This window comes from Mucilaginibacter sp. P4_D1, from assembly GCF_056401935.1.
This window is the reverse complement of the sequence record NZ_JBFUIJ010000021.1, coordinates 1-115,343: the sequence shown is the minus strand read 5'-3', so window position 1 is coordinate 115,343 and position 115,343 is coordinate 1. Positions and strand designations below refer to the sequence as shown.

Annotated in this window: 74 protein-coding genes (1 of these 74 running past the window's edge); 31 read left to right on the top strand and 43 right to left on the bottom strand. The window is 43.7% G+C overall.

What is annotated here, in order from left to right:
* Together AC1DV1_RS18320 and AC1DV1_RS18315 are read right to left on the bottom strand one after the other, a co-directional pair.
* Positions 1-1,497, bottom strand: partial view of a hypothetical protein gene (locus tag AC1DV1_RS18320; protein ID WP_477361814.1) — the 5' portion only. The gene continues 33 nt to the left of window position 1, outside the view; the window shows 1,497 of its 1,530 coding nt (coding positions 1-1,497); its start codon is at positions 1,495-1,497; its stop codon lies beyond the left edge, outside the window.
* A gap of 186 nt (positions 1,498-1,683) precedes the next feature.
* Positions 1,684-2,175 (bottom strand): D-glycero-alpha-D-manno-heptose-1,7-bisphosphate 7-phosphatase, encoded by a 492-nt coding sequence (locus tag AC1DV1_RS18315; RefSeq protein WP_477361812.1) that lies wholly within the window; start codon positions 2,173-2,175, stop codon positions 1,684-1,686.
* A gap of 519 nt (positions 2,176-2,694) precedes the next feature.
* Here AC1DV1_RS18315 and gltB point away from each other — a divergent pair.
* The 4 genes from gltB (at position 2,695) to AC1DV1_RS18295 (ending at position 10,474) form a co-directional block, all read left to right on the top strand.
* Positions 2,695-7,212, top strand: coding sequence for a glutamate synthase large subunit (gene gltB, locus AC1DV1_RS18310; protein ID WP_477361810.1), 4,518 nt, complete (start codon positions 2,695-2,697; stop codon positions 7,210-7,212).
* A 6-nt stretch (positions 7,213-7,218) separates the two neighbouring features.
* Entirely contained in the window at positions 7,219-8,697 is a 1,479-nt protein-coding gene (locus AC1DV1_RS18305; RefSeq protein ID WP_477361808.1) for a glutamate synthase subunit beta, read from the top strand.
* Between the two features lie 193 nt (positions 8,698-8,890).
* Positions 8,891-9,424 (top strand): DUF4142 domain-containing protein, encoded by a 534-nt coding sequence (locus AC1DV1_RS18300; RefSeq protein WP_477361806.1) that lies wholly within the window; start codon positions 8,891-8,893, stop codon positions 9,422-9,424.
* Positions 9,425-9,475: 51 nt separating this feature from the next.
* Positions 9,476-10,474 carry a family 43 glycosylhydrolase gene (locus tag AC1DV1_RS18295; protein ID WP_477361804.1) on the top strand — a complete coding sequence of 333 codons (999 nt, stop codon included), beginning with the start codon at positions 9,476-9,478 and terminating at the stop codon, positions 10,472-10,474.
* Between the two features lie 129 nt (positions 10,475-10,603).
* Here AC1DV1_RS18295 and AC1DV1_RS18290 read toward each other — a convergent pair whose 3' ends face one another.
* The 4 genes from AC1DV1_RS18290 to AC1DV1_RS18275 all read right to left on the bottom strand — a co-directional run bounded on the left by AC1DV1_RS18290 (position 10,604) and on the right by AC1DV1_RS18275 (position 15,778).
* Positions 10,604-11,806: a DUF763 domain-containing protein gene (locus tag AC1DV1_RS18290; protein ID WP_477361802.1), complete on the bottom strand. Its 1,203-nt coding sequence runs from the start codon at positions 11,804-11,806 to the stop codon at positions 10,604-10,606.
* 199 nt (positions 11,807-12,005) lie between these two features.
* A complete protein-coding gene (locus AC1DV1_RS18285) occupies positions 12,006-13,916 on the bottom strand; it encodes an AMP-dependent synthetase/ligase (protein ID WP_477361800.1) in 1,911 nt (636 codons plus the stop codon).
* 226 nt (positions 13,917-14,142) lie between these two features.
* On the bottom strand, positions 14,143-14,703 hold the full coding sequence (locus AC1DV1_RS18280; RefSeq protein ID WP_477361818.1) for a DUF2625 family protein: 561 nt from the start codon (positions 14,701-14,703) through the stop codon (positions 14,143-14,145).
* 202 nt (positions 14,704-14,905) lie between these two features.
* Positions 14,906-15,778, bottom strand: a complete 873-nt coding sequence (locus AC1DV1_RS18275) for an alpha/beta fold hydrolase (RefSeq protein WP_477361799.1) — start codon at positions 15,776-15,778, stop codon at positions 14,906-14,908.
* A gap of 332 nt (positions 15,779-16,110) precedes the next feature.
* On the opposite strand from AC1DV1_RS18275, the gene AC1DV1_RS18270 reads away from it, so the two are divergent.
* Genes AC1DV1_RS18270 through AC1DV1_RS18260 form a run of 3 tightly spaced genes read left to right on the top strand, consistent with a single transcriptional unit; the run spans position 16,111 to position 21,383 of the window.
* The gene (locus tag AC1DV1_RS18270; protein WP_477361797.1) at positions 16,111-19,554 is read left to right on the top strand and encodes a ThuA domain-containing protein; all 3,444 of its coding nucleotides are present in this window, start codon (positions 16,111-16,113) and stop codon (positions 19,552-19,554) included.
* Positions 19,555-19,578: 24 nt separating this feature from the next.
* Positions 19,579-20,439 (top strand): sugar phosphate isomerase/epimerase family protein, encoded by an 861-nt coding sequence (locus AC1DV1_RS18265; protein WP_477361795.1) that lies wholly within the window; start codon positions 19,579-19,581, stop codon positions 20,437-20,439.
* 2 nt (positions 20,440-20,441) lie between these two features.
* Positions 20,442-21,383, top strand: coding sequence for a sugar phosphate isomerase/epimerase family protein (locus AC1DV1_RS18260; RefSeq protein WP_477361793.1), 942 nt, complete (start codon positions 20,442-20,444; stop codon positions 21,381-21,383).
* A 280-nt stretch (positions 21,384-21,663) separates the two neighbouring features.
* Here the strand turns inward: AC1DV1_RS18260 and AC1DV1_RS18255 are convergent, their stop codons facing one another.
* The 4 genes from AC1DV1_RS18255 to AC1DV1_RS18240 form a co-directional block, all read right to left on the bottom strand.
* Positions 21,664-22,182: a DinB family protein gene (locus AC1DV1_RS18255; RefSeq protein WP_477361791.1), complete on the bottom strand. Its 519-nt coding sequence runs from the start codon at positions 22,180-22,182 to the stop codon at positions 21,664-21,666.
* Positions 22,183-22,282: 100 nt separating this feature from the next.
* Positions 22,283-24,178: an IGHMBP2 family helicase gene (locus AC1DV1_RS18250; protein WP_477361789.1), complete on the bottom strand. Its 1,896-nt coding sequence runs from the start codon at positions 24,176-24,178 to the stop codon at positions 22,283-22,285.
* 266 nt (positions 24,179-24,444) lie between these two features.
* Positions 24,445-25,026, bottom strand: coding sequence for a TetR/AcrR family transcriptional regulator (locus AC1DV1_RS18245; RefSeq protein WP_477361787.1), 582 nt, complete (start codon positions 25,024-25,026; stop codon positions 24,445-24,447).
* A gap of 77 nt (positions 25,027-25,103) precedes the next feature.
* Positions 25,104-25,859, bottom strand: coding sequence for a glucose 1-dehydrogenase (locus AC1DV1_RS18240; RefSeq protein ID WP_477361785.1), 756 nt, complete (start codon positions 25,857-25,859; stop codon positions 25,104-25,106).
* 1,161 nt (positions 25,860-27,020) lie between these two features.
* Between AC1DV1_RS18240 and AC1DV1_RS18235 the strand changes: the two genes are divergently transcribed.
* The 8 genes from AC1DV1_RS18235 to AC1DV1_RS18200 all read left to right on the top strand — a co-directional run bounded on the left by AC1DV1_RS18235 (position 27,021) and on the right by AC1DV1_RS18200 (position 45,264).
* Positions 27,021-28,757 (top strand): phospho-sugar mutase, encoded by a 1,737-nt coding sequence (locus tag AC1DV1_RS18235; RefSeq protein ID WP_477361783.1) that lies wholly within the window; start codon positions 27,021-27,023, stop codon positions 28,755-28,757.
* Between the two features lie 225 nt (positions 28,758-28,982).
* Entirely contained in the window at positions 28,983-31,376 is a 2,394-nt protein-coding gene (locus AC1DV1_RS18230) for an ABC transporter permease (RefSeq protein WP_477361781.1), read from the top strand.
* 155 nt (positions 31,377-31,531) lie between these two features.
* Complete coding sequence (locus tag AC1DV1_RS18225; RefSeq protein WP_477361779.1) at positions 31,532-33,937, top strand: ABC transporter permease; 2,406 nt, start codon at positions 31,532-31,534, stop codon at positions 33,935-33,937.
* 177 nt (positions 33,938-34,114) lie between these two features.
* Positions 34,115-36,541, top strand: coding sequence for an ABC transporter permease (locus AC1DV1_RS18220; RefSeq protein ID WP_477361777.1), 2,427 nt, complete (start codon positions 34,115-34,117; stop codon positions 36,539-36,541).
* A gap of 119 nt (positions 36,542-36,660) precedes the next feature.
* Complete coding sequence (locus AC1DV1_RS18215; RefSeq protein ID WP_477361775.1) at positions 36,661-39,036, top strand: ABC transporter permease; 2,376 nt, start codon at positions 36,661-36,663, stop codon at positions 39,034-39,036.
* A gap of 131 nt (positions 39,037-39,167) precedes the next feature.
* The gene (locus AC1DV1_RS18210) at positions 39,168-41,546 is read left to right on the top strand and encodes an ABC transporter permease (RefSeq protein WP_477361773.1); all 2,379 of its coding nucleotides are present in this window, start codon (positions 39,168-39,170) and stop codon (positions 41,544-41,546) included.
* Between the two features lie 112 nt (positions 41,547-41,658).
* Positions 41,659-44,046, top strand: coding sequence for an ABC transporter permease (locus AC1DV1_RS18205; RefSeq protein WP_477361771.1), 2,388 nt, complete (start codon positions 41,659-41,661; stop codon positions 44,044-44,046).
* 192 nt (positions 44,047-44,238) lie between these two features.
* Complete coding sequence (locus tag AC1DV1_RS18200) at positions 44,239-45,264, top strand: DUF4097 family beta strand repeat-containing protein (protein WP_477361769.1); 1,026 nt, start codon at positions 44,239-44,241, stop codon at positions 45,262-45,264.
* Positions 45,265-45,431: 167 nt separating this feature from the next.
* Here the strand turns inward: AC1DV1_RS18200 and AC1DV1_RS18195 are convergent, their stop codons facing one another.
* The gene (locus AC1DV1_RS18195) at positions 45,432-46,256 is read right to left on the bottom strand and encodes a sugar phosphate isomerase/epimerase family protein (RefSeq protein WP_477361767.1); all 825 of its coding nucleotides are present in this window, start codon (positions 46,254-46,256) and stop codon (positions 45,432-45,434) included.
* A 315-nt stretch (positions 46,257-46,571) separates the two neighbouring features.
* Between AC1DV1_RS18195 and AC1DV1_RS18190 the strand changes: the two genes are divergently transcribed.
* Positions 46,572-48,929: an ABC transporter permease gene (locus tag AC1DV1_RS18190; protein WP_477361765.1), complete on the top strand. Its 2,358-nt coding sequence runs from the start codon at positions 46,572-46,574 to the stop codon at positions 48,927-48,929.
* A gap of 182 nt (positions 48,930-49,111) precedes the next feature.
* Here the strand turns inward: AC1DV1_RS18190 and AC1DV1_RS18185 are convergent, their stop codons facing one another.
* Entirely contained in the window at positions 49,112-50,191 is a 1,080-nt protein-coding gene (locus AC1DV1_RS18185) for an AI-2E family transporter (RefSeq protein WP_477361763.1), read from the bottom strand.
* Between the two features lie 202 nt (positions 50,192-50,393).
* Complete coding sequence (locus tag AC1DV1_RS18180) at positions 50,394-51,971, bottom strand: glycoside hydrolase (RefSeq protein ID WP_477361761.1); 1,578 nt, start codon at positions 51,969-51,971, stop codon at positions 50,394-50,396.
* A gap of 166 nt (positions 51,972-52,137) precedes the next feature.
* On the opposite strand from AC1DV1_RS18180, the gene AC1DV1_RS18175 reads away from it, so the two are divergent.
* From AC1DV1_RS18175 to AC1DV1_RS18145, 7 genes are all read left to right on the top strand, one after another.
* Positions 52,138-53,826 carry an arylsulfatase gene (locus AC1DV1_RS18175; protein ID WP_477361759.1) on the top strand — a complete coding sequence of 563 codons (1,689 nt, stop codon included), beginning with the start codon at positions 52,138-52,140 and terminating at the stop codon, positions 53,824-53,826.
* Between the two features lie 19 nt (positions 53,827-53,845).
* Complete coding sequence (locus AC1DV1_RS18170) at positions 53,846-55,213, top strand: sulfatase-like hydrolase/transferase (RefSeq protein WP_477361757.1); 1,368 nt, start codon at positions 53,846-53,848, stop codon at positions 55,211-55,213.
* Positions 55,214-55,295: 82 nt separating this feature from the next.
* On the top strand, positions 55,296-55,982 hold the full coding sequence (locus AC1DV1_RS18165; RefSeq protein WP_477361754.1) for a response regulator transcription factor: 687 nt from the start codon (positions 55,296-55,298) through the stop codon (positions 55,980-55,982).
* Between the two features lie 6 nt (positions 55,983-55,988).
* Positions 55,989-57,353, top strand: a complete 1,365-nt coding sequence (locus tag AC1DV1_RS18160; protein WP_477361752.1) for a sensor histidine kinase — start codon at positions 55,989-55,991, stop codon at positions 57,351-57,353.
* A gap of 69 nt (positions 57,354-57,422) precedes the next feature.
* Positions 57,423-58,727 carry a TolC family protein gene (locus tag AC1DV1_RS18155; RefSeq protein WP_477361750.1) on the top strand — a complete coding sequence of 435 codons (1,305 nt, stop codon included), beginning with the start codon at positions 57,423-57,425 and terminating at the stop codon, positions 58,725-58,727.
* Positions 58,728-58,737: 10 nt separating this feature from the next.
* Positions 58,738-59,832 (top strand): efflux RND transporter periplasmic adaptor subunit, encoded by a 1,095-nt coding sequence (locus AC1DV1_RS18150; RefSeq protein ID WP_477361748.1) that lies wholly within the window; start codon positions 58,738-58,740, stop codon positions 59,830-59,832.
* Between the two features lie 156 nt (positions 59,833-59,988).
* Complete coding sequence (locus tag AC1DV1_RS18145) at positions 59,989-63,117, top strand: efflux RND transporter permease subunit (RefSeq protein WP_477361746.1); 3,129 nt, start codon at positions 59,989-59,991, stop codon at positions 63,115-63,117.
* A gap of 271 nt (positions 63,118-63,388) precedes the next feature.
* On the opposite strand, the gene AC1DV1_RS18140 is transcribed toward AC1DV1_RS18145, so the two are convergent.
* The 7 genes from AC1DV1_RS18140 to AC1DV1_RS18110 all read right to left on the bottom strand — a co-directional run bounded on the left by AC1DV1_RS18140 (position 63,389) and on the right by AC1DV1_RS18110 (position 71,251).
* Positions 63,389-63,988, bottom strand: coding sequence for a GNAT family N-acetyltransferase (locus tag AC1DV1_RS18140; protein WP_477361744.1), 600 nt, complete (start codon positions 63,986-63,988; stop codon positions 63,389-63,391).
* A gap of 156 nt (positions 63,989-64,144) precedes the next feature.
* Positions 64,145-65,473 carry an RIP metalloprotease RseP gene (rseP, locus tag AC1DV1_RS18135; RefSeq protein WP_477361742.1) on the bottom strand — a complete coding sequence of 443 codons (1,329 nt, stop codon included), beginning with the start codon at positions 65,471-65,473 and terminating at the stop codon, positions 64,145-64,147.
* A 16-nt stretch (positions 65,474-65,489) separates the two neighbouring features.
* Entirely contained in the window at positions 65,490-66,677 is a 1,188-nt protein-coding gene (locus AC1DV1_RS18130; protein WP_477361740.1) for a 1-deoxy-D-xylulose-5-phosphate reductoisomerase, read from the bottom strand.
* 196 nt (positions 66,678-66,873) lie between these two features.
* Complete coding sequence (locus AC1DV1_RS18125; protein ID WP_477361738.1) at positions 66,874-68,370, bottom strand: GH3 auxin-responsive promoter family protein; 1,497 nt, start codon at positions 68,368-68,370, stop codon at positions 66,874-66,876.
* A gap of 3 nt (positions 68,371-68,373) precedes the next feature.
* Positions 68,374-69,144 (bottom strand): glycerophosphoryl diester phosphodiesterase membrane domain-containing protein, encoded by a 771-nt coding sequence (locus tag AC1DV1_RS18120; protein WP_477361736.1) that lies wholly within the window; start codon positions 69,142-69,144, stop codon positions 68,374-68,376.
* Positions 69,145-69,150: 6 nt separating this feature from the next.
* Entirely contained in the window at positions 69,151-70,119 is a 969-nt protein-coding gene (locus AC1DV1_RS18115; RefSeq protein ID WP_477361734.1) for a glycosyltransferase family 2 protein, read from the bottom strand.
* Positions 70,120-70,300: 181 nt separating this feature from the next.
* Positions 70,301-71,251 (bottom strand): glycosyltransferase family 2 protein, encoded by a 951-nt coding sequence (locus tag AC1DV1_RS18110; protein ID WP_477361732.1) that lies wholly within the window; start codon positions 71,249-71,251, stop codon positions 70,301-70,303.
* A 318-nt stretch (positions 71,252-71,569) separates the two neighbouring features.
* On the opposite strand from AC1DV1_RS18110, the gene AC1DV1_RS18105 reads away from it, so the two are divergent.
* Positions 71,570-74,173: a M1 family metallopeptidase gene (locus tag AC1DV1_RS18105; RefSeq protein WP_477361730.1), complete on the top strand. Its 2,604-nt coding sequence runs from the start codon at positions 71,570-71,572 to the stop codon at positions 74,171-74,173.
* A 63-nt stretch (positions 74,174-74,236) separates the two neighbouring features.
* On the top strand, positions 74,237-74,476 hold the full coding sequence (locus AC1DV1_RS18100; RefSeq protein ID WP_477361727.1) for a hypothetical protein: 240 nt from the start codon (positions 74,237-74,239) through the stop codon (positions 74,474-74,476).
* A 99-nt stretch (positions 74,477-74,575) separates the two neighbouring features.
* Here the strand turns inward: AC1DV1_RS18100 and AC1DV1_RS18095 are convergent, their stop codons facing one another.
* Positions 74,576-76,075: a malate:quinone oxidoreductase gene (locus AC1DV1_RS18095; protein WP_477361725.1), complete on the bottom strand. Its 1,500-nt coding sequence runs from the start codon at positions 76,073-76,075 to the stop codon at positions 74,576-74,578.
* Between the two features lie 304 nt (positions 76,076-76,379).
* Here AC1DV1_RS18095 and AC1DV1_RS18090 point away from each other — a divergent pair, with 304 nt between their 5' ends.
* Positions 76,380-76,925 (top strand): hypothetical protein, encoded by a 546-nt coding sequence (locus AC1DV1_RS18090; protein ID WP_477361723.1) that lies wholly within the window; start codon positions 76,380-76,382, stop codon positions 76,923-76,925.
* Positions 76,926-77,126: 201 nt separating this feature from the next.
* On the opposite strand, the gene AC1DV1_RS18085 is transcribed toward AC1DV1_RS18090, so the two are convergent.
* The 3 genes from AC1DV1_RS18085 to AC1DV1_RS18075 form a co-directional block, all read right to left on the bottom strand.
* On the bottom strand, positions 77,127-78,521 hold the full coding sequence (locus tag AC1DV1_RS18085; protein WP_090650569.1) for an arginine decarboxylase: 1,395 nt from the start codon (positions 78,519-78,521) through the stop codon (positions 77,127-77,129).
* A gap of 225 nt (positions 78,522-78,746) precedes the next feature.
* Positions 78,747-79,670 carry a citrulline utilization hydrolase CtlX gene (gene ctlX / locus AC1DV1_RS18080; protein ID WP_477361721.1) on the bottom strand — a complete coding sequence of 308 codons (924 nt, stop codon included), beginning with the start codon at positions 79,668-79,670 and terminating at the stop codon, positions 78,747-78,749.
* A 105-nt stretch (positions 79,671-79,775) separates the two neighbouring features.
* Complete coding sequence (locus AC1DV1_RS18075; protein WP_477361719.1) at positions 79,776-81,218, bottom strand: arginine deiminase family protein; 1,443 nt, start codon at positions 81,216-81,218, stop codon at positions 79,776-79,778.
* Positions 81,219-81,331: 113 nt separating this feature from the next.
* Between AC1DV1_RS18075 and AC1DV1_RS18070 the strand changes: the two genes are divergently transcribed.
* Genes AC1DV1_RS18070 through argS form a run of 3 tightly spaced genes read left to right on the top strand, consistent with a single transcriptional unit; the run spans position 81,332 to position 83,931 of the window.
* Complete coding sequence (locus AC1DV1_RS18070) at positions 81,332-81,586, top strand: hypothetical protein (RefSeq protein WP_477361717.1); 255 nt, start codon at positions 81,332-81,334, stop codon at positions 81,584-81,586.
* Positions 81,571-81,960 (top strand): type II toxin-antitoxin system VapC family toxin, encoded by a 390-nt coding sequence (locus tag AC1DV1_RS18065; protein WP_477361715.1) that lies wholly within the window; start codon positions 81,571-81,573, stop codon positions 81,958-81,960. The genes AC1DV1_RS18070 and AC1DV1_RS18065 overlap by 16 nt, the downstream gene beginning before the upstream one ends.
* 42 nt (positions 81,961-82,002) lie before the next feature.
* Positions 82,003-83,931, top strand: coding sequence for an arginine--tRNA ligase (gene argS / locus AC1DV1_RS18060; protein WP_477361713.1), 1,929 nt, complete (start codon positions 82,003-82,005; stop codon positions 83,929-83,931).
* 113 nt (positions 83,932-84,044) lie between these two features.
* On the opposite strand, the gene AC1DV1_RS18055 is transcribed toward argS, so the two are convergent.
* The 6 genes from AC1DV1_RS18055 to AC1DV1_RS18030 all read right to left on the bottom strand — a co-directional run bounded on the left by AC1DV1_RS18055 (position 84,045) and on the right by AC1DV1_RS18030 (position 88,429).
* On the bottom strand, positions 84,045-84,335 hold the full coding sequence (locus tag AC1DV1_RS18055) for a hypothetical protein (RefSeq protein ID WP_477361711.1): 291 nt from the start codon (positions 84,333-84,335) through the stop codon (positions 84,045-84,047).
* A gap of 48 nt (positions 84,336-84,383) precedes the next feature.
* Complete coding sequence (locus AC1DV1_RS18050; RefSeq protein WP_477361709.1) at positions 84,384-85,292, bottom strand: 3-hydroxyacyl-CoA dehydrogenase family protein; 909 nt, start codon at positions 85,290-85,292, stop codon at positions 84,384-84,386.
* 64 nt (positions 85,293-85,356) lie between these two features.
* A complete protein-coding gene (gene bioD / locus AC1DV1_RS18045) occupies positions 85,357-85,974 on the bottom strand; it encodes a dethiobiotin synthase (RefSeq protein WP_477361707.1) in 618 nt (205 codons plus the stop codon).
* Complete coding sequence (locus AC1DV1_RS18040) at positions 85,964-87,094, bottom strand: aminotransferase class I/II-fold pyridoxal phosphate-dependent enzyme (RefSeq protein ID WP_477361705.1); 1,131 nt, start codon at positions 87,092-87,094, stop codon at positions 85,964-85,966. The genes bioD and AC1DV1_RS18040 overlap by 11 nt, the downstream gene beginning before the upstream one ends.
* A gap of 106 nt (positions 87,095-87,200) precedes the next feature.
* Complete coding sequence (locus AC1DV1_RS18035) at positions 87,201-87,578, bottom strand: hypothetical protein (RefSeq protein WP_477361703.1); 378 nt, start codon at positions 87,576-87,578, stop codon at positions 87,201-87,203.
* Positions 87,579-87,652: 74 nt separating this feature from the next.
* Positions 87,653-88,429, bottom strand: coding sequence for an XRE family transcriptional regulator (locus AC1DV1_RS18030; RefSeq protein WP_477361816.1), 777 nt, complete (start codon positions 88,427-88,429; stop codon positions 87,653-87,655).
* 86 nt (positions 88,430-88,515) lie between these two features.
* Between AC1DV1_RS18030 and AC1DV1_RS18025 the strand changes: the two genes are divergently transcribed.
* Positions 88,516-88,872 carry a GIY-YIG nuclease family protein gene (locus AC1DV1_RS18025; protein ID WP_477361701.1) on the top strand — a complete coding sequence of 119 codons (357 nt, stop codon included), beginning with the start codon at positions 88,516-88,518 and terminating at the stop codon, positions 88,870-88,872.
* Here the strand turns inward: AC1DV1_RS18025 and msrB are convergent.
* The 4 genes from msrB to AC1DV1_RS18005 form a co-directional block, all read right to left on the bottom strand.
* Entirely contained in the window at positions 88,862-89,335 is a 474-nt protein-coding gene (msrB, locus tag AC1DV1_RS18020; RefSeq protein WP_477361699.1) for a peptide-methionine (R)-S-oxide reductase MsrB, read from the bottom strand. The genes AC1DV1_RS18025 and msrB overlap by 11 nt on opposite strands.
* Positions 89,336-89,466: 131 nt before the next feature.
* Positions 89,467-90,054: a fasciclin domain-containing protein gene (locus AC1DV1_RS18015; RefSeq protein ID WP_477361697.1), complete on the bottom strand. Its 588-nt coding sequence runs from the start codon at positions 90,052-90,054 to the stop codon at positions 89,467-89,469.
* A gap of 110 nt (positions 90,055-90,164) precedes the next feature.
* On the bottom strand, positions 90,165-93,383 hold the full coding sequence (locus AC1DV1_RS18010; protein ID WP_477361695.1) for a tolB protein precursor: 3,219 nt from the start codon (positions 93,381-93,383) through the stop codon (positions 90,165-90,167).
* Between the two features lie 110 nt (positions 93,384-93,493).
* The gene (locus AC1DV1_RS18005; RefSeq protein ID WP_477361693.1) at positions 93,494-95,824 is read right to left on the bottom strand and encodes a penicillin-binding protein 1A; all 2,331 of its coding nucleotides are present in this window, start codon (positions 95,822-95,824) and stop codon (positions 93,494-93,496) included.
* A gap of 272 nt (positions 95,825-96,096) precedes the next feature.
* Here AC1DV1_RS18005 and AC1DV1_RS18000 point away from each other — a divergent pair, with 272 nt between their 5' ends.
* Positions 96,097-96,975: a polyphosphate kinase 2 family protein gene (locus tag AC1DV1_RS18000; protein ID WP_477361691.1), complete on the top strand. Its 879-nt coding sequence runs from the start codon at positions 96,097-96,099 to the stop codon at positions 96,973-96,975.
* A gap of 31 nt (positions 96,976-97,006) precedes the next feature.
* Here AC1DV1_RS18000 and AC1DV1_RS17995 read toward each other — a convergent pair whose 3' ends face one another.
* The 9 genes from AC1DV1_RS17995 to AC1DV1_RS17955 form a co-directional block, all read right to left on the bottom strand.
* Positions 97,007-97,360 (bottom strand): magnetosome magnetite crystal formation protein family, encoded by a 354-nt coding sequence (locus tag AC1DV1_RS17995; protein WP_477361689.1) that lies wholly within the window; start codon positions 97,358-97,360, stop codon positions 97,007-97,009.
* A gap of 80 nt (positions 97,361-97,440) precedes the next feature.
* Positions 97,441-100,491 carry a GH92 family glycosyl hydrolase gene (locus tag AC1DV1_RS17990; RefSeq protein ID WP_477361687.1) on the bottom strand — a complete coding sequence of 1,017 codons (3,051 nt, stop codon included), beginning with the start codon at positions 100,489-100,491 and terminating at the stop codon, positions 97,441-97,443.
* 129 nt (positions 100,492-100,620) lie between these two features.
* Positions 100,621-101,037 carry a hypothetical protein gene (locus AC1DV1_RS17985; protein WP_477361685.1) on the bottom strand — a complete coding sequence of 139 codons (417 nt, stop codon included), beginning with the start codon at positions 101,035-101,037 and terminating at the stop codon, positions 100,621-100,623.
* Positions 101,038-101,164: 127 nt separating this feature from the next.
* Positions 101,165-104,305: an efflux RND transporter permease subunit gene (locus AC1DV1_RS17980; protein WP_477361683.1), complete on the bottom strand. Its 3,141-nt coding sequence runs from the start codon at positions 104,303-104,305 to the stop codon at positions 101,165-101,167.
* A gap of 132 nt (positions 104,306-104,437) precedes the next feature.
* Positions 104,438-105,538 carry an efflux RND transporter periplasmic adaptor subunit gene (locus AC1DV1_RS17975; protein ID WP_477361681.1) on the bottom strand — a complete coding sequence of 367 codons (1,101 nt, stop codon included), beginning with the start codon at positions 105,536-105,538 and terminating at the stop codon, positions 104,438-104,440.
* A gap of 22 nt (positions 105,539-105,560) precedes the next feature.
* Complete coding sequence (locus AC1DV1_RS17970) at positions 105,561-106,835, bottom strand: TolC family protein (RefSeq protein WP_477361679.1); 1,275 nt, start codon at positions 106,833-106,835, stop codon at positions 105,561-105,563.
* 325 nt (positions 106,836-107,160) lie between these two features.
* Positions 107,161-108,069 (bottom strand): PorP/SprF family type IX secretion system membrane protein, encoded by a 909-nt coding sequence (locus AC1DV1_RS17965; protein ID WP_477361677.1) that lies wholly within the window; start codon positions 108,067-108,069, stop codon positions 107,161-107,163.
* A 1-nt stretch (position 108,070) separates the two neighbouring features.
* Positions 108,071-114,469, bottom strand: a complete 6,399-nt coding sequence (locus AC1DV1_RS17960; RefSeq protein WP_477361675.1) for a cadherin-like beta sandwich domain-containing protein — start codon at positions 114,467-114,469, stop codon at positions 108,071-108,073.
* Positions 114,470-115,029: 560 nt separating this feature from the next.
* On the bottom strand, positions 115,030-115,343 hold a 314-nt coding region (locus AC1DV1_RS17955; RefSeq protein ID WP_477361673.1), incomplete at its 5' end, for a gliding motility-associated C-terminal domain-containing protein.

The following is a 115,343-nucleotide window of genomic DNA, read 5'->3' as shown; positions in this document are numbered from 1 at the left end:
AATGCCGCCCTCTTCCCCAAAATCCTTAATCAGCCTAAGCTGTTTTGCCTTTTGGATATCCTTTAAATTGATCAGCTCCGGGTTTTCCAGGCTTTTAAACCAGATAAGGTAATAATGTTTAAAGGTGTAAAACTTAGCGATATCCTTTTTAAAGAACCTGTGGGGTACCAGGTAGGATGACATGCCCGAGAAAAAGTAAACCGCCTCATGCGCATCGGTATAAATGGTAACCTTTGGGTCGAACTTACTTTTATCCATTGTTTTAAGATAATCAGCAAATGGCGAATCTATCCAGCTTTCGTCGGTGTAGCCGGGGTTGCCATACTCGTCCCTTACCTGGTCGTTGTATCGGTTTCTGTCGATAAAAAATTCTTTGGTTACAAAGCCCAGCATCAGGACGATCATGATAGCGCCAACTATTTTGCGGGTATTATCATTGACTATTTTTTTAAGCAGCAGCAGCCCCCAACTGGTATAGCCCCAAAGCGCGGGGATGTATATAGGTGCCAGCAGGCGATGGTTAATGCGTTCGTACCGCGAAAATGTTGACGATACTACTATAAATAAGCCATACACCAAGGCAAAGGTTATGGCCAGGTTTTCAAAACTATCCAGGTGCCTGCGATAGTAGTTATAAGCAAGCGCGGCTATAAAGCCGCCAAATATCAAGATAGCAAGGGGGATAGATAGCCAATATTGATTGGGTGTAAGCCCCATCCAATCACAAACCACGTTGCCAAAGTAATACAGATTTTTACCAAACGAGGTAATTGAAGGCTCCCGCGGCCCGGTAGTAGTGCCCGACATGAAAGCGTTAAAAACCAAATTGCTTACCAACAGCGAAATGCAAACAAAGCCGTATATAATAATATGTATGATCTTCTTTTTAAGCGGCAAAACCCTGTCAAGCAGTAAAAGTAACCCGCCGGTACCTACAATTGTAACTGCGGCATAACGGGTAACGCAGCTTATTGCTGCAATTAAAGCAGCTATAATTAAAGCTTTAACCGTATGCTTCAGCAAATACTGCCTGAAAGCCACCAGGAAAAACAAGGTTTCTACTATAAACAAAGTCTCTGACCATAAATAGGAGTATACCTGCAATAATGCCGGGCTTAATATAATGGCCACCAGCATTAACCATTTATAAACCCGGTTTGCGGGCACAAAACGCTGCATGATCCACCCGGCGGTAAAAATAAGTGTGGCAAACATCAAACCGTTCAATACCGCTCCAAAAACAACCGGRTCTATGCGGGTAACAAACATAATACCCCCTAAAAACATGGGGTAAAACACCGGGAAATCAACAATAGGTATATGGTTAAATGTTTGCAGCGTGCCATTAGTGTTCAGGCTCCGGGCGGCGCTGGTATACATAATTGAGTCTGGCGATATACCGATGCCACTATAGCTGCAAAATATTTGTATTGCAACAAAGCCAAGTACCGCGGCAATAAAAGTGTCGTAGTTTTTTAAATAGCGGCTTAGCTGCATAATTTTTTTTTACTGTTAAATTTAGTTGTAAAAGTTGTAAGCGGGTAAAATGTTTTAAAAAATGATTTTTTGCGAGTCTATTATATCATTGCGAGGCACGAAGCAATCGCGAACAATGCATTTCTGTTTTGCACGTTTGCTATTGCTTCATATCTCGCAATGACATAATGATAGTATGATGTATCCTTACGCTATCAAATCCAACACGCTGCTAATCGGCTGATCGCTATCAATTAAAATTCCTTTAACGCCAGCCTGGGTGCCTGCTTCCACATCGCGCTCGCGGTCGCCAATAAAATAGGATAGGGCGGGGTCAATGTTGTATTTAGCGATGCCTTGCAGCAATAATCCAGGCTTTGGCTTGCGGCAGTCACAGTCGCCGGTGAAATTAGGGTGGTGCGGGCAGTAAAAAAAGTCGGTTATTACCACACCATGCTCTGCATAAACAGTTTTTAAGTGATGATGCATTTTAGCCAGTTCCTCTTCGGTATACCAGCCTTTGGCAAGGCCGCCCTGGTTGGTGGCTACCAATAGCATATAGCCCCTATCCTGCAAAGTTTTAAGGGCATCAAAATTATCCAGAACATGAAAATCCTCAATACGACGAACATAGTCGCCCATTTCCTGGTTCAATACTCCATCGCGATCTAAAAAAACGGCTTTAACTTTTGCAGACATCTATTTTTAATTTTTTGGCGAAGATAGCGAATTTGAAATAGTCCGAAAGTCGGAAAGTCCGGAAGTCCGAAAGTTGAGAAAATATGTATTGTCAAGATATAAATTTTCATTGATTGCTGGATTTCCCGTTTTTACTTTAGCTACCCCAATTTAACGCCGTTAAACTTTCTGACTTCCCGACTTTTGGACTTTACCGACTTTCCGACTAAAGACTTAAAAAGTCTACTCTTCACATAGATTTAACCAACAAAATTTTATTCTGTTATTAGTATATTTACCGATTGTATAAATGAATAGCGGCAAATTGGTACAACTTTATACCGATTCTAAATAAGAAAACAACATATTTCATTTGCTTAATCATAATAATTCATTATTTATGTTGTCATTTTGTTAAATAAATATGATATAGATAATCGATTTTTTAGAAATCTTTAAAAATTCCGATAAATTTTATAATTTATTTGCAAATTGGTAACTTCGTTGTTACACCCCTTTATAAACGGTTTACTCTAAAAGATGAATCAAACTGATAGCAACCAGGGCCTTTACAGGCCAGAATTTGAACACGATTCGTGCGGAACTGGATTTATAACCAACATAAATGGTCATAAAAGTAACCAGATTATTGATGATGCGCTTACGATGCTCGAGAACATGGAACACCGCGGTGCCTGCGGATGTGATCCTGAAACCGGCGATGGTGCCGGTATATTGATACAACTGCCCCATGAGTTTTTAATGGAGGAATGCTCAAACCTCGAGATCAGCCTGCCCGAACCGGGCGAGTATGGTGTCGGGATGATCTTTTTCCCTAAAGATTCGGCGCAAAAAAAGGCTTGCCGTATTGTTATTACCAACGCAATTGAAAAGCTGGGCCTTGTAAAATTAGGCTATCGTAAATTAACCGTTGACTCAATGGCGGTTGGCGAAACAGCCCGCCAGGCCGAGCCCGATGTAGAGCAGATATTTATTGCCCGCCCGCACCACATTACCAATGCCGATGACTTTGAGCGTAAGCTTTTTATATTGCGCAGGTACATTAATAAAACTATTACAGATACCATCCCGGGTGCATCTGAATATTTTTATTTCACCTCGTTATCATGCAAAACAATTGTTTACAAAGGCCAGGTAACTACTTACCAGCTGCGTAAATATTATGCTGATTTAACTGATCCGCGTATTGCATCTGGCTTCGCTATGATCCACTCGCGTTTCTCAACCAATACTTTTCCATCGTGGAAACTGGCCCAACCATTCCGCCTGATAGCCCATAATGGCGAGATCAACACCTTAACAGGTAATTTAAACTGGTTTTACGCCGGGTTAAAATCATACGCTTCGTCGTACTTCACGGCCGAAGAAATGGAAATGATTATGCCGGTGATAGATAACAATCAGTCAGACTCTGCCTGTTTGGATAATATCATCGAAATTCTGCTGCACTCAGGCCGCTCATTACCACACGTAATGATGATGCTGGTACCAGAGGCATGGGACGGTAACGTACACATGGATCCTATTAAAAAGGCATTTTACGAGTATCATGCTACCTTGATGGAGCCATGGGATGGCCCGGCCGCTATCACCTTTACCGATGGTAAACTGGTAGGTGCTTTATTGGATAGGAATGGCCTTCGCCCGTTGCGTTATGTAATTACCAACGATGGTCGTGTTATAGCAGCATCTGAGGCAGGTACCCTGGCTATTGACGAAAGCACCGTAGTACGTAAAGGTCGTTTACAACCCGGCAAAATGCTGCTGATTGATACCGAAAAAGGCAGGATCATTACCGATGATGAAATAAAAAAACAAATATCTTCAAGGCAGCCTTATGGCCGTTGGCTGGAAAATTATAAAATAAACCTGAGCGAACTTACTGAGCCACGTTTGGCATTCGCCCAGCTTTCAGAAGCTTCTGTATTCCGTTACCAGCAGGTATTTGGTTACAGCCGCGAGGATATTGATACCATTATTAAGCCAATGGCTGTTGATGGTAAAGAGCCCGTAGGCTCGATGGGTACCGATGTGCCTTTAGCTATTTTATCTGATAAACCACAACATTTATCAAGCTACTTTAAACAATTTTTTGCCCAGGTGACCAACCCGCCTATCGACCCGATCCGCGAGCGCCTGGTGATGAGTTTGGCAACCTTTATCGGCAACAACGGTAACTTGCTGGATGAAGACAAAATGCATTGCCATTGTGTAGTTTTAAAACACCCGATATTAAAAAACCACCAGTTAGAAAAACTGCGTAGTATTGATACTGGCCTTTTCCATGCCAAAACACTGCAAACTTACTTTGTGGCCGATGGTATGCCTGGCTCGTTAGAAAAAGGTATTGCAAGGCTTTGCCGCTACGCAGAAGATGCTGTAGACGACGGTTTTGAAGTGCTGATTCTATCGGATCGTGCTGTAGATTCTGAGCATGCGCCTATCCCAACGTTGCTGGCCGTATCTGCCGTACATCACCACCTGATAAAAAAAGGTCTGCGCGGCGCTGTAGGCTTGGTGATTGAAACCGGGGATGCATGGGAAGTACACCATTTTGCCTGCTTGCTGGCATTTGGCGCTACGGCTATTAACCCTTACCTGGCTTTGGCGACTATTGAAACCGTTAAAAATAATGGTAGTTTAGAAACCGGGCTGGATATTAAAACATTGCAAAAAAACTACGTAAAATCTGTAAATGATGGGTTGCTGAAGATCTTCTCTAAAATGGGGATCTCGACCTTACAATCATACCATGGCTCGCAGGTTTTTGAAATATTAGGTTTAAATAAAACTGTTGTAGATAAATACTTCTGCGGAGCCGTTACCCGCATTGGCGGTTTGGGCCTCGATGAAATAGCCCGCGAAGCACTATGCAAACACCGCATGGGCTTTAATGCCAAGGGGGCTGATAATTTATTGCCAGAGGGTGGTATTTACCAATGGAAACGCAGGGGCGAAGCACATTTATTTAACCCAACCACGGTACACTTGTTACAACATGCTACCCGTAGCAATGATTATAACGTATACAAAAACTACGCTAAAGTAATTAACGAGCAAACCGAAAAGCACTTTACCATTCGTGGATTGCTTGACTTTGCCCATCACCGTGAAGCTATCAGCATTGATGAGGTTGAACCGGCCGAAAATATCATGAAGCGCTTTGCAACAGGCGCCATGTCATTCGGCTCTATATCTCACGAAGCGCATAGCACCATGGCTATTGCCATGAACCGCATAGGTGGTAAAAGCAATACCGGCGAAGGTGGTGAGGACGAGATGCGTTACGAAAGAATGGCCAACGGCGATTCAATGCGTTCGGCTATCAAGCAAGTAGCGTCTGCCCGTTTCGGTGTAACGTCAAATTACCTGACCAATGCCGATGAATTGCAGATAAAAATGGCGCAGGGAGCCAAGCCGGGCGAAGGCGGGCAACTTCCGGGTCATAAAGTTGATGACTGGATTGCTAAAACCCGTCACTCTACACCCGGTGTAGGTTTAATCTCGCCGCCGCCTCACCACGATATTTACTCTATCGAGGATTTGGCACAATTAATATTCGATTTAAAAAATGCCAACCGTGCTGCACGTATCAATGTAAAATTGGTATCAAAAGCAGGTGTGGGTACAATAGCCGCAGGTGTGGCCAAAGCACATGCTGATGTTATCCTGATTGCCGGCTATGACGGTGGTACAGGTGCATCGCCAATAAGCTCGGTAAAACACGCAGGTTTGCCATGGGAGCTTGGTTTAACCGAAGCTCACCAAACATTGGTACGCAATAAATTACGCAGCCGCGTGGTATTACAAACAGATGGCCAGCTGAAAACCGGTCGTGATTTGGCCATTGCAGCTTTGATGGGTGCCGAAGAATGGGGTGTTGCAACAGCCGCGCTTGTAGCAGGTGGTTGTATCATGATGCGTAAGTGTCACTTAAATACCTGCCCTGTAGGTGTTGCCACGCAAGATCCTGAATTAAGGAAACTGTTTAGCGGTAAAGCAGATCACGTAGTGAACCTGTTTAAATTTATGGCCGAAGAACTGCGTGAGATTATGGCCGAGTTAGGTTTTCGTACCATTAACGAAATGGTTGGCCGTGTTCAGTTCCTGAAAGTGAAAGACCACCTGGAAAGCTGGAAGGCCAAAAAGATTGACCTGAGCGGTATATTACACCCGGTTACCAATACCAAAGGCATGACGCTTTACAACAGCGAAAAGCAGGATCATGGTATGGATGAGATATTGGATTGGCAGTTATTAGAGGCAGCTAAACCTGCCCTTGAAGATAAAACGCCGGTGTTTGCATCATTTGATGTCATTAACGTTAACCGTACTATTGGCACCTTACTGTCAAACGAGATCTCGAAGATCTATGGTTCTGCAGGTTTACCCGATAATACCATTAACTACAAATTCAAAGGCTCGGCCGGGCAAAGTTTCGGTGCTTTTGCAACCAAGGGTATCTCTTTTGAGTTGGAAGGCGAAGCTAATGACTACGTAGGTAAAGGTTTATCAGGTGCACAACTGGCCATTTATCCATCGGCGAAAGCTACTTTCACGCCGGAAGATAATATCATCATTGGTAACGTTGCCTTATATGGTGCAACATCAGGTGAGGTATTTATTGGCGGTATGGCCGGCGAACGTTTCGCGGTACGTAACTCGGGTGCTACCACTGTTGTTGAGGGTATTGGCGACCATGGTTGCGAGTATATGACCGGTGGCCGTGCACTGATATTGGGTAAAACAGGACGCAACTTTGCGGCTGGTATGAGCGGCGGTTTAGCCTGGATTTATAACCCGGATAACAGCTTTGCCGAGAACTGTAATACCGAGATGGTAGACCTTGATCCGCTGTCGTTACAGGATGAAGAGCAGATACTTACCTTACTGCGTAAGCACGTAAGCCTTACAGGCAGCAAGCTTGCACAGCAGATCCTGGCTAACTGGGCCGAAGCATCAACACAGTTTGTGAAGGTGTATCCAAAAGAGTATAAAAAAGTAGTAGAGAAGTTACAATATCAAACAATAGGCTAAAATTCAATGGGAAAACCAACAGGATTTCAGGAGTTTAACAGGGAATTACCAACTAAGGTTCCCGCTGCTGAACGCGTAAAAAACTATAAAGAGTTTGTTAATTTATATACCGACGAGAAGCTGAACCAGCAATCGGCCCGTTGTATGAATTGCGGTATCCCTTTTTGCCATTCGGGATGCCCGCTGGGTAATATTATCCCGGAGTTTAACGATGCCGTGTATCGTCAAAACTGGGAAGAAGCTTACCATATTTTATCATCAACCAATAATTTCCCTGAGTTTACAGGTCGTATCTGTCCTGCACCTTGCGAATCTGCGTGTGTGTTAGGTATTAATAAGCCGGCTGTAGCTATTGAGGAGATTGAAAAACATATCATCGAAATTGCTTACCAGAAAAATCTGGTAAAACCAACGGCACCTCTAGTTAAATCGGGCAAAAAAGTAGCTGTAATAGGCTCTGGCCCGGCCGGTTTGGCTGCTGCAGCGCAATTGGTAAAGGCAGGCCACGCAGTAACTGTTTATGAGCGCGATGATAAACCGGGAGGTTTATTGCGCTATGGTATTCCTGATTTTAAGTTGGAGAAAACTGTAGTGGAACGCCGTATTGAAGTAATGGAAAAAGATGGCGTGGTGTTTAAGCTGAACAGCGAAGTAGGCGTTAATGTAGCTGCTGATGAATTACTGCGCAGCAATGATGCTGTAGTACTGGCAGGCGGTTCAACCATTCCTCGCAACCTGATGATCCCCGGCAGGGAATTAAAAGGCATCCATTTTGCGATGGACTTTTTGAAACAGCAAAACAAACGTGTAAGTGATATCGCTGTTGACGGCGATGATATTTTGGCCACAGGCAAAGATGTTGTAGTAATTGGTGGGGGCGATACCGGCAGCGATTGCGTAGGTACATCAAACCGCCAGGGAGCAAAATCAATTAAGCAGTTTGAGGTGATGTTTCAGCCACCTGCGCAGCGTACACAGCATATGCCATGGCCAACATATCCGATGGTGCTTAAAACCACCAGTTCGCACGAGGAAGGTGCTGATCGTTTCTGGGGCGTAAATACCCTGGAATTTTTAGGCGACGACGAAGGTAACCTACGTGCGTTAAAAGTGGTAGATGTAGAGTGGGAACAGGATTTTATGGGGCGCCCTGTGAAATTCCATGTAGTTGAAGGTTCTGAACGTGAAATTCCTTGTCAACGCGTGTTCCTGGCTATGGGTTTCCTGTATCCGCAGCCTGCCGGCCTGTTAGCTCAATTAGGTGTTGAACTGGATGACCGCAAAAACGTTAAAGCCAAAGAAGGCGTTTACCGTACCAACGTAAGCAAAGTATTTGCTGCCGGTGATATGCGCCGCGGACAATCATTGGTTGTTTGGGCCATCTCTGAAGGTCGCGAAACTGCCCGCAAAGTAGATGAATTTTTAATGGGCCACTCGTTGCTGGAAAGCAAGGATGCTGTTAATCAGTTTGACCAGGTGTTTTAGCAAAACGCCTTATCTGCTGAAGATATATAACCACGCTGCATACCCTGTTATGGGTATCGCAGCGTGGTTTTTTGTTTTATTTTGATGTGGTATTTTGTGTTGTTAGTGGTTAATCAATATTAATTATGCAACTTTAGAAAACCACTTGTCCCTTTTTGCCGTTAAACCTAAACAAAGCATAACCAATTTATAAATGAAGTATTTAACCGGCTTGTTATTGATTTTAGTAGCCTTCGTTTTTGCGCAATCATGCGAAAGCAACAAACGCGCAAATAATTACAACAATAAAGTACTTGTTGATGGTGGCGGAATGCTTTTTTTAAAAAATGGCACCGAAGCCAGCCTGGCAACCGTAAAAGCTTCAGGTTTGGCTATCTCCAACTCGAAAAATCAAAAAGTTATTCAGTTTGCCAAAACGATGATTGATGACCATACCCTGCTTGCTGATAATTTCAGAAAATTGGAGATTGATAATTTTGTAACATCCAACGATACCATAAATGCCGGCCACCAACAGGTAATAGCTGCCCTTGAACAGAAGAAAGCTGCCGACTTTGACAAAGCGTACATGGAAATGCTGATAAATCAGCATGAACAGGAAATAACGCTGTTTAAATCCGCCTCGCTCAATAAAAACCCTAATGTATCTGATTTTGCCAGCAAAAACATGGCATCGTTGCAGGCACATCTTGATTCGGCTAAGGTGATTATGCTGGTGTTAAAATAGTTTATTTAATAGCAGGTAATGTTTAAATTGCGGGCTATACCTATCTAAATCATGCTATTAAATAAAAGTTCATTTATCGCCTTATTGCTGGTTTTCGTTGCCTGCCAAATACAGGTTTCTGCACAAGTTTCTGCTATAAAACCCAGCGAGGTTTGGCCTGATAACCGGGGCGAACATGTGCAGGCCCACGGCGGCGGCATCATCAAAATTGGAAAATTATATTACTGGTTTGGCGAAGACCGAGCAAAAGACAATGATCCCGCCAAACGCTACGTAGCCTGTTATTCCTCGCCCGACCTTACGAATTGGACATTCCGGAACAAAGTGATCAAAACAGACGATCCGGCAAACTTCGGTAAAGGCTTTGTTTTAGAACGGCCAAAGGTTTTTTACAACAAAAAGAACAGGCAGTATGTGATGTACCTCCATATGGATAGCGCCAACTACAAAGCAGCCCGCGTTGGCGTTGCGGTTTGTGATAAGATAGATGGCGACTACAAGTACCTTAAAAGCTTTAGGCCTTTAGGCGAGCAAAGCCGTGATATTGGTCAGTTTGTTGACGATGACGGTTCGGCATACCTGATATTTGAGGATAGGGCCAAGGGTTTTCATATTGCCCAACTATCTGACGATTACCTGAGTGTTGAAAAAGAGATATGCCTTATTAAAGCGCCTTTGGAAGGTGGCGCCCTGGTGCATTATAAAGGGCTTTATTATGCCATTGGTTCGGCGCTTACCGGCTGGGACCCCAATCCTAACAAATATGCTACGGCAACATCGCTAAGTGGCCCATGGTCGGAGTTTAAAGATATCGCACCGCCCGAGACAAATACTTATGGATCGCAATCTACCATGATGGTTAAGGTTGTTGGTACAAAAAGCACCACCGTAATTTTTATGGCCGACCAGTGGCGCCCCAAAGCCCAATGGGACTCGCGCTACCTATGGATGCCCCTCGAGATTGGCGACGGCAAGTTATGGCTACCAAAGCCCCGGCCGTGGAAGATGGATGTAAAAACGGGCGGGTGGAAATATGTTGATGGAAAATAACGGCTGTTTAACTCGTAAAAAGGTTAGCATGAGTGTGATCCGGGGGAGTACTGGCTTGGCTATTTCAGCTGAAAGCTGAAACCATGCAACCCACGAGCTGGAAGCTCGCGGGAGCGATAGGGAGCGCTTTTAGAAAAGCTTCAATTGCTGTTGTACCGGCGGCTTAGCTCTACCCATAACAGTACGCCCGCCGTATTTCCATGAATCTTCACGCTCTTTAGCTATTACCTCGTCAAAATTGGCGTTGGGTGTAAAATCTTTTTCGGCATTTTCGGCTATTTTATGGAGCCGTTTGATGGCTTCGTTTTGTTCTGATAATCCCAGTTTCGATTTGTGTATCGCGTTTTGGAGGACGCCTATCGTTTCGTCATATACTTTGGTAGGTACTGGAAAGGGGTGGCCATCCTTGCCCCCGTGTGCAAAGGAAAACCTTGCCGGATCTTTAAACCGCGATGGAGTTCCGTGTATAACCTCGCTTACCAATGCCAGCGATTGCAGGGTACGTGGCCCCAGGCCTTGTAATAGCAACAAATCTTCAAAATCAGCGGGCTGCTTTTCATGGGCTAACCAAAGCACAGCGCCCAAACGTTTCAGATCCACGTCCTTGGCTTTTACATCATGATGATTGGGCAATACCAGGTGGCTGATCTCTTTGATCATGGCTTCCGGGTGTTCGGCGGCTATTTGCATTACGCCGCTCCTGGAGGTATCGGCCAGTTTATCTGTCATGTTCAGGATCAGGCCTGTATTTTTGCCGTAGATGGATGTATGCGGATCATCAACAAATGATGTCAATTGCTCCGAGTGCCAGTGGTAGCGGCGTGCGGTGCTGCTGGCATCACTCATGCCTTGCTGTACTACAGCCCATTTGCCGGTATCGCTCAGGATAAAATTGTGGGTATATAGCTGGAAACCATCCTGTATGGCTGTATTATCAACTTTAGCGCTTAGTTTGCTGCATCGTACCAGGTGGTTGCCGTCAAGCCCGGTGGTTTCACCAATTTTTAACAGCTCGGCAGGGGTTTGTTTGGAGTGCTTGCCTTTGCCGCCGCAAATGTAAATGCCAAGTTCGCGGCTGTGCGGGTTTACAGATTTTTTTAAAGCGCCCATTACCGATGTAGTTATGCCCGATGAATGCCAATCCATGCCCATCACGGCGCCAAGGCTTTGAAACCAAAACGGATCGCTCAGGCGGCGTAAAACCTCGTCTTTGCCATAATCCATTACAATTGTTTCAATTACCGCCAGGCCTAACTTTGCCATACGCCCGGCAAGCCATGCGGGTACATAGCCATAATGTAAAGGTAAGTCAGCACTGCCAGATCGCTTCATGCTAACAAAGTTAGTAAAATTTACACGATTTGAGGATTTTGCAGGATTAACAGGTTTTTTTTTTGAACTGCTATTAAATGATTTATCAGACTTTGAGGATTTAATTTGCGTGCCTGAAATCCAACCTGGTTAATCCCCTAATTCCTAAAATAGGGTTCAGACGAGAAGCATTTTCAAATTCTCAAATTCTCAAATCAAATTAATCTTCTTCTGCTTCACCGGCGTACAGCTCATCTATTTCTGCCGCATATTTTTTCTCAATTACTTTGCGTTTGGCTTTCATGGTTGGGGTTATCTCGCCTTCTTCCATGCTGAAGGGGTTACGCTTTACTTTAAATGACTTGATGCGTTCAAATTTGGCCAGTTCGTTGCTGAATTTGCGGATATCCTGGCTTATCCAGTCTACAATTTCCTGGTCATCGATAAATACTTCGGGGCGCTCAAAAAAATCGTTGTTGAGGCCGAATTGTTCCTGCAAGCCTTCTTTACCGGGCACTATGATAGCGGCAATGTATTCGCGTTTATCGCCAACTAAAAACACCTGTTCAATTTTAGGGCTCTTCAGGTACGTATTCTCAACCGGGGTAGGGTATATGTTTTTGCCGTACGCGTTTACCAGCATGTTTTTCAGCCTATCGGTAATTTGCAGGTTGCCGCGAAAGAAGCGGCCAATATCGCCGGTATGAAACCAGTTATCTTCGTCGATAACCATGGCTGTTTCTTCTGGTTTGTGCCAGTAACCCTTCATTACGCAGTGGCCGCGAACAATAATTTCGCCTTCCTCGGTCTCCGTATCTTCCTTAAAATTATCGTGGGTTTGTATGGAGTAAATTTCTTTGGTCTCTACATTTTGGATAGCCACCTCGATACCCGGAATAATACGGCCCACAGTGCCATAAATTACCCTGTGCCTTTCGGTTACAGCCATAACAGGCGATGTTTCTGTTAACCCGAAACCCTCCAATATTACAATACCCAGGTCGCCAAAAAACTCACCTATGTTTTTCGGCAGTGCGCCGCCGCCCGATACCATAAACTGCAGCCTGCCACCGGTTTTTTCTTTTATCTTACTGAAAACCAGTTTTTCGGCAATGCCGTGCTGGGCTTTAAGGATAAGGCCCGGCGATTTACCGGCTTCCTGTATCAAACGTACTTTTTTTCCTGTTTCAAAAGCCCACAAAAATATCTTGGTTTTTAAGCCACCCGCAGATGTGCCGCTTTTGATAGCCCTGTCGTGAATACGCTCGAGCAGGCGCGGTACGCAGCATAGTATGGTAGGCTGGGTTTCGCCCATATTTTTTGCTAACAGCTCCAAACTTTGGGCAAAAGCAATTTGCGACCCTTTTAAAATAGCGATATGGTAAATAGTGCGCTCAAATACATGCGATAACGGCAGGAACGATAAAAAACGGTCGTTTTTGGTTACAAAAGGAATTTGAATAACGCTGTTCAGCGCATTTTGAGTAAGGTTATAATGCGTGAGCATTACACCCTTGGGGATACCTGTTGTACCTGATGTATAAATAAGGCAGGAAAGATCGGTAGGTAAAATAGCTTCGCGGGCGGCAGCAATGGCATGGCGGTATTGGTCAACCAAAGCCAGGCCTTCTTTAATAACGTCATCGAAACCGATTACGCCCGCATTCAGCGTATGTTTGCTGCTGTGTTTTTCAAAATCGTCAAAAGCCGGTATAATACGAATGAGCTCGGGACAGTTATTGGCTATTTTTAGCACTTTGCGAAAAAGGAACGGATTGCCCGTTATAATGGCTTTTGCACCCGAATCGTTCAGAATATATTCAATTTCGTTTTCGGTGAGGGTAGGATATATCGATGCGTTTACAGCGCCTATCTGTTGTAATGCCTGGTCGTAATAAACATAATTTGGTCCATTCTCGATGATTAGCGACAACCGGTCGCCTTTTTTTATGCCCAGGTTTAAAAGCCAGGCCGATATGGCATCTATGTTTTCCAGCGCCTCGCCATAAGTAATCTCCACCCAGGTATCTTTAACCTTATGGATTAAAAATGTATGATTTTCGGGATGGATATTAGCAACAGTATTGCGTATAAACGATGGGACAGTTGTAAGTTCGGTTGTATAACTCATCAGTATAATTGGATATTCCCAACAAACTTATATTATTTGGCAACAAAAAACAATTGGGATAAGGTTTCTTAGTAGCAAATAGCAAATAGGTTTGAAATCTGGAGTGTTCGAAACGTTAAAATAAACGATGGTTTTGAATGCTGGCGCAACATCGCCGGGCGATTCTTCGCCGATAGACCTCATTGATCCCTCGGCCATCCGCCATATTTTATCTCCAGGATCCGTGTTATTTAATGCTTTCTATCCTGAAATCATACGCTTCCTGCATGGGCACCACCGTCCTGGTTACCTTGTTGACGTCTTTACCTTCAGTAGTCCACAGGTAAGGATAAAAGTTAAAAGCCTGGTCACCGCTTACTTTTTTTAAATCTTCCTGCCATCCTTTCCATCGCAGGCTGTCGTAAAACTGGTTCATATCGCCATACCAGCAAAAGTTCAAAAATTCGGTATACCCTATATGCAGCGCCTCCCACTTTAAGCGCTCAGGCGCCAGGTAATAAATTTTGCCCAAATCGGTTCCGAATTTTCCACCGTTGATAGCAAAAAGCCCACCGTCGGCATCATCTGCTATCAATAAAAATGGCGGTTGTTCGCCCAGCTCATTAAAGCTTTTGCCTTTATTCCAGCCCGGAAGGCTTCGTTTCAATTTTTCKCTGCCCGATCCTAATATGCGTATCCAACCATTATCCACCAATATGCCGCCGGTAAAATAAATAACCGCACCCATGTAGGAGTGAGTGGTCACCTGTGTTTGATATAATGCATCTTTGCCGTTAGATGCCGGCAGAACCTCAATTTTGTTTTTTGCTGTTTTTATATCTTCTAAAGCAGAGGCCAGGCAGATGTATCATTGGTTAGTTCGACAACAGAACGCAAGTTATTTTGAGCGCATACTGGCAATGTTAGAATGGTCAGTAGCAGGAGTAAGATTTGTTTTCTCATAATCAAAAGCACGGATGCCTTTTTAGCAAGCCTCAACTAATATTTGTTTATTTATCCTTCGGCATAGCTTCCGTTAAAAACTCATTAAGCATCGCTACAAATAACTCCGGTACTTTACTATCCGGGTTTGGTGCCATAACTTCGCCAATAAAAGCGCCGTGGCTGCCGGGCATAATGGTTAGTCGGCCATGTGGCAATAACCGCGACAATTCTATAGCGTGCTCAGGTGTAATCACATCCTGATCGCTTACGATGACCAGGGTAGGGGCCTGGATGACTTTGATATCTTCGGTATTCCAATCTTTAAACGTCTGCATCCGTTTGGCATCTTTATCATGCATGTTTTGCAGCCCGGCCTGGGTATTGCCCGGTATGGCCAGGTAAACATCTTTGTAAACCTGCGGCATCGATGATATATCTGCATTGCGCATAAAATCCCAAAACCACGGGAATGTGCCGGCGCGTTTATAAAGTGCCGAGATGACAACCAGTTTATGTACTAATTCGGGATGCCTGATAGCCAATTGCAGGGTAGTGCTGCCGCCGTTGCTAAAACCCATAACATCGGCACCTTTAATGTTTAGTTGCTTTAGCAGTTCGGCCACATCATCGGCATCCTGCTCAAAAGTTTCGGGGATATCCCTTGCCGATGTACGGCCGTGATTTTGCAGATCAACAGCAATAACCATATGGGTTTTGGCAAGCTGTGGCATAATTTTACCAAATGAAGTATGCATGGTTGAACCGCCACCATGAATTAATACCAGCGGCTGGCCATTGCCATGAATTTCGTAATACATTTTTATGCCGTTTACCTGGGCATATTTACCGGCATCCTGCGCCTGTGTGGTGGTGGCTGTTGTCATAAGTATAATGATAAAAGTAGTGATCTTGATAAATAGCAGCAAGAAGTTTTTCATGATTCAAATTTAGCATGAAGAGCCAATGGTGCAAACAGCAATGCGCGACAAAGTAGCGGGTGCTTTACGACAGGATGTAAAAAGCACACCTGCAAGCCAAGGGTAACAATTCACTTACAATGCACAAGGGCCTAAAAATAAGCGTGTATTTATTACACTGTGAACTGCTAAATCGTTAATATTGTTTAACCAATTAGTTAGCCGGTACTTTTTTACCGTTACATAATACATTTTTATCGTCGGGCCTAATCAGCCTATTCTCGCAGCCCTTAAAGGGTACTACTGGCAGGCTTATTGGCAACAAAATGTACATCAACTAAATCTCTCAAATAATGTCATTAAAATTAAAACTCACCTGTATTTTATTGATAGGGCTCAGTTTTGGGCTGTATTCGTTTAAAAAACCTGCGCCGCGGCAACACGTGCTGGTTTTTTCAAAAACATTGGGCTGGCACCATTCCTGCATTCCGTTTGGTATAGCCGCTATCCAGAAACTGGGTAAAGAAAATAATTTCGATGTTGATACCACAACCAATTCTGAAGCTTTTACCGACGAGAACCTGAAAAAATACGATGCCGTTATATTTCAGTGTACTACGGGCAATGTACTTAACGCCATGCAGCAGGCAGCGTTTGAACGGTATATACAGGCGGGAGGCGGATATGCAGGTTTCCATTCGGCTGCCGATACCGAGTACGACTGGCCATGGTACGGCAAACTGGTGGGTGCGTATTTTTCAAGCCACCCCAATAATTCAAATATCCGTACGGCTACTGTAGATGTTACCGATCATACCAACCCAATAACGGCCGGTTTACCAGCCCGCTGGGAGCGTACCGACGAGTGGTACAACTATAAATCCATCTACAGCGGCATACATGTTTTGGCCAGCCTGGACGAAAACACTTATGATGGGGGTACCAACGGGGCCAATCACCCGATAACCTGGTTTCATGAGTTTGACGGCGGCCGCTCATTTTATTCCGGTTGCGGCCATACCGACGAAAGCTATAGTGATCCCTTGTTTTTAGGCCAGATGCTTGGCGGTATTAAATACGCCATGGGCAACGGCAAGCCGTTGGATTACAGTAAAGCTTACGCCAAAGTATCGCCCGATCAAACCCGCTTTATTAAAACAGTGTTGATAAGCAACGTGGCATCGCCCATGGAATTGGCCTGTGCTAAAGATGGTCGCGTATTTTTTACCCAGCTGATGGGTAATTTTTCGGTTTATAATACCAAAACCAACCAGTTTAAAGTGATCCATAAATTTCCCATCACTTACCAGGGTGGCACCGGGGTTATTGGCCTGACGCTCGACCCTGATTTTGAAACCAACCAGTTTGTTTATATTTATTACATGCCCGAGGGGCAAATCATCGAGCCTTTAAACTTCCAGCTTTCGCGCTTTAAATTAAGCCCGGCAAATGTACTCGACTTGAAATCAGAAAAAATCCTGTTAAAAGTACCTGTACAAATAATAAGTGGCGCACACCATGGCGGTTCATTGGCATGGGATAAAAACAGAAACCTATACCTGTCCACGGGTGACAGCTCGAGCCCGTTCCCAGCCGATGGTTACGCACCGCTGGATGAACGCCCCGGAAAAGAACATTTTAGCCTTGATGCCCAGCGTAGCGCAGGCAATACCAATGACTTTAAAGGTAAAATATTGCGGATTCATCCCGAGGCTGATGGTACCTATACCATTCCCGAAGGAAACCTTTTCCCCAAAGGTATGGCCAAAACCAAACCCGAAATTTATGTAATGGGTTGCCGTAACCCATACCGTATCGCGGTTAACCCCAACACCTCGGTTTTATACTGGGGCGAGATTGGGCCCGATGCCGGTAACGATTCGCCACGTGGCCCGCGCGGTTATGATGAATTTAACCAGGCCCGCAAGGCCGGCAACTTTGGCTGGCCGTATTTTGTGGGCAACAACTTTGCCTACTCACACTGGGATTTTGTTACGGGCACTCCCGGGCCAATGTTTGATCCTAAACGGCCGGTAAATAACTCGCCGAACAATACAGGTTTAAACGTGCTGCCACCCGCCACACCCGCCATGATCTGGTACCCTTATGCGGCCTCGGATGAGTTTCCCGAACTGGGATTAGGCGGACGCTGCGCTATCGGAGGCGATTTTTATAAGTACAATGCCAATGTTAAAAACCCCAATAAGTTCCCTGATTATTACGATGGCAAATTGTTTGTGGCCGACTGGATGCGCAACTGGGTAATAAGCCTGACGTTTGATGAAAACGAAAATTATGTGCGCAACGAAGCTTTTATGCCTGCCAATGGCGATTTCAGGAGACCTATTGATATGCAGTTTGGCCCCGATGGCGCTTTATATATGCTGGAATACGGATCTGTCTACGGGGCGCAAAATGAAGATGCCCGCCTGGTGAAAATTGAATACAACACCGGCAACCGTGCGCCCATTGCCAAAGCCGGTATTACTGATACTGCTATGCAAGCCTACTACCAACATACCAAATATCTTACTGCCGAGTTGAAGGAAATGCCCGTAAAAAAAGAGATATCGGGCCAGGCACCGCTAATCGTTGGTTTTAACAGCCAGAACAGTAAGGATTTGGATGATGACGATAAAATAACCTACCAATGGTTGTTTGATGGTAAAACGGTGGGCGCAGCAACAGCCTCGGCAAGCTATACCTATACTAAGCCGGGTATTTATAAGGCCATATTAAAAGTTACCGATAAAGGGGGTGCTATAGGCCGCGATACCATTATAGTGAGGGTTGGTAATACCCGGCCGGTAGTAACCATTGCCGGTGCTGGCAACAAATCATTCATCCAAAAGGGGCAGCCCTTTAAATACCATGTGGTGGTGAAGGATAAAGAAGACAGCAAGATAGACCCTAAACGGGTGAAATTATTTTACATCTACAATCCACAGCCATCGGCAGATGGTAAAACGGTGCAAAGTTTGGCTGCTTTGTCGGCTAATGAAATAAGCTATCCAGGCAAGGCGTTGATGGCCAACAGCGATTGTAAATCGTGCCACCTGGCTAACAAAACAGCGGTAGGGCCAAGCTTTATAGCGATAGCCAACAGGTATAAAACACAAAAGGGGTCGGTTGATAAGCTATCCAAAAAGATCATAGCCGGTGGCGCGGGCAGCTGGGGAACCGAGCATGTCATGAGTGCTCACCCGCAGCTTTCGGCAGCTGATACCAAAGAGATAGTGAAATACATTTTCTCGCTTACCGACAAAAAGAGCAAGGCCACCGCCTTACCGCTTACCGGCAGCCTAAACCTGAAATTTAGCGATGCCGAACCGCGTGGCCAATACACATTATTTGCATCCTATACCGATAAAGGCGGTAAGGTGGTTGGGCCGCTTACCGGTACCGATGTGATAACTTTACGAAATGCGGATGTAAAGGCTGTTTATGCTGATGAATTAAAAGGTTTCAATCGTTTTAAAGACGATCTGTCGCTGGGCAACCATAAATCGTTTGTGTTGTTCAGGGATGTGGATTTAACCGATATCAACAAAATGAGTTTCCAGTACGCATCCAAAGGAGTTGATGGCGAGATTGAAGTACGGATGGATTCACAGGCAGGTCCCGTTATTTGCTCGGCAAATTATGGTGATACCGGCAGTTGGGATAAGCTGGCCTGGTTGAGTGGCGATGTGCAAAAAACAGTTACCGGCAAACACAATGTATTTGTTTTTGCCATTAAACGTACCAAACCAAATGATGGCATCCTTAAATTAAGCGATATTCGCTTCGGTCAATAATTTAAAACACATAGAATACACTATATGAAAACATCACAAGTAATAATAAATGCCTGCCTGGGCTTAAGCTTATTGGCTTCTAATACGTTTGCACAAAGCGGCAAGCCGGTTTTTGTTGGAAAAGTAGGCGTGCAAGCCTATACTTTCCGGAGCAGTATGCCTAAAGCTACAATATCCGTGCTGGATACCATTAAAGCAATGGGTATAACCGAACTGGAAGGACAGGAACCCAAGGGCATGACGCCCGAAGCTTTCCGTAAGCTTTGTAACGAAAGGGGAATCAGCATCCCATCGATAGGAGCAGGGTATGATGATATAGTGAAAAGCCCGGCCCAGGTGGTGAAACAAGCTAAAGCGTTAGGCGCCAAATATGTGATGGTAGCCTGGATTCCGCATGGTAAGGAGTTTACCCTGGAAGATGCCAAAAAAGCCGTTAGTGATTTTAATACCGTTGGCAAATACCTTGCAGAAGCTGGGATTACGTTTTGCTACCACAATCATGGTTACGAGTTTGGCCCCTACGAAGACGGAACCCTGTTCGACTATATCGCTAAAAATACCGACCCTAAGTATGTATCATTCGAGATCGACCTACTATGGTCGTTCCACGGCGGGCAGGACCCGGCTAAGCTGATCGAAAAATATCCAACCCGCATTAAACTGATGCACCTAAAGGATATCCGTAAAGGCGTAGCCAATGACCTTACCGGGGGCACCGATACCAAAAACGACGTAGCCCTGGGCACCGGACAGATTGATATCCCAGCCGTACTTAAAGCAGCAAGGAAAGCGGGTGTAAGGCATTATTTTATTGAGGATGAAAGCCCATCGTATGCCACGCAAATTCCTGTTACTATTGAATATATTAAAGGTTTAAAATACTAACAATGGCCGGGGTATTAAATAGGCGGCAGGCGCTCAAAACAATGGGCTTAGCAGCCAGTGCTGCGGCCCTAAGCTGCCCGGTTTCGGCGGCTATAAAAGTGGATAAGAAGCCCGGTAACGGTTTTATATATTCGCTGAATATGAGTACCATTCGCGGCCATAACCTGGGCTTTGTAAAAGAGCTGGAGGTTGCGGCGAAGGCGGGCTTCACATCTGTCGAGATCTGGCTGGATACGCTGCATACTTACCTGCAGGGTGGCGGTACTATTACCGAGGCCAAAAAAATCATCGACGGGCTTGGCCTTAAAGTGGAGGATGCCATAGGCTTTGCGCCCTGGATAGCCGATGATGACACCATCCGTGCCAAAGCCCTGACCGACCTGCAAGCCGATATGGACCTGCTGGCCAAATTAGGCTGCCCCAGAATAGCAGCCCCACCGGCAGGAGGAACAAAAGAGCCTATAAGACTTGACACCATTACCGAACGTTATGCTACGATTCTGAAAATGGGCAAACAAAACGGGGTTATCCCCCAACTGGAAATGTGGGGTGCATCGGTAAACCTGAAGCATGTAAGCGATGTATTGTATGTGGTTTCATCTTTAGGTGACGCCGATGCCCGTGTGCTGTTGGATGTATTCCACTTTTTTAAAGGCGGATCGCCTGTTGGTGGCCTGAATTTTGTGGACAAGCAGGCGCTGGATATTATACACGTAAACGACTACCCGGCCGAAATTACACCTGCCCAAATATCCGAGCCCGACAGGATTTATGTAGGTGATGGCATAGCGCCCGTAAAACAAATATTACAACTGGCCAAACATCCCGATAAACCTTTAGTGATATCCTTTGAAGTATTTAACAAAAGCTACTATGCGCAGGATGCGTTGAAGGTGACTAAAACGGCGTTGGAGAAGATGAAAGCGGTTACGGCAGGGATGTGATATTGGGTGATAAATAAAAGATTGTCATCTGAGTTGTAACATTTCGCGAAATTCTGAAGGAGGGATGATATCATTAAATGGGCTGTCATGCTGAGTCTGTCGAAGCATAGCGGGCAAAGGCCTCGCCGCGCGACCCTTCGACAGGCTCAGGGTGACCGTCCAGCGCACCTCGAAAGTACAACGTGTCAGGGGTGGGAACGAAGCATCTATCCGCGAACTTTTCTATCGGTCAAGCACAGCTCATAGATCCTTCGTGCCTCAGGATGACAGGGAGGGGGGCTCACACCCCGTACCTCTCCCTTAAAAGATTACGATGGTGCACATTATGCCCAACCACCATCCATCCCACACTCCTTGCTGTATAAACAGGCGCGCTGTCTAATTTAAAATCAAGCATGGCGTCGGTCATGTGTTTGTAAAGGCTGATGGTAGCGTCCCTGATGGTTATGAATTCTTCGGCTATGTCGTTTAGCGTACGGTTATGAGCATTAAAATCCTTGTTATAATCTGGGCCCTGCGGTAACTCCAGTATGGCGTTTACCTGTCTTGTACAGCAAAATGCCTTATAGGCGTAATATCTTTCATCATCGTTCAAATGGATAAAAACCTGTTTCACTGTCCATTTGCCCTCGGCATAGCTGTAATTTTCCGCAGATGCCGGGATCGACATGATCAAGTCAATTGTTTGCTGTTTGTTAACCTCCAGCGCTTCTAAGAGGTCATCGCCTTTAGCTAAATCGAAAAAATAAGGGTACCAGGATGGTGCATCTCCCGTGTAAGGGCGGCCAATTTTTATCATCGTCTATCAATAGCTTTTTCTTTAGTATAAAGATACTGCATGTAATTGACTTCAATGATCCGCGTAACCGACCAATTTAAGGGCGATATGCGACAAACTCCTAATCTCCGGCATACTCCCAGGCACTTTGGTAGCCGCCCAGTTTTTCGGCATATTCTACAAAATCAGCGTAAAATTTTAAACGGGTTAGGGTGGCGCTATCGCCAATAACCACCAGCTTTTTGCGGGCGCGGGTCATGGCTACGTTCATGCGGCGGATATCCGAAAGGAAACCTATCTCGCCATTAGCATTGCTGCGCACCAGGCTGATGTAAACCACATCCCGTTCCTGCCCCTGGAAACTGTCTATGGTATTAACAGAGATATTATCGATATAAGGCAACAGCTCCGGGTTGGCCTGCAATTGTTCGTTCAGCACCCTGATCTGTTCTTTATAAGGGGATATAATTGCTATAGATGGGAATTTTTCGGTAGGGTCAATCCCGGTTACCAGCCGGTTCATGTGTTTAAATAGCAGTGCGGCTTCATCCGGGTTATAGGTACTGGTGCCTGCCACTTGCTCTTCAAAGCCGGCACCGGCGGTATCGATAAAAGTAACCGGTGTATCGCCATTAAACAATAACCGTGTTGCCACGGAAGCATGGGCCTTTAACTGATTGCCGTAAAATTCACGGGATGAGAAGCCCATGATGGACTCGTTCATCCTGTATTGTTCATCCAACAAAACAACAGCTTCGGGATGCAGGGCAACGCATTTCTCTAACAAAGTGGTGCTTAAACCTGCACGGGCGGCATCGTTTGATTTAATGGTAGGGGGGAGCTGCAAATGATCGCCGGCTAAAATTACTTTCTGCGCTTTCAGGATAGGGATCCAGCAGGCAGGTTCAAGGGCCTGGCCGGCTTCGTCAATAACTGCAGTTTCAAATTTTACCTCGCGGATGGTATAGTGGTTAGAGCCAACAAGTGTGGCGGTTATTACCTGCGCTTTGCTCACCAGGTCGTCAATAATGTGCTGCTCGGTATTTGCCACATCCTTCATGATCTTGTGCGCCTCGTTAAATAGGGCCTTACGCTGGTCGCGTTCGGATTTGCCGAAGCTGCGCTTGTACTTGTGTGCCATATCCTTATAGGCACTGGCCTGTTTTTTTAACGTGCGGATAAGTTTATTATCCGCATGGTCGGCCATTTTGCTATCCAGCGTTAGTGAAACCAATTTTGCGGATACCCGGTTGGGGTTGCCTATTCTTAAAACGTTTAAACCTTCATCGGCCAGTTTTTCGCTCAGGAGGTCAACAGCGGTGTTACTTGGAGCCACCACTAAAATTTGTTTGCCGGTTTGTTTGGCTAACAAACAAATGGCCTGCACCAGTGTGGTGGTTTTACCTGTGCCCGGCGGCCCATGAATTATGGCCAGATCCTGCGCGGTTACTATTTTGTTTACAGCCGCCAGCTGGGATGTATTTAAACGGGAAATATTTAAAGGCTGGGCAACGTCGGCAAAAACAGGGGAGGTTTTACCGCTGAGGATATTTACCAACCGGCCTTCCTTTTTTTCGCCTAAGGCCGATGCTTGTTTAATGGCCTTGAACATTTCATCGTAGCTGTTATTATCAAACAGGAGGTCGATACCAAGCTTGCCGTCGCGGGCCCAGTCGGGCAGTTCATCGGTATATAGGGTAATTTTGAGCCTGTTACCGCCCTGGTAGGTGATAGTGCCCTCCACGCGATCTTTTTGCGGATCGTGATTGCTGAACAACGCTGCGGGTACCCCAAAGCGTAACTGGTGCGATATATCCTGGTGGGTGGTACGTTCCACCTCAACATTGATGTAATCGCCCCGGCCGGGCTCGGTATTCCTGATGGCGATAGGGTACCAGGTAAGGCCCTGAGCGCGACGATCTGCGGCGGACGTGTTTTCGGTAAGTTTGAGGTAGGCGCTGCGGTCTTCTTCTTTTTCTTTGTTCAGCAAGTCGAGCAGCTTCTTGAAATAATCCATTGTCGCAAAGGTAGTAATAAAGCTAAAAGCTTAAGGCGGTAGGCAGAAAGCCATAAGGAAGTGCAAAAGCAGCAGGTGTACCATTCCCTCTTCCGGGAGCTGCTTTGTATACACACCTTTTAGATTTTGAATACTATCCAAAAGTGTTGCGTTGCGCAACAGGTGAAACAGTTAAAAAATACATCTCGCTAACAATCACCAAATTACGAATTGTCATAAAATAAAAACCGAAACAAAACCGCAACAGCTTATGGAAATCATATTTCTTAGCGCAAAGCCGATAAAGCGACTCGTACAACATCCTCCAACACGCTCATGTCGGCTCCACTCCGGGCCGATACCCTTAAACCGCTTATAGTACTAAAAATAAACCTTGCCAGTGCCCTGGCGGGTAGGGTGGTATTAAACTGCCCCAGGTGCCGGCCTTTCTCTATAACGCTGGTTAGGGCGTCTTCCACACTTTGGTTGTTTTGGGAAACCAGTTCTGCTATCTCTTTATCGTGGCTGGATAATTCAATGGCAGTATTTACCATAAAACAGCCTTTGGCCAGTTTGTCTTCTTCGCTTTCGCGGATAACGCCGTACAGTACCTGTTTAATGGCTTCTGCCGGGTTATCGGTATTGCCGAGTAATGTGAGCACCGCGCTGGTATTTTTGCCCTGGTACTGCCGCAAAGCCTTTGAAAACAGTGTTCTTTTATCAGTATAGGTATTGTAAATGCTTGAGCGGCTAATGCCCAGTCCGTCTACCAAGTCTTGGGCAGATGTGGCATGATACCCTTTGTCCCAAAACAAATCAACGGCTTTACCAAGCAGCTCATCCTCGTCAAAATCTTTATTCCTGGCCATAATTCAAATTGTAATAATACAAAAACCTATCTGGAACATTCAGTCCGGATAGGTATGAAATTTTTTAAGCTTTTTTATCAATACATAATGGCATTAACAGTTAAGCCACCATCAACAACAAGTTCGGTGCCGGTTATAAATGAGGCATCATCAGAAGCAAGGAACCTTACCGCGTTTGCAATTTCTTCTGATTGACCGAAACGGTTAAGCAAAATCCTTTGACTTAAAACAGATCCAAAGCCGCTAACCTGTTCTTCAGTTAAGCCAAGTTTTCCATAAAGCGGGGTTTCAACCGGGCCCGGAGATACGGAGTTAACACGGATTTTACGGGAGGCTAATTCACGGGCAAATACTTTAGTAAATGATAACAGGGCTGCTTTGCTTGCTGCGTATACACTGCTATCGGGGGCACCCAATGATGCGTTAACTGATGCGTTGAATATGATAGAACCACCATCATTTAAAATAGGCAGAAATTTTTGAACGGTGAAATACACGCCTTTTACATTCAGGTTCATCATGGTATCATAATGTTCTTCGGTTGCAACTTCCATCGGGCTAAACAAGGCTACACMTGCATTAAGGAACAGAATGTCAACTTTGCCAAACTGCGCTTTTACCTGGGCAACCAGGCTATCTATCTGGTCTAACTTAGCCTGATCGGATACTATACCGGTTACTCCCAATTCTTCAGCTGCTTTGCTCACTGCCGTAGCGTTACGCCCGGTAATAACAACCTGTGCGCCTTTGGCGGCTAATTCTTTTGCGGTGGCATATCCTATACCGCTGTTACCACCTGTAACTACGGCTACTTTGTTTGTTAAATTGCTCATTGTTTTATTTTTTAATAATTGTTTTTGTTTGACGACTCAAAGATAATACAATTGGAATGATCGTTCCAAAATAAAAATAATGGTTTTGTTGATGATTACATTCGGATTACAAAATAGGGGGTGGCTGATGTTGTTTAGTGATATTGGCGCATATCAAGGATAGTTGATGCTGGATTTACCACTTTTGTCTATCGTTTGCCGAACCTGTAGGTTGCCGCTGATATTCCCTTTAAAACATTAAACAAAGCAGGTAAATAAATGACTGTAAGCTTCTCATATATAAATGATTGTGAGCTGTAGTTGAAGCGGTGTGTGTTACTTGGCCTGGTGTTCAGGTGTTTATGACTAACGATTGTTTTGTTTGGTAGGTAACGATTTGTAAGCCTGGTAAATGCATTATTTACATTAGGTGATAAAATAGTAGTTTTTGCGGTGGCATTAGTTAATTATATACCCGTTTTTAAAGCCCTCCTGCCGGCCACCTAATAAATCGGGCCTGGTCTTTTCCTTAATCAAATAGACTTTTAACCACGAGCGGGTAAAGTCATGGATTGGTTTGGCTTTAATGGAGATATTAAGCAGCTATTTAAGTTAAAGTGGAATAATGGCCTATTGCCGGGGCAGGTCAAGGATTTGATAACTGCAATTAAAAAATTTTGAAGTAATATATTATATAGAATGTATAATGTTTTGAATATAAAATACTTAATAAACTACTACTTTGTTTTAAAGCTCACTATGTTTTAGTGGTTTTCACCTCGTTTAATTGAAATTGCGCCGTGACAGGCAAGGTTGTGGCCGTTTAACTTTTTGATAAATGGATGCGTATTAGGCCGCATCGCATTTGCCAATGTGCGGATGCCGAGCCGGATGGGTGGACAGGTTGATTATTGCCTGAGGTTAGGATTTGCCCACGTTCCCTTGTTTTATTTTGATACGACCAGGATCCATTCGGGCACGCCCGGGAAACTATAATTGATATGCTGGCCGAATTAATGTTTTTATAATGAAAGATAATTGCAGAAAATATTACATTTATCGGCGTAACATTATGGATGATTTTAAACAACAGATTTTTTTGATGTTGATTTAAAAACACATTTTATTATCATATTTGTTACAACCACTGGTTAACCCAATCATCTTTTAAATACTATACCAATGCAGGACTTAGACCCATCCATCCTTAAAAAAGTAAACACCTGGCTCGAAGGAAATTACGATGCCGATGTTAAACAGGAAATTCAAACGTTATTAGACAATAAGGCATATACCGAGTTAACCGATTCGTTTTACCGCGACCTGGAATTTGGTACCGGTGGCTTGCGTGGTACCATGGGGCCCGGCTCAAACCGCATTAATAAGTACACCATTGGCGCTGCAACCCAGGGTTTGGCCAATTATTTGAAAAAAACCTACCCGGGCGAAAAAGTTAAAGTTGCCATAGCACACGATAGCCGCAATAACGCCGACTTGTTTTCAAATATTACGGCAGAAGTGTTTTCGGCCAATGATATCCATGTGTATTTTTTTAAGGCCTTACGCCCCACGCCCGAACTTTCATTTGCCGTGCGCCACTTTGGTTGCAAAAGCGGGGTAATGCTTACTGCATCGCATAATCCTAAAGAGTACAACGGCTACAAAGCATATGGTGCCGATGGTGGCCAGTTTGTATCGCCGCATGATAAAGCGGTGATGGACGAAGTGGCAAAAATTGCCAGCGTTGATGATATTAAATTCAACCGTGTTGATGCCAACATTGAGGAGATAGGCGAGGAAGTTGATGAACTTTATTTAGAAGGGATCACCAAATTATCTATCTCGCCCGAGGCCATCCATCGCCAAAAAGATTTAAAAATTGTTTATTCGCCAATTCATGGTACAGGTATTACCCTGGTGCCGCAAGCTTTAAAACGTTTTGGTTTTGAGAATGTGATACTTGTGGATGAACAAACCACACCCGATGGAAATTTCCCTACGGTAGTGTATCCAAACCCCGAAGAAAAAGAAGCTTTAACCCTGGCACTAAAAAAAGCGCAGGAAACTGATGCTGATTTAGTTTTGGCTACCGACCCTGATGCCGACCGTGTAGGGATAGCTGTAAAGAACACCGATAACGAATTTATATTGCTCAACGGCAACCAAACCGGCTGCATGCTTATCAACTACCTGCTTAGCGCATGGGAAGATAAAGGTAAACTTACAGGCAAGGAGTACATTGTTAAAACTATTGTAACATCAAACCTGATTGATGCCATAGCTAAAGCCAAAAATGTAACCTGCTACAACACATTAACCGGCTTTAAATATATAGGCGAACTGATGACTCACTTTGAAGGCAAACAAACCTTCATTGGCGGTGGCGAGGAAAGCTACGGTTATTTGATAGGCGAGCTGGTGCGCGATAAGGATGCTGTGGTATCAAGCGCCTTTATTGCCGAAATGACGGCTTATTACAAAGATAAAGGCAGTAGTTTGTTTGAAGCATTAATTGATACTTACGTTCAATATGGTTTCTACAAAGAGAAGCTGATATCGATAACCAAGAAAGGTAAAACAGGTGCTGAAGAAATTAAGGCCATGATGGAAACCTTCAGGAAAAACCCGCCTGCTACTTTAGGTGGATCAAAGGTTGTTACCTTAAAGGATTACGAATTCCAGGTAGAAACCGACCTGATTACCAACACTACCAAAGTAATTGAGTTGCCTACCTCAGATGTGTTGCAGTTTATTACCGAAGATGGCAGCATAATATCTGCCCGTCCATCAGGTACCGAGCCGAAGATTAAATTTTATTGCAGCGTTAATGGCAAGTTAGCCAGCAAAGAAGCTTATGCCGATACCGACAAACAATTGGATGCTAAAATTGATGCCATTATGCAGGATTTGGGCGTGTAACCCTTCTTTTAAAAGTATATATCCTGAAAATCCCGGCCCTTGCGCCGGGATTTTTGCGTTATCATGCGTCTGAAAAATCTCCATCTGTTCGCCTGTGTACGGCCACCGTCCGCTTTCGTACGGTTTTTAATTTTTGATTTTTATATAAATAATTGATTATTAGTATATTGTGTAATTGGTACGCGTTTTAGTATTTAAGTTGTATAAACGTTAAACATTTGCCGTATGTTGAAAAATTATATAAAAATAGCCTGGCGTAACCTGATCAAACATAAGGTTTTCTCCATCATCAATGTAAGCGGCCTGGCCATTGGGGTGGCAGCGTTTTGGCTTATCAGTTTATACGTTGCCGATGAGTGGAGTTACGACCGATATAATGAAAAATCGGACAGGATTTTCCAGGTAGCTCAGCATGGCAAATGGAACGGCGGCAGTTTTAACCTGGCGGTGACATCGCCACCCTATTCACCGGCACTAAAGGCAGACTACCCCGAAGTTGAAGCGGCTGTACGCGTGGATTTGGAGGGCGGCGGCAAAATTGTTTACAACGAAAAGCAGGTTGAGGCCGGTGATATTTCATTTACCGATAAAAACATCTTTAATGTATTTAGCTATCGCTTTTTAGCCGGCGATCCCAACACGGCACTTGTAAAGCCACAATCCATCGTTTTGACTAAAACATTGGCCGAAAAGATCTTTGGCAGTGATATCTCATCCGCCATTGATAAGGTGATCACTTTTGAAGGTGACGTTCAAAATACCGTTACCGCGGTAATTGATGATGTGCCGCAAAATTCTACATTTAAGTTTAGCGCGCTGCGTTCATTCAATGCCGATTATAATGGCAACTGGGGCAACGCAGGTATTTACACCTTCGTGCTGCTAAAAGATCATGACGACTATCAAAAAATTGAAGCACGCTCCGGCGACTTTTATAACAAATACCTGAAGCAAAACCTGGCAGGGGTAACCTATAAACTGGAACTATTGCCGCTTACAGCAATTCACCTGCACTCCAACCTTGACTACCAGATGGGCAATAATGGCAACGTAGCCTATCTGTATGTTTTTGGCATCGTTGGCCTGCTCATTTTGGCCATTGCGGTTATCAACTACGTTAACCTTACCACGGCGCGTTCATCTGTCAGGATTAAAGAGATTGGCACCCGGAAAGTAATCGGCTCGGGCCGGACGCAATTGCTGTACATGTTTTTTACCGAATCAATCCTGCTGGCGGTGCTGGCTACCATTGCAGGTATGGTACTGATACAGGCTACCTTACCCTACGTAAATATCCTATCCGGTAAATCGTTACAGCTTTGGTATTTCGGGGTAACCAAATCGTTGGTGGTATTTGCATTATTCGCTGTAGTTACCGGCGTGGTAAGCGGTGTATACCCGGCTTTGTTCCTTTCGGGTTTTAAAACCATTAGCGCCATGAAGGGGCAGTTGGGTAACCAATCTTCAACTATTCTTTTCCGCAAGGGGCTGGTGGTATTCCAGTTTGTGATTACCATATTGATGATCGTTGGGTCCTGTGTAATTTACCAGCAACTCAACTTCGTGCTCACTAAAGACCTTGGCTTCAACAAATCGCAAATGCTTACGTTCCACATCGGCAACCGCGACGTGAGGGCTAAAACCGACGAAATTAAAACCCAATTACTGCAAAGCCCTTTGATCCAAAGCGTGGCGGTTGCCGGCAATCCCATCGGCAATAACGATATAGGATCTACCTACTTTAGCATAGGGGCCGACGGTAAAAAAGGCCCGGATAGCAAACTGGTAGAATCGCTGATCATCGATGAGGACTTTTTGCCTGCCATGCAGATAAAAATGGCTGCCGGCCGTAATTTCATGAAAGGTCCTGCCGATACTGCCAACCATTCCATACTGGTTAACGAAACGCTGGTGAAAGAAATGGGCTGGAAAAACCCGGTCGGCGCACGCGTTCGCAGCGGAGTAAATCACGGGGTGGTTACCTACGCTACCGTAATAGGTGTAATAAAAGATTTTAATACCTACTCGCTGCAGCACAAAATCTTGCCCATGGTGTTAAGCCTTCCATCCGAAACAAAAGATAAAGATAATTTATACGTGCGGCTGGGCCAGGGTAATGTACAGGCCGCTATCAGCTACCTGCAAAAAGTATATGCCCGCTTTGATCCCGAAAATAAAGCAGACTATAATTTTCTTGACCAAAACTTTGCAGCACAATACCAAACCGAGCAAAAGCAAGGCAAACTACTGTTTGTGTTTACCATACTGGCCATCGGCATAGCCTGTTTAGGTCTGTTCGGCCTGATCACTTTTACTGCTGAGCAAAGGGTTAAGGAAATAGGTATCCGCAAAGTATTAGGTGCCAGTGTAACCAGTATCGTAAACCTGTTGTCGAAAGATTTAATGAAGCTTGTATTATTAGCGGCACTGGTAGCATCACCATTAGCCTGGTACAGTATGAGTAAATGGCTGCAAAGCTTTGCATATCGTGTCGAGATCCATTGGTGGGTGTTCCTGCTGGCAGGCGTTATAGCCGCTGTAATCGCTTTTTTAACCGTAAGTGTACGATCAATAAGGGCAGCCACAGTTAATCCTGCCAAAAGTCTTAAAAGTGAGTAGTTCATTGGTTCACTGGTTCATTAGTTCATTGGTGCCTGGCGGATTAATTTGCCGGCGTTTGCCCCGGTTGCTAATAAACATTGAACCAATGAACCACAGACCGGTGAATTAATAAACATTGCACTAATGAACCAATGCACTAATGAACCAAATTCATGATAAAAAATTACATTAAAACCGCTTACCGCAGCCTTTGGAAAAACAAAGGCTTTACGGCTATAAATGTGCTGGGGCTTTCTGTTGGCCTGGCTGCCTGTTTGTTGATTGTGTTGTATGTGGTAGATGAGCTTAGTTACGACAGGTATAATACCAACGCCAACCGGATTTACCGTATTACGGAAAATGTACGGCTTAACGGCAGGGAAGGCTCATACGGATCAACCGAAGCGCCATTGGCGGATGCCATTAAAGATTTACCTGGTATCGAGAAGATAGCGCGATTAATCCCTAATACGGCGCTGTTTATGTCGGCGCAAAAATTTTCGGTACGTAAGGGGAACGAAAACCTGCAGGAGAAAAAGGTAGTTTTTGCCGAGTCGAACCTGTTTGATATGTTTACGCTGCCCATCATTGATGGCAGCGCCGCCAATGTTTTAACCGAGCCGCATACCGCGGTGATTACCGAAAGTACCGCCAAAAAATATTTCAATAAAACTAACGTGGTAGGGAAAACCCTCACCATTAACGATACAAGTACCTACAAGATCACGGCGGTTATTAAAGATATACCTGTACAATCGCATTTTCATTACGATTTCTTTTTGTCGTTTTCATCCATGCCCGAAAGCAAGGTTAATTCCTGGGGATATGGCGGCATGCGCAATTACCTATTGTTAAAGCCTGGCACCAATATTAAAAACCTGGAAGCCCAGATCAGGAGTATCGAACTGAAGAATTCAAATGCGCCACCATCAACCTGGACGTCAAACGGCAATTACCTGGACATCGAACTGAAGCCCTTGCTTGATATCCACCTGCGCTCTGTGAGCCAGTACGAACTGGAAAAAAACGGCGACATTCAGTACGTATATATATTTTCGGTTGTAGCCCTGTTTATACTGCTGATAGCTTGTGTTAATTTCATGAACCTTTCAACAGCCCGTTCATCAAACCGGGCCAAAGAGGTTGGGGTACGCAAGGTATTAGGCTCGGCGCGCAAATACCTTATCGCCCAGTTTTTAACCGAGTCTGTTATGGTTACGCTGGTATCAACTATAGCAGCTGTTATTTTAGCCATTGTGCTGATGCCTGTTTTTAACCAGATGGCGGGCAAGCAACTGGCAGTAACGTCACAAACGTTAACCTGGCTTTTGCCGGCCTTGCTGATGATTGTTTTGGTAATTGGATCTTTGGCAGGCTCGTATCCGGCATTGTTCCTGTCCGCTTTCCGCCCAATTGAAGTATTGAAGGGTAAAATTGCCAACGGCTTTAAGGGAGGGTTGCTTCGTAGTTTTCTGGTAGTATTCCAGTTTTCAATTTCGATATTCCTGATCATAGGTACTATAGTTATCTATAACCAGCTTAATTACATCCACAATAAAAATCTTGGTTTTGACAGGAGCGAGGTGCTGGTGATTAAAAATACCGGTGTACTGGGCAAACAGGCAGCCATATTGAAACAACAACTGAAACAACTGCCCGGTGTGGTAAACGCAACCATGACGGCATTTTTGCCGGTTGGTGACGACAGGAATGTTACAGGTTTGTTTCCTGATCGCGTTATCGATATTAAAAAAGACATGCTATCAGAGTTTTGGCCTGTTGATGAAGATTACATTAGCACCATGGGCATTAAAATGATTGATGGCCGCAACTTTAACAAGCAAATGGCCACCGATACGGCCGCCATTATAGTTAACCAGGCATTTGTGAAGATGTATGGCCAAAAACAACCGCTTGATAAAACCATCTACCGCGATACTTATGGTGTACAACCCTATCATATTGTGGGCGTAATGAAAGATTTTAATTTCAATTCGCTGCATGATAAAATTAACCCGGTGGTGTTGTATTATAGTGAAGACAGGGGTGCTATCAGCCTGAGGGTTAAAACGGCAAACATCATGGGCCTCATGAACCAGATAGAAAGCAAATGGAAAGAGCTTTCGCCAAACCAGCGGTTCTCCTATTCTTTTATGGACGAAGATTTTGATGCCACTTACAGTTCAGAAAGGCGGATAGGCCAGATCTTTATCTCATTTAGTACCCTGGCCATCCTTATTGCCTGCCTTGGTTTGTTTGGCCTTGCGGCTTACGCCGCCGAGCAGCGCAATAAAGAAATTGGTATACGTAAAGTTTTGGGTGCCAGTGTAACCTCAATAGTTGGCATGTTGTCAAAAGATTTTATAAAGCTGGTATTTGTGGCGATAGTAATAGCCTCGCCATTGGCCTGGCTGACTATGAACAAATGGCTGCAGGACTTTGCCTACCGCGCCAACTTCCAATGGTGGATATTAGCGATAGCAGGCGGGGTAGCCCTTTTAATAGCTTTTGTAACCATCAGCTTCCAATCCATCAAAGCCGCGTTAAGCAACCCGGTTAAAAGTTTAAGGAGTGAGTAACTTGTTCATTAGTTCACTGGTTCATTAGTTCATTGGTGCTTGGCGGATTAATCTGCCGGCGTTTGCCCCAGTTACTAATAAACATTGCACCAGTGAACCACCGAAGAAATAAACAAATAATTAATGAACTGTGCCACCAATGAACTAATGAACCAGTGAACTAATGAACCAATTGAGATGATAAAAAACTATATTAAAACGGCGTTTCGTACGCTGAAGAAAAACTTAGGTTTTACGGCTATTAATGTGTTGGGGCTGGCCCTTGGGCTGGCTACTTGTTTGCTGATTGTTTTTTATGTGGTAGATGAGCTGAGTTACGACAAGTTTAATACAAAGGCCGATAGAATTTATCGCATCAACAACGATATCAAATTTGGCGGCAACGATCAGTCGTACGCCAGTTCGCCGGCACCATTGGCCGCCGCTTTAGTGGCCGATTTGCCGGAGGTGGAGAAAACCGTACGCCTGATAAACAGGGGAGGCAACAACGTAAAAAAAGGCAACCAGAATATTAAGGAAGATCACATGTTGTTTGCCGATGCCACACTTTTTGATGTTTTTACATTCCCGATGATTGCAGGCGACCCGCAAAAAGCTTTGGTTGAGCCACATTGTGTGGTTATTAATGAAACCGTTGCCAGGCGTTATTTTAACAATCCGCTACAAGCTGTAGGCAAAACCCTAACCTTTAATGATAGCACGCTTTATAAAGTAACGGGCGTTATAAAAGATATCCCTAAGCAGTCGCACTTTAATTTCGGTTTCTTTTTATCCATGAGTACCCTGGCCGAAAGCAAGCAAGATGCCTGGTTCAGCAATAATTTTAACACCTACGTTTTATTACGTGAAGGAACCGATCCGCAGAAATTTAAAGCCAAATTGCCGTTGCTGATGCGTAAACACGCCGGCCCTCAGTTACAAAGTATACTGCATATCACATTCGATCAGTTTGAAAAAGCAGGTAATAAATACCAGCTTAACTTAATAGCGATTAAAGATATTCACCTAAAATCGAACGCCGTATCGGAACTGGCGCCAAATGGCAATATCCAGTATGTATACATTTTTACAGCGGTGGCTATTTTTATATTGCTGATAGCTTGTGTAAATTTCATGAACCTATCTACCGCCCGCTCATCAAACCGGGCGCGCGAGGTGGGGGTACGTAAAGTGCTGGGCTCGCCGCGTAAATACCTTATTTTCCAGTTTTTGTCCGAGTCGGTGATGGTTACGTTTATAGCGGCCCTACTGGCTATTATTACTGCTTATTTGTTTTTGCCGGTGTTTAATAACATGGCCGATAAATCATTTAGCTTCAACGTCAGTTCGTTAAGCTGGCTATTACCCGGTATGCTGATAGCAGTGCTTGTTATTGGATGTTTGGCTGGTTTTTACCCGGCTTTTTTCCTGTCGGCGTTTCAGCCTATCGAAGTATTAAAAGGCAAGCTTGCCAATGGTTTTAAAGGTGGTTGGCTCAGGAGTTTCCTGGTGGTGTTCCAGTTTTCGATATCAATTTTCCTGATTATTGGCACCCTGGTTATTTATAACCAGCTACAGTTTATTCAGCATAAAGATCTTGGCTATAAGCGCGACCAGGTGATGATAGTGCATGGCACATGGGATTTGGGTAACCAGGCTACCGCATTCAAAAACGAGGTAAAGCAATTGCCCGGGGTATTGAACGCCACCATGACAGGCTTTTTGCCCACTATGGACTACCGCAACAGCAGCAGCATGTTCCCCGACCGTAACCTTGACCAAAAGAAGGCAGTATTGGCGCAAAGCTGGACAGTTGATGAAGATTATATAGGTACGCTTGGCTTAAAACTGATAAAAGGCCGCAATTTTAGTAAACAAATGGGTACCGATACCTCCGCTATGATCATTAATGAAACAGCGGCAAAGCTGATGAACGTAGCCGATCCAATTAACAAAATGTTGTACGTTCCGCAGGATAATATGGCCAAAATCTGGAAGGGCTACCGGATAGTTGGTGTTGTGAAGGATTTTAACTTCAATTCGTTGAAAGCAAATATAACCCCGGTAGCATTGGCGTTCGGGGACGACAAGGGGGCGCTAAGTTTAAAAGTTAACACTGCCAACATTACTACGCTAATGGGCCTTATCAAAAGTAAGTGGAAATCAATGGCGCCCAACCGGGAGTTTAACTACTCGTTTATGGATGATGATTTTGATGCCACTTACCGTGCCGAGCAACGTATGGGTACTTTAGCCATTGTGTTTACCACGCTGGCCATTATTATCGCTTGCCTTGGCCTGTTTGGCCTTGCCGCTTATGCTGCCGAACAACGCAGTAAAGAAATAGGCATACGCAAAGTATTGGGTGCCGAAGTAAGCACCATTGTGGCCATGCTGAGTAAGGATTTTATTAAACTGGTACTGATAGCCATTTTGGTAGCAACGCCCTTAGCCTGGCTGGCTATGCACCAATGGCTGCAAAGCTTTGCCTACCGTCAAAACATTCAGTGGTGGGTAATAGCGGTATCGGCTTTTCTTGCTGTTTTTATAGCTTTCGCTACTATCAGTTTTCAGTCAATCAAAGCTGCGTTGAGCAACCCGGTGAAGAGTCTGAGAAGCGAGTAGAGCCTCACCCAACCCTCTCCAAAGGAGAGTGCTTTGAATAACATAAATGGAGTTTTGCTATTTAGAGTTTAAGGGTTTAAATTTTAGAGTTTAGGATTTGGTATTTAGAGTTTAAGAATATGATTAAGAATTATTTTAAAATAGCCTGGCGGAACCTTTACAAGCAGAAGGCATTTTCGCTGATCCATATCCTGGGATTAACCATGGGCATTACTGTGTGCCTCATGATTTTCCTGTATATTATGAATGAGTTTAGTGTTGACAAATTTCATAAGCAAGGCAAAAATATTTACCGCGTAATGCGCGGTTTTGATCCGGCGCAGCCGAAGGTTCCATACCTGTCGGGGCCGTATGCGCCGGCTTTGCTGAACGACTTTCCGCAGGACATCAAAATGGCGGTGCGCGTATCGCCGCAAAATAACCTGGTATCATTTGGCGAAAAGGCCTTTAACGAAAAGAAAGTTTACGCTGTAGATGCCGGCTTTTTTAAGCTGTTTACTTTCCCGCTTTTGAAAGGCGATGGTGCAACTGCGCTGGATAATCCCAATAGCGTGGTACTTACCGAGACTACTGCCAAAAAATACTTCGGCTCGGCCGATAATGCCATGGGTAAGGTAGTGCAGTTTGATAAGCAGTTGAACCTGAAAGTTACGGGCGTTGCCAAAGACGTGCCATCAAACTCGCACCTTGATTTTGATATGGTGATGCCGATAGCCAACTACACTAAAAACCAGGGTTTTAATGTGTGGATTAATAACGGGCTGTTTGTGTACGTGCTTTTGAACGAGCATACCAGCAAAACAGCGCTCGAGAGCCGGTTTAAGCAGTTCATGGATAAATACATGGGCAAGGATATGCAAAAATTCGGTGCCAAGTTTGATCTGGCTTTAACCCCGCTGAATGACATTTATTTTGAGCAATATTCGGCCTTTGATAACGTAAAGCATGGCGATAAAACGGTAGTATTCATCTTTATATCCATAGCGGCGCTTATTATGCTTATTGCCTGTATTAACTTCATGAACCTGGCCACCATAAGGGCTGTTGAGCGTTCAAAAGAGGTTGGGATGCGCAAGGTAATGGGGGCGTTGCGTAACCATTTAATCTGGCAGTTTATTGGCGAGTCGTTGATGCTGGCGCTCATATCGTGCGCGTTGTCAATTGGTTTACTGTTGCTGCTGATGCCATTCTACAACCAGTTGCTGGGCTATTCCTTAACCGTATCATGGAATAGTGCGCCTATCTGGGTGTTCCTTACTGGCGTTATTTTGATAGTAGGCGTTTTAGCCGGAAGTTATCCGGCCATATTTATGTCGGCGTTTTCGCCAATACAGGCTTTAAAGGGTAAATTGAAGCTGGGTAAAGGCGGCAGTATTTTCAGGCAGGGCCTGGTGGTATTGCAATTCAGTATTTCGGTGATGCTTATCATCGGCACTATTGTTATTGTAAACCAGATGCATTACATCAAAAGTAAATCGTTGGGTTATGATAAAGAACAAACGCTGGTCATCAAGATAGATAACAACGATATTTATGATCACCGCAAAGCGTTTAAGGATGAATTGCAAAACTCGGGTGCTGTATCCTCAGTCTCCCTGATGTCGGGCGAGCCGGGTGGATTTTACGATATGCACGCGTTTGATGCTGAAGGGCAACAGGCCGTTTTCAAATCGCGCACCGAATTTGCTGATTTTGAATACGTAAAAACTTTAGGTTTAAAGGTAATTGCCGGCCGTGACTTTTCGCCGGAATTTGCTACAGATACTACTAACTCGGTGCTCATTAACCGCACCTGCGCCAAAGAGTTGGGTTTCTCGCCACAGCAGGCTATAGGCAAGTGGATAAAAAACAGGGGCAGGGATGATAAAAAGCGTAATGTGGTAGGCGTCGTGGAGGATTTTAATTTCCTTTCCCTTAAAGAAAACATGGATGCACTGGTGATTGCGCCAAATGACGACAGGAGGGTAATTGTTATCAAACTAAAACCAGGCAATCTCCCCGCATCGGTAGCTGCGGTGAAAAATATTTATACCAAAGTAGCGCCGGTTTACCCTTTTGAATATACTTTTTTAGATCAGAAGTTTGATACCACGTATAAAACAGACATCAGGCAGCAAACCATGCTCACTATCTTTTCGGGCCTGGCTATTTTTATTGCCTGCCTTGGTTTATTTGGCCTGGCTTCGTTTACAGCCACAAAACGCACCAAAGAAATTGGCGTACGCAAAGTATTAGGATCATCGGTGCAAAACATCCTTATCCTGATCTCGAAAGACCTGCTTAAGCCGGTATTGCTGGCAACTATAATAGCCATGCCTATAGGCTATTACTGTATGAATAAATGGCTGCAGAGTTTCGCCTACAAAACCCCGCTGCACTGGTGGGTTTTTGTGCTGGCTGCATTTTTAACTTTTGTGATAGCACTGGCTACCATCAGTTTCCAATCGTTAAAAGCAGCGCTGATGAACCCGATAAAGAGTTTAAGGAGCGAGTGAATTTTTAGTATCAAGTAGTAAGTATCAAGTATCAAGACAAAAAAAAGGTTTCGCTTTTGGGATTTGGCACTTTAGCGTTTAGGGTTTTACAATTAGAGTTTAGGATTTAGAAATTAGAATTTAAGAAAGATATGAATACCAAATTAGCGTGGCGTAATTTAAAAAAGAACAAGCTGTATGCGTTTATTAACATCCTGGGTTTAACCATAGGTATTGCCAGTTGCCTGCTTATTGGCATCTATATCAAGCACGAACTGAGTTACGATAACTTTCAGGCCAATGGCGATAGGATAGTGCGGGCTACGATGGAGTATGAACACTCTGGCGGAGCGCAGCATATTGCAGTTACCGGAACCAAAGCCGGACCTCAATTTAAACGGATGATGCCAAGGGTGGAAGCGTATGTGCGCACCCTCAAAAGTTCGGCAATAGTAAGTTATGCTGATAAGGTTTTTGAAGAGAACAGCCTTTTATATGCCGATGCTAATTTTTTTAAAGTGTTTTCATTTAAGCTGACAGATGGCGATATCACTTCCGTTTTGAACGCGCCTGACAAAATTGTCATCACCCAAAAAGCTGCCCAAAAGTATTTTGGCGGGCAGCAGGCTATAGGCAAGGTGTTAAAGGTTGGATCAAAAACATTCACAGTTTCGGCAATTGCCCAGGATGTGCCCTCAAACTCGCAGATCCAGTACGATTTTGTATTGCCCTTTAGCTTGTATATGGATAGGAACGGGCCTGAACAATGGTGGTCGGCTAATAACATGACCTACCTGTTGCTGAACAGTAAAGATGATATTATACCACTACAGAAAGAGATAAAAAGCTACATGGCCGATGTGAGCAAAAACGAACTAAAGATGACCGGCCATGAGTACCTCAGTTTCAATATCCAACCTTTAAAAGATGTTCATTTGCATGGCAATATGCCCGATGAATTTGAACCGGGTGGCAGCATAACTTATATATACATTATGCTGGCTGTGGCTGTGCTGATATTGCTGATAGCTTGTGTAAACTATGTAAACCTGGCTATAGCCCAATCGGCAGGCAGGGGAGGCGAAATTGGGGTGCGCAAAGTAATGGGTGCAGGTACAGGCGAGTTGTTTTGGCAGTTTATAACCGAATCTGTATTCACGGCTGTTATTGCCGCCGTGTTGGCTGTGGCATTGGCCGCTTTTGTATTGCCTTTATTTAATAATATTTCGGGCAAACAGTTGCAGTTATCGGCATTTGGTAATCCGTTAATATTGGTTGGCCTGGTTGTTTTAAGCTTGTTTATCGGTTTTGCAGCCGGTGCTTACCCGGCTATATTGTTATCTGGTGCAAACCTGGCGAAAATACTGAAATCGGGTTTTTCGTTTACCTCCGGTCAAAATGTGCGTAAATCGTTAATCGTGTTCCAGTTTGTGATCTCTATTTTCCTGATCATATCTACGGTTATCATCTTACAGCAATTGTCGTACATCCGCAACAAGGATGTAGGCTACAACAAAAGCAACGTGGTAGTATTGCCTATTGATTCTAAAATCCTTCCACAACTGGATGCCCTTGAAAAAGGCTTGAGCCTGGTGCCAGGCGTTCGGCAGGTAGCCGCAGCCAATAACGAACCCATTAACGTAGGCTGGGGCGATGTTATTAAAACTAACGACGGTAAAAAGATCTCGGTAAATGCCATCCCAGTTGATGAAAACTTTATAAAAACCATCCAACTGAAACTAATTGCCGGCAGCGATTACACCCATGCCGATTTGATGACACTGGATACATCTGATAATTATAAAAACTACCGCTACTCCTTCATCCTGAATGAATCGGCCGTAAAAGCCCTTGGTTGGACACCTGAGCAGGCCATAGGTAAAACTATTGACAAAAACACGCCAGGTGTAATTAAAGGCGTGGTAAAGGATTTTAACTTTAAAACTTTCCATGACCCTATCACCCCGCTGGTATTGTTCCTGAACGGTGATCAGTTGTATAACGTTTTTGTGCGGATAGATGGTAACAACACATCCCAAACCATTGCCGAACTGGGCAAGGTTTGGAAAAGCCGTATCAGCCACCGCCCCTTTGATTACCGCTTTTTGGATGATGATTACGACGCGCTTTACCGCACCGAACAACGTACTGCCGGTGTATTCACAACATTTTCGGTATTGGCTATTTTGCTGGCATGCTTAGGCCTATTTGCTATCACCGCCTTCGCAGTAGTGCAGCGCACCAAAGAAATAGGCATCCGCAAGGTGTTGGGTGCAAGTATTGCCAATATCATCCTGCTGATAGCGAAAGACTTTTTAGCGCTGGTGGTTGTAGCAACAATAATTGCATCGCCAATAGCCTGGTACATATCCAGCAAATGGCTGCAGGATTTTGCTTATCGTATAGATATCCAATGGTGGGTGTTTGTAATAACAGGTATAGCAGCCTTATTGGTAGCGGCCGTTACGGTGAGCATCCAATCAACCAAAGCAGCCCTGGCCAACCCGGTGAAAAGCCTGAAGAGTGAGTAGGCAGTTTTCAGTTGGCTGTTAGCAGTTTTCAGTTAACAGTATTAGCAGTTATTGGCTGTTGCAGCCAAGATTGAAGCGATAAGTACCAATGAACTAATGAACCAGTGAACCAATGAACAACATTAAGATTGCCTTCAGGAGTTTAAGCAGGAATAAGGGCTTTACCTTTATTAACATAACAGGTTTAGCTGTTGGCCTGGCCGTTTGTATTATGATTATGCTTTACGTAACCCATGAAATGAGTTATGATAGGTTCCATAAAAATGGAGAGCGGATATTTGTTTTACATGCTTCTGTAAAAATTGGCGGCACAATGCTCAACGTGGGGCATATGGGTTACGAAACCGGCCCTATTGTAAAGCAAAACTATCCTGTGGTTGAGAACTATATGCGCACTATGGCCTATTTCAGGCCGGTGATAGTGTATAACCCTGCTTCTCCGCAAACCAAATTTTCGGAAAGTAAACTGTTGTTTGCTGATCAAGGTTTCTTTAAGTTCTTTTCATTTAAGTTGCTGTCCGGAGATTCGTCATCTGCATTAAAGGATCCATTTTCTGTGGTGATATCGCGGGACATGGCTAAAAAGTATTTTGGCGATGCAAATCCCGTTGGCCAAACGTTGGTGCTTAAAACAGATAGCACTTACACTTATCACATTACCGGCGTTGCCGAAAACGCGCCTTCAAATTCATCTATCGAATATAATTTTATTGCCTCCAACTTAAGCCTGCTCTCTATGAAGGAGGCTTCGTTTTACACCGGGGTTAAGGAAGTAGGGCCAGGTTCGTTCGATCTGCATTTGCTGTTGAAAAACGTTGCCGACACGGCAAGTTTAAAGCGTAACATGCAGGCAAAAGCCAGGTTGGATAAAAACTATGACGACATCAGTTTTTCATATACCCCGATAGCCGACACGCATCTGCAAAACAACTTTGGCGATTCATCCAACATTAAATACCTTAAAGTATTTCCTTTGGTTGCCGTACTAATATTGTTATTGGCATTGGTTAATTACATGAGCCTCTCTACAGCCAGGGCAACATTAAGGGCTAAAGAGGTAGGCGTACGCAAGGTATCCGGCGCGAGCCGTAAAAGTATCGCTATGCAGTTTTATGTAGAATCTGCTTTGTTTACGGGAATCTCGTTCGTGTTAGGATATTGCCTGTGTTACCTGTGCAAGCCCTGGTTTTTAAACGTTTTGCAACTGAAGATCGACAATTCTTTTTTATATAGCCCGATAGTTTTAGGGCTGATGTTTGCCTTGCTGGTAATCACCGTGCTAATTGCCGGTAGCTATCCCTCACTGGTGTTATCAGCCTTTAAACCGGTAATCACCCTAAAAGGTAAAATGAGTACGCAGGCAGGCGGCGCAACAGTGCGCAAGGTTTTTACTACCCTGCAATTTGCTATCTCGGTAGGGCTCATCATTTGCGGCATTATTATAGACAGGCAACTTTATTATTTCAGACATGCCGATACGGGTATTAGTCGCGATAACACCATTATGGTTCCGGCAGGTACAAACTTATCCAAATCGTACGCCGCATTTAAAAAGGATATAGGCGACCTGGCCGGCGTAAGCAGTGTGGCTACATCAAATCACCCGATGTTTAAAGGTTACGATATGTTTTTTGTTGATGGAAAACAAAAAGGCGAAACCGTAGGCCTGGTACCCATGATGGTTGATAGTAAGTTTACCTCGCTGTTGGATTTAAAATGGAAACATCCGCCTTTAAACAGCACAGATGTRTTGGGCCAAAACAAAATAGTAATCAATGAGCTGGCTATCGCAAAGCTTCATTTGCCTTCAAACCCGATAGGTAGCTATGTTGATAATAAAGGAGAGAAACTGGAAGTAGTAGGTGTTATCAAAAACTTTAACTTCACCTCGCTGGCCGATGAATTAAAGCCTGTGGTATTGTTTACGCTTGCAGACACTACAACGCTTTGGAGCAAAAGGGGCTGCACCCTTTTTGCCAAAATAAAACCGCATACCAATTTGCCAACCTTGCTGGCCAAAATGCAAGGCATCTACAAAAAGTATGATCAGGATACCCCGTTTGAATACACTTTCATGGACGATGCCTTTAACCTGCAATACAAAGCCGAAGATAGATTGGCGGCGATTTTTAGCCTGTTTACTTACATCACCGTTATCCTGGCCACTATGGGTTTGTTTGGGTTGGCGGCTTTCACCATTGAACAGCGCACCAAAGAGATAGGTATCCGTAAAATATTAGGTGCAAGTTTGTCAAGTATTGGCACCCTGTTATCTGTCGATTTTCTGAAGCTGGTGTTGTTATCTATCATCATAGCGTCGCCGGTAGCCTGGTGGGCTATGCATAATTGGCTGCAAAATTTTGCCTACCGCATAGCTATCCCCTGGTGGGTATTCACCGCAGCCGGGATAATTGCTATGCTAACTGCGGTTATAACCATCAGTTATCATGCGATAAAGGCCGGGTTAGCGAACCCGGTGGATAGTTTGAGGAGTGAGTAGTTCACTGGTTCAATGGTTTATTTGTGAAGAGTTCGATATTACGGTTATGATGATTTAGTCTTTCCATTTTGAGATTTAGGTTTTGGAATTTACTCTTTAGGATTTAGAGTTTAGGATTTGGAATTTATTTCCCCCCGGATGCAACTTATTTCTTCCTGCCGTTGTCTTATCAATAAACCAAACTAAAACATTATGAAAAAGCACTTACTGCTATTTTTTGTTGCCTGCCAAAGCTGTGTTGTTTTTGCGCAAGACTCCAAAACTCCATACATGACCAAACCCATTTCCGGAGCTGTTAAAGATGTATTTGTAAATACATCGGGCGGAAGTATTACCGTGAGCGGTGCCGCCGGAGAGTCGCCGCGGGTTGAGGTTTATATCCAGGGAAACAATAGCATCGGCAATATATCAAAAGAAGAAATCCAAAAGCGTTTGGAAAACTACGAGCTAAGCGTTACCGTTAGTGGTGGCGAAGTTCATGCGACGGCCAAAAACAAGCACAATTTTTCTAACTGGCGAAATTCGTTAAGTATCGGCTTTAAGGTATTTGTACCCAAAAATGTTAACACCAGCCTGAATACCAGTGGTGGCAGCATACACCTGGATAATTTAGATGGTACCGAAAAGTTTGAAACAAGCGGCGGCAGTTTGCATGTTGATAAATTAACCGGGATGATCAAAGGCCAAACATCAGGCGGCAGCATTCATGTAAGCAATTCGGGATCGAGCATTGATTTGGAAACAAGCGGCGGCAGTATCGAAGCAAGTAACTGCAATGGTAAAATTCACCTGGAAACCTCCGGTGGCTCATTACGTCTTACCGATTTAAAGGGAACTATTGATGCCAATACCAGTGGTGGTAGCATCAGCGCCAACAATATTGCAGGCGAGCTAAAAACAGGTACATCAGGTGGCAGCATCAACCTTAACGGCCTGGCTTGCGCGTTGGATGCTTCAACCAGTGGCGGCAGCTTTCATGCGCAATTTGCCAGCGTGGGCAAATATGTTAAAATTGATGTAAGCTCGGGCCACATTGATATCTCGGTACCATCAAAATCGGCCCTTGACCTTGATTTGCGTGCCGATAAGGTAGAAGCCAACTTTACATCAAACTTTAGTGGCACTAAAGAGAAAGAAAGGATAGAAGGCAAATTGAATGGTGGCGGTTCATCCTTCGAAGTAAGAGGCAACAGCCGTATCAATCTTAATCTTAACTAAGATCTATATAAAGTAACCAAGTACGCACAAGGGCCTGTTGTTTAACGCGACAGGCCCTTTGTGTGTTAAGTCATAAGCTATAAGTCGTAAGTCCCGAGCCATAAGTCTTAAGCTTCTAAATCTGAAATGACTTAGGGCTTCGGACTTAAGACTTTGGACTTCAGACTTTAGGCTAAATACTCCCGGTAACGCTTCTTGAGTAGGTTCATCATCCCTACATTGATGTCCCATTGATTAGCCACAGGCATTTTTGTATACGGTAGCGCCGGCATGTAGGGGTGCGGCCCAAACTCGGGGGTAATGGTTAGCAAGCCGGCACCGCTTTGCACACGTGAATTTACTATTGCATCCCACCATTGCAAATGGGCTTCGAGCTCTGCATGCCATTCCGGAGCGGCAGGGTCCGAAACCTGGGCCGACTCGGCATGACCCACACGGGCGTGAATGTGGATAGTGCGACTAATAGCTGTTTCAACCGCCTCTGTTTGTTGTTCCAGCAGGCTTTCAGATACGTTACACCAGTGCGAAAAATCTGCCGTTATCAAAACATCGGGGTTATCTGTAAGTAATTGCTTAGCTACATGAGCGGCGAACAAAGCTTTATTTCGATGGGTTTCGTGGGCAATCGTAATACCACTGTTAACAGCAATCTCGTTAGCAATTATAAAAAGCTGGCGGTTTTGGTCGCCCGTAAAATAATCTTTTCCCGTTTGCGAATCAATGAGCAAGGGACCCGCTTCGGCCACGTTTTCAAGGTGCTTGCGGAAGTTGATTTTATGCAGCTCAAAATCCTCTTCGAACGATTGATAATATTGACCAATAAAAAGCAGGTCATGTTTTTTTATGGCATTTAAAATGATGGCCTTTTCCTGTTCATCAAAAGGCAAAGGTGCTTCAATACCCTGGTAGCCTGCTTCTTTTACTTTTAAACAAAAATCATCCCACGACAATTGCTCTGAGCCCCAGCGCGGACAAAAAAACTTTATTTTCATTGCAAAACTTATAAGAATGGTAAAAGATGGATTGTATGATTAATTAGTTATAAGGCGATAAATATATGATTATTTGCCCCGCCCGTCACCTTGTACCACCAGATCGTCCCCATTTTAATATCAAACCCAATTTCTCCATCTTTTTGCATTTTGGTTGTGTTTTTCAGGCTCGAAAATTTAAGCGATAAAAACGCACACTCCCTGTAACGTTTCCGTACGGTTAAAATAACTGTATGTTTTGCAAATTTCTGATTATCAAAATATTATATATTTGGCACGTGCTTTTTGGGTGTAGTAGAAATATTGAACATCACCATGATAAAAAATTATTTTAAAATAGCCTGGCGTAACCTCATCAACAAAAAAGGGTTCTCGTTTATCAATATAACCGGGCTTGYCGTAGGTATGGCCGGCGCCATACTCATTTGGGCCTGGGTACAAAACGAATATAGTTTTGAAGATTTCCAAAAAAATAAAAATAGCCTTTACAAAGTTTGGAACCGGGGAACGGATGGTACAAATGTTTACACATTTGATGTTACCTCGTCGCCCGTGGGCAAAACCTTAAAACAGGAGTTTCCTGAGGTTAAAAACTACGCGCGGCAATATTGGAGTATCGACCGTCTTTTTAATTTTGGAGATAACTCTGTTAAAGCCAAGGGGAACGATGTAGATAAGGGCTTTTTAACCATGTTCAGCTTCCCGTTTCTGCAAGGCAACCCGGAGCATGCTTTGGATGGTGTTACCGATATTGTGATAACCAAACACCTGGCTAAGAAGATATTTGGCGATGCCGACCCGATGAATAAGCTGATTAAGCTGGAGAATAAAACAAGCTACAAAGTAACCGGTGTTTTAAACGATTTACCAAACAACACTACCTTCGATTTTGAATACCTGGTTTCGCTGGCCGCAAACGAAAATACCTACACCAATGGATCCTGGGGCGATAACAGCTACAATACATATGTACAGCTACAGCCTAATGTTGATATCAACAAGTTTGCTGATAAGATAAAAAATGTTGTAAAAGCACATGACCCGAAGGCATCGCTCGAGGTGTTTTTACATCCCATGACCAAATGGCGCTTGTATTCCACTTTCGAAAACGGAAAAATTGTTGGCGGGCGCATCGAGATAGTTCACCTGCTGCTTGGTATTGCCGGTATATTACTGCTTATTGCCTGCATTAATTTTATGAACCTGAGTACCGCCAGAAGCCAGAAACGGGCGAGGGAAGTGGGGGTTCGTAAGGTAATTGGTGCGGGCAGGTTAAGCCTCATAGGCCAGTTTTTAAGCGAATCCATATTGATAACTTTTATAGCCGGGCTGGTATCCTTGTTATTGGTGCAACTGTGTTTACCGGCATTTAACCAGCTAACCGGCAAAGCATTGGTTGTTAATTATATCGATCCGGAATTTTTATTAGCTTTCTTTGGCTTCATCATCGTAACAGGATTGCTTGCGGGCAGCTATCCTGCATTCTTCCTGTCAGGTTTTAGGCCGGTTAAAGTTTTGAAGGGGACTTTTAAGGATACACAGAAACTCATTAGTCCGCGTAAGGTGCTGGTTGTACTACAGTTTACGGTAGCTATTGTATTAGTTGTAGCTACCATTGTGGTTTACAGGCAAATTAAGTTTGCCCAAAACCGCGATATTGGTTATAAGCAAAATAACCTGGTAGAGATTCCTATGGAAGGCGACATCAATAAAAACTACGACCTGATTAAAAACGACCTGATCAACAGTGGAGCTGTTACCGCCATGAGTAAAACAGGGTACACCGTAACGATAGAGGGCAGTCGTACTGATGGCTTTAAGTGGGAGGGCAACGATGCCAACCAGGACAAAATGGGATTTTCGAGGCTGGGGACTGCGGGCGATTTTGTGAAAACAATGGGGCTTAAACTGGTAGCAGGCAGGGATGTTGATTTTAATGCTTTCCCCGGCGATAGCGCATCTGTTATGCTAAATGAAACTGCGGTTAAATCGATGCATTTAAAAAGTCCTATTGGCAAATTTATCACCAGGGGCAATGAGAAATTGCAGATCATTGGTGTGTTTAAGGATTTTATTATCAGATCGCCCTATGCTAATGTAGACCCAATGATTGTTTTTGCATCCAAATATTGGACATACAATACCGTCATTCGGTTGAATGAAAAAAACAGTATGACCAAAAACCTTGAGTTAGCAGAAAAGATCTTTAAAAAATATAACCCTGCCTATCCGTTCAGCTATGAATTTGTTGACCACGAGTTTGGCAAGAAATTTAACGATCAGCAGCAAACAGGCTCATTGGCATTTGTATTTGCCGGGCTTACCATTTTCATATCATGCCTTGGCTTATTCGGGCTGGCAGCCTATATGGCCGAAAATCGCGCAAAGGAGATAGGTATCCGGAAAGTGTTAGGGGCAAGTGTAGCCAGCATTACCCAAATGCTAACCAGGGAATTTGTTGCTTTGGTATTTGTTGCCATAATTATAGCTACTCCATTTGCCTACTATGCCATGAATAAATGGCTGCAGGATTTTAGTTACCGTATAGATATTGGGTGGTTAACATTTGTAATGGCCGGTTTAGTTGCAATCATCATAGCGGTGTTAACAGTAAGCTTTCAATCGGTTAAAGCTGCAATAGCCAATCCGGTAAAAAGTATCCAGGCCGAATAATTTAGTCTCAAGCCGGAAGTCGTTAGTTTTAAGTCTTAGGTTCGAAAAATAAAATGAAGCTTACGCTTGATACTACAGGATCAGAACTTAAGACTTTAATAAAAATCTTCCAAACCTGAGAAATTTGGATTTAGTTGATTAGTAATATGCGTTCCGGGATGAGATCCGGGACGCATTTTGTTTTAGGGCTGACTTCTTTCGGGCACGATAACAATATCAAGATCTGTTATCTTTTTCACGTACAACTCATCAACCAAAATCATCACAATAGCCAGTAAAGGCACGGCCAGTATAATACCTAAAACGCCCGATAATGTACCCATTAATACCTGCGCCAATATGGTTAAAGCCGGTGGTATGTTAATCATCTTGTTTTGAATAATGGGGGTTACAATATTGCTTACTATGGTTTGGATAACTATGTACATTAATGCTACTATGATAGCGGTGTTTGTGCTTATGGTTAAAGCCAGCAAAACACCGGGAATCATGGCTGCAAATGATCCAAAGTTGGGGATTAGTTTCAGCAGGCCCGTAAGCAAGGCAAGCACCAAAGCCACCGGTATGCTCATAATGCCCAGGCCAATAGATAGTAAAATAAATACCAGCACCATGGATAGCATCATTCCTTTCAACCATCCCTTGAGCGCAAAGCTAATCCTGTCAATTACCTGGTGCGCGAGTGGTTTCCGGGTCTCGGGCACCAATTTTATCATGCCATCCTTATATAGGTTTGGATTACTCGTGAAGAATATGGCCAGGAAAAGGATGATATAAATATTACCCAGCACACCAAAGCTGGTACTAAAGAATGATTTGGCAGTTGTCATCAAAGCATCCGAGTTGTCGTCTGCCAGGTATTCCAATATCTTCCTGCCGATAGGGGTTTCGTTCATCTTTACTTTGGCGTTGCTGATGGTATGTGGCAAGGTGTCACTCAACACAGCTACCTGGTTAGATATTTTAGATCCCATAAACCAAAATAAAACCCCAAGCAACACAAACGTACCGCCAATAGAAATAATCATGCAAATCCGGCGTCGCCATTCAGTTTTGCGTTGTATCATATCGCCCAGGCCATGAAAATAAACTGATATCAATACACCAGCCAGCACCATTAGTAATACGTTAAATGCAACGCGGGCAATCAATATGGTTACTACCAATAAAGCTACGATGGCTACAGTATGCCATACTTTTTGAATATAGGTGAGTTCCTTCTGGATTATTTTATTGGTGTATTTATCATCAATAGGGGGCATATGGTACTTATTGAATTGGGTTCAGATAAGGTGACAATAAATACACTTAAAAGTTTTAACAATTTGATAATACTGTGTTAATTTAAGTTTGGTAATGGATTATTTAAGCGCAGGTTCCCCGGAAGCGGCACCACTTTTTATGTGGAATTGCCGGTCGGAGGCGGGAAGTAATAGCGATGTAAGCAGCCGCGTATAAGTAATATCAATTCAATATTAAAGTGGAAATTGAACGGCCCGGAAGCACCACATGCGATTTATAGCTTCCCCTGGAAAACTGCATATTTTTATCCTTGTCGCCTGTGGTTAAATAGGTATCCAGTGTTTTGTATGCCCTTTTGTTATTACTTAAGCCAAGTTTTACAGATGTATCCGTTGTGCCGCGGTTAATGGCCACTATTACCAACTTATTGTTTTTATCCTTCCAGGCCGAGATCAGCACCTTATTGTCAGCTGAATGTTCAACGCCGGTATACACACGAACCATTCCCGGGCGAACGAATAAGCTGTAATGCCCCAGAGCCCAAAGGTTTTTGGTTACTGTAAATTCGCCATCTTTATAATCGGGCTGGGGTTTTAAGGCGATGAGGTAGTAGCGGGTATTAAATTCGGCGCTGCCAGGCTCGTAGGAGTTCCAGAACTGCCAGGCAGTGGCGTTGCCGGCGGTAAGGTCGGCATGAATAACTTTAGCCAGGAACAGTGCGCAATCCATCGCGCTTCTGTCGCCTTTTACACCTTCTTTAAAACCATCTGCCAGCATGCTATACTCAGATTCCCAGTAGCTGATGTTATACTTTTTGGCAGTATCGGCCAGCCTGGTCCTGATTGCAACGAGTGTGCTGTCGTTACTTTCGGTAAAGTAGCTGTGACCTGCAATTACTGGCGGCACATGGTTCAGTGCTTTAACAGATAATGAACTGCCGGGGCCGAAGAAATGCTGGATCTGGCTTGATGAATTGCCTTTGCCCGAATACAGGTAATTGAGCATCCCGGCCTCACCTATCAAAATTTTGGTATCAAGATTTTCCTTGGTAAGCGCGCCGTTGAGTTCTTTAACTACATGGTAAATTTCGTCGTTTTTCCATGCCGAACCTTCCTGGTCGGCTTGCTTGTAGGGGTGCGACCAATCCCATTGCGGCTCATTAACCGGGCTTATGTAGCTAAAATGAAGGCCTTCTTGATCAAAATGACGGATCACTTTGGCTAAAAAATCAGCATAGGAGTCGTACGCATCAGCTTTTAAATTACTGGTATAATCCTTTTCTGTTTTGTAACCCAGCCCGTTCCTGGTAAATTGTACCGGTGGGCTGTTTGAAAAAGCTATCAACGTTTCTACCCCATAATCATGTGCTTTTTTTAAAAAGAATTGATATCCCGCCTGCTTGCTCCAGTCATAGCTGCCATTAGGACTTAAAAAGCACTCCGTTCTTTTTCTGAAATCCTTAATGCCGCTGCTGTCGCCCTGTTCAGTTGTGCCGGCACCTATGTTAAAGCGCCACGCTGATAGCCCTATCCCCACGGGGGTACCTTGCTTATCTTTTTCCTTGCTGAATAATAAACGTGCGATAGCTTCCCTTTTTTCGGCAGGCCAGTATTTGCCTATCCCCTCAGAAAACCAGCAGCCCGATGCTCCTATGTTTTCAATTGTCTGCGCGGTATTGTTCAAATTTACCTGCAAGGTTATTACGGTATCCGTTTTTTGAGCAATGGCGGCAAATTGGAAAATAGTTACCAGCAGGAAGGTTAGGAATAGCTGTTTAAAAAGGCTTTTGGGTAATTTCATCTTGGTCAAATATAAGCTGTCATTTTTATATTGAGGTGCTGCACGCAAACATCATTTGAGGTATTTTGGTAAAAAAAGTATTACCATACCTTTTGCACCGGGGCTGTTAGGGTTTTATTATTACTTTTAACAGCATTCATACATCAATCCAGGGTAGTTCTACATCATGAAAAAAATAGCTTTAGCAATCGTGGGTATTTTGCTTGCGTTTTCCTTTGTGTTTTTTAAACAACCTGCAAAGCAACCGGTTAAAGATACCCGCCCCAATATAGTGGTGATACTTGCCGACGACCTTGGCTTTTCTGATATAGGCTGTTACGGGTCCGAAATTCATACACCTAATATTGATTACCTGGCTGCGCATGGCATCAGGTATACCCGCTTTTACAATACATCCCGTTGCTGCCCCACAAGGGCATCGTTACTAACGGGTTTGTACAACCAGCGTGCGGGTATTGGCAACATGACCGATACTGAAGATGAGCCCGGCTACCTTGGGCACCTGGCCGAAAATTCGGTTACCCTTGCCGAGGTGTTAAAAGGGGCGGGGTACCATACTGCCATGTCGGGCAAGTGGCATGTAAGTAATACAGTAGGGCAAAAAGATCCTGAAGAGCAACAGAAGTGGCTTAATCACCAGGTTTATTATCCAACTTTTTCGCCATTGGCGCAATACCCAACCAGCCGCGGGTTTGAAAAATTTTTCGGCACCATTTGGGGAGTGGTTGATTATTATGACCCGTTTAGCCTGGTAAGCGGCACAACGCCCGTTAAAACTGTCCCTAAAAACTATTACCATACAGATGCTATTAACGACACAGCCGCAAGCTATATTAAGGAGTTTAGCAGGGATAACAAGCCCTTCTTTTTATACGTTGCCGAAAACGCGCCGCACTGGCCGCTGATGGCACCGCCGGAAGATATTGCCAGGTATAAAGATACCTATAAGGTTGGCTGGGATACCATCCGCGCACGCAGGTACAATAAGCTGGTAAAAGCAGGTTTTATTGACGCTGCAAAGGCACCCTTATCGCTTAGGGATAAGGCAAGCTTGAAGTGGGAGGATAATCCCAACAAAGACTGGGACGCCGCCGCCATGGCCGTGCATGCCGCCATGATTGACAGGATGGATCAGGGGGTAGGCCGTATTATAAAGGCATTAAAAGAAAGTGGCAAACTGGATAATACACTCATTGTTTTTTTAAGCGATAATGGCGCCAGCAGCGAAAACTGTACCGCTTACGGTCCCGGATTTGACAGGCCCAACCAAACCCGCGCCGGTGAAAAGATTGCTTATGATATGAAAAAAACAATCCTTCCGGGCCTCGAAACATCTTATGCATCCATTGGCGAACGCTGGGCAAACGTGGCCAACACACCGTACCGGTATTGGAAAGCCGAATCATATGAAGGCGGCGTTCATACCCCGATGATCGCGTTTTGGCCAAAGGGGGTAACTGTGGCAAATGGCAGCTTATCAAACCAGTTAGGCCATGTAAAAGATTTTATGGCCACGTTTGTCGAGCTGGCAAAAACAATATACCCGCTTACCTATAAAGGTCACCCGGTAATGCCCAAGCAGGGCAAAAGCTTTGCAGCCTCATTTAAGGGAATAACAAATGCCGATGAGGCTTTGTTTAATGAGCACTATGGCGCGCGTTATGTTAGGTACAATGGCTGGAAAATGGTTTCCTTATCCAACGATACCACCTGGAACTTGTACCACATAAGGGATGACGAAACCGAGATCAATGACCAGGCAGCTAAATACCCCGAAAAGGTGAGCCAATTGAGCGCCATGTGGCACCAATGGGCCATGGCCAATAATGTGTACCCCAAACCTCGCCATAAATAAAAATACAGCCGGTATAACCATGACATATATAAAAACCTACCTGTTCTTTTTTGTTGCCTTGCTTTGCGTGGCAAGTTCATCAGCCCAGCAGCGGCCCAATGTTATTTTTGTTTTGGCCGATGATATGGGATATTCCGATTTAGGCTGTTACGGCAACCCCGTAATTAAAACCCCTTTTTTAGATAAAATGGCTCAAAAAGGGGTAAGGGAAACCAATTATGTAGTATCAAGTCCTTCGTGCACGCCATCGCGGGCATCGTTATTAACCGGGCGTTATGCATCAAGGATGAACCTGCCTTATCCTATCCCGCCAGGATCAACCCTGGGCCTGCCCGACCAGGAGGTTACTATTGCCGAAATGCTTAAAAATGTGGGCTATAAAACAGCCATGATAGGCAAATGGCACCTTGGCGATCATAAGCCCTGCAATCATCCCATGGCGCAGGGGTTTGATTCCTATTACGGGTTGCTGTATAGCCACGATTACCGCTCGCCTTATGTGAAAAGCGATACCACGTTAAAGATTTTCAGGAACCACAAGCCGGAGGTTATTAAGCCTGCTGATTCGTCAATAGTTGATCTATATACCAACGAGGCAATTAAATACATTAAATCGCAAAAAAAAGGACACCCGTTTTTCCTGTACCTGGCACATAATATGCCCCATTTGCCAGTGGCCTTTGCATCATCAAAAAAGAATAAGGGCCGTTCGGATGGCGGCCACCTGGGCGACGTGGTAGAGCAGCTTGACGAAAGCCTGGGCCAGATATGGAAGGTGCTTGAAAAGCAAGGTTTTGCAGACAATACGATCTTCATGTTTTCGAGTGACAATGGTCCGTGGATTGAATTTCCGGACCGTATGTCGGGCGATGGCRCAACCAAGCACTGGGATGCCGGTACCGCTGGTGTGTTTCGCGGTAGTAAGGGCCAAAGTTATGAAGGCGGCGTGCGTGAACCATTTATTGTATACTGGAAAAATCATACCCCTGTAAATGCCACCATCACCAGTATGGTAAGCAACCTGGATGTGCTACCCACGCTGGCCAACTGGACAAATGCTCCCTTACCAAAGGGTCGCACACTGGATGGGCAATCCATAGCCGACGTGTTGCTGGGCAAAGCGCCCAGGCACCACAAACACCGCGAAATTTATTATGTAAACAATGGCGTTTGCGAAGCTGTAAGACAGGGCGATTGGAAATACCGCGAAGTTAAAGCCGAAAACAGCAGCAAAGGTATTTTGAAGGATGCTCAGCAAACGCAAACAGAGCTGTTCAATATTTCGTATGATCCCAGCGAGCGTACCAATGTAATAACCGAATACCCGGATATTGCCAGGGAGATGAAGGCTTTGTTTGATAAATTTCCCGGTAAAACCGAAAATTGATGTAAAGCTTGTGAGGTTTAAACCCGACCGATTAAATATGCTATAATATTGCTTTAATTTGCAACTACCAAATTTGGGGTACATGATGAACCGTATTTGCCTTGTTGAAGATGAAGAAAAAGTAGCCGCCTTTATTTCAAAGGGATTGCAGGAACATGACTATGAGGTAACGCATGCCATTGACGGCTTTACGGCGATTGATCTGTTAGCTGGCCATTCTTTTGACCTGATAATCCTTGATCTGATGCTGCCTGATATTAACGGCATCGACCTTTGCCGCCGCATCCGCAGGGATAATAAGCAGCTACCGATATTAATGCTCACCGCGCTGGATAGGGTAGACGATAAGGTAAATGGCCTGCAGGCGGGCGCTGATGATTACCTGGTAAAACCTTTTCATTTTAACGAGCTTTTGGCGCGGATAAGCGCCCTGCTAAGGCGTTCACGGCAGGAAATGCCCCAGGAAGAAGGTTTATTAACCTTTAGCGACCTGAAGCTAAACACCTTTACTAAAACTGCCGAGCGCGCAGGTGCCGAAATTACCCTGACCACCAAGGAGTACCATTTGCTGGAATTGTTTTTGCGCAACCCCAACAAAACATTATCAAGAGATTATATCGCCGAAAAGGTTTGGGACATTCAGTTTGACACGGGCACAAATTTTATTGATGTTTATGTAAACTATCTGCGTAAAAAAATAGAAAAAAGTGCGCAGTCAAAACTCATTCATACAGTGATAGGGATGGGGTATATTTTAAAGGAGAAATAAGACTGCATGAAAATAAAAAACAGGCTAGCCTTAAATTTTACACTCCTTAGCTCGGCCATGCTGCTGGTTATTATGGCGAGCATGTACCTGGCTTTTGCCGATTTTTTCAGAACAGATTTTTACGGCCATTTAAAAGACAGGGCAAAGGTAGCCGCGCAGCTATACCTCGAAGCCGACGAAATATCATCCGATTCATTAAACCACGTTCGCGAACGTATGCTGGAGCAGTTACCCAACGAGGTAATCAGGGTTTATAATGCCAACAACATAGCCTCGTTTATAAAAGATAAAGAGCAATACTGGAGTTTTAACACGATTGAAGAAGTCCGCGCAAAAAAGTACACCAGCTTTAGGGAGGGAGAGCGGCAAACAATAGGTATTTACTATCATGACAACCAGGGTAATTTTGTGATCCTGGCCTCCGCCTATGACCAGCAAGCAAAGGTGCGCCTGTCGGGTATTATTCGCATCATGATCATAATTCTGATAGTAGTGAACAGCGTTTTATTTTTTATAGGCAGGTGGTTTGCAAAGCGGTCGCTAATGCCCATTGATGGGCTTATCAAACAAATGAAGCAAATTAATGCCAGCAGCTTACATGTAAGGGTTGATGAAGGAAAAGGCAAGGACGAAATAAGTGCCCTTGCCCTTAATTTTAACCGCTTGCTTAGCCATCTTCAAAATTCGTTTGAATTACAGCAAACCTTTGTTGCCAATGCATCGCATGAGTTACGCACGCCGGTTACGAGTATCATTGGCGAAGTTGAGGTTGCCCTGAACAAGCAGCGCAGTATTGTAGATTATGAGCAACTGTTAAATTCGGTTTTAAACGATGCCGGGCGGCTCAGTGATACCATCAGCAGCCTGATGGAACTGGCGCAAACGGATATGGAATATACCCGCGCAAAGCTGGAACCTATCCAGATTGATGAACAAATATGGGAGTTGCAGCATCATTGGGCTATGTCGGCCGGGCACCCGCAATTGCAGGTGCAAATTGATCATTTGCCCGACGATCAGCAGGCACTTTTTATCAATGCCAACCTCACTTTGCTTAAAATAGCGTTCAATAATATTATTGGTAATGCATTCAAATTCTCGCACAATCAACCCGTTATTTGCCGTTTAAATGCCGATGACCAATCCATAGTAATTACAATTATTGATAAGGGCGTTGGTATCCCTGCCGATGACCAGGAAAAAATATTTACCCCGTTTTATCGCAGTGCAAACGGCCGCGTATTTGATGGCAATGGGGTAGGGCTGTATGTAGCTTTTAAAATTATCCAGCTATTTAATGGCACCATTAACATACAATCGGCAGTTGGGCGGGGCACTACTTTTACCATTAGTTTTGTGCCAATTTTCTAATCTCTTTCTAATCCCGCTTTAATGCTGGTCTAATTTGGGTGGTATAGTTTTGCGCCAAACAAATAAACTATGCACCGAAAATTTGTTATCGTTCTTTTTTCAATTCAACTATTACTATGGTGTATAGCTGTCGGGGGCCCGGTTTACGGGCAACCCTCCGGCGGCGATACTCTCAGGATGTCATTGAAAGAGACAGAAGCCCAATTCTTAAAAAATAATCTCGACCTCATTATTCAGCACTATAGTGTTGACCAGGCGCAGGCGCAAATAATTACTGCCCGGTTGTTCAACAATCCCGACTTTAGTTTTGCCAACGTGTTATATAACCCGCAAACCAAACGCTTTTTTGATACCAGCCATGATGGCGGCGAATATTCGGCCCAGCTATCGCAGCTTATCCAAACTGCGGGCAAGCGCAATAAAAATATCCAGCTGGCGCAGATAAGTGTACAGCAGGCACGGTACCAGCTATTTGACCTGTTACGTACGCTACGTTATACCCTCAGGAACGATTTTTATAAGGTTTATTTCCAGGAGCAATCGGCACAGGTTTACCAGGAAGAGATTAATTCGCTGGCTAAAACGCTTAAGGCTTTCCATGAACAGTATGCCAAAGGCAATATCGCCCAAAAAGAAGTACTGCGTATCCAGTCGCAGCTATACTCGCTGCAATCGGAGCTTAACGACCTGATGAATGGTATTGACGATACCCAAAGTGAGTTGAAACTGATGATCCGCGCCAAACCATCAAGTTATGTACTGCCGCAGGTTGATATCAATTTGGAAGGAAAAAATATGGTGTCAGATGTACCTTATCAGCGTTTGATAGATTCGGCTTATGCCAATCGCAACGATCTTAAAGTTGCCCGCTCGGTTGTTGATTATAACAACATTAACCTGAAGTTGCAAAAGGCAACAGCTATACCCGATGTTACCCTTTCATTGGCTTATGACAAGCAGGGTAGTTATATCCGCGATTATTCAAGCGCGGGCATCGCGTTTTCGCTGCCGTTTTTTAACCGCAACCAAGGTGGCATAAAACAGGCCCGTATAGCGGTGGATGCCAGTAAGGTGCAATTACAAAGTCAGCAGGACCAGTTGGAAAGCGAACTGGCTAATGATTATAAGGGTGCTTTACGGCTCGAAAACCTGTATAACAGCTTCGACCCCAAGTTTAAGCAGGATTTTAATCACCTGATACAGGAAGTGTTTAAAAACTACCAGAAGCACAACATCGGCCTGTTGGAGTTTCTTGATTTTTATGATTCGTATAAAACCAATACGCTGCAGTTAAATAACCTGCAACTCAACCGCATCAGCTCGTTAGAGCAATTGAATTTTGCAACCGGCACACCATTCTTTAATCAACAATAACACACAGATCATGTATCGCCCATATAAAATAGTTGTTCTTAGTATTGTTCCGGCCCTTATCTTATCTATCTCTGCCTGTTCGCATCACCCGGACGAAGCGGCAAAGGATACCCGTTTTGAGGTAACTGATACCTTATTGCGCAGCCTGGTTATTGACACCGTGAAGGCCGAAAACGCACTGTCGGAAATTACGCTTACCGGTAGCATAGCGCCGGATGAAAGCAAAATGGTAAAAATTTTTCCGATGGTGAGCGGTATAGCACAGTCGGTACATGTGCAGTTGGGCGATGTGGTTAAAAAAGGCCAGGTGCTTACCACCATGAAAAGTGCCGAGATTGCCGGCTTCAGCCGAGATTTGATTTCGGCACAGGCCGACCTGCGAAACGCCAAACGCCAGCTGGAAACTACGCAGGATCTTTATAAAAGCGGCCTGTCATCTGAAAAAGACCTGGAGCAGGCAAAATCTGATTATCAAAAAGCTACCGCCGAAAACAATAGGGCCGGTTCTATCATGTCTATCAATAAAAGCAACGGCAAAGGGTATGAAATCCAGGCACCGCTAAGCGGTTACATTATCGAAAAGAATGTGACGGATGACATGCAGGTACGCGCGGATAATAACCAGAACCTGTTTACCATTGCCGATCTGTCGTCGGTGTTTGTGCTCATCAATATGTATGAATCAGACATTGCCAGTGTAAAACTTGGCGATGCTGTACAAATAACCACACTGGCCTATCCGGATAAAGTATTTACCGGCAAAATTGACAAACTTTTTGACGTGCTCGATCCGGATAATAAAGTAATGCGTGCCAGGGTGATGATTAGCAATCCGGATAATATGCTGAAGCCGGGCATGTTTACCAATGTAAAGATCCAAGCCAAATCGGGAATGAACCTGCCGGCCATTAAAACAGATGCTATTGTGTTTGATAATAATAAAAACTACGTGGTTGTTGTAGATGGGCCGGCTAAAGTGCATATCCAGCCTGTTGAAATAGCCAAACGGGTAGAAGATGTGGCCTATATCAGCAAAGGGTTAAAGCCGGGGCAGCGTGTGGTTGCTTCAAGGCAGGTTTACCTGTATGAATCATTAAAGGAGTAAAGCCTCACCCTGCCCTCTCCAAAGGAGAGGGTTCTGACTAGCATGGGGTAACCTTAGCCACCATTCTAATAATAGAGTCTGGAAAATAAAAAAACACGCAAATCAAAATTCCTCTCCAAAGGAGAGGACTTAGGTGAGGCTTTATAAAACGAACAGATGAACAAGTTCATAAAAGGAGTGCTTTCTTTTGCACTTAAAAATAAGATTTTTATATTTTTTGTTACCCTGCTTATGGCGGTGGCGGGCTATATCAGCTTTAAAACCATAGCCATAGATGCCTTTCCGGATGTAACCAATACATCGGTAACTATTATAACCCAGTGGCCCGGTCGCAGCGCCGAGGAAGTGGAGAAGTTTGTAACCCGCCCCATAGAACTGGCCATGAACCCGGCCGAGAAAAAGACCAGTGTGCGCTCGTCGTCGTTGTTTGGCCTGTCGGTAGTAAAAATTACATTTGATGACGATGTAGACTATGCGTTTGCCCGTTTACAGATCAACAACCACCTTGATGAGGCCAATTTACCGGATGGTATTACTCCCGAAATTGAGCCCCCTTACGGACCGACAGGCGAAATTTACCGTTATACCTTAACTAGTAATAAACGTTCGGTGCGCGAATTAAAAACTATACAGGACTGGGTGGTAAGCCGCGAGATAAGGGCGGTGCCGGGCGTAGCCGATGTAAACAGTTTTGGCGGCGAGGTGAAAACCTACCAGATTACCATAAACCCCGAAAAGGCGGTTCAGTACGATATTACCCCCTTGCAGTTATTTGACGCGGTATCCAAAAGCAACGTAAACGTAGGCGGCGATGTGATACAGCAAAGCGGGCAGGCTTACGTGGTGCGCGGTATTGGCTTGCTCAATAATATCAGCGAGATAAAGAACATTGTTGTTAATAACGTAAAAGGTACGCCTATTTATGTAAAGACAATTGCCGAAGTAACCGAATCATCATTGCCCAGACTGGGCCAGGTGGGCCGCGATGTTGACCCGGATGTGGTAGAAGGTATAGTGGTGATGCGCAAAGGCGAGAACCCCAGCGTTGTTATTGCCGGCCTTAAAGATAAGATCAAAGAACTAAACAGTACTATACTGCCTGAGGATGTTAAGATCAATACTTTTTACGACCGCGAAAACCTGGTTGATTTTGCAACGCATACCGTGCTGCACAACATGGCCGAGGGGATCATATTTGTAACGGTGATTGTATTGCTGTTTATGGCCGATTGGCGCACCACGGTAATTGTAGCCATTATCATCCCGCTGGCGCTGTTGTTTGCCTTTATGTGCCTGAAGTTAAAAGGTATGTCGGCCAATTTACTCTCGATGGGCGCTATCGACTTTGGCATCATCATAGATGGGGCCGTAGTAATGGTGGAGGGGATTTTTGTACTGCTTGACCACAAGGCCAAGGAAATGGGGATGGAGAATTTTAACAAGCTGAGCAAGCTTGGGTTAATCCGCCAGGCCAGTTTGGTGAACGGTAAGGGCATCTTTTTTGCCAAAGCTATTATCATTACCGGTTTGTTGCCCATCTTCAGCTTTCAAAAGGTAGAAGGAAAAATGTTTTCGCCCCTGGCCTGGACATTGAGTTTCGCGCTTTTGGGAGCCTTGTTGCTAACTTTTACGCTGGTGCCTGCGCTGTGCAGCATCCTGTTACGTAAAAATGTAAAGGAACGTCATAACATATTTGTAGAGTTTATCACCAAAAATGCACTTCGCTTTTATACCCTGTGTTTTAAACGCCGCAAAATTGTGTTCCCGATAGCAGTTACTGCTTTGGTTATTAGTTTAGGTTGTTTTACGTTGTTAGGTACCGAGTTTTTACCGGAATTAAACGAAGGTTCGATATATGTGCGGGCAACGGGCCCGTTAAGCACCTCGCTGGAAGAATCGGTAAAGCTATCCAACGAAATGCGCAGGATTTTCCTGAGTTTTGACGAGGTTAAGCAGGTGATATCACAAACCGGCAGGCCAAATGATGGTACCGATGCTACGGGCTTTTACAACATCGAATTCCATGTTGATATTTATCCGCAGGATGAATGGAAACGCAAGGAAACCAAAGAAGAACTAATTGCCCGGATGCAGGATAAACTTAAATTTTATCCCGGTGTCGATCTTAACTTCTCGCAACCTATATCAGATAATGTAGAAGAAGCGGTATCGGGGGTAAAGGGTTCGATAGTAGTGAAGATGTTTGGAGATAACTATCCTTATATCGAAAGCAGGGAAGAGCAGATTTACAAGATCCTGAAAGGTGTACGCGGTATTGAAGACCTGGGAATTTTACGCAACATGGGCCAGCCCGAATTGCAGATAAACCTTAACCAGGATAAAATGGCCCAATATGGTGTTACAGCTGCCGATGCCAACGCGGTGATAGAAACCGCGATTGGCGGCCGCGCTGCTACACAGATTTACGAGGGTGAGAAGAAGTTTGATTTAAGGATTCGTTACCCGGAAGATTTCAGGAACAATGCAACCGCCATAGGCGATTTGCGTGTACCTACTTTAAATGGCGGTAAAGTTCCGCTAAGAGAGATAGCTGATATTGGCAAGATAACGGGGATCAGTATGATCTACCGTGATAAAAACAGCCGTTATGGCGCTATCAAGTTCTCTATCCGCGGCAGGGATATGGGGAGCACCATTGCCGAAGCACAGGCCAAAGTAAATGCGCAAATTAAGCTGCCTAAAGATTACCGCTTAGAATGGGCCGGCGATTTTGAAAACCAGCAACGTGCTACGCAAAGGCTGTCGCAGGCAGTGCCGGTGAGTTTGCTTATCATTTTCTTTATCCTGTTTATCCTATTCGGTAACTTCAGGGATTCGTTGCTGGTATTAAACAACGTGCCTTTTGCCATCATGGGTGGCATCCTGGCTTTGTTGATTACCGGCGTTAACTTTAATATATCGGCAGGGATAGGGTTTATAGCATTGTTTGGTATCTGTGTGCAGAACGGCGTTATCCTGATCTCGAAATTTAAATCAAACATTAAGGAGCTGCGCCATCATCAATTTACTGATTTTACCGAGGCTTTGAAAAACGGCGTTGCCGATAGGATGCGCCCGGTTATCATGACAGCTATGATGGCCGCCATTGGTTTGCTGCCGGCTGCATTGTCCGCAGRCATTGGTTCCGAGGCTTCAAAACCATTAGCCATCGTAGTAATTGGCGGCTTAATTACCAATACCATTTTTAACCTGTTTGTATTCCCCATCGTGTTTTACTGGACTTACCGTAAACGCGTGGAAAGCGGAGACACCGGAAGATTATAACAAGGAACTTTCCCCAATTTCTCTATATAACCGAGCTCCCGTTGTAATAACGGGGGCTTTTTTAACAGGATAAACACATCTAATTGGGTTAACATAACTTAACACATTTTAGATAAATTTTTTGTAAGTGGTTTATAATCAATACAATATATTAAATCATGGTTAACACTAAACTGATCGCGCAATTTTTACGCATCCAATATTTGTGCCTGTTGTTGGCCAATTCAGGTACCGAAGGGGCCTGGCTCTTCTAATTATTTTGCCCGGGTTTTTAGCCACGAGGTTCCCTTACCATTACCCAATACGTGGCGTTGGTAAGCGGCTCCAAAAACGAAGCCGCAGTTTCATACCCTAACCGGTTGTAAAATGAAATATTTCTGGGCGTAAAAGTTTCCAGGTACGTGGGCAAGCCCAGTTTATCGGTTTTTTCCAATATCTCGTTTATCAAACCGACACCTAAACCTTTACCCTGAAATTCCGGTTTAATGCCAACGATGGAAAGGTACCATGATTCGGGGCCAATTAAACCCTCCAGTTTTGCCGACATAAAATCGACCATTTGCACATAGGCATCAAGTACGCCATCACCTAAACTGGTTTTCAGGAATGTTTTCTTTTCGCGGCCTTTTTCTGATTCAAGCGCTGCACTTAAGGGCTTACTCCATACAGACGCGCCATACCTGTGTTGGTCCGGAATAAACAGCAGACCGTATTTTTCGGCCTCGTACATCGAATAATCAAGGTAGCTTATTAAAGCCTCCCGTTTCTCCTTATCGCCGGGGATTGATTGTAATAGCCTGATATAAAACGGATCGGGTTGTAATGCCTGGTATAAGGCTTCAGAAAACTCCTGGTATTTAAGCGTGTACATGGCTGGTAAATATCGGAAATTATGCACTGTGCTAACAGACAAAAATTGATTTATAGTTGAATAAGCCCCCGGTGTCCACAAATCAAAAACAGCCCGAAGATTTTGTCCCCGGGCTGTTTTATTATGGCTTTCAGCCTTATGCTTTTGGCTTTCAGCCTATTTCTTCATTACTTTATTTACAATATCGTTTCCAAAAACAAATACCATCAGGGTAACCAGTATCACAAAGCCCACTATTTGCGCGCGCTCAAGGAACTTATCGCTTAGTGGTTTACCTTTTATCATCTCCACTATCAGGAACACAGCATGGCCACCGTCAAGTGCCGGGATAGGCAATAGGTTCATCAGTGCTAATACCATTGATAAAAAGCCTACCAGGCTCCAAAAGTGAACCCAGTCAATAGTGCCGCCAAACAGGTTTGCTATAGCAACAGGGCCGCTTACGGCTTTGTTAAACTTAACATCGCCTTTAAATATTTTACCCAGACCTTTGGCGTTATCAGTAAATGTGCTGATCGCTCTTGCCGCACCGATTGGGAACGATTGAAAGAAACCGTATTTTATGGTCTTTACTTCGGGGAAATCGCTTTTTGGCCTTGCAAAACCAATAGTGCCATCGGCAGTTACCTGGGCTTTTATTGGCAAAATGGTGCTGTTGCGTTTTACGCTCAGGTCAACCAGTTTGCCTTTGTTTGCCGCCAGCTGGCTTTGAATCTCGTCAAAAAATACTACAGGCCGGCCGTTTACTGCCACCACGCTATCGCCTTTTTGCAGGCCTGCTTTTTTAGCATTGCCATAAACCGAATCGACAGAAAATTTGGTACGTGGTACGCGGCTTATGAATTCTTCAATACCATGATCGGCCAAATCATTTAATATAGTATGCGGCACTGTAATGCTTAATGTTTGGGCACCGCGCACTACGGTGAATACCGTGTTTTCGAGCAATACTTTTGGGCTTGTTAAATCGTCAAAACGTACAATTTCTTTACCATTAACGGCGGTAATTTTATCGCCCGGCAATAAGCCTATTTTTTTGCCTACCACGCCTGGTACAATGCCATATTGCGCACTGGTATTGGGGATATAGCTTTCGCCAAAACGGATGGTCAGTATCCAAAATATAACAATACCTAAAATAATGTTAACCGTAACACCGCCCAGCATTACAATTAAACGCTGCCAGGCTGGTTTTGAGCGGAACTCCCAGGGCTGCGGCGGACCGGCCATCTGGTCGGTATCCATCGATTCATCTATCATACCGGCAATTTTAACATAGCCACCTAAAGGCAGCCAGCCAATGCCATATTCAACACCTTTATATGTAAACTTAAACAGGCTGATATTCCACGCGTCAAAAAACAGGTAAAATTTATCTACTTTAATCCCGAAAGCCCGGGCCGTTAAAAAGTGCCCCAGTTCGTGCAGGATGATTAAAATTGAAAGGCCCAGTACAAGCTGGCCTACCATGATCACTATACTCATTCGTTATATTTATCTATTAATAGTTTATTGCCTTTAACGGCAGTTTTTGTATAAAATTTTGCGCAAAGATGCGTGTTTCTTTGTCGGTATTCAAATAATCGGTTATGGTTGGTTGTGATACGAAGGCGATTTGCAGCATACACTCTTCAATCAAATCGCTCATGGCCAGGAAACCGATGCTGTTATTTAAAAAACCTGCAACGGCAATCTCGTTGGCCGCGTTAATAATACAAGGCATGTTACCACCTTGTTTTAACGCAGCGTAAGCTAAACCAAGATTACGAAAAGTTTCCAGGTCTGGTTTTTCAAAAGTCAGGTTAGAGTAGGCGGTAAAATCAAAGCGCTTAAAATCGTTTTGAACGCGGTTAGGGTAGGTTAGGGCGTATTGGATGGGCAGTTTCATGTCCGGCAAACCCATTTGCGCTTTTATCGATCCATCCCTGAATTGCACCATCGAGTGGATGATAGATTGCGGGTGAACCACCACATCAATCTGCTCTGCATCTACATCAAAAAGCCATTTGGCCTCAATCACCTCCAAACCCTTATTCATGAGCGATGCCGAATCGATGGTGATTTTGGCGCCCATAACCCAGTTGGGGTGTTTTAAGGCGTCTTCACGGCTTACACCAGCCAAAAAATCAAGGCTACGGCCACGGAACGGCCCGCCCGACGCGGTGATGATCAGTTTTTCTACCGGGTTATTTTCCTCGCCTGTAAGGCACTGGAATATGGCCGAGTGTTCAGAATCTACCGGCAGGATGTTAACCCCATGCTGTTTGGCTAAAGTGGTTACAATTTCGCCGGCGACAACTAAAGTTTCTTTATTGGCCAGGGCGATATCTTTACCCGCCTTTATAGCGGCAATAGTAGGCTCCAACCCAGCAAAGCCAACCATTGCTGTAAGCACAACATCAATATCAGGATGCGTAACGGTATCAATAATAGCCTGGTGGCCTGCCAGTACTTCAATGGGTAGGTGCGCCAGGGCCTCTTTAACCTGCAGGTATTTGCCGGTATCGCATATAATGGCATACGCAGGCACAAACTCAATAGCCTGGCTAATTAATAGCCCGGCGTTGGAGTGCGCTGTAAGTAAAAAAGCCCTGAACAGGTTGCTGTTGCCCTTTATCACCTCAAGTGTTTGGGTACCTATGCTGCCTGTTGAGCCTAAAATGGCAATGTTTTTTATCTGGTTACTCAATTATAATATCTTTATATAAGAAAAATGCCGGTTATCCTAAGCTTGTCGAAGGACGCGAGGAGAGGCCTTTACCCGCTATGCTTCGACGCGCTCAGCATGACACCCTTTTTTTATTTCAGCGAATATAATTATAATACGCTTCGTCTATGTCAATTCGCTCTTTAAAGTCTCCCCTTTAGGGGAGATTTAGAGGGGCTTAAATATACGCTTTTAAGCCATCTGCTATCTTCCTGTCGTTTGATAGCCTTGGCACCTTATTTTGTCCCCCCAATTTTCCTTCCGAACGCATGTAATTTATAAACGCGTTTTTTTGTAGGCCTTGGATGATCAAAGGTTGCAAAATGTTACCTTCAATCAGGTCAAAATAGTAAATATTTTTCTTTTGCAGGGCTTTGTCCACTTTTATGGCAAAGGCCTGAAGATCGGCGGGTGGTGTTCCAAACTCAACAAACCACTCGTGGTAGGGGAGTTGCCCGACCGCTGGGTTAACCTGCGGGGCTACGGTAAATTCAATAACATCCACCCCCTCGGCCTTTGCTACGCTCATTAAGGCATGTTCTACTTCTTCGCCAATAACATGTTCGCCAAAGGCCGATATATAGTGTTTAATACGGCCGGTTACAATGATTTTATAAGGGTTTTTAGATATGAATTTAATGGTATCCCCTAAGCTATACCCCCACAGCCCGGCGCTGGTGTTCATGATAAGCGCGTAGTTTTTCTCCAGTTCCACATCTTTGATATTGATGCGGGTTGGGTGCTCGTTAAAGTATTCTTCAGAAGGAATAAATTCGTAAAATATGCCTGAATCAACTAATAACAGTAGGCCGTGCTCCTTTTGCGAATCCTGGAAAGCGATAAAGCCCTCAGATGCGGGATAAGTTTCGATAGAGTCAATTTTAAAACCAATACTTTCCTCCATCCGGGCGCGGTAAGGTTCGTAGTTTACGCCGCCATGCACGTACAATTTAAAGTTAGGGAAAATATCCTTCACCTTTTTGCCGCCAGACTTTGCCGAAAGCCTGTCGAAATACATCTGGCACCAGGGTGGTATGCCGCTGATGAGGCGCATATCTTCATTAAAAGTTTCGTCAACTATGGCGTCAACCTTTTGCTCCCAATCTTCAATGCAATTGGTTTGGTAACTGGGTAATCTGTTTTTTTGAAGATAGGCGGGCACATGATGCGCCACTATGCCCGAAAGCCTTCCTGTTGAAACGCCGTTCTTTTCGGCTAAAACCGGGCTTCCCTGTAAAAAGATCATTTTACCATCAACAAAATCGGCGTTGCCGGTTTCATGAATATATGCAAGCAAGGCATTGCGGGCGGCTTTAATATGCTGGGGCATACTTTCCTTTGATATCGGGATATATTTTACACCCGATGTAGTGCCCGATGTTTTGGCCAGGTATTTTGGCTTGCCCGGCCATAGCACATTTTCTTCGCCTTTTACAACCCTGTCTATATAGGGGCGCAGGTCTTCATAATCGTGGATAGGTACGTTTCGTTTAAAATCTTCGTAGCTATTGATCTGTGAAAAATTATGCGCTTTACCAAAGGCGGTATCTTTAGCCTGGTGAATAAGATTGCTAAATGTATTTTGCTGCAATACAAGGGCGTTTTTACGCAACTGATTAAGCTCCCTGTTTACCAGGGCTGCAAAAACTTTGCTTAATACAGATTTAAGGCCCATTGGTTAATTGGTTTCGGACAGGTCATCGTCAACATCCAGGTGGCTATAAACTAATTTACGGTAGGTAACCATAATAATTACCTGGATAAAAGGGAACGTTAGCAAAAACCAGCAATAAAAAGCTAACCTGAATATGAATCCACCCTTTTCATCAAGTCCGGTTAAATTTATGATCAGGAAAACAGGTATCAATGCGATAAACAGAATGCCTATTATAATAATAAATATACTAAGGGTTTTAAAGAAGTTATCCTTGGTTATTTCGAAACTTTGTTTGAGCGATTCTATCGGTGCCGAATCATCGTCAACAATAAAGCAGATGCAAAATATACTGCGGAGACTTATGTAGAGGATAATCAATAATTCTATCGTTTGAAATATGCTTTCCAACCCCAGAAACCGTTGAGCCAATACGTAGAAGAAGAATAATATTGCAACAAAAAATGCTGTTAAAAAGCCGATAATAACAAAATTGAATGTCATTTTAGCCGATGGCAAAATATCTTTAAACTCAAATTCATAATATTCCTTATCCATTAAGGTTAATATGAGTTTGTAAAAGCTTAAACCAATAAAGCACTGCGTTATCAAGGCTATGAAGAAGAAAATAGTGGTAGTAAGGTAATCGCCAATTAAGAAAAAAGTCTTAAAAAAGTCAAGTACCTCATTTATAAACAGCGAAATAACCGAATACACAACAAGTGGCACAAAATTTTTCTTTAAAATATTCCATGYAGTTTTAATGGTTTCTGCAACAGAAAAGGTGTGGTACATAGGTTATTATGATCTGTTAAAAATTACCCGCTTCCAAAAATCCTGCATAAATCCTATCCCGTAGGCTGTTAGTTGAGTGAAGGCAGCTATAATGCTCAAAAATGCGATTTTTGCTGATTTATTTTTCCACCATGCATGAAAAAATATTAACAAAATGATAAACAACACTATAAAGTTACCCAGTTTGGCAATCTGCCAGCCCAATAGGTTGAAAATGAGCGTAAAAAGCAAAAATAGTGTGAACGCCGCCGGGAAAAAGTGCACCGCCTTTAATTCCCCCGGGAAAAACTTATAAATGTTTATACGTGCCCTGCCAAAAAAGTGCAGTTGCTTAAAAAACTGTACAAAATTGGTACGGCGTTTATGGTAAACGATGGCGTCGGGTATCAGCCCGATTTTAAAACCAAGGGAATGGATGCGGATGCTATATTCAATATCCTCGCCCAGTCGGGTGATAATAAAACCGCCTGCTTTTTCCCATACCTGCCTTGATACACCCATGTTAAAACTTCGTGGATGAAACTGCCCAATCCCTTTTTTATTACCGCGGATACCGCCTGTTGTAAAAGGGGAGGTCATGCTATAGCTGATGGCCTTTTGCGTAGGCGTAAATGAAGCGTGTGCTCCGTCGGGGCCGCCGTAGGCATCAAGGTAATTTGTGGTTAATGAATTATTCACAATCTGCAGGTAATCTGCCGGGATCAAACAATCCGAATCGAATATGATAAAGTAATCGCCCCTGGCGCGTTCAAATCCAAAATTGCGTGTAAAACCCTGACCCTCGTTTACTTTTTTAAAGTAGCGAACATCCAACTGCCCAACAAAGCTGTTTACAATAGCTTCGGCATCATTAACCGATCCATCTTCAATCACCAAAACCTCAAAATTCCGGTACGTTTGCAGCACCAGGGTCTCCAGTAATTCTTTGATCTCCTGCGGGCGGTTGTATAAAGGAATGATGATGGAAAAAAACATGTTTTTTAGATGTGCAGATTTCAGATGTGCAAATGTGCATATGAAGCTGTAGAATTCACGATTTTTTGATGTTAAATTTTGATAAGCTTTGCATCGATGAAAAATAATTTTATTTTTTTTCCTGATTCATCTACGCATTTGAAGTTTTCATCTGCACATCTGGAATCTGCATATCTGCACATCAAATAACCTCCTCAACCAAATAATGGTTCCGTTCGCTTGAGCTACGGGAAACCAGTTCGGCAACAAAGCCGGTTAAAAATAGCTGCGAGCCTAAAATGATGGCTACAATGGCTATATAAAACCATGGGTTATCTGTTGGCTGTCTTTCTTTGATATGATGAGAAAGATTATAAAGCTTGTCGGCCATTATCCATATCGCTATTACCAATCCTGTAAAAAAGCTTAATGTGCCCATAGTGCCAAAAAAGTGCATGGGGCGCTTGCCAAACTTGCCTACAAAAAATATCGACAGCAAATCAAGAAAACCATTTACAAAGCGGCTCATGCCAAATTTGGTTTTTCCGTATTTGCGGGCGCGGTGCTCAACTACCTGCTCGCCAATTTTGGTAAAACCGGCCCATTTAGCTAAAACCGGGATGTAGCGGTGCATTTCGCCGTAAACCTCTATGTTTTTAACCACGGTGCCGCGGTAAGCTTTAAGCCCACAGTTAAAATCGTGCAGGTTATCTATGCCGCTCATTTTACGGGTGGCATAGTTAAATAMCTTGGTAGGTATGGTTTTACTCAACGGATCATACCGTTTGGCTTTCCAGCCCGATATCAGGTCGAATTTTTCTTCGGTTATGCGCCTGTAAAGTTCGGGAATTTCGTCCGGGCTATCCTGTAAATCGGCATCCATGGTTATTACCACATCGCCCCTGGTAGCGGCAAAGCCGGTATTAAGCGCTGCCGATTTGCCATAGTTACGCCTGAATTTGATGCCTTTAATGAAAGGATTATCGAAGCTTAGCTTCCTGATCATCTCCCATGAACCGTCCTTGCTGCCATCATCAACCAATATGATTTCATAAGTAAAACGATTTTCGGCCATTACGCGGCTTATCCATGAGGTAAGCTCGGGTAATGATTCTACTTCGTCATAAAGCGGTACTACAACTGATATATCCATTTATAAGGAATGTGACGCCTGGCTATAAAAGTTCTGCCCGCATTCATCCGCAAAAATATAAAAAATAGGGAATGGTTGGTATAATGATTTTTAAGACTCGGCCTCACCCAACCCTCTCTAAAGGAAGCCTCACCTAAATCCTCTCCAAAGGATAGGACTTTTGATTTGCATGATTGCGATTGTTTTTTTGCCATCTCCTTTGGAGAGGGTTGGGTGAGGCTAATTTAGGTGAGGCTGTGCAATATGTAAAGCCTCTATTACGTTAAAAGCACTTGGAAATATTTGCATAACTTGCCTGTCATTATAAATAAAGCCTTCATGAAATTTTGTAAAGCAATACTTTTTGTTTTTCTGTGTGTTTTTTCCACATTAAGCTACGCTCAAACCGACGATCAACAGGGCGCAAAATACGATCAGCATAAAGTTTTCAATCCATTATTTTACCCCGAAAAAGGCAACGAGTACAGGAATGCCGGTGGTGCCCCCGGCTCAAAATATTGGCAAAACCGTGCCGATTATAAGCTTGATGTTACGTTGGATACCGCGAAACACCGGCTTGACGGTACTGCGTTAATTACTTATACCAACAACAGCCCCGATGCTTTAACATTTTTATGGCTGCAGGACGATCAGAATATTTACCGCGAGGATTCGCGCTCCGAAGCTGCCAGCTCGGTTACCGGGGGGCGTTTTACTAACCGCATCTATACCAAAGGCGATGAAATAAAAGCCATTTACATTATTAAAAACGGCAAAACTACCAAAGCTGATTACCTGGTGACCGATACCCGACTACAAATAAAGCTTAAAGATTCGTTGAAGGCCGCAGGTGGTAAGCTTCAGATTAAAGTGGAGTATGGCTTCGAGATACCTAAGTACGGTACCGACCGTATGGGCCGCCTGGAAACCAAAAATGGCTGGATATACGAAATAGCCCAATGGTACCCCCGCATGGAGGTTTATGACGATGTAACCGGGTGGAATGTATTGCCCTATCTTGGCGCCGGCGAGTTTTACCTGGAATATGGTAACTTTGATTATACCATCACAGCGCCTTCAAATTTGGTGGTAACGGGCTCGGGCGAACTGCTTAACCCCACCGAAGTTTACACGCCAACTATCATGAGCCGCCTGGCCGCAGCCCGAGCAAGCGATAAAACAGTGATGATAAAGGACGAGGCTGATGTTTTGAGCGGTAACGACCATCCTAAAAAACCGATGCTTACCTGGCACTTTGCCTGTAAAAATGCCCGTGATGTAGCCTGGTCGGCATCAAAAGCGTTTGTATGGGATGCAGCGCGCATTAATTTGCCAAGCGGCAAAAAAGCTTTGGCACAATCGGTTTATCCTGCCGAGGTAAAGGGTAACGATGCCTGGGGCCGGTCGACAGAGTATGTGAAGGCTGCCATTGAACTTTATTCGGATAAATGGTTTGAGTATACATACCCCGTAGCAACCAACGTGGCCGGTACGGTAGGAGGGATGGAGTATCCCGGGATTGTTTTTTGCGGATGGGAAAGTAAAGCCGGTGGCCTTTGGGAAGTTACCAATCACGAGTTTGGCCATAACTGGTTCCCGATGATAGTAGGCTCAAACGAGCGTAAGTACGCCTGGATGGATGAAGGTTTTAATACTTTTTTAAACAACGTAGATACCCGCGTTTTTAATAAAGGCGAATATTATGAGCCGGTAGATGAGCAAAAAGCTGCATCGGGTTTATTTAGTGCCGATGCTGAGCCGATCATGACCATTCCGGATGTAATACAGGAGAGCTTTCTGGGCAACGCGGCCTATGATAAGCCTGCCCTGGGCCTTGCCATTTTACGCGAACAAATTTTGGGCGAACAACGTTTTGACTACGCGTTTCGCACCTATATCAAACGCTGGGCTTTTAAACATCCAACGCCTTGGGATTTTTTCCACACCATGGATAATGCCGCCGGCGAGGATCTGAGCTGGTTTTGGAACGAATGGTTTTTTACCACCTGGAAACTTGACCAAAGCATAAGCGGTATTGCCTATCAGGATGGCGACCCTGCAAAAGGCGCGCTGATTACCATAGAGAACCTGGAAGAGATGGCCCTGCCGGTAACCATCAGCATTAAAGAAGAAAATGGCAAAACAGGCATTGTAAAGCTGCCTGCCGAAATATGGCAGCGTGGCGGTACCTGGACTTTTCCTTATAAATCGACATCGAAAATAACCCTGGCCGTTATCGACCCCGACCACAAATTACCGGATGTAAACGCCGAAAATAATTCGTTCAGTGGTTTGCCGGTTCCAACCGGCGTAACCGCCGGCAGTGTAATCAAAACCTATCTTGACGCTATTGGCGGGGTTGATAAGCTGAAAAATATCAAAGACCTGCAGGTTTCGGCAGCGGCCAGCGTGCAGGGCTCTGAAGTGCAGATGGTTTCGAGGTACCGAATACCCGGAATGTATTTTCAGAAAATTACTGTACCATCATATAACAACCTGGTACTAAGTCATATTTTGGTTAATAATGATAATATAAGTGTGCAGCAGGTAAACCATGAAATGCCTTTGGATGATGTGGCCAAAAGAGTCCTTAAAGAAAAAAGCAAAGCTTTCCCCGAACTTGATTATGAAAAGTTGGGAAACGCGGTGTCGCTTGATTCAACAATGAAAGTGGTAAACGGCGATATGGCTTATGAACTTGACATTCGCGTTGTGGATGGCGCTGTAATTAAAAACTATTACAGCCAAAAAACGGGCCTTAAAATAAAACAGGTGATTGATGGTACCGCGAGTTCGGTAACGGAGTTTGGCAATTACGAGGGAATTAATGGAGGCGTTAAAATTCCGTTTTTAATTAAAACAGTTATCCTTGGCCACCCGGCTGATTTTAAGGTTAAAGAAACAGCCGTAAACAGCAATATGCCGGCGGTATCGTTTCAATAATACGCTGGCAATGTTCAACATTTACGTTAGTATAGTGACGTGATTTTTTGTAAATTTGATATCATGATACGGACAATTCTAAAATCGACTAAGAATAGTTTAACGCTGGAACTGCCAGACGACCTTGTTGGAAAAACGATAGAAGTTATTGCCTTTGAGATAGATCAGCTTACTCCAACTAAAATAATACAAGATATTGAAAGGTCGAAGAGGATAGAAGCAATTGATAAGGCCCTTGGTAAAAATCGTTTAGATCTGTCAGTCTATAAATTTTATAGGGATGAGGCTAACAATTATGAATAAAATAGCTATTGATATAATATGGCTATCTATTCAAGCAAAATTAATTCTCTCAATAAAACCTTAGTCTTCTGGCCTGTTTAACTATTTGACATAGCACCGTTAAACCAGCCCCAAAACCTTACTCGTCCGTTCACGCGTAGCAACGCTCAAAGCCTCATCATTTGATAATGATTGCCCGTATGAAGGGATCATCTGTTTTAGCTTCTCCTGCCATTCGATTGTTTTAATGTGGCTTTTAAAGCAGCGTTCAATCAGCTGTACCATAATAGGTACCGATGTGGAAGCGCCCGGCGATGCCCCTAACAGGGCCGAAATGCTGCCATCTGCCGATGTTACTACCTCGGTGCCAAATTCCAGTACGCCGGTATGTTTGGCGTCTTTCTTGATCACCTGTACGCGCTGGYCGGCTATGTCCAATGTCCAGTCTTCGGCTTTGGCGGTCGGCAGATATTCCTGTAAGGCCTTTAACCTGTCGGTGGGCGATTGCATTACCTGGCTGATAAGATATTTGGTTAGCGGCCAGTTATCGCGGCCTACGGCAAGCAGCGGTAATATATTATTGGGTTTTATTGAACAAAACAGATCGAGTAAAGATCCTTTCTTTAAAAAACGGGTCGAGAAGCCTGCATAAGGGCCAAACAGCAGTTCGCGTTTACCATCAATCATCCGGGTATCCAGGTGCGGTACCGACATTGGCGGCGAACCTACCGATGCTTTACCATAAACTTTAGCTTCGTGGCGCTTAATTACATCAGGGTTAGTACAAACCAGCCATTGTCCGCTCACCGGGAAACCACCAAAGCCTTTACTTTCTTTAATGCCCGATTTTTGTAATAATGGCAAAGCACCGCCTCCGGCGCCAACAAACACAAATTTGCTGGTTAGCTTTCTTTTTGTACCGCTTGTTTTATCTTTTACAGTAACAAGCCAACTGCCATCGTTATTGCGTTTAAGGCCGGTAACATCGTGGTTAAGGCTTACATTAACGCCTGGTTTTTGTTTCAGATTGTCAATTAAGCTACTGGTAAGGCTACCAAAATTCACATCGGTACCAATATCCATAAATGTAGCCGCTACCGTCTCATTTTCATCGCGACCTTCCATTACCAGCGGAATCCATTTTTTAATCTGTGCTTTATCTTCAGAGTATTCCATCCCTTTAAAAAAGTGATGTTTAGTGAGGGCCTGCTGGCGTTTTTTTAGGTAATTTACATTATCGGCCCCCCAAACAAAGCTCATGTGCGGTACTTTGCGGATAAAGCTTTCGGACGATGGGATATATTTTTTATCGATAAGATATGTCCAGAATTCTTTGCTTATCTCGAATTGTTCGGCAATTTTGATGGCTTTTTTTATTTCTACGGTGCCGTCCGGCAATTCGGTTGTGTAGTTTAGTTCACAGAAAGCGGAGTGACCCGTACCCGCATTATTCATGGGGGCCGAACTTTCTGAAGCGATGACATCCAGGCGCTCAAAAATTTCGATAGTTAAGTCGGGCTGTAATTCTTTTAGCATTACCCCCAAAGTAGCGCTCATAATACCCGCGCCTATTAAAACCACATCAACCGTTGTTCCCGAACCTTTATCGCTGTTAGCCATCTTAGTATGATACCCTGCAAGAGGTATTTTGAAATTAATTACACCAGGTATAACCCGGTTTTTGCAAAATTGTTATGCTGATTTAACCCCTGAAAGCTGATTGAAGCAGGCCGGAATTAAATCTGACAATTTTAAGGATTTTTTACAGAAAATCTGTCTTCATCTGTCCATTAATTGCAATAAAAACAAGGTTTAAATTTAGGTAGCCACGTTTTTGAACAAATTACCGTTGTTGTATTTATAATAAATTAACACAAAATGCATAGTAGGCTGTATATATTACACCACCATTATGAAGTAAATTATGATACTCAATAAGTTAAACGCCGTTTTTTTTACAATACTTACAACGATATCCATAAGCGCCTGCAATCAGCAAAAGGCTAAACCACAGGCAGTATCGGCAGATAGTTCAAAAAGCACGGTCCAGGTAAATGGAAAAAAGGACAGCGTATTGAATAATCCTCAAAAGAAATACGGAATAGCCACCGCCAGCGACCCTTGTGTGAAATGCCTGCTGCAGGTAATACAGGAAAGCAAAAGCTTTAAGGCCAACACTGCCAGCATATCGCCACAGGATGTCAACTACACGGTTAACTGGGTAAAAGCTGCCGACCCAGCCCTAAAGCCAGATACAAGCAACAAAACCAATGCTGTGCGTGTTGATGTTAAAAAAATAGAAGATGGTGAAGATAAAGTGCTATGCTCCTATGTGTATAATAATGTAAACGGCACCATGTACCTCATCAACACCCAAAACAAGCTGGAACATGCAGTATCCAGCATTACACCAGAGTTACTCAAAAAGATACGGAATAGTTGTTATTGGGGAGTAGCGTCGGGAAAGTAGGGTAGATGTGCAGATTTTAGATTACAGATGTGCAGATAAAGGGATTATTTGAGGATTTGAAAATGATCATATTCATTCGGACGAAATCCTGCATCATCTGAAAAATTTGTTTAATCGCGGTTCAGAATACAAAAAAAGCGATGAGTAAAACCCATCGCTAAATATTTTGCTGCAAACTGCCAACTCAAAACTGCCAACTGCTTAAGTGGTATAGCCCAGTATCTTCAATACCTGCTTGCTGTTTTGCTCTTCGCCAAAAACTTCAAAGTTAAATGTCTCGTCGCGGTTGCGGCGGATGATAACGTGTTTTGGTGATGGCAATAAACAGTGGTGGATACCGCCGTAACCGCTTAGTACTTCCTGGTAAGCGCCTGTGTTAAAGAAACCTAAGTATTGCACTTTACGGGTTTTTGGCATAAATACGCTGTTCATGTGCGCTTCCTGGTTGTAGTAGTCCTGGCCGTCACAAGTGATGCCGCCAAGGTTTACGCGCTCGTATTCGCTATCCCAGTTATTTACCGGTAACAGGATGTATTTTTGGTTAAGCGCCCAAACATCGGGCAGGTTGGTAATAAACGAACCATCCAGCATTAACCAGCGCTCACGATCGTTTTGTTGTTTACGGCCCAATACTTTATATAGGATGCCCGATGCTTCGGCAACGGTATATTTACCAAATTCGGTAATAATATCCGGTTCCATGGTATCGTGCTCGGCGCAAATTTCTTTAATACGGCTCACAATCTCGTTAATCATGTACTCGTAATCAAAATCAAACACCAGCGAATCTTTAAACGGCATACCGCCGCCAATATCAAGCGTATCCAGGTGCGGATTGATTTTTTTGAACTTGCAATAAAGCGTTACGTATTTCTCCAGCTCGTTCCAATAATAAGGGGTATCTGAAATACCAGAGTTGATGAAGAAGTGTAACAGTTTAACCTGGAAGTTAGGGTTATCTTCAATTTTGTTGTGGTAAAAATCGATGATATCTTCCATACGCACACCTAAGCGGGAAGTATAAAACTGAGAATCGGGCTGCTCTTCGGCCGCTATACGGATGCCCAGGTTACATGGGGTATCCATCTCAATTTCATCGTCATAAAGGTTAAACTCTTCCTTATTGTCCAATACCGGGATGATGTTTTTAAAGCCATCATGCAGCATATCAATAATATACGTTTTGTATTGGAAAGTTTTAAAACCATTACATATTACGGTAATATCTTTATTAACAGCACCTTTTTTCTCCAGGGCATCAATCATTGGCATATCAAAAGCCGATGATGTTTCCAGGTGGATCTCGTTTTTAAGCGCTTCTTCAACAATGTGCTTAAAATGCGAACTTTTGGTGCAATAACAATATTTATAGCTGCCGCGATAGTTGTTTTTGATAATAGCCTGCTGAAACAACAGCTTGGCCTGCTGGATCTTTTTGGAGATCTGTGGCAGATAAGTAAAGCGTAGGGGGGTACCATACGTTTCAATCATCTCCATTAAATTAAGGTCCTGAAAGTATAGTTCGTCGTCGATGATCTCAAAACCATCTTGCGGGAAACCAACACTTAAATCAAGAAATTCCTGGTAACTCTGCATCCTTAAAAAATTTGGGGCAAAAATGTGATTTTAAAACGGAATAATTGGCTATTTGTTGGGATAAAATTTATGGTTTGAATGTAATTTTAGTATCAAGTAGATAGTATCAAGTATCAAGACAGGAAAAAGCAGCAATCTATGTGCTATTCCGCTCTTGAGGAGGGCGAGGGGGCAGCTATCCTTTAATATGGTGCCGTTGAGCATAGTTGAATGATGCAATAATTATTATTGAACCGGCAAATGCACCTCGGCCATCATACATCTTGCACTTCCGCCACCATTGGTTTCTATAGTGTTGATATCTGCATAAACTAAACTGCCATATTTTTCTAATGTCGTTTTTTGTTGGCTGTTCAAAGCTTCATAGGCATTTTTCGACATCACAATTAAGGTTTCACCTTTATTGTTTTTTACCTCAAGCATATTACCCGCAAAATGGTTCATCTGTTCAAAGCTGATGGTAATGACCTCTTTTTGATTTGATTTAAGCGAATCTAAAACAACTATACGCTCGTGAGGATTAGGGATGCTATCAGCGCAAATAACCGCGAATTTACTGCCCACGCACATCAATACATTGGTATGGTAGATAGCTTTGCCATGCTCATCTGCCGCGTCAAAGCTGATGGCTTTGTAGCCGGCCTGCTCGCAAAATAAATCTAACACCTGTTTATCAGTACGTGGCGACAAGCATGCATATGCAATTTGGTTTTCCCTATCCAGCACCATGCTGCCGGTACCTTCCAAAAAGCGGTCATCAGCCTCAAAGCGGCTCAGGTCAATTACGTGGCCCACTTTAAATTTATCTTCCAGGCCGGTTATAATATCCTCCCGGCGCTCCAGCCTGCGGTTTTCAGCCTGCATGGGGTACAGGAAAATTGTACCATCACCGTGAAATGACACCCAATTATTGGGGAAAATAGAATCGGGGGTGTGGGGCTGCGGCGTGTCGTTTACCACGGTTACCTGTACATCGGCATGTTCTAAAGTTTTAACAAAGCGATCAAACTCGGCAAGGGCTTTATCCTGCACGGCCTGCTGGTCGGCATCCCGATTTTGGAACGCATTACTTTCGGCAGTTTGCTCATTAAAGCCGAAACTTACCGGCCTTATCATAAATATGTTTGATGTTGATTGGGTGTTAGTCATTGGTCAATGGTCATTAGTCATTAGTTTGCTTGTCCGTCGTTGTTTACCAGGCATTGCCATTTTAAAACTATTAAAGTCCAATGACTAATGACCAGTGACCAATGACTACAAAACTTTATCTCTCAAAAGCGGCATACTCATACAATGAAAACCACCGCGGGCACGGGAAAGTTCGGCCGATGGCATTAAAATTAACGTGTCTGTTAAAGTTTTTGGGTCAAGTTCGCCCGATTCAAATTTTTGCAGCAGCTCGTTTACCTTTATAACATCAAAGCCACTTTGTTTAAAAGCTTCAACGGTTTTGTCGTTACGGTCGTAGCCTAAAACTACGCCCTCTTTTAAGGCCAGCAAGTTGCATGAATCTGTCCATTGCTCGCGCGAGTCAAACGGAAATATGTTATTGCCCGAATAGATGAACCTGGTTTTGTCGTCGCTTTGCAGGTCTTTTTCGCTGATACTGGATAACAGGTCTTCAAGGCAATTGAATACTTTTGGTTTCTTGTCTTTCCTGAACTGTACAATCTCCGTCTTGTCTTTTGACTTTTTATCGGCAAACCACGACATTGGCTCCTGCTCTTCCAGCGGCGCCTCGGCCACCGCCAACGAGCGCAGTAGTACCCATGTATTGCGCTTTACCTGGGTAAATACAGTGTCGATGTGCATATAGTCGCGCTTGTGGGGTATTTTTACAATGGTTACCTTTTTTACCACATCGTTATCAAACAGTAGTTTAATAGCCTCATTTGCCCCGCTTATGGAGGTACGCTCGCTGCAGCCAATCAGCAAATGCTGCGGGCTCACCATCATTACATCGCCGCCCTCCAGGGTGGTTTTTTCCTGGTTATCCTCGCCGGGGCGCAAAAAATGCTGCGCTGTTTCCGGAATCTCTAATATGTTATTCTGATAGGCTGCAAACAGCGGGTGATTGAAAAATATATACCGCATCAGCAAAGTTTCGCGAAAACGGGCTTTTTTTGCCGGTTTGTTTAGCAGCATATGGTTGTTTATCGCTATACCCAAATCGCGCGAAAAAATGAGATTGGGAATAGGGGCGAAGATCATTTCATCATCATTCAATGAACCCGAAATGAAGATCTTGGCCAATTCAACAGGGTCTGTATCTATCAATTGTTGCTGCAACCGGTAATTACAACTCTCAATTGCACAAACAGAAGCCACCAGTTTTTTACGGATATCAGGCTGTTGTAAAATATCGGCCAGCAGGGTTTGTATTTCGATAACGTTGTTTGAGGCATGGAAATTGGTATTATCGGGCTTGAAAAATTCACGCTCGTAGTCGCTTTCTACTTGTTGCAGTTTGCCTTTTATTTTATCCGGATCTAAAAAATAGAGTAATAGTTTCACGTAATAATCATACTCGTTACGGCGCATGGTATCCAGGTGCACAATATCTTCAAATAACCAATCCTGCGCTTTGGATGGTACAACTTTGCCAAGGCCGCTATCGGGGCTGTGAATGAGCAGGGTACGCAGGGTAMCAATTTCGGAGGTTACATCTATTTTAAAATCGGAATTTTTAACTGTCATAAATGGAAATGATGGAACACAAATCTATCAGAAAATAAATGAGAAAATGAACGGCACAAGAAAATTGAAACGCCCTGAACAAAGATTCTTTTAAATATTGATTATATTTGAATATGGATTTGAAGGAAGAAATAGCGTTTGATGATCTATTGCAGGCAGTGCAGGCATTGTCCGAAGACAAACGCGCAATTTTGAAGGAAGAACTTAGTAAGCCAACGGCCCAAACAGGTATAAAGAAAAAGAAATTGTCAGAAGATAAACTCACCGACTTTCAGAAATTCCTTTTAAATGGACCGGTAATGACCGACGAACATTATGCAGTTTTTAAGGAAACACAAAAACAATTGAATAGTTGGACAAGAAAGTGATTTTATTAGATACATCCGTGCTGATAGATTACTTCAGAAAAAAAGACAAGACTAAGACTTTATGGTTTGAGTTATCGGAAAAAGCGAAATCCTTCGCTGTATCTACGATAACGCAATATGAAATTTATAGTGGCGCTCCTGCCAATCAAATAGAAATGTGGGATGAGTTTTTTAAACCATTAACTATTTTACCTTTTGATTCTAAGGCGGCTTTGATCAGTGCTAAAATTAAGGGCGAATTAAAGCAGATTAATAAACAAATTGGAGCCGAGGATTTATTCATTGCTGCCACAGCGATAAGCAAAAACATTCCTTGTGCCACGTTAAATAAAAAACATTTCGAGCGTGTTAGCGACTTACAGCTTATAAATTAGCACTCCTTTACTTAATCTCCCCAATTTAATTAATTTTGCTGCATGGATTTTATTATTGAAGCGGCCGTTAAAGCCATTAAACATTTGTACCAAACAGATGTAGCCCCGGCCGCTATAAGCTTACAGGAAACCCGTAAAGAATTTGAGGGACAAATTACCATAGTCACATTTCCGTTCACCAAATTTTCCCGAAAAGGCCCCGAACAAACCGGTACCGAGATAGGCGAGTACCTTAAAAATGAGTTAAAAGAAGTTGCCGCTTTCAACGTGGTTAAAGGGTTTTTAAATATTTCGTTAAGTGACGAATATTGGATTGGCCAGCTATATAACCAGATATTACCCGATAATTTTGCTGTGGCTAAGTCTAACGGTCAAAAGGTAATGGTTGAATATTCATCGCCAAATACCAATAAGCCGTTGCACCTGGGCCATATCCGTAATAATCTTTTAGGTTTTTCGGTGGCGCAAATTCTGGCAGCTGCCGGGTACGATGTTGTGAAGGCAAACCTGGTGAACGATCGTGGTATCCACATCTGTAAATCTATGCTGGCATGGCAAATGTTTGGCAACGGCGAAACGCCTGAGTCATCCGGCTTAAAAGGCGACCATTTGGTGGGCAAATATTATGTGTTGTTTGATAAGGAACTGAGAAAACAATTGGTACCTATCCTGGAACGCGTTTACGAGGAAAACGATCTGACGCTATTTAATGATAACCAAAAAGAGAAAATACAGGCGCTGCTGATTAGTATTGATAAACTAAAATCAAAAAAATACGCTACACCCGAAGACGAAACCAAACTTATTGGTGAGTTAACAGATAAAATTGGCACCGAGGAAGACAAGATCAAAGAGATAGCAAAAAATGTTACCTCGCTGATGGTTGAAACCCAGCAGATGCTCCAGAAATGGGAAGCCGGGAACACTGAAGTTCTCGACCTTTGGAAAACCATGAATAGCTGGGTTTACGCAGGCTTTGCCGAAACTTATAAGCAATTGGGCGTTGATTTTGACAAGTATTACTACGAATCGAACACCTATCTGTTAGGTAAAGATATTATTGATGAGGGTCTTGAAAAAGGTGTTTTCTTTAAAAAGCCGGATGGTTCGGTTTGGATAGACCTGACTACCGATGGGCTGGATGAAAAACTGGTTTTACGCGGAGACGGAACGTCGGTTTACATTACCCAGGATCTAGGTACTGCTCAATTGAAATATAACGACTTCCACATGGATAAATCCATTTATGTGGTAGGTAACGAACAGGATTATCACTTTAAAGTACTTTTCCTGATCCTGAACAAATTAGGCAAAGCCGGTGCTGATGGGCTGTTCCACCTGTCGTATGGTATGGTCGATCTACCATCTGGTAAAATGAAATCTCGCGAGGGTACGGTAGTTGATGCCGATGACCTGATGGCCGAAATGGATGCTACAGCAAAAGAACAAACCGATGCCATGGGCAAGGTAGATAGCTTTAGCGACGAATACAAACAACAATTGTATCACACCATAGGTATGGGGGCCTTAAAATATTTCCTGCTTAAGGTTGATCCTAAAAAACGTTTGTTGTTCGATCCGAATGAATCGGTAGATTTTCAGGGCCATACAGGGCCTTTTATTCAGTACACACATGCCCGTATCAGGTCGGTATTAAGCCGCGCAGAATACCAGGTTAACAGCACAATTGAAACAACAGCCTTAGATACGGTAGAACGTGACCTGATTGTTTTATTAACCCAGTTCCCTACGGTAATAGCAGATGCCGCCAATAGCTATAGCCCTGCAATTATTGCAAACTATGTTTACGAATTGGCAAAGACTTACAACAAGTTTTACCACGAAAAATCGATACTACAGGCAGAAAACGATGTGCTGAAACAATTTAGATTGGAACTATCCGCTTCGTCGGCCAAAGTAATAAGCAAAGGAATGGCTTTGTTAGGAATAGATGTACCAGAGAGAATGTAAAGCCCCTGGCTCCTGAATAGGGAGTTTAAAAGCAAAACGCATAGTCATTTGGTTGACTATGCGTTTTGCTTTTAAAACTATTGTTCCCCCTTTAGGGGCTTAGGGGGCTTCGCTTACCTCCAATAACCCCTATGCCATGCATAGCCATGGCGAACGGGATGCCAGTAGCCTTGTACATATACACGATTGGCACGCGGCCTTGCGTAGTAGCCGTTTACATAAACATAGCTGCCTCCACGCCAGGCCCATTCGCCAGGCACCCAATAAGCGCCGGGGTAGGGTGCCGCCGGGCGTACATATACAGGTTCGGCAGGGCGTTCGGCTACATAATAATCTGCTGCGCAGGATGTAAATAGTGATGCTGATAAGGCTAATACTAATCCGGTTTTCGCAATTGTTTTCATCTGTAAAATGTTTAATAGTTACTTACAGATGTTTGACAGTCTCTGAGATTATTGGTTTAATGAGGATTTGGTGAACTTGTTTGCTACTACGAACTCTTTACTGCCCGCTGTATATTTATAAAATCCACCTCCGGTTTTTATGCCGCGGTGGCCGGCTGTAACCATATTTACCAGCAGGGGGCAAGGGGCATATTTTTGATTGCCGAAGCCATCGTGCAGTACTTTTAAAATGGCCAGGCAAACATCCAACCCAATAAAGTCGGCCAACTGTAACGGGCCCATGGGGTGCGCCATGCCTAATTTCATAACGGTATCTATTTCCAGCACTCCCGCTACACCTTCGTATAGGGTGTAAATGGCTTCGTTAATCATTGGCATTAAAATGCGGTTGGCAACAAAACCGGGGTAGTCGTTTACTTCCACAGGCTCTTTATCCAGCGTTTGGGCCAGTTGCATAATGGTTTGAGTAACCGAATCTGCTGTAGAATAGCCCCTGATTACTTCCACCAGCTTCATTAGCGGTACCGGGTTCATAAAATGCATGCCAATTACATTGCCGGGATTTTTGGTGGCAGCCGCAATTTCGGTTATTGATATAGATGATGTGTTGGAGGTGAGAATAACCTCGTCCGAACAAATTTCGCTTAGTTGCTTAAATAACTTGAGTTTAATTTCCCGGTTTTCGGTAGCGGCTTCAATAACCAAGTCGGCGGTTGCAGCCCCCTCTTTCAGATCGGTATAAGTTTTGATCCGGCTTAGCGTGTTTGTTTTACCATGCTCATCTATACTGCCTTTTTTTAGTTGCCTGTCAAGGTTATTGGTAATTGTCTGCACAGCTTTTGCCAGGGCATCAGCATTGATGTCAACCAACGCTACCTCAAAACCATATTGCGCAAAGGTGTGGGCTATGCCATTACCCATCGTTCCGGATCCAATAACGGTTATGTTTTTCATCATTTATCAGTTTATACAATTACTAAATTGATTCAAATTATTGGTTTTGCAAAACGTCACCAAGCTATTATAGGCTAATAAGAGCTCCGGCATCTGTAACTGCCTTCCTGGTTAGGTTTTCAAAAGTGGGTATGGTGCCCAATTCCGGCAGATTGGAATAATTTAGAATATAGCTTTTGGAATATATATCCTTAGCACCGTTAAATATTATACCCATAACCTCTATGTTGTATTTTTTGAGCGCGTGTATGGATAACAAGGTATGATTAATGCTCCCCAAGTAATGCTGCGATACCAGGACCACTTTTGGGTTAAGTTGTTTAATCAGGTCAATCATCAAAAAATTATCATTCAACGGTACCATCAGGCCACCCGCGCCTTCAATCACCAGCTGGTTATCTGTTTTAGGTAAGAGGATGTTTTCCATGTCGATACTAACCTTATCAATTGCGGCTGATTTATGAGGAGAAAATGGCTGTGTTAACCGATACGCTTCGGGATGAAATTTTGTGGCGGGATTGGAAACCAGGCTTTGTACTTTCATGGTATCACTATTATCCAAATCGCCGGATTGGATAGGTTTCCAATAATCGGCTTTTAATTTTTCGGTCACAATTGCCGATATTATAGTTTTGCCAATACCGGTGCCAATGCCGGTAATAAAAATGGGTTGTTTAGCGGGCATTAATAAAATTATTTACTGTATTACACAGCAAAGCTAATTCATTTAAGGTATTAAAACTATGCAGGCATATTCTTATACGTTCTGTTCCGGCGGCGACCGTTGGGCTTAAAATGGGCCGTACATTTAAACCGGCTGACTGTAAGGTGTTTGCTATCAGGCGGGCTGTGTCATTGTTTTTTAAAATAATACATTGGATAGCGCTATCGCTTTTCAATAAAGGATAATCGCTATTGAAGTAAATATGGTTTTTAAAATATGCGATGTTGTTTTTTAGGTTGATAATTTCCTCTTCGGCATTATTTAAAAGGTGATAAGCCATTTTTATCGAAGCCAAGTGATGAAAGGAGGGTGCCGTGCTATAAATAAATGACCTGGCAAAGTTTACGAGGTATTCTTTAAGCACCTTGCTGCCCAGCACAATAGCCCCGTGACTGCCAAGTGCCTTACCAAAAGTGAAAACCGTGGCGAATACGCGGTTTTGTAGGCCAAGTTGGTTTGTTAAGCCTTTTTTGTACAAGCCCAATGCATGGGCTTCATCAACAATTAAATACGCACCGTACTTTTCTGTCATATCAGCGATATCTTTTATTGGAGCCGAATCACCGTCCATCGAGTATATGCTTTCTACAACCACATAACAATTGCCTTTAGATGCCTTTAATTTGGCCTCCAGGCTTTCGATGCTGTTATGTTTGAAGCTATACCGGTTGGCGTTACTTAGCCTTGCACCGTCGATTGCAGAGGCATGTATTAATTCATCAAGAATGATGGTATCGCCGCGCTGCGCAAGGGACGAGAGCAGGCCGAGGTTGGCGTCGTAGCCTGAGTTAAATAGTAAGCCTGCTTCAAATCCATGAAATGCGGCAATTTCCTGTTCCAGATCTTCGGCATATTGCGAATTTCCTGAAAGCAGCCTTGAGCCGGTTGAGCCGTTTAGGCTCAATGGATGACTATTCAATTCGGTTTTAACATCTTCTTTTAATACTATCGACCGGGCAAAACCCAGGTAATCGTTTGAACAAAAATCGACAAGGCTGTTTTCTGGTTTCAGGCTGCGATGTATGCCAAATTCCTTTCGCGCGTCAAGTTTTTTTTTCAGGTATTCGCTGGCTGATGTCAATTTACGGGATGCTTTATTAAAGTATATCTAATGCGGAGCTTTTGCTTTACCATGCAAAAATAAAAAAAGCGGCTCATCGCCGCTTCTTTTGTAGTATTATATTGAATTAGTTTTGGGAACCACCTCCTCCGCCGCCACCTTGTCTCATCCTATCCATCATGTCCTTTTGCACCTTGTCAAAAGCAGTAGCTTGATCTGGCGTTAAAATAGCTTTCACTTTATCGTTAGTTGCTTTTCTCATCGGCATCATGGCGCTACGCATTGCATCCCTGTCGCCATTGGCGGCAGTTCTCACGCTGTCCATTTTTGCAGCCTGCTCTTTATAAATGGCTGTAACTTTAGCGGTTTGATCATCAGTTAATTTTAACTGTGTCTGTAAATCTTTAGCCCGGTCTTCGGGGCTCTTCCTCATACCTCCACCTTGTGCATGGCTTACTGCTGCAATCCCCATCAGGAAACAGCACATCAACAGAAATTTTTTCATAGCTCTTTTAATTTATTTACGTTTTAATCTTAAGATAAAGATATAACGTAAAGGTTTAAGAAAGCCGATGTAACTTAATTGTTGCTTTGCTGTAGGTTGGATATCGAACGCTGCATCTGGGCCATCATATTGGTAAGGCTTTCCATAGTCGGTTCGGGTGTTGGCTGTGGTAACTGTGTTGATATATAGCCTTTTGCCTTCCAGATTTCCAGCACATCTTCTCCGTTTATTTCATACGGCTCATATACCGGGTTATCAGACATCAGCTTTAGCTTTTTATTGTCTTTGAATTTGTTACCTATCCTTTTATATACAACGCCGTCATCTTTTGATATTACCACGTAAGTTTCGCCGGGTTTTACATCGGCCCAGTTTTCAAGGTACTCGGCAATAATGATATCACCCGATACTATAGGCAACATCGAATCGCCTTTTATTTCAAAAGCACGGTAGGTGCCTTGTTTAAACATGGGTAAGTAAAACTTAGGCAGCTTGGCCACATATTCAGGGTCGGCATAGCCATTTAAGTAGCCGGCACTGGCCTTAAGTGGCACCATTTCAATGTTTTCGTTGTCCTCTTTATCAACAGAAATACTCAGCACGCGTAGGTTTGCGGGGTTACCTTTTGGCTTTGGCGCCCACTTTTCATTAATGGTTTCATTAATAAAGTCATCAATACTAATGTCAAAGTAAATTGCTAACTGTTTTAGTAATTCATATTTCGGCTCGGCACGCTCTTCTTCATAAGCGCCTACCAATGAGCGTTTTATACCTACTTCATCAGCGAATTGCTGTTGGGTAATTCCCTTCTTTTTGCGAAKGAATTTAATATTTTGTGAAATTATTGAYATAAAATTTGCATTTGCTAAATTTATTAGTAATTTTATGCTCATAAAGTTAGTAATATTTATTCGTTCACCAAATTTTTTATCAAAAAATGAAACGTTTTGTATATATCATCACCGACAGAAACAGGAAAAACCTTCATGTAGGCTTATGCTCAGACCTGGTAAAAACGCTGCAGTTTTACAGCGATATGCCAACTTTGTTTTTTGATAGCGCGCAGCAGCTTAATCGTTTAGTGTATTTTGAGGAAATTAATACCGAAGAGCAGGCTATGGAACGTTTTAAAACTGTAAGCACCTATACAAGGCCTCAAAAAGAGAAAATGATCAGACCTGTTAACCCTGATTGGGTAGATCTGACCATTGGATTAAAATATGAAAKCGGCATACGTACAAGGCCTCAATTGCGCCCGTCTGTAAACGCTAACAGGCGCGCTATTACTTTTTAATAAATTTTAAAGCGCCCGAATTCATGCAATACCTTTTGCCACCGCGATCGGCAGGGCCATCATCAAAAACGTGGCCAAGGTGCAATCCGGTACTTTTTTCTATTACCTCATCACGGCTCACACCGTAGCTGTTGTCGGTAACAATGGCAACTTTTTTGGGGTCGACAGCTTTTACAAAGCTTGGCCACCCTGTGCCGCTATCAAACTTGTCCTCGGAGCTGAATAATACTTCGCCCGTGGCGGCGCTTACGTAAACACCCTTCTCGTGGTTATTCCAATAATCATTTTTATAGGGAGGTTCGGTACCACTTTCAACCATAATGTAGTATTGGTTAGGGGTAAGTGTTTTTTTCCACTCTGCCGCCGGTTTACTTAGCTTATGTTTAGCCTGGCCATTACTGCTCTGGCAGCCAAAAGCTGTTATAACGCTTAATATAGCTATGGCAAAAATTGATTTTCTCATTACGTTATTCATTTCGTGTTTTTTGAACTATGATTTACCTCTTTAGTCGTAAAAGCGGATTTATCCTTACAACTAATTATAATTAAAATACKCAAATGCATTTTAAGCGGTTTGTCATCGCATAGTACAATTTAAATAACTTTTGCCTTAGGTAGCAATACTTTGGTTACCACATGCAACATGCCGTTATTTTGCTCTATATCAAAACGATTAATGATGCTTTCCCCGCCATTTTCATCAATCAATACTATATTGCGGTTGGCATCAATTTTGGCGTTTAGCTTATTACCAGTAAGCGTAGTAAATGTAGCCATACCTTTATTTTTGTTAATCTGCTTTTCAATATCCTTTGCCTTTAGCCAACCCGGTATAGCGTGGTAACTCAAAATACGGGTGAGTTCCCAAAAGTGTGATGGTTTCATTAACGAATCAAGTCTTCCGCCAGGTAAATTCTGAAAAGCGCCGTTAACAGGAACAAATATGGTAATGGGACCGCGGCTTTGAAACGTAAGCGCCAGGTTGGCGGTTTTAAGAAAGTTATAAAACACAGATAAGTCCTGGGATAACGCCAGGTTTTTGACGATATCGTTTGCCGGTAACATACCATCGCCTGCAACAACTTTTAGCGGGCCAATTGCTTTAGGGTTTACAGCCTTTGTTTGTGCAAATAATGTGGAACCTAATAAAAGCAAAGCAGCAAGTAATATCAAATTTTTCATAGTGGGTTGGTTACAGGTATAACAATCAAACAGTTAACTGTTTTTGCTAAATTAGGTTTTAAATAAAAAAAGCGGCGCATGGCCGCTTAAATATATTTTTAACAAGGGTATTACCAGCCCGGTGTGAAGCCCAGCCCAAACACAGGTTTTTTAACATCGGTGCGGTTAAAAGGAATAGCCAGGTAAGGCTCCAGTACAAAGGCCCCAAAAACGTTTATCCTTAACGATATGCCCGCGCTTAAAGCAGGTACACGGCCGTAAGTTGTATTAAATACAGGGTTTCCGTTGCTGTCAACTTGTGGTACACCGTTTTCATCCACAACAGCCGTGCGGCTTAAAACCGGAGGGTTTTTCTGAAAATAAATGTGTTCGCCGGCATTCCAGGCCAGGCCTGCGTCAAAAAACAAGTTCAGATCAGTAAACAGGAATTTAGATTTGATTTGTGCCAGCTTTTCGGGCCCGGTAAAGGGCAAGCGTGTTTCAAAATTGAATACCGCCATCCGGCTACCCGATAATTGGTCGATATTAAAACCGTTTGACGACTTGCTATTGTTATTGTAAAAAGTTTGTCCTTCATAACCCCTGATGTAAAAGGGATAACCGATAAATAAGGGGTAAATGCCGTTTGAATCGCCAAAGCGACCATAGCCATAAAAGCGGGCTGCAAAGGTAACCGGCTCAACACGTACGTATTTACGAAGATCGATAGTTGGCGAAAAGAATTTGTAGGTACCAAAATTGTAACCTGCTTCTAATCGGTAACGAAAACCGTTTAGCGGAGCCGTTACTCCAAAAAACGAGTTATCACCAACCAGCGCGGTTGAGAGTTGGAAAAGCGCGTATGATTTTAAATTATAACCCAGTAAGGCCGCTTCGTCCGAATTGGCTACCTTTTTCTTATCTGAATTAAGATAGGTGTAGGTTAATGTTTGTTTGTTATTAGCGTCAACCGCGGTATCAATTTTATAGGTATCGCTATACCTATCCACCCGGTATGAGTTATAGGATGCGCCTGCACTTACTTCAAAACGGTTTGTTTTATCAATAGGGTAGGAGGTGAATACCCTGGCGGCATCTTCAAAATTGTGGATGATATCTGTATTTTGAGATAATACTTTTACGTTTTTGCCGCCTACGTTTTGAACCGGGAGTGTTTCGGTTTGTATACCAAACAGGTAAGGGATATGCGATATTCCTGTGCCCAAATTCCATCGGCCGGTTTGGTTTACATAAGTTACGGCTGCGCCTGAGTCATAAATCTGACCGTTTACCGATGCGGCCGCAAAGATTTGATTCCGGCCCAGTATATCGCTGAAAACACCCTGGATACCGCTTGACAGGCTGGTGCCGTAAAAGCTGCTTACGCCAATGCCAACACCGCTGCCTGCCAGGTAATCAAGCTTAAACTTAGGGCGGTACGGGATTTCTTTAACAGAATCGGTTGGTATTTTACGGTAGGCCAGGAAATTGTTCAGGTTTGAATTGATCAGATCAACACCTACGGCACGGGGCGGGGGCAGCATAGCCGCGCCGAAATCTACAGCCTGGGGTTGTAAAGTAATTGGTTTAAACGCTGATGCTTTGGCATTATACAGGGCGTATTTTTGTGCCCGGTAGTAGGAGTAAACCACATCATCATTAGCAGACACACTTAATGCCGGAGAAAACTCGGTGATGCCGCAGATTCCGGTAAACAGGTCGGTCATTTGTTCAACCTGGCCTGTACTGATGGTGTATCGGTACATATTGCGGAAACCATCCCGGTTGGACAGGAAGTAGATCTGAGTTCCATCGGCCGAGTATTGCGGGTTTAAATTGTTAGCCCCGTTAAATATTTTGATATCGGTTACTTTGCCGGTTGCCAGGTCAAGTTCGGCCAGATTAAAGGTGATCGCCTGTTCTAACGATTGGTCATAAGTGGAGCGATCACTTGAAAACAGAACTTTTTTGCCGTCTCGGGAATAGGTTGGCTGGTAATCGGTATACTTATCGTTGGTGAGCTGCGTAACCTTTTTTGTATCGAAGTTATAGGAGTACAAATCGCTTTGGCCTTCAACAAGGCCGGTAAAAACAATATCCTTACCATTGGGCGACCAGGAGAGGTTACTAAATTGCTCTGCCTGCTCCATTGATACATCATCAAGGATGCGCCCGTTGTTGATATCAACAACTTCCATACGGTTACGGCCTTTGCTAAACACGCTGAACGCAAACCGCTTGCTATCCGGCGACCAGGCACCGGCCGATTCGATGAAGTTAAACTCATCTATATGCGTGTTGGATACTTTGCTGGTCAGCTTTCGTAAAATTTTACCCGTTCGGGCATCGGCCAGGTAAAGGTCGATACTGAACAAACTTTTGGCAGATAGAAATGCGAGGTATTTACCATCGGGGCTTACCGCAGGGGCAACCACCAGATCGCCGCCGTTGTCTTTATCTACCAGTTTTAAACCAACAGGGTTTTGTACTGTATCCTTTAAAAATGGCTTGTAGGTGCTTTCTATTGAGTTTTTCCACAAGCGGGATAGCGTTTTATCGTCATATCCAAATGTGCGCCTGATGCCATAGGCAAGGCCATAGCGGGCGGTGTTTTTAAAGAAAGGCACAATCACAGTATCCCCATAAGTCGACCCTAAAAATGACCAAAAGGCTTCTCCATAGCGGTAAGGGAAATACTTGTTACTTTCTGTAAGATCGCGAACTGTGGGGATATCATGGTTCAAATAGGCATCCCGCATCCACATGGCCGTGTAAGCATCTTTTTTACCTAACGAGAGATACTCGGCCATGCCTTCTATCATCCATAAGGGGATATTATTGATGTTCTCAAAATTCTCATTCTGATTGCCGCCTAACAGCGCATGGTACTGAAAAGCGTGCACCAATTCGTGCCCTATTACGTGGCGTGTCATTTGGTTTGTTTCCATCACAGGCATCACAACGCGGTTTTTTAAACCCTCGGTAATACCGCCGGTACCTACACCAATTTCGCCGTCAATGGCTGTAGTTTGCTGAAAATCGGGGTGGTTGGCGTATAAAATAATTGGATTGGCTGTTTTGAATGTGTCCTTAAAAACCTGTTGGTGCAGGGTGTACCACAATTCGCTTTCCTGGGCAAAGCGTTTGATCATACTATCGTTTTTAATGTAATAGTAAATTTCGAAATGCGGTGTTTTATAAACTTTAAACTTTAGGTTTTTGTACCGTACCTTATTTTGGCCGAAATATTGCGCCCTGGCGCTGTTGCTGATGAGCAGCGAGCAGATAAGGCATACCAATATAAAGCTGAACTTTTTAGCGTTGTTTAACAATGAGTAGGTTTTATTCATAATTCAAACTAAATAGAATACGGCTAATTTAATGAATAATCGGCAGGCTGTAGGGCCTGCCGATTGATATTTGAAACTTGTATATGAACTTTTAATCCCCTTAAAATGCCCTATTTTTGATTGGCGGGCGTTGTTTCGGGGTTCTCCGGCGTACTGGCAGCCGGTGTTGGTATAACGTTGGTGGTATCAATAGGGTTGCTTGTACTATCTACCTCTGTGGTATCAGCGGCAATATGCGGCGACGGACAATTGTAGTTTTTGGTGATCTTGCTCCAAGGTTTTGGGAAAGGCCCGTAAGTATAACCCAGTTTCGGATCGGCATAAACCTTCTCCATAAAGCGGCCAAAAATGGGCAGCGCCGTGTGCGATCCTTCACCGGTTTCGGACGATGTAAAGTGTACGCTTCTGTCATCGGCACCAACCCATACGCCGGTAACCAAGTCTTTTGTTATACCCATGTACCATCCGTCAACATAATCAGATGATGTGCCGGTTTTGCCGCCAATCTGGTTGTCCTTTTTCCAAAGCCCATTATATTCCCATAAGGCCTGCGAGGTTCCTCCTGGTTCTTCCATACCACCACGGAACATATAAAGCATCAGCCAGGCGGTTTCTTCGCTCAATACTTTTTCTTGTTTCAACTCAAATTCGTCAATTACATTACCCTGCTGGTCTGTTATTTTAGTTACYAGTAATGGATCTATCTTTTGGCCTTTATTCAGGAATGTGCTGTATGCACGTACCATTTCATAAACAGAAACATCATTGGAACCTAATGACACCGAGGGGACCGATTTTAAAGGGCTTTCGATACCACATTTGTGCGCGTACTGTACAATTTTATCCCATCCAACTTTTTCGGTAAGCTGGGCTGTAATGGAATTTACCGATTTACCCATAGCCCACCTTAGCGACATTTCCTGGTACGAAAAGTGAAAATCGGCATTATTGGGTTGCCATACTTCGTCTTTACCGTTGTCTTTATATTTTATGGTTACAGGCTGATCTGTGAATTTATCGCAGGGGGTATAGCCGTTATCAAGCGCAGTTAAATAGGCAAATGGCTTAAAGGTAGATCCCGCCTGCCTTCTTGATTGATTTACATGATCGTAGTTGAAAAAACGATGGTCGATACCGCCAATCCAAACCTTTATTTTGCCTGTTGATGGTTCAAGGGTCATCATGCCGGTATTTAACAGCTTGGCGTAATATTTAATAGAGTCGATGGTTGAAAAAATGGTATCCTGCTCGCCGTGCCAGGTAAAAACGGTCATCCGTTTTTTGGTTTTAAAGTACTCGCTTATTTTTACCGTATCACCGCCAAATTTTTTATCCAGCAATTTGTAAATAGGCAGTTTTTGCTCATTTTTTAAAATGAAATCTTTGATTTCGACACCTTTTGAATCGCGCCATGGGTTTTTATTGCCCCATAGGTTGTAAAAACGCTTTTGCAGCATTTTCATTTTTTCGGCAACGGCTTCTTCGGCATATTGCTGCATCCGCGAATCTATGGTGGTGTAAATCTTCAATCCATCTTCATAAAGGTCATATCCATTTTCTTTACACCATTTATCAAGCCACTTTTCAACCGCACGGCGAAGGTATGAGTCGCCATGCGAATCCTCTTCTACATAGCTTAAATCGAGTTTTATGGGCGATAGTGAACTGCTTGTATATTGTTCTTTGGTAATTGACCCATTTTTTAGCATCTGACCTAATACCGTATTTCTGCGTTCCGTAGCACGTTCGGGGTTGCGGATAGGATTATAGCTGGATGTGGCTTTCAGCATGCCTATAAGCAAAGCGGCTTCACCGGGACTAACCTGGTCTGGCTGTTTGTTAAAGTATTTTAACGTGGCTGTTTTTATGCCAAAAGTGTTGTTGCCAAAAGGCACAGTATTAAAATATAGTTCAAGAATTTTTTGCTTGCTATATACGTGTTCAATTTTAAAGGCAGTAAGCCACTCTTTAAACTTATATACAACAGTATTTATAAGAGGCACTTTCCGGATAAAGCCCTGGGATTTGCGCTTACGTGTTTCAAAGAGGTTTTTGGCAAGTTGTTGTGTAATGGTACTGCCACCGCGCCGCTCGCCTTTAGCCGTGGAAATCATACTGGTAAAAAACGAATAAAAATCGACACCACCATGACTGTAAAAACGCACGTCTTCGGTCGAGATAAGCGCATTCACCAGATTGGGCGAAATATGCTTTAAATCAACAGGCGAGCGATTTTCTTTATAATACTGGCCTATCAGTTTACCATCGGCAGTAAAAACCTCCGACCCTACAGAAAGTACAGGAGTTTTAATATCCTGCATGTCAGGTGAATAACCAAAAAGCCAAAGGAAGTTGAGCTCTATAGAGCAAAAAAAGATGATAACGAAGTATATGAAGATAACAAGGAATCGCAGAAACCGGTTTCGTATTTCTCTGAACATTGGGTAAAGATGTAAAATTATGGCGCTAAATCATAGCCCGAAACAAATATTAATATGTGTAGTTTATATAAAGCTAAATATATAACAGCCGCCTGCCATTTTATTTAATAAAGGCTAAAATTTCCATAATATAACTTGATGTTACCTTAAACGGGAACTTATATTTAGGTTTGAATAGCGGCGCTGTACATTAGCTAAAATAAACTTTTATTATCAACGCAATTTTAATACCTAAATTTCATGTTAACAACGTGTAAAACAAATTTTTTATCATGAGTAATATCGTCAAAAAGTTTAAAGTCGAAAATGGCAAAGGATTTAAGCTGGGGGACTTCGATCCGGCATATTCCGACGGATTTAAAAAAATCGAGGCCCGAAAGACGTTAAAAGACCTGATAGGCGAAACATTTGACCTGCAGACAGAACTTTATGCAGCCAATAAATACGCCCTGCTCATTATTTTCCAGGCGATGGATGCCGCCGGGAAAGATAGCGCTATTGAACATACATTATCTGGCCTAAACCCGCAGGGCTGCCAGGTTTATAGTTTTAAACAACCCAGTCCCGAAGATTATGAACACGACTTTCTGTGGCGGCATTACCGGTCGTTACCCGAAAGGGGGCGGATAGGTATCCACAACAGGTCGCATTATGAAAATGTATTGGTAACCAAGGTACATCCAGATTTGTTGCTAAAAGAACATTTGCCGGGGATTAATGATGTAAAAGATGTTGATGGGAAGTTTTGGGATAAACGTTACGAAAGTATCCGGGCATTTGAAAAACACCTTACGGATAACGGTACCGTTATTATAAAATTTTATCTGAACGTATCTAAGCGGGAGCAAAAGCTGCGTTTTTTAAAACGGATTGATAACCCCAAAAAGAACTGGAAATTTTCGGCTGCCGATATTCAAGAGCGGGAAAAATGGGGGGACTATATGGATGCCTATGAAAAGGCAATAAAGGAAACCGCTACCGGTGATTGCCCCTGGTATGTAATTCCTGCTGATAAAAAATGGTTTACACGGATAGCCATTTCTACTGTTATTCTTGATACCCTAAAAGGATTAAAGCTGAAATACCCGGTGCTTGAAAAAGAAGAGAAGGATAAATTGGATGAATCCAAAAAGCAATTGGAAAAGGAATAGGCATCCTCTCCAATTGCTTAATCGAATTTTGTTAAATACCCGAAAATATATTTTGTGCAGGTTCGCCAATTAGCGGCATTGGTTTTCTTTCACCCTGCAGCGCGCCAAGCAAGCCAATCAGCCAGATAATAAAAAGCGCAACCCGTATTACCCAAAGTATTGCCGCACCAAATGATAAACCTACCGAAAAAAGTATAGCACCGGCGGCATACGACACAATCATCGACACGATGTGGAATAACAGTGTTTGCCTCATTTGGTAGCTTGCCTGGTAGGTTTTGTTTTTTTGATATAGGGCAAAATAAGCAATAAGCCACCCTATAATGGTAAAATAACTGATGATGCCGGCTAATTTGCCATCATCGCTTGACGAATAGTTGCTCATAGTAAAGAAGATGATTTTAGATGCCAATTAATTATTAAAGCTAACCATATTTGTGATCAAAAGTTTAGTTTGATCACAAATTATTCCACCGTTATTTCATCGGCAAAAATGTACGATTGGCAGCCTTTACTTTCATGCCATTCGGGCAGTGCGCCGTATTGTTTGGCTATGATTTTAATATAGCGGGTGTTTAAATTTAGCGGCGCAGTAAATTCCTGGGTTTGCGAATTCGTATCTTTAATATCTACTTTAGTATTCACCGTGGCTACCAACTTATAATTCCTGCCATCGTCAGATACCCAATATTGAACGTTTTTAGGGAAAACTATCCATGCATTGCTATCTTGTAATGTGCCAATACTAACTTGTTTTACAGGTTTTATGGCACCCATATCAATAATGGCTTCCAAATCTTTGCCCTGGTAGCCCTGCCAGTTGCCCACATGCCAGTTTGCTGTGCCGCGGATGCCATTTATAAGCGATTCGTCGCCTTTATCTGCATAGTTAGGCAGGTATTTATTGACGAGCGTTAGTTTGATGTCTGATCGTAGTTTAATAAAGTTAGCCTCGTCAACAAAGCTGCTTTTACCCTTAATAATTGCTATCGCCTTAACGGTTGTATTCCCGGTAATAGCAATTGGCTTGCTGTAAAGTGTTGAGTTTACTGTAGGGGTTAATCCATCTAATGTGTAATAAATCCCCGCACCTGGGTCGCCACTTTTTATTTGTATGCTGATAGGTTCTTTGAATGATTTGGCGAGTGCTATAATGTAAGGATTAGCCACAATCAAGCTGTCGTTGATTTTTGAAGTTGGGCGTTCCAAATCCTGTACAAAAAGTTTGTTGGCCAGTTTGCCGGCAAACACTTCAAACTCGCCGCCATTGGCCATATCGTCAAAATTGAGGTATAGCTTGTTATAGGTTTTCTTGGCCAGGCTCATGCCCTGCAAATAAATATTGCCTTTGCCTATGCTTGCCCCGGAATTTATTATAGTGAATTGTTTGCCGTTCTCTAAATTAATAACCGCTTTATCAAACTGTGGCACCCCAACCTGGAAAGTCTGCTGCCCGGGAGCAATATTGTAAATACCCAGCGAACTCATGACATACCAGGCCGACATTTGCCCGCAATCTTCATTTCCCGCAAGCCCATCGGGTTTATTGCTGTACTCTTCACGCAGAATCCTGTCTATATAAAATTGCGTTTTCTCGGGCGATGCGGTAAAGTTGTACAGGTAAGCCATGTGATGACTTGGCTCGTTTCCGTGGGCATATTGGCCAATAAGGCCGGCCACATCCGGTATATCACTGCCCTTTAACTTTGATTCGGTAGTAAACAATTCATCCAGTTTGGCTTCGAAAGCCTCTTTGCCACCCATTTTTGCCATCAGGGTTTCTACATCCTGGGGCACCATGAATGAGTATTGCCAGGAATTGCCTTCCGTGTAGTTACCGTTTATCTCGGTAGGGTCGAAGGGAGTAAGCCAGCCACCATTGCTGCGGGCCTGCATAAAACCATTCTGGTTATTGTAAACGTTTTTCCAATACTGAGCACGTTGAATGTATTCGGCGTGGTCGTTAGCATGGTTCAGCATTTTAGCCATTTGGGCTATACACCAATCGTCATAAGCATACTCCAGGGTTTTTGATACCGAAGCATCTTCCTGGTCGGATAATACAGCTCCGTTTTTGCGGTAAATATCCAGTCCAAACTGGTTGCGGTTCACCGCGGCTTTCATTGCGGTAAATGCTTTTGCTGCATCAAAATCCCGGATACCTTTAGCATAAGCATCCACGATAACCGGGATGGAGTGGTTACCTATCATGCAATAGGTTTCGGTACTGGCCAGTGGCCATATAGGCAGTAATCCACCCTGGTCATACATCGCCAGGAATGATTTGATGAAATCAAGAGTGCGTTTTCTATCTATCAGTGTAAGCAAAGGGTTTTCGGCCCGGTAAGTATCCCATAACGAAAAAACGGTATAATAGTTAAAGCCTTGGGCGGTATGTACCTGCTGATCTATGCCCCGGTATTGGCCGTCAACGTCGCTATAAATGTTGGGTGCCAGCATGCTGTGGTATAAAGCCGTGTAAAATATGGTTTGTTTTATACCGGCATAGTCAATGGGTTTCGCCTTTTTACCGGCGGGGGCCGGGCCATAAGGACTGCTAACAGTCCCTTCATCACTAAGTGTCGATTGTTGCGACGAGGATGGGCCGCCGCCTTCAACCTGAATTTTATTCAACTCGGTATTCCAGGTCGCTTTGGCTGCTTTCTGGACCTTTTTAAAATCGAAATCGGGTACTTCTGCGCCCAGGTTTTTCAAGGCACCTTCGGTGCTTACAGCCGAAATGCCCACTTTGGCAATCACCTCTCCGGGATTGTTAAACTGCAGGTACATTTTAATGTTCTTACCCTGCGCTTTGTTTTTTCCTTCCTGTAACTCGTTGTTGCTGGCTATCCCGTAAGTTTTAAATGGTTTAGAGAATTTAGCATAAAAATAAACCTGCTGGTTATTGGCCCAGGATTTTGATTTGCGGTACCCGCGAATTTCGTGGTCATTTACCACTTCAATCCATGAATCCAACACCTCGTCGCGGTGTTGCAGGTCTATAATAATGTTGGCTTTTTCGGCAGCAGGGTAATTATAACGATGTACGCCCACACGGGTGGTGGCCGTTAATTCCACCCCGATATTGTATTTATCCAGCAAAGTTTTATAATAACCAGGGGTGGCTACCTCATTTTTCTTTTTAAAACCAGAACGGTATTCGGTGTTTTTAAACTGTGGCTCGCCGGTTGTAGGCATAAACAACACATCGCAATAATCCGGAATGCCAGTGCCGCTTAAATGGGTGTGCGAAAAGCCATAAACCACTGTATCGGTATAATGATAGCCCGAGCAGCCGTCCCAGCCTTCCAAACGCGTATCAGGGCTTAGTTGCACCATGCCAAAAGGCATTACCGCGCCGGGGTAAGTGTGCCCATGCCCCCCGGTACCAATAAAGGGGTTAACCAATTGGGCGTAATCTTTGTCTTTTCTTTTTTGTGCCGATGCTGGTACAACGAAGGCTAATGATAAAATGATTACAAATAAACGGCGAGGTATAAATCGGATAGCGAACATACAATTAAATACAGTTTTATTATATCACGCAAAATAAAACTTAAATATTACAATGTACGATGGCAATAAATATAATACATAGCCGATGTAGTTACCCAGAAGGCCGAAAAATCTTGTATCAATGAGAAATCAATTTATTTGAGTCTCAATTTTTTTGAGGCTATTGATGCTGCGTTGAACAGGCAAAWTAAAAAAATGGGATTTACTCGCAAAAATCATACTGTCTTTTTTAAACATCGAATCGAAAAATACGGTAGTATAATTCCCTGTATTATCTGTTAGCTTGAGGCTTGTATGATTTGTAACCTGCATTTTAAATGGCTTGCCATCCTTATCGGTTACTTCAATAGAATCAATTCCGTTGTAAAAGTTTTTGCCGTTTTTTAGTAATACGCCTGCAATGCCAAGCCTGAAGTCATAGGCTTCGGTTATCTTTTCCGGGTTAACCTTGTCAAGTTGGCTTGCTAAACTGGCCGGGGTCATGTAATAAGTGGAGCAAGAGCTTGCCAGTACAGCAATACACAATAGGGGAAAGAATATTTTCATAAATGAATAAGGCTTGTGATAAAATTCGTCGAAAATAGGTATTTATCCGGCATGATGCAATGGCAAAAATGCGCGAAACAAAAAAACGCCCGGTTTATTAGCCGGGCGTTTAGTTTAGCAAGGGGTATTATGCGTTGCGTACAACGCCCATCTTTTTCAAAAGCTTACGGTTTTCGCGGCGGTGAACCAGCCGGTGAACGATAGCATATATGATTGGTAATATCAATAACGTTAAAATAGTGGAAGTTACCAGGCCACCAATTACTACAATAGCCAGGGGTTTCTGCGTTTCGGACCCGATACCTGTTGATACAGCTGCAGGCATTAGTCCTATGGCGGCCATCAGTGCGGTCATCACTACGGGTCTTACCCGGCTGATTACGCCGTCTAAAATTGCTTTATCCAACGGAATATGCTCTTCCAGGTTCTTTTTAAATACAGATACCAGGATTACACCGTTTTGGATACACACGCCAAATAAGGCGATAAACCCTATACCCGCAGAGATACTAAAGTTTGTGCCTGTTATATGCAAAGCCAGTATCCCGCCGATTAAGGCGAATGGTACATTCATGATAACCAACGTGGCATCCTTGGCATTGCCAAATGTAATAAACAAGATGAGGAATATTACCAGTAAGCAAATAGGCACTACGTGGGCCAATGTATTTGATGCACGGATCTGGTTTTCAAACTCACCTGCCCAAACATCAGTGTAACCATGCTCAAACGTTACTTTCGAGTGCACTTTGCTTTGTGCCTCGGCTATGGTGCTGCCCAAATCGCGGCCGCGTACCGAGAATTTTACGGCAATATACCGGGTGTTATTATCCCTGTAAATAAAGGCCGGCCCGGTAATAGTTTTGATGGTGGCAATTTCTTTTATTGAAATTTTGGAACCGTTAAGGGTAGGCACCATCAGGTTTTCTATTTTATCCTGGGTATTGCGGTATTGTTGCTGATACCTTATTCTGATATCAAACCTGCGTTCGCCCTCGTATAATTCGGTTGCGGCTTTACCTCCTATAGCCATTTCAATAACTGAGTTGGCATCGGCGGTAGATACGCCATAAAGCGCCATTTTACGTTGATCAAGTTCAATCCTGAACTCGGGCTGCCCCAAATTGCGCAACACGCCAAGGTCTTCAACGCCCTGTACTGTTTTTAAAATTCGCAGTACACTATCGGCTTTTTTATCAAGCGTTTGAAAATCGGGGCCGAATATTTTTACAGCCAGCGCGGCGTTAACGCCTGCAACCGCTTCCTCTACGTTATCGCGGATAGGCTGCGAATAATTGAACACCGCACCCGGGATTTTGCTTAGTTGCTTATCCATTTGGGCAATAAGCTCGTCCCCGGTAATGCCGCTTGGCCATTCATCCTTCTTTTTAAGATCGACCTGGATCTGTACGTCAAAAAAGCCCTTCGGGTCGGTACCGTCATTGGTTCGGCCAACCTGGGCAAGCGTCTGTTTTACTTCGGGAAATTTGTCCAATATCTGCATCATTTTTTGATTGATGCTTTCGGCCTCATTTAATGAAACACTCATCGGCAATTCAGCCTCTACCCAAAGCGCTCCTTCATTTAAATCAGGTAAAAACTCTGATCCCAAAAACCTGGCAGAGAAGAATGTAATTGCCATAAATGCAACCGCAACTATCAAACTCAATTTTTGATTTTTATAGGTGAAGTTGAACATCCGGCGTATGCCGTTCTCGAAAAAGATAACTACGGGGTTGTGTTTTTCCTTTACGTTTTTCTGTAACAGGATGCTGGATAGGGCAGGTACCAGGGTAAGCGTGAATATTAATGCCCCAAGTAAAGCAAAGCCCAATGTATAGGCCAAAGGCGAGAACATTTTACCCTCAACCTTCTGAAATGCAAAAATCGGTATTAAACAGGTGATGATAATCAGCTTGGAGAAGAAGATGGCTTTACCCATTTCTGCCCCTACATTTTTAAACAAACCCAGCTTGGCAAGGCCGTTAAACTTTTGCATGCCTACTTCTTTAGCCTTATGATCAAGGGCGACAAAAATCCCCTCAACCATTACAACCGCGCCATCTATAATAATACCAAAATCCACAGCGCCCATTGATAGCAGGTTGGCGCTCATTCCTTTTATGCGCATACATACAAAGGCAAACAGCAAGGATAGCGGGATGATAATAGCAACGGTAAGGGTTGTACGCCAGTCGGCCATGAACAGGAAGACGATGACCGTTACCAGTATAATGCCCTCGCACAGGTTATGAATAACTGTTTCGGTACAAAAATCCATCAGGTTGGTACGGTCGTAAAATGTATCAATCTTTACATCTTTGGGTAGGATGTTTTCGTTTAGGTCTTTCACCTTGTCGCGGATACGATTTAATACCTCGGCCGGATTCTCGCCTTTGCGCATTACAATGATACCTTCAAGCACGTCTTTCTGCTTGTCGCGGCTCACCTGCCCTAAACGGGGTAGGCCGGCCTCTTTTACATCGGCAATATCTTTTGCCAATATGGGTACGTTGTTTACATTTTTAATGATGATATTCTGGATTTCGTCAATATTATTGATAACCCCGATACCGCGCACTACATAGGCCTGGTCGTTTTTTTCAATCACATCACCGCCCACATTTATGTTGCTTCGGTTTATGGCGGTATAAACATCCAGCGAAGTAAGTCCGTACTTTTGCAATAGGGCAGGGTTAACCGAAACTTCGTAAGTTTTTTCCTCGCCGCCAAAGCTGTTTACATCAGCAACGCCGGGCACAGATTTAAATTGACGATCGAGCACCCAATCCTGAATGGCAGTAAGCTCGTGGATTGATTTGGTACGGCTTTTAAGCGTGTAACGATAAATCTCGCCGGTAGGACCGTATGGTGGCTCAACCTCGGGTTTTACGCCATCGGGCAAATCGGCATTGCCCAGGCGGCTTAGTACCTGCTGGCGGGCAAAAGCGTCATCCACATCATCATCAAAAATGATGCGCACGTACGATAAGCCGAAAGCCGAGGTAGTACGCAGGTTAGCCTTTTTTTGCACCGAGTTTAAAACGGTCTCCATCGGGATGGTGATCATCTTTTCAACTTCCTCGGCGCTACGGCCCGGCCACTGGGCAATAATAATGATTTGGGTATTAGTTACATCAGGAAACGTCTCGATGGGCGTGTTCAGGTAGCTCCACACACCAAGCACAACCAAAACCAGTGTCATAAAAAACACAAAGTAGCGGTGCCTGAGTGAAAAGTAAATTATATTTTTAATGAATTTATTCATCTTTAAAGTATCAAGTAGTTAGTATCAAGTAGCAAGATTCTGCGGTGGTATCAGGTGGTTGGTATCAGGTAACAATTAACTGGCTGGTTCCGGTCTTGATACTTGATACTAACTACTTGATACTTCTTAAAATCAATCTCCCGCTAATGCATCATATAAAAGCAACCCGTTTTTGGAGATCACTTTGTCGCCGGCGTTTAGGCCCGATGCTATATAGGTGATGTCATCCACGGTTTTTATAACGCTTACCTCGCGTACTTTTAAATCGCATTTGCTGTTATAAACCACCACGAAATTTTTGCTGCTATCGAAAATCACCGCTTTTGCAGGGACTGATACCGATGTTGCCGCATCATTATTGGTAATTACTACGTTGGTAAACATTTCGGGTTTCAGCAGCATATCGGTATTGGGTAATACCACTTTTATCTTCATTACCTTGTTATCAGGGTCGAGCACCGAGCTCACCGCATCGATTTTACCTTCGAAAACCTTACCTGGATAGGCCAACGTTGTTACTTTTGCACTGTACCCTGTTTTAACCTTACTGATGTCGGATTCAAAAACGTTAGCCCAAATCCAGACATCCTTCATGTTGGATATCGTGAACATGCTGCCATTGTTATCCTGGCGGATGAAGCTGCCGGTGGTAACATTTTTTTCGACTACATAACCGGTTTCGGGTGCCCTGATAATCAGCGTGCCGCCCGGGTTGGTATTACCACCACCATTAATGGCTATTTGCTGCTGAATTTTATGGTTAGCTGCTTCGGCTTTGTTATAGTTTTCTTTGGCTTCGGTGTAATCACGCTCGCTGGAGATACCGTTTTTGTACAGGTACTCGGCTTGCTCCAACTGGCGTTTTGATATAGCCAGGTCTGATTTTGTGGCTGTTAAGTCGGTATAGTTACCGGCAACATCTGCGCTGCGCATAATAGCCAGGGTTTGACCTTTGGTTACTTTATCACCAAGCGAAACTTTAACATCCAGTATTTGCCCGCTTGAAAAAGGGAAAACTTTGACAACGTTATTTTCGTCATTTGAAACCTCGCCCGATAGGGTAAGTTCATTTTTTATTGCAGTAGTTTTAGCAGTATCAATGGTTATAATTTTTGCCATCGAATCGCTTACGCAAACCTGCTTATTTTCGGCTACGGGTTGCGGCTTGCCCTTGCAGGCGGCAAGCAATAGTAAAGTGGAGATGCCGGATAACAGCGTTTCTCTTTTCATCATTATATATGTTTTATAAGGTGTTTTACGATTTAATTATGGTAGTACCGGTAGCAAAGTTCAGGTCGGCAATGGCCTTTTGCAGGTTGTATTGCTGTTGCAGTATTTTTAGCTTGGTATCCTTATAGGTATCAAAAAAATCGACAAATTCAATCAGGCTGATTTGCCGTTGCTGGAAGCTTTTGAGCATGCTGTTAAACAGTTTATCGTATTGCTCATTAAACTCCAGTTGCTGGGTCGAGAAAAGTTGCTGGTTTAATTTGTACTGATTTACAGCCGCTACCACATCGTTTTTAAGCTGAAGTTCATTCTGTTTCACCGTTACTTCCTGGCTTTGAATATTGTATTTCGCCGACTTAATATTGCCCTGGTTGCGGTTAAAAAAGGGCAGGGGTAAGCCAATTTGCAAGCCATAGTAATTGCGGGCATAACTGCTGTTTTGGTCATAAGCAGCACCGATGGTAACATCGGGTACGGCCAAAGCTTTTTGATATGCCAGGTTATGTGTGGCCGAGCTTAACTGATATTGGTTTGATAAGTAATCGGGCCTGTTTGTTTTAGCCTGCTCAATCAATCCTGGGATATCGAGGGTTACGGTTTCAGCAGGTTTGTCGTTTAGTACAGGATACACAAAAGCTGTTTCCTTGGTTTGTAGCAAGGTTTTTAGTTCGGTTTGTAAATCATTTACCTGGCGGTGATTTTCTACCATATCATTCTGCAGGCCAAAAAGTAATGCTTTAAGGCGGATCAGATCTTTCATGGAGGTATTGCCGGCATCAAATGATTTTTGGATAGCCGCTACCAGGTTCTGGGCCGAGTTGATCTCATTCTGGTAAACTTTTTCCTGGGCGTTTAGTGTAGCTAACTGGCTGAAATCCAGCTGAAGATTGTAGCGTAGGTTGCGCATCAGGTCGGCAAAGGCTGCTTCCTGAACTTTGGCATCGTCTTCGGCCACTTTTACCTGTTTGCCGCGTTTGCCGGCGGTAGCAAATACCTGGCTTAGCTGCACAAATACCTGGCCGCTGTTATTGCCATGGTAAAAGAATTTTTTGCTGCCGCCGTCCCAGATGTTTTGGTCGGTGCTTAGTACGGGGTTATCCCAAAGTTTGGCCTGCTGTATCAGCGCTTTTGATGCCTCAATATTATACTTCTGTGCCAGTAAGGCCAGGTTGTTTTCCAAAAACTGTTTTTCGGCATCCTGGAAGTTAATTTTGAGTGTGTCGGTTTGGGCGGTGGCCCGGTTTGTATTACAGCAAAAAAATACAATTAATAAAAATAGCAGGGTTTTTATTTTACACATAGTCCTCTTTCAATTCAACGGTGCAAAAATTCATAACGGTTATGAATTTTCTATGAAGAGGATGGCCGGGTGAAAATTATATATGCGGATATTAGGGATAAGGTGGTCGCTTTTGCGAGAGTATCCGTTCAGATTGGAAAATGCGGACACGGAGCCGTTGGATGCCAAAATGATGTTAAAAAGCGGGACATTTTACACAAAAAGTAATACTAATGCTTAATAAATACACCGAAAATTTAAAAGAAAATGCAAGTTTTTACAACAAAAATTCATTTGCCAAAAATATGCTGTAATAGGAGCGATGTGATGTAAAAAAACACTCGTTTTATAACAGTTTAGAAACCGATGCGCCTTTGCCGAAACGAAAACTCAAAGAAACTTCATGAGTTGCATTGTTGAAACCACCCAGGTTTGCCGAAGATGTTCCGAATTGATAACTGTACCCTAAACGGACAGATTCTATGTTTATCAATAGGATACCTGCAGCCTGATTGTTGGTACGATAATTTACACCAATACCAAGCTGGTTTTTGATATAAAACGTTCCCGATATATCGCCTACCATCGGAACTCCTTTTGCATAGGATACCAAAGCAGCCGGCTTAAAGCTAAATTCATCAGACAGGTTGGTTATACACCCCGCCGAAAAATAGTAATGATTTCTGAAATTATTGATGTTTTGTACGGAAGCGGTACCAAGGCTGGTTAACGTAAGTTCCGGAAGCGAAAATCCAACATAATACCAGTCGGTATAATAAATAACCCCGAAACCCAAATTAGGCTTAGTTTCACGTACATCGTCCTTGAAAGACGGATCGCCTGAGTCGAGTTCAGAATAATTAGCCGTGTAATTCCGCAGGCCGGCATTTAACGATACACCCAAATAACTGTTTGTTTCCAGTTGAATGGCTTTGGCAAAATAGGCATTAATTTCAAACTGATGCTCTACAGCAAAATTGTCGTTCATTACATTAAGGCCGGCTGCTCCGTTTACGCTTTCTATGGGCAAATTGCCGTTAAAAATTAAGGTTGATGGCGCGCCGTTTATGCCTACCCATTGCTTGCGTGCCAGCAACGTTACCGAGCCCGCCTTATCAAGCAACGAGTAGGCCGGATTAAGCGGCGTCAGGTTTTCGGCATATTGAGTATAACTAAACTGGCCGTTTTGGGCTTTGAGCTGTAAACTAAATCCTATCAAAAAAAATGCAATGCTTAAAAAGCCGGTTATCCTCATATTAATATTTAATGATTAAATAGCCGGTTTTACGTTTCAACTGGCCTTTATTGCGGTATTCCAGCAAGTAATAATAAGTACCCGCATGCTGCATAGCGCCTGTTTTATTTGATCGCCCGTTAAATACCTTACTTGTATTATCATAGCCCGTTGCTTCAAATACAGGTGCGCCGCTGCGGTCAACAATGGTTAATTTATTATCAGGATAAGCTGTAATGCCATCAATGGTAAACACATCGGCAATGCCATCGCCATTTGGCGAAACACCCTGGTGAACGGTTATGCCATCATTTTGCGTGTTGTCTGCAAGGCTCCYTACAACAGCAGGCAGGCTTAGGCTATGTTTATTTACAACTCCAACCAGGGCRGCCGGCCTGGTTATGGTGATGTTGTAGGTTTTAGTGGTTATGCCATCCTGGGCAGTAACCACGGTTGTTACCAGGTTATCGCCCACRTTCAGCGTTATTGTAGCMGGCGAAGCGTTAGTGCCATTTATGGTGAAGGTGGCATTGGGATCGGTTGTTATGGCGGTTAGGGTAACTGTGCCAACCGTATCAGGTACTACTGTTGTATACTCCACATTAGTTGGCGTTGCGCTTACCAAAGCCAGTGCTGAATGAGGATTTAGTACCAATGCGTCTAACCGGGCATTATTTGAACCCACTTTGTTTACTGTAACATAGTAGGTTTTGGTGGTTACGCCATCCGGCGCTGTTACCACGGTAGTTACAATCGTAGGCCCGCTGTTAAGCGTTATCGCACCAGAAGTGGAACCGCTGTTTACCGCAACGCCATTTACCGTTATGGTTGCACCCGGTTGCTGCGCCGTGGGCGTAAACATTACACTGCTCACAGTTGGATTAACAGAGGTAGTGTAATTTACGGTAGTGGTATTTGAGCTGGTAAGAAACAGGGTTGACCCCCAGTTCATGAGCAATGAGCTTAATGTGCCATTGTTTGATCCTGTCCTGTTTACCGTTACATTATAGGTTTTGGTGGTGATACCATCCTGCGCGGTTACCACTGTGGTAATTAAAGTAGGGCCGCTGTTAAGCGTTATTACTCCCGATGCGGAACCGCTGCTAACCGGTACGCCATTTACGGTTACCGTGGCATTTGCATCCTGTGTGGTAGGTTTAATTGTTATGCTGCTGACGGCGGGATCTACGGCGGTTGTGTAATTCACATCATCAGGGCCAAATGCCGGAAACATTGCTCCGGGCGGGTTCATGATCAAGGAGCTTAAGGTGGCATTATTTGATGCCTTGATTACCGTTACAGCATAAGTTTTGATAGTAGTTCCATCTGGGGCAGTTACCAGTACAGTTATTGTGGTAGGGCCGGTGTTCAGGGTTATCGGACCCGAGGCGGAGCCGCTGCTTACGGCCACCCCGTTTACGGTTATTGTTGCACCAGCTTCAACTACTGTTGGTGTAAAGGTAACGGTGTTTATGGAGGGATCTACAGACGTTTTATAATTCACATTGCTTACGGTGGCGCTTGTCAGCAGCAGCGGAGAAGCCGGGCTCAGGATCAACGTGCTTAACGCGCCGCTGTTTGACCCCGTTTTGTTTACCGTTACGGTATAGGTTTTTGTAGCAATGCCATCCGGCGCAGTTACCACGGTAGTTATTAAAGTGGGGCCGCTATTAAGCGGTATGGGAGCCGATGCTGTACCGTTGGTTACCGGTACACCGTTTATTGTAATAGTGCCACTTGGATATGTTGCTGTTGGGGTAAGCGTTACGCTACTGGTTGTTGCGTCGACCCCGGTGGTATAATTTACTGTACCAACTGCCGAACTTGCCAGGATCAGCGGAGAACCCGGGTTCATGGTTAATGAACTTAGCGAAGGATTATTGGATGGGTTTACGGTGATGGTGAAGGTGATAGGTGCGCCTGCACAGCCTGTTCCATAGGTAATAAAATTTCCTGATGATGCTGGTCCCTGACCTACAGGTATGGCGGTTATTACGGCATTTGTTATAGTATTAATAACCGAGACAGTGTTTGAATAATAATTTGCTACATAAACCTTGCTGCCATCTGAATTCACCGATAAACTACCGACATCGGAACCAACAGTAATTGTCGCGATAACGGTATTAGTCGTAGTATTTATAACCGAGACGGTTTTTGAAACAAAATTTGACACATATACCTTGCTGCCATCGGGGCTTACAGAAACGCCGACAGGAGATAAACCAACCGTTATTGTAGCTGCAACAGTATCAGCTGCGGTATTGATCACCGAGACACTGTTTGAATCATAATTTGCTACATAAACCTTGCTGCCATCTGTACTCGTTGAAATACTATTAGGATTACTGCCTACCGGAATAGTATAAAATGTTCTATTGGGGGTGTAAACGACCGATACGCTAGCCCCCAGTGAATTCGATACGTATACCGTGCTGCCATCGGGGCTTATAGAAATGCCGTGGGGAAATGAACCTACCTCAATAGTAGCTGTTACCGTATTTGTTACGGTATTGATCACCGAGACTGAATTTGAGAAAGCATTTGCTACATATACTTTACTGCCGTCCGGACTTACCGTTACACCTTGCGGGTATAGCTCTACTGGAATGGTTGTTATCACAGTATTAGTTATAGTATTGATAACCGACACGGTATTGTCCGTTTGATTTGCCACATACACGCGGCTGCCGTCGGCCGATCTGCCTACGGCTAGCGGCCCGTGTCCCACAGGTATTGTAGCAATCACTGCATCAGTAACCGTGTTGATTACCGAGACATTATTGGAGTTAAAATTTGCTATATATGCAAAGCCTGCCGAAACCGGTGTAACGGTAATGGTAGCTGTAACGGGGCTGCTGCCTGTATTTACGCCCGTAAAAGATGTTATATTCCCAATACCGCTTGCTGCAAGGCCTGCGCCGGGCGTATCATTAACCCAGGTAAAAGTATTGCCTGTGCCTGTAAAGTTAATAGCTGCGGTACTACCGCCGTTTGTAATTGTTTGGTTGGGTATGGTGTTTACTGTTGGCAATGTATTTATTGTTCCGGTTACCGCTACATTTTGGCTGGTTATGCCTGGTGAAGTTAGCGTTACGCTACCTGATATGCTGCCAACCGGCGCTGTTGCCGCCGAGCGTACATAAATTAGGGTGCTATTTACCTTGCCCGCTACTTGTGTAATGGTTACAGCGCTGGCAAATCCGCTGCTGTAGGCAAGTGATACCTCAAAACCTGCTGGGGCTGTAGCTGTAATATTGCCTGTTAAACCATTGCCGGTAACCATAAACCGTTGCGTGTTTAATGAAGCACTGCCTAAACAAGCAGAAATAGTGCCTGCTGCTGTACCGCCATGAATGGCAGGCGGTGTTGGGTTTACGGTAATAGTAAAGGTAGCCGCTGCGCCACTACAGCCTGTTTCGCTTGTGGCAAAGGATGAGGGGAATTTGCCTACAGAGAGATTGGATACTACAGTGTTTGATAATACATTGATCACAGAGACAACATTATTATTGTTTAATACAAACACCTGGTTGCCATCGGCGCTTGGCGATATATCCGTAGGTGATTTGCCTGTCGGGATAGTAGACACCACCGTATTTGACGTGGCATCGATCACGGAAACATTATTAGAATTTGTATTAGCCACATAAACCTTACTGCCATCAGGCGATATACACAGAACACGGGGCTGCGATCCTACAGTAATAGTAGCTATTACTGTATTAGTTACTGCATTGACGACCGATACAGCACCTGAGCCATTTATTATGTAGCAACGACTCCCATCAGGACTAATTGCAAAATAGATCGGATCTGATGCAGGTATGGTAGCCACAACCGTGTTGGTTGAGGTATTGACAACCAAAACACTATTAACACTGGTTCCCAGGTACAAACGACCGCCATCAGGGCTTAAAGATGTAGTATTAACGAAAACTCCCAGATTGATTGTAGTTATTACCGTATTTGTGGCTGTATTGACCACCGAGATGTTTTTTGACGAGCCATTCTCTACATAAACCCTGCTGCCATCAGGACTAACCGCTAAAAAAAACGGAGTTTCACCAACCGTTATAGTAGCTGCTATCGTATTGGTTGCGGTATTGATCACGGATAGAGTGTTGGAGTGTTCATTTGCTACATACAACCGGCTGTCATCCGGGCTTAATACCATGGCTCTCGGAGTTATGCCAACCCTGATCGTAGCCATCACGGTGTTAGTTACGGTATTAATAACCGAGATGTTATTTGAATAATAATTGGCCGTGTACACCCTGGTACCGTCATGGCTTAACGTAACGCCCTGGGGTGTTGTACCTACAGGTATTGTAGCTACAGTTTTATTAGTTGCAATATTGACCACCGAAACATTATCGTAATCTTGATTTGCAGCATATACCATTCCCGTAGATGCCGGGCTTACAGTAATTGTTGCAGTTACCGGGCTGGCAGTTTTATTAACAGCAGTAAATGAAGCGATTTTGCCGGTGCCGCTTGCTGCCAAACCAATGCCCGGAGTATCATTTACCCAGGTAAAGGTATTGCCGGTACCTGTAAAGTTAATGGTTGTGGTAGTATCGCCATTTACGAGGGTTTGATTGGTGATTGGGTCGGCCACCGGCAATGCATTTATTCTGCCTGTTATCGCCACATTCCGGCTTGTGGCTCCTGTTGAACTCAGCACGACGTTGCCTGATATGGTACCGGCAGGTGCAGTAGCCGCCGACCGCACATATATCACGGTATTATTTACCACGCCGCCTGACTGTGTAAGCGTTACATTGCCGCCATAACCGGTGCCGGAGGCAAGTGATAACTCGAAGCCTGTTGGGGCAGTTGCTATTATATTACCTGTTAAACCGGTGCCTGCAACTGTAAACTGTTGCAGGTTCGGGCTTGCCGAAGCGGTACCCTGGCATGCAGAAATATTGCCGGTAACAGTGCTGGCCACAATGGGCAGCGCCGCACTTACTGTACCTGTTACCGCCACATTTTGGGTAAACCCGGTTGAAGTAAGTGTTATATTTCCTGAAATAGAACCAACGGGCGCAGATGCGGCAGATCGAACATATACTGTGGTGTTTCCTGTTACACCCCCTGATTGGGTTATAGTTATGCTGCTGCTGTAACCACTGCCAGCAGCAAGGGACACTTCGACATTTGCCGGCGCCGTAGCAATAATGTCTCCGGTTAAATTAAACCCCGAAACTGTAAACTGTTTAATTTGTGGACTGACAGACGCCGTGCCGGCAAATGCAAAAATATTCCCGGTTACTGCACTTAATGTTACTATTGGTGTTGAACTAATTGTTAAATTCAACGTTGCCGAACTGCTGCCGGAGCTATTGTAGGCCGTGGCAATATAGTTTGTTGCAGGCGATGTAGAAACGGGCGTACCGCTGATAATGCCTGTGGAGGCATTAAAGTTTAAACCGGCTGGCAAAAAAGGGGCTATATAGTATCCCCCCACAGGCTTTATTTTTTCAACTATATACGGAGAAGCGCCTGATCCGGTTGCATATAGATTTCCTGAGGCGTCGGTTGCTATTGCGGTAGGGCTTGACGTAATTCCGATAGTTGTTACAACGCCAGTACCCGCGGATATCTCTTTTATCCTTTCGGTGCCGGAATCAACAAAATACAAGTTGCCTGAAGCATCCACTACCAGGCCGGCTGGACGATTACCGCTTCCGATAAAAACCGGACTACCGCCTCCGGCTGGTATTTCCTGTATTACATTTCTTGATTTCTCTGCAACATATACATTGCCATTATTGTCAACAGCTATGCCGGTTGGCGAACTAAACCCCATTCCCAAAACTATAGTACTTCCCCCACCTGAAGGTATTTTCTTTATATAACCAGTTCCGGTATCGGCCACATATACATTACCCGCTGCGTCTACCGCTATACCCTGCGGCTGACTAAAACTACCTAAATTAACAGGGGTGCCGCTGCCCCCGGGTATTTTCCATAAATTGCTTGACGACACGTAAAAGTTATTTGCACCGTCTATTGCTATGGCGAATAGCTGATTAAAACTGGAGGAAAACACAACCTGTGGGCCGCCGTCGGCCGGTATTTTATATATAGTGGGTTTAACAGTATTGTTGCCGGCATCGGCCACATACACATTGCCCGCAGCATCTACGGCTATACCTACCGGGTTAGCATACCCTGATCCAACGGTAGTTGCGCTGCTGCTATAAGCCGGGGCGGCAACCTGGCTGCTTGTAGGACTCAGCGGGGTAATTGCCACACCTGGCCGGTAAACCTGGGGCCCGCTGTAACTGATCACAGGCACCTGCGCAAATAATTTAACCGACAGGAGAGTTGTAAAAAAAACTATATATAATGCCCTGTAATTCAGTAATCTATAAAGGAATAGTGGAATTGAAAGATGTAGGTTTTTTTTCATAATGTCGGTTTAAAAACAGGAAATTTTAGTAGCAATTAATACCTCTACCACTATATATAAACCGGGAGTCGGGGATAAAAAATAAAACCATGCCCATTTACACCGGTAGGCGTAGCCTATGGCCTGGATTGGTTAACTTTTACCTGTGCTTTTTTTGACTTTTGGTTCCTGGTGCTTGATTCAATTTTTTTTATAAAGTGACTAAGGTCAGATATGCCCTGTTCCTAAAAAGATATAATCCCAAAGCAGCCGTAAAATAACATGGTGTTTTAACTGTTTGATATGCCTTATTTAGAAATAGTTAATATTTTAATCGAAAATACTTAAAATGTTTTGAATCAGGCAGTAATTTTCAAATTTAAAAATGTACGATAAAATAACGAATAACTGAAATAGTTTTCGGGCCAATTGATGCCATGGCTCCGGCGGGATTGCTGAATGCTACAAAGCGCTGTTTTTAGTAACTGATGTGTGTTTTTGCAAAGTCCCGGCCCGCTTTGAGCTGTAAACTAAATCCTATTAAAAAAAATGCAATTCTTAAAAAGCCGGTTATCCTCATATTAATATTTAATGATTAAATAGCCGGTTTTACGTTTCAGCTGGCCTTTATTGTGGTATTCCAGCAAGTAATAATAAGTACCCGCATGCTGCATAGCGCCCGTTTTATTTGATCGCCCGTTAAATACTTTACTTGTATTATCATAGCCCGTTGCTTCAAATACGGGTGCGCCGCTGCGGTCAACAATGGTTAATTTATTATCAGGATAAGCTGTAATGCCATCAATGGTAAACACATCGGCAATGCCATCGCCATTTGGCGAAACACCCTGGTGAACGGTTATGCCATCATTTTGCGTGTTGTCTGCAAGGCTCC

What these genes read in the sequence shown, in the direction of transcription:
- argS (WP_477361713.1), top strand. Translation starts at nt 82,003, where the DNA reads ATGGATTTTATTATTGAAGCGGCCGTTAAAGCCATTAAACATTTGTAC.
- AC1DV1_RS18070 (WP_477361717.1), top strand. Translation starts at nt 81,332, where the DNA reads ATGGATTTGAAGGAAGAAATAGCGTTTGATGATCTATTGCAGGCAGTG.
- AC1DV1_RS18265 (WP_477361795.1), top strand. Translation starts at nt 19,579, where the DNA reads ATGAAAACATCACAAGTAATAATAAATGCCTGCCTGGGCTTAAGCTTA.
- AC1DV1_RS18100 (WP_477361727.1), top strand. Translation starts at nt 74,237, where the DNA reads ATGATACGGACAATTCTAAAATCGACTAAGAATAGTTTAACGCTGGAA.
- AC1DV1_RS18260 (WP_477361793.1), top strand. Translation starts at nt 20,442, where the DNA reads ATGGCCGGGGTATTAAATAGGCGGCAGGCGCTCAAAACAATGGGCTTA.
- rseP (WP_477361742.1), bottom strand. Translation starts at nt 65,473, where the DNA reads ATGAGTATAGTGATCATGGTAGGCCAGCTTGTACTGGGCCTTTCAATT.
- AC1DV1_RS18200 (WP_477361769.1), top strand. Translation starts at nt 44,239, where the DNA reads ATGAAAAAGCACTTACTGCTATTTTTTGTTGCCTGCCAAAGCTGTGTT.
- AC1DV1_RS17970 (WP_477361679.1), bottom strand. Translation starts at nt 106,835, where the DNA reads ATGTGTAAAATAAAAACCCTGCTATTTTTATTAATTGTATTTTTTTGC.
- AC1DV1_RS18115 (WP_477361734.1), bottom strand. Translation starts at nt 70,119, where the DNA reads ATGTTTTTTTCCATCATCATTCCTTTATACAACCGCCCGCAGGAGATC.
- AC1DV1_RS17965 (WP_477361677.1), bottom strand. Translation starts at nt 108,069, where the DNA reads ATGAGGATAACCGGCTTTTTAAGCATTGCATTTTTTTTGATAGGATTT.
- AC1DV1_RS18180 (WP_477361761.1), bottom strand. Translation starts at nt 51,971, where the DNA reads ATGAAATTACCCAAAAGCCTTTTTAAACAGCTATTCCTAACCTTCCTG.
- AC1DV1_RS17980 (WP_477361683.1), bottom strand. Translation starts at nt 104,305, where the DNA reads ATGAATAAATTCATTAAAAATATAATTTACTTTTCACTCAGGCACCGC.
- msrB (WP_477361699.1), bottom strand. Translation starts at nt 89,335, where the DNA reads ATGAGAAAATCAATTTTTGCCATAGCTATATTAAGCGTTATAACAGCT.
- AC1DV1_RS18050 (WP_477361709.1), bottom strand. Translation starts at nt 85,292, where the DNA reads ATGATGAAAAACATAACCGTTATTGGATCCGGAACGATGGGTAATGGC.
- AC1DV1_RS18250 (WP_477361789.1), bottom strand. Translation starts at nt 24,178, where the DNA reads ATGGATTATTTCAAGAAGCTGCTCGACTTGCTGAACAAAGAAAAAGAA.
- AC1DV1_RS18290 (WP_477361802.1), bottom strand. Translation starts at nt 11,806, where the DNA reads ATGAAGCGATCTGGCAGTGCTGACTTACCTTTACATTATGGCTATGTA.
- AC1DV1_RS18245 (WP_477361787.1), bottom strand. Translation starts at nt 25,026, where the DNA reads ATGGCCAGGAATAAAGATTTTGACGAGGATGAGCTGCTTGGTAAAGCC.
- AC1DV1_RS18270 (WP_477361797.1), top strand. Translation starts at nt 16,111, where the DNA reads ATGTCATTAAAATTAAAACTCACCTGTATTTTATTGATAGGGCTCAGT.
- AC1DV1_RS18285 (WP_477361800.1), bottom strand. Translation starts at nt 13,916, where the DNA reads ATGAGTTATACAACCGAACTTACAACTGTCCCATCGTTTATACGCAAT.
- AC1DV1_RS18140 (WP_477361744.1), bottom strand. Translation starts at nt 63,988, where the DNA reads ATGTACACGCTTAAATACCAGGAGTTTTCTGAAGCCTTATACCAGGCA.
- AC1DV1_RS18235 (WP_477361783.1), top strand. Translation starts at nt 27,021, where the DNA reads ATGCAGGACTTAGACCCATCCATCCTTAAAAAAGTAAACACCTGGCTC.
- AC1DV1_RS18255 (WP_477361791.1), bottom strand. Translation starts at nt 22,182, where the DNA reads ATGATAAAAATTGGCCGCCCTTACACGGGAGATGCACCATCCTGGTAC.
- AC1DV1_RS18210 (WP_477361773.1), top strand. Translation starts at nt 39,168, where the DNA reads ATGAATACCAAATTAGCGTGGCGTAATTTAAAAAAGAACAAGCTGTAT.
- gltB (WP_477361810.1), top strand. Translation starts at nt 2,695, where the DNA reads ATGAATCAAACTGATAGCAACCAGGGCCTTTACAGGCCAGAATTTGAA.
- AC1DV1_RS17990 (WP_477361687.1), bottom strand. Translation starts at nt 100,491, where the DNA reads ATGTTCGCTATCCGATTTATACCTCGCCGTTTATTTGTAATCATTTTA.
- AC1DV1_RS18295 (WP_477361804.1), top strand. Translation starts at nt 9,476, where the DNA reads ATGCTATTAAATAAAAGTTCATTTATCGCCTTATTGCTGGTTTTCGTT.
- AC1DV1_RS18230 (WP_477361781.1), top strand. Translation starts at nt 28,983, where the DNA reads ATGTTGAAAAATTATATAAAAATAGCCTGGCGTAACCTGATCAAACAT.
- AC1DV1_RS18015 (WP_477361697.1), bottom strand. Translation starts at nt 90,054, where the DNA reads ATGAAAAATTTGATATTACTTGCTGCTTTGCTTTTATTAGGTTCCACA.
- AC1DV1_RS18055 (WP_477361711.1), bottom strand. Translation starts at nt 84,335, where the DNA reads ATGAAAACAATTGCGAAAACCGGATTAGTATTAGCCTTATCAGCATCA.
- AC1DV1_RS18165 (WP_477361754.1), top strand. Translation starts at nt 55,296, where the DNA reads ATGATGAACCGTATTTGCCTTGTTGAAGATGAAGAAAAAGTAGCCGCC.
- AC1DV1_RS18160 (WP_477361752.1), top strand. Translation starts at nt 55,989, where the DNA reads ATGAAAATAAAAAACAGGCTAGCCTTAAATTTTACACTCCTTAGCTCG.
- AC1DV1_RS18215 (WP_477361775.1), top strand. Translation starts at nt 36,661, where the DNA reads ATGATTAAGAATTATTTTAAAATAGCCTGGCGGAACCTTTACAAGCAG.
- AC1DV1_RS18085 (WP_090650569.1), bottom strand. Translation starts at nt 78,521, where the DNA reads ATGCAGAGTTACCAGGAATTTCTTGATTTAAGTGTTGGTTTCCCGCAA.
- bioD (WP_477361707.1), bottom strand. Translation starts at nt 85,974, where the DNA reads ATGCCCGCTAAACAACCCATTTTTATTACCGGCATTGGCACCGGTATT.
- AC1DV1_RS18275 (WP_477361799.1), bottom strand. Translation starts at nt 15,778, where the DNA reads ATGAAAAACTTCTTGCTGCTATTTATCAAGATCACTACTTTTATCATT.
- AC1DV1_RS18185 (WP_477361763.1), bottom strand. Translation starts at nt 50,191, where the DNA reads ATGCCCCCTATTGATGATAAATACACCAATAAAATAATCCAGAAGGAA.
- AC1DV1_RS18300 (WP_477361806.1), top strand. Translation starts at nt 8,891, where the DNA reads ATGAAGTATTTAACCGGCTTGTTATTGATTTTAGTAGCCTTCGTTTTT.
- AC1DV1_RS18125 (WP_477361738.1), bottom strand. Translation starts at nt 68,370, where the DNA reads ATGGGCCTTAAATCTGTATTAAGCAAAGTTTTTGCAGCCCTGGTAAAC.
- AC1DV1_RS18090 (WP_477361723.1), top strand. Translation starts at nt 76,380, where the DNA reads ATGATACTCAATAAGTTAAACGCCGTTTTTTTTACAATACTTACAACG.
- AC1DV1_RS18175 (WP_477361759.1), top strand. Translation starts at nt 52,138, where the DNA reads ATGAAAAAAATAGCTTTAGCAATCGTGGGTATTTTGCTTGCGTTTTCC.
- AC1DV1_RS18150 (WP_477361748.1), top strand. Translation starts at nt 58,738, where the DNA reads ATGTATCGCCCATATAAAATAGTTGTTCTTAGTATTGTTCCGGCCCTT.
- AC1DV1_RS18195 (WP_477361767.1), bottom strand. Translation starts at nt 46,256, where the DNA reads ATGAAAATAAAGTTTTTTTGTCCGCGCTGGGGCTCAGAGCAATTGTCG.
- AC1DV1_RS18035 (WP_477361703.1), bottom strand. Translation starts at nt 87,578, where the DNA reads ATGAAAAAATTTCTGTTGATGTGCTGTTTCCTGATGGGGATTGCAGCA.
- AC1DV1_RS18225 (WP_477361779.1), top strand. Translation starts at nt 31,532, where the DNA reads ATGATAAAAAATTACATTAAAACCGCTTACCGCAGCCTTTGGAAAAAC.
- AC1DV1_RS17975 (WP_477361681.1), bottom strand. Translation starts at nt 105,538, where the DNA reads ATGATGAAAAGAGAAACGCTGTTATCCGGCATCTCCACTTTACTATTG.
- AC1DV1_RS18220 (WP_477361777.1), top strand. Translation starts at nt 34,115, where the DNA reads ATGATAAAAAACTATATTAAAACGGCGTTTCGTACGCTGAAGAAAAAC.
- AC1DV1_RS18305 (WP_477361808.1), top strand. Translation starts at nt 7,219, where the DNA reads ATGGGAAAACCAACAGGATTTCAGGAGTTTAACAGGGAATTACCAACT.
- ctlX (WP_477361721.1), bottom strand. Translation starts at nt 79,670, where the DNA reads ATGACTAACACCCAATCAACATCAAACATATTTATGATAAGGCCGGTA.
- AC1DV1_RS18155 (WP_477361750.1), top strand. Translation starts at nt 57,423, where the DNA reads ATGCACCGAAAATTTGTTATCGTTCTTTTTTCAATTCAACTATTACTA.
- AC1DV1_RS18315 (WP_477361812.1), bottom strand. Translation starts at nt 2,175, where the DNA reads ATGTCTGCAAAAGTTAAAGCCGTTTTTTTAGATCGCGATGGAGTATTG.
- AC1DV1_RS18000 (WP_477361691.1), top strand. Translation starts at nt 96,097, where the DNA reads ATGAGTAATATCGTCAAAAAGTTTAAAGTCGAAAATGGCAAAGGATTT.
- AC1DV1_RS18010 (WP_477361695.1), bottom strand. Translation starts at nt 93,383, where the DNA reads ATGAATAAAACCTACTCATTGTTAAACAACGCTAAAAAGTTCAGCTTT.
- AC1DV1_RS18105 (WP_477361730.1), top strand. Translation starts at nt 71,570, where the DNA reads ATGAAATTTTGTAAAGCAATACTTTTTGTTTTTCTGTGTGTTTTTTCC.
- AC1DV1_RS17995 (WP_477361689.1), bottom strand. Translation starts at nt 97,360, where the DNA reads ATGAGCAACTATTCGTCAAGCGATGATGGCAAATTAGCCGGCATCATC.